Raw genomic sequence first — 85013 nt, forward strand, 5'->3', positions numbered from 1 at the left:
CATGCGCAGGGTGTGACGAGGTTCGTTGAGATCGGTCCGGACGCCGCGCTGACCGCCGTAGGACCGGACTGTCTGCCGGAGGACGCGGCCGCGGCCTTCATCCCGCTACTCCGTCGCGAGCAGCCCGAAGTGCTGTCTGTGGCAGTCGGGTTGGCGCGGTTGCATGCGCATGGCGGTACGGTCGACTGGGCGTCGTATCTGCCCGCCGCGGCCCGGGTGGACCTGCCCACCTACGCCTTCCAGCACCGCCGCTACTGGCTGGAATCAGCACCCAGCGGCAACCTCGCCGCCTCGGGACTGCTCCCGGCCGGGACCCCGCTCCTCGGTGCGGCCACCGCGCTGGCCGGGTCCGACGCCTATCTGCTCACCGGGCGGCTCTCGGTGGTGTCCCAGCCCTGGCTGGCCGACCACCGTGTCTCCGGCGCGATCGTGCTGCCCGGCGCGGCGTTCGTGGAGCTGGCGGTGCAGGCCGCCGACCGTGTCGGTTGCGACCGGGTCGAGGAACTCGTGCTGCAAGCGCCGCTGGTGCTCACCGACCCGGGAGCGGTCCGGCTGCAACTGGCCGTCCGTGAGGCCCAGGACTCCGGCCGGCGCGCCCTGGAGATCTACTCACTGGCGGAGGACGCGTCCGAGGACGAGCCGTGGACGCTGCACGCCACCGGCACCCTCGCCGTCGGCCCGCACGAAGTCGGCGCCGCCGAAGAGGTGTGGCCGCCGCGGGACGCCACCCCGGTAGCCGTGGATGCCGCTTACGCCGATCTCGCCGCTCGCGGCCTCGGCTACGGCCCGGCGTTCCAGGGGCTGCGGGCTGCCTGGCGGCGCGGCGGCGAGATCTTCGCCGATGTCGCCCTGCCCGATGAACTCCGCGACAGCGCGGGCGCGTTCGCGCTGCACCCCGCGTTGCTGGACGCGGCCCTGCACGCGCTCGCGCTCACCGACGACACCGGCACCGCGCGGCTGCCGTTCTCCTGGGCCGGGGTTCGGCTGCACGCCGCCGGAGCAGCCGCGGTGCGGGTGCGGCTCGCCCCCGCCGGCGAGGGCGCCTTCGCGCTGGACCTGTTCGACGGTGCCGGTGCTCCGGTCGCCTCCGTCGAGTCGCTCACCCTCCGTGCCGCCACCGGACAGGAAACGAGCCGCGTACCCCGGGACTCCCTGTTCCGGCTGGACTGGGACACCGTCCCGGCCCCCACCGGACCGGCCGTCGGTCGGTGGGCGGTGCTGGGTGCGCCGCCCGAGTCCCTGGCCGCCGACCTGCGGGCCACCGGGGTCGACCTCGCGGGTGACGACGCCGCCGACCTCACCGTGCTGGTCGTTCCGGTGGGGCAGCCCGTCGAAGAGGTCACCTCGACCGTGCTGCGGCAGGTGCAGGACTGGCTGGCCGACAGCGCGGCGCCCGCTCGGCTGCTCGTGGTCACCACCGGGGCGGTCGCCACCGAACCCGCCGACCCCCCGGCAGACCCCGGAGGCGCGGCGGTGTGGGGGCTGTTGCGCGCCGCGCAGGCCGAACAGCCCGAGCGGATCGTGCTGGCCGACCTCGACGACACCGGCGAGTCCCGCCGCGCACTGTCCGCCGTGCCGGTTGCTGAGCAGTCCGAACTCGCTCTGCGCGGCGGCCTGTTGCGTACGCCCCGGCTGGTCAGGCCCGGGCTGCTGCCGCCCGTGGAGCCGCACTGGCGGCTGGCCGTCACCCGCCCGGGCACCCTGGACAACCTCGCGTTGGTGCCCGCCCCGGCCGCGGCGGCCCCGCTGGGGCCCGGTCAGGTGCGTATCGAGGTGCGGGCCGCCGGGCTGAACTTCCGTGATGTGCTCATCGCCCTCGGCATGTACCCCGGTGAAGTGGCTCTCGGTGGCGAGGGCGCCGGTGTGGTCGTCGAGGTCGCCGCCGACGTCACCGACCTCGCTCCGGGCACTCGGGTCACCGGCCTCTTCGGTGACGCGTTCGCCCCGGTCGCGGTGGCCGAGCGGGCGGCCGTGGCACCGGTTCCGGACAGCTGGACGTTCGAGCAGGCCGCCGCCATGCCGATCGCCCACCTCACCGCCCGGCTCGGCCTGGTCGAACTCGCCGGGCTGCGGGCCGGGGAGAAGGTGCTGATCCACTCCGCGGCCGGCGGCGTCGGCATGGCCGCCGTACAGCTGGCCCGGCACCTCGGTGCCGAGGTCTACGGCACCGCGAGCGAGAGCAAGTGGCAGGTGCTGCGCGAACTCGGCCTGGACGACGCGCATATCGCCTCCTCGCGGGACACCGGCTTCGCCGCGAGGTTCGGCCCGGTGGACGTCGTACTGAACTCGCTGTCCGGGGAGTTCGTCGACGCCTCGGCGGGACTGCTGCGCCCCGGTGGCCGGTTCCTGGAGATGGGCAAGACCGACCTGCGTGACCCGGCCGACTTCCCGGACATCGACTACCTGCCGTACGACCTGATGCAGCTGCCGCCGCGGGAGATGCAGCGGCTGCTGGTCGCGGTGCTGGAGCTGTTCGCGTCGGGCGCGCTGACCGCGCCGACGCCGTCCGTGTGGCCGGTGTCCCGCGCGGTGGACGCGTTCCGGTTCCTCAGCCAGGCCCGGCACACCGGCAAACTGGTGCTCACCCTGCCCCGCCGGCTCGACCCCCGGGGCACCGCCCTGATCACCGGCGGCACCGGCACCCTCGGCGGGCTGGTCGCCCGCCATCTGGTACGCGAGCACGGCATACGGCACCTGCTGCTGACCAGCCGCCGTGGCAGCGCCCCCGAACTGGAGGCCGAGCTCACCGAACTCGGCGCCGATGTACGGGTGGTGGCCTGCGACGCCGCCGAACGCGAGGACCTGGCAGCGTTGTTGGTCGGCATACCCGCCGAACACCCGCTCACCGCCGTGGTGCACGCGGCCGGCGTCTCCGACGACGGGTTGTTCACCGCGCTCACCCCGGAGCGGCTGGCCGCCACGCTGCGGCCCAAGGTGGACGCCGCGCTGCACCTGGACGAGCTGACCCGCGGCCAGGACCTGGCCGCGTTCGTGCTGTTCTCCTCGGCCACCGGCACCCTCGGCGGCCCCGGCCAGGCCAACTACGCCGCCGCCAACGCCTGCCTCGACGCACTGGCCGGCCGGCGACGCGCCGCCGGGCTGCCCGCCCAGTCGCTGGCCTGGGGGCTCTGGGCCCCACCCAGCGGTATCACCGGCGAACTCTCGGCGGCGGACCTGGCCCGGATGGCTCGCGCCGGAGTGCAGGCGCTCTCCGCCGAGGAGGGGCTGACACTGTTCGACACGGCGCTCGCCGTCGACGAACCGGTGCTGCTACCGGCCAAGGTCCGCTTGCGCACCGCCGACCCCGCGCTGCTGCCACCGCTGCTGCGCGGCCTGCTACGCGGCCCCCGGCGTCGTACCGCCGCGGCCACCGGACCCGGTACGGCCACCCGACCTGCCCAGCTCACCGCCGAGGAAGTGCTGACGCTGGTGCGTGCCGAGACGGCCGCCGTCCTCGGCCACGCCGACGCCGAGGCCGTCGACCCGCAGGCCGAGTTCCGTGCGCTCGGTGTGGATTCGCTGTCCGCGGTGGAACTACGCAACCGGCTCACCGCGGCCACCGGCACCGCCCTGCCCGCCACCCTGGTGTTCGACTATCCGACCCCGGCCGCGGTCGCCGGACACCTGCGCCAGGACTCGCCCGAGGAAACGGCAGCCCCGGCCGCGCCGATCCCGGCCGGTTCCGGTGCCGGCACCGACGAGCCCATCGCGATCGTCGGCATGGCCTGCCGGTTCCCGTCGGACATACGCTCCCCGGAACAGCTGTGGCGGTTCCTGCTCGACGGCGGTGACGGCATCACCGAGTTCCCGGCCGACCGCGGCTGGGACCTGGACTCGCTGTTCGACGCCGATCCCGACCGGCCGGGCACGTCCTACACCCGGCACGGCGGATTCCTGCGCGCCGCCGCCGACTTCGACGCCGACTTCTTCGGCATCAACCCGCGCGAGGCGCTCGCCACCGACCCGCAGCAGCGGCTGCTCCTGGAGACCTCCTGGGAGACCTTCGAACACGCCGGGATCGACCCGACCGCGGTGCGCGGCAGCCGGACCGGGGTGTTCGTCGGTGTGATGCGCCAGGACTACGGCCCGATGCTGCACCACGCCGCCGAGGGAGTGGAGGGGTACCGGCTCACCGGCAGTGCGGCCAGCGTCGCGTCCGGCCGGCTCGCCTACGCGTTCGGCCTGGAGGGCCCCACCCTGACCGTGGACACCGCCTGCTCGTCCTCGCTGGTGGCCCTGCACCTGGCTGCCCAGGCGCTGCGCCGCGGCGAGTGCGACCTGGCGCTGGCCGGCGGCGCCACCGTGATGGCCACCCCCGGGCTGTTCGTGGAGTTCTCCCGGCAGCGCGGCCTGGCCGCCGACGGCCGCTGCAAGTCGTTCTCGGCCGCCGCCGACGGCACCTCGTGGTCGGAGGGCGCCGGGATGCTGCTCGTGGAGCGGCTCTCCGACGCACGCGCCGCCGGGCACCCGGTACTGGCCGTGGTGCGCGGCTCCGCGGTCAACTCCGACGGCGCGTCGAACGGGCTCACCGCCCCCAACGGCCCGTCCCAGCAGCGGGTGATCCGCACCGCGCTGGCCGCGGCCGGACTGTCCACCGGGGACGTCGACGCGGTGGAGGCGCACGGCACCGGCACCACCCTCGGCGACCCCATCGAGGCCCAGGCCCTGCTGGCCACCTACGGCCGGGGCCGGGACGGCGAGCCGCTGTGGCTCGGGTCGGTCAAGTCCAACATCGGGCACACCCAGGCCGCCTCCGGTGTCGCCGGGATCATCAAGATGGTCCTCGCCCTGCGAGAAGGGCTGCTGCCCCGCACTCTGCACGTCGGCGAGCCCAGCCCGCACGTGGACTGGGCCGCCGGCGCGGTGTCCCTGCTGACCGAGGCACGGCCCTGGCCGGAGACCGGCCGGCCCCGCCGCGCCGCGGTGTCCTCGTTCGGCGTCAGCGGCACCAACGCGCACATCGTCATCGAGCAGGCCCCGGCCGAGGCACTGCCCGAGCCGCCGGCCCGGACGCCCCTGCCGCTGCCGGTCGTGCTCTCCGCCCGTACCGAGACGGCCCTGCGCGCACAGGCGGCCAGCCTGCTGACCCACCTCGGCGACCACCCGGACGTCGAACCGGCCGCGCTGGCCCACTCGCTGCTGACCACACGAGCCGCGCACCCGCATCGGGCCGCGCTGCTGACCGGTCTCCACGCCGGGGATGCCCACGCCGGACTGACCGGGCCCCACGCCGGACTGGCCGCCCTCGCCGACGGCACCCCCGACGCCGACGTGGTCACCGGCTTCGCCGCCGACGCTGGGAAACTGGCCTTCCTGTTCCCCGGCCAGGGCTCCCAGCGTCTGGGGGCAGGCCGCGAACTGGCCGCCGAGTTCCCCGCCTACGCCGAGGCGTTCGACGCGGTGTGCGCCGAACTCGACCGGCACCTGCCCCGGCCCCTGCGCGAGGTACTGTTCGCCGCCGAGGGCAGCCCCGAGGCCGCCCTGCTCGACCGTACCGACTTCACCCAGGCCGCGCTGTTCGCCGTGGAAGTCGCGCTGGTCCGGCTCACCGAGAGCTGGGGCCTGCGCGCGGACCTGGTGGCCGGCCACTCCGTCGGCGAGATCGTCGCCGCACACATAGCCGGAGCGCTCACCCTGCCCGACGCCGCCACGCTGGTCACCGCGCGCGGCAGGCTGATGGCGGCGGCCACGGCGGGCGGCGCGATGGTCGCCGTCCAGGCCACCGAGGCCGAACTCGCCCCGCTGCTGGCCGAGTACGCCGGGCAGGTGCGGCTGGCCGCCGTCAACGGCCCGAGTGCGGTGGTGGTGTCCGGCGACGCCGACGCGGTCTCCGAGATCGGTGCGCACTGGCGCGAACAAGGCCGCCGTACCCGCCGGTTGCGGGTCACCATGGCACCGCACTCCCCGCACGTGGACGGCATCCTGGCCGAGTACCGGGAGATCGTCACCGGCATCCCGTTCACCGCGCCACGGCTGCCGGTCGTGTCCACGGTGACCGGGGCACCGCTGTCCGAGCGGGAGATCACCGACCCGGAGCACTGGGTGGCCAACGTCCGGGACGGCGTACGGTTCCTGCCCGCGGTGCGCGCCCTGGCCGAGGCCGGGGCCACCGCGTTCGTCGAGATCGGCCCGGCCGCGGCACTGACCGCGATGGCCCGGGACTGCCTGAGCCCGACCGATCGCGACGGCGAACCCACCGCCGGAACGGTCGTGCTGCCCACCCTGCGCGACGGCCGGGACGAGATCCCGGCCCTGCTGGAGGCACTGGCCCGGCTCCATGTGCACGGCATCTCCGCGGACTGGGCGGCGGTCACCGAAGGCCGCGCGCCGACGCCGGTTCCGCTGCCCACCTACCCGTTCCAGCACCGCCGGTTCTGGATGACCGGCGAAACGGCTGCCGACGCCGGCGTGGCCGGTCTGGGCACCGTCGGGCACCCGCTGCTCGGCGCGGCCGTCACGCTCGCGGACGGCGCCGGGGTGCTGTTCACCGGGCGGCTGTCCACCACCGCCCAGCCCTGGCTGGCCGACCATGTCGTGGCCGGCCGGATCGTGCTGCCCGGCACCGCGTACGTCGAACTCGTCGCCCGCGCCGGGGACGAACTCGGCTGCGGCAGGATCACCGAACTCACCCTGGACGCGCCACTGGTACTGCCCGAGCGGGGCAGCGCCGCACTGCAACTGGTGCTCGGCACGCCCGACGACCAGGGCCGCCGGGCGGTGACCCTGTACTCCCGGGCCGAAGCGGGCACCACCGAAGAGCCGTGGACCAGGCACGCCACCGGCACCGTCGAACCGGCGGACGACAGCGCGCCGCCGCTGGGCGAGTGGCCGCCGGCCGAGGCGTACGAGGCGACCGAGACCGAGTGGGATGGTCCGGGCGGGCTGTACGAGCTGCTGGCCGACCGTGGCCTGGCCTACGGACCGGTGTTCCAGGGCCTGCGTCGGGTCTGGCGGCGCGGCGCGGAGCTGTACGCCGAGGTCGCCCTGCCGGAACCGGCCGAGCCCACCGGCTTCGGGGTGCACCCGGCGCTGCTGGACGCCGCGTTGCACGCGATGGCCACCGACCCGGAGGCGACCACGGCCGCCATGCCGTTCGCCTGGACCGGGGTGACCGTCCGGCAGCCCGGCGCGGACTCGCTACGGGTGCGGCTGACCCCGGCCGACGGCGGCTTCGCCATCGCGGCGTACGACGGCTACGGCGCCCCGGTGCTCACCGCGGACAGCCTCGTGCTGCGCCCGATCCCCGCCGAACTGAGCGCCCAGGACTCCGGGACCGAGGCACTGCACACGGTGGACTGGACGCCGGTGCGCACGGGCGCCGCGGGCCCCTCCCTGGCCGAGCCGAGCACCGGCACCGAAGACCCCCGGCCCGTCCGACTCGGCGCCGACCTCGACCTCACCGCGGTGACCGACCCCGGGCAGTGGCTGCTGGCCGCGTTGCCCGCCGCCGGGAACGACCCGGCCGCGATCGCCACCGCCACCCACCGGGTGCTGGCGTTGCTGCGCGCGTTCCTGACCGAGGAACGGTTCGCCGGCACCACACTCGCACTGCGCACCAACGGAGCCACCGACGGCGCCGACCTGGGCGCCGCCGCCGTCTGGGGCCTGGCCCGCTCCGCGCAGTCGGAGAACCCGGGCCGGATCGTGCTCCTTGACAGCGACGGCAGCCTGCCCGACCCCGTGGCCCTGGCCACCGGCGAGCCCCAACTGTCCGTCCGGGACGGCGCGGTGCTCGTGCCCCGACTGGTCCGCGCCGGTGCCGGCGAGCCCGCCGTATGGCACCCGGAGGGCACGGTGCTGATCACCGGCGGCACCGGCGCGCTCGGCTCGGTGCTGGCCCGGCACCTCGCCGCCGAGCACGGCGTACGGCACCTGCTGCTCACAGGACGCCGTGGCCCCGACGCCCCCGGCGCCGCGGAGCTGGTCGCCGATCTCGCCGAACTCGGCGCCACCGCCGAGGTGGTGGCCTGCGACGTGGCCGACCGGGGCGCGCTGGCCACGGTGCTGTCCGGCATCCCCGACGCGCACCCGCTCACCGCCGTGGTGCACGCCGCCGGAGTGCTGGACGACGGGATGCTCGCCGCGCAGACCCCGGAACGCATCGACCGTGTGCTGCGGCCCAAGGCGGACGCCGCACTGCACCTGGACGAACTGACCCGTGATCAGGACCTGGCCGCGTTCGTGCTGTTCTCCTCGGCCGCCGGGATCCTGGGCAGCCCCGGGCAGAGCAACTACGCCGCCGCCAACGCGGTCCTCGACGGCCTCGCGGCCCGCCGCCGATCGGCAGGCCTTCCCGCCGTGTCGCTGGCCTGGGGCCTGTGGGCCGGAGGCATGGGCGACACGGCCGACGGCACCGCCCGGCAGCGCATCGAACGCCTCGGTGTGGTGCCGCTCCAACCGGCCGAGGGCATGCGGCTGTTCGACGCCGCCGTACCCGGCGAGAACGCCCTGGCCGTCCCGGTCCGCCTGAACCTGGCCGCACTCCGCGAGCAGGCCCGCACCGTCCCGCCCGCCCCGGTGCTGCGCGGGCTGGTCCGTGTCCCGGCCCGCCGCGCCACCGGCACCGGCACGCTCCAGGCGGCGTTCGCCGGGATCGACGAGGCCGCCCGCGGCAGGCTGGTGCACGACACCGTGCGTACCGCGGTCGCCGCCACCCTCGGCCACGGCAACGCGGCCGAACTGGGCGACCGGCGCGCCTTCACCGACCTCGGTTTCGACTCGCTGACCTCGGTGGAACTCCGCAACCGGCTGGCCGCCGGCACCGGACTGACGCTCCCCGCCACGCTGGCCTTCGACCACCCGAGCATCGCGGCCACCGCCGCATACCTGCTGCGCAGGCTCACCGCGGCCGCCGCCCCGGCGCCCACCGCACCCAGCCGCACCGGCCCTGCCGACGAACCGATCGCCATCATCGGCATGGCGTGCCGCTACCCGGGCGGAGTGCGCTCCCCGGAGGACCTGTGGCGGCTGGTGACCGCGGACGGCGACGGCATCTCGCCGTTCCCCACCGACCGCGGCTGGAACACCGAACAGCTCTACGACCCCGACCCCGACCGCGCCGGGCGCACCTACCTCACCAAGGGCGGATTCCTCCACGACGCAGCCGAGTTCGACGCGGGCCTCTTCGGGATCTCGCCGCGCGAGGCCCTCGCCATGGACCCGCAGCAGCGGCTGCTCCTGGAGACCTCCTGGGAGGCACTGGAACGCACCGGCATCGACCCGCTGTCACTGCGGGACACCAACACCGGCGTGTTCGTCGGCGTCATGTACCACGACTACGCCACCCGGCTCCCAAGCACTCCACAGGACGTCGAGGGCTACCTCGGCGCGGGCACCGCGGGCAGCGTCGCCTCCGGCCGGATCGCATACACCTTCGGCCTGCAGGGGCCGGCGGTCACCGTCGACACCGCCTGCTCCTCCTCGCTGGTCACCCTCCACCTCGCGGCGCAGGCGCTGCGGGCGGGGGAGTGCTCCATGGCGCTCGCCGGCGGCGCGACCGTGATGTCCACCCCCGGCACCTTCATCGAGTTCTCCCGGCAGCGCGGACTGGCCGCCGACGGCAGGGTGAAGGCGTTCTCCGCGGACGCGGACGGCACCGTCTGGTCGGAGGGCGTCGGCCTGCTGGTGGTGGAGCGGCTGTCCGACGCGCGCCGCAACGGCCACCGCGTCCTGGGTGTGCTGCGCGGCTCGGCGGTGAACCAGGACGGCGCCTCCAACGGGCTCACCGCCCCCAACGGCCCCTCGCAGGAACGGGTGATCCGCACCGCACTGGCCGCCGCCCGACTGTCCCCCGCGGACGTGGACCTGGTGGAGGCGCACGGCACCGGAACCGCGCTGGGCGACCCGATCGAGGCCCAGGCGCTGCTGGAGACCTACGGCGCCGACCGCGAACAGCCCCTGTGGCTCGGGTCGGTGAAGTCGAACATCGGGCACACCCAGGCCGCCGCCGGTGTCGCCGGCGTGATCAAGGTCGTACAGGCGATGCACCACGGGGTGCTGCCACGCACCCTGCACATCGGCGAACCGACCTCGCACGTGGACTGGTCGGCCGGTGAGGTGCGGCTGCTCACCGAGGCGCGGCCGTGGCCGGAGCGCCAGGGGCCGCGGCGGGCGGCGGTGTCCTCGTTCGGGATCAGCGGCACCAACGCCCATGTGATCATCGAGCAGGCCCCGGAGGTTCCGGCCCCGCAGCCGGCGCCCCGGCGAGTGGTGCCGGTGCCGCTGTCCGCCAACACCGAGGCCGCACTGCGTGCCCAGGCCGGCCGGCTGCGCACCTGGCTGACCACCCAACCGGATGCCGGAATTCCCGAGTTGGCGGCCGCCCTGACCACCGGACGCTCCGCGCTGACCCACCGTGCCGTGGTGGTCGCGGCCGACCACCAGGACCTGCTCGGCGGACTGACCGCGCTGACCGCCGGGGACACCGCACCGCACATCGCCACCGGAACGGCCGAGGCCACCGGCCGCACGGTGTTCGTGTTTCCGGGGCAGGGTGCGCAGTGGGCGGGGATGGCGGTGGAGTTGCTGGAGTCGTCGCCGGTGTTCGCGGAGCGGTTGGGCGAGTGTGCTTCGGCGTTGGACGAGTTCGTGGACTGGTCGTTGGTGGGTGTGTTGCGGGGGGAGGTGGGTGAGCCGTCGTTGGAGCGGGTGGATGTGGTGCAGCCGGTGTCGTTCGCGGTGATGGTTTCGTTGGCGGCGTTGTGGCGGTCGTTCGGGGTGGAGCCGGATGCGGTGGTGGGGCATTCGCAGGGGGAGATCGCGGCTGCGTGTGTGGCGGGGGCCTTGTCCCTGCGCGACGCCGCGCTGGTCGTCTGCGTGCGGAGCAGGCTGATCGCCGAGGAACTGGCCGGACTCGGCGGGATGGCGTCAGTGACGCTGCCCGCCGACGAGGTGACCGCCATATTGCCCTCGGGTGTGACGGTCGCCGCGGTCAACGGCTCCGCCTCCACGGTGGTCTCCGGTGACCCGGCGGCCCTGGACCGGCTGCTGGCCGACTGCGAGGAGCGAGGCACACGGGCTCGTCGTATCGCGGTGGACTACGCCTCCCACTCCCCGCAGGTCGAGCGCATCGAGGCACGACTGGTCGAGGCCCTCGCGGAGGTGCGCCCGTGTGCGGCGGACGTGCCGATGTTCTCCACGGTCACCGCCGACTGGGTCGAGCCCGCCGCGCTGGACGCGGAGTACTGGTACCGCAACCTCCGTCAGACAGTTCGTTTCGAAGCAGCCGTGCGCGCACTGGCCGAGCAGGGCCACCGTGGCTTCGTGGAGGTCAGCCCCCACCCCGTGCTGACGCCCGGCATCGACCAGACGCTGGACGAGGTGACCGTCGTGGGCTCGCTGCGCCGCGACGAGGGCGGCCTCGACCGTTTCCTGCTCTCCGTCGCCGAGGCCCAGGTCGCCGGGCTGCCGGTACGGCTTTCCGCCGCCTTCGACGGCACCCGGCCCGCACTGCCGGACCTGCCCACCTACGCCTTCCAACGGCAGCGCTACTGGCTGTCCGCCCCGGAGCACACCGGCACCGACGCGGCGGACGGCACGTTCTGGGCGGCGGTCGACCCTGCCGACCCCAAGGCACTGGCCGACCTGCTCGGTGTGCCCGCTGAACCCCTCGCCGAGGTCCTGCCCGGACTGGCCGCCTGGCGCGCCGCCCAGGAAGCGACCGCCACCACCGACAGCCGGCGCTACACCGTGGGCTGGCGGCCCGTCGAGGCCACCGAGGCGATGCTGAGCGGCACCTGGCTGGTGGTCGGCCCGGACACCCCGGTCCTGGCCGAGGACTGCGCCGCCGTGCTCACCCGCGCCGGGGCCGAGGCCCGCGTGGTCGACCGGGGCACCGCCGCGGCCGAGGCCGGCACCGTGACCGGGGTGGTCTCGCTGCTCGGCCTGGCCGAGGGCCCGCACCCGGACCACCCCGCCGTGCCCGCCGGACTGGCCGCCACCCTCGACCTGGTGCGCGCCCTCGCCGACACCGGCACCGCACTGTGGCTGGTCACCTCCGGCGCGGTCGGCGCCACCCCGGCCGACCGGCTGCCGCACCCCGAACAGGCCATGCTCTGGGGCCTGGGCCGCACCCTCGCACTGGAGCAACCGAAACTGTTCGGCGGCATCGTCGACCTGCCCGAGGACCCGGGCCGTGGGCTGGACCGGCTGGCCGCGCTGCTGGCCGGCACCGAGGACCAGGCCGCCGTACGCGACACCGGGGTGCTGGTGCCGCGCCTGGCGCACGCCCCGCTGGGCGGGCGCACCCCGGCCAGGCCGTGGCAGCCCACCGGCACCGTGCTGGTCACCGACGGCCTCGGCCCGATGGGGCTGCCGGTGGCCCGCTGGCTGGCCGGCAACGGAGCACAGGCGTTGGTCCTCACCTCCGACGACCCGGCCGCCGGCGCGCCGGACGACCTCGGTGTCCCGGTCACCGTCAGCACCTGCGACCCGGCCGACGAAACCGCGCTCGCCGACCTGCTCGCCGCGATCCCGGCGGACACACCGCTGACAGCCGTGGTGCACACCGCGGGCACGCTGCGCTCCGGCCCGCTGGCCGGCACGGACCTCGCCGAAGTCGCGGCCACCCTCGACGCCAAGGTGCGCGGCGCGGCCAACCTGCACCGGCTCACCGGCGAGTTGGACGCGTTCGTGCTCTTCTCCTCCGTCGCGGCCACCTGGGGCGGCAGCGAACAGGGCGCGTTCGCCGCGGCCAACGCCTACCTCGACGCGCTGGCGCAGCACCGGCAGGCCCACGGGCTGCCCGCCATCGCCGTCGCCTGGGGACCATGGGAGGGCGCCGGGTTCGGTGCGGCGGACGCCGACACCGAGGCCCGGCGCCGTGAGGAACTGCGCCGCCGGGGCGTGCTGGCGCTGCCCCCGCAGGAGGCGCTCGCGGCACTGGCCGACGCGGTGCGGCACGCCGACACCAACGTGACCGTGGCCGACGTGGACTGGGCCGGTTTCGCACCCGCGTTCACCGCCGCCCGTCCCAGCCCGCTGCTGGGCGACCTGCCCGAGGTACGGGACGCGCTCACCGCGGTCACCGGCGAACCGGACGCCGCCGAGTCCCGGCTCGCCGACCGGCTCGGCGCGCTTCCCGAGGCCGACCAGCAGCGCGAACTCGTCGAGCTGGTACGCCGGGAGGTCGCCGTCGTACTCGGGCACGGCGACCCGGACGCCCTGCCCACCGGACGGCCGTTCACCGACCTCGGTTTCGACTCATTGGCCGCGGTCAACCTGCGCAACCGGCTCGGCGCGGCCACCGGCGTACGCCTTTCGGCCAGTGCCGTGTTCGACCATCCGACCCCCGCCGGACTCGCCGACCACCTGCGCAGGCAGCTGGTGGTGCCGGCCGCGGCCGCCGTCGGCTCGCTGGACGAGGAACTCGACCGGCTGGCCGGAGTGCTGGCCGAGGTGTCAGGCGAGGACGACCGGCGGCGGGCCCTGACCCGGCTACAAGGACTGGTCGGCCGGCTGACCCCGCGCGCCGACGGCGACCGCGAGTCGGTCACCGAGCAGCTCGGGGCCGCGAGCGACGAAGAGATCTTCCGGTTCATCGACTCGGAGTTGAGCTGATCATGAGTGATGTCGACCGTCTCCGCGACTACCTGCGTAAGGTCACCGTCGACCTGCACGAGACCCGGCAGCGGTTGCGGGACTACGAGCAGCGCGACACCGAGCCGGTGGCCATCGTCGGCATGGCCTGCCGCTTCCCCGGCGGCATCGCCTCGCCCGAGGACCTGTGGGAGGTGGTGGCCTCGGGGCGCGACGTGATGTCGGCCTTCCCCACCAACCGGGGCTGGCCGCTGGACCGCCTCTTCGACGCCGACCCGGACCGGCCCGGCACCACCTACGTCAAGGAAGGCGGGTTCCTGCACGACGTGGCCGACTTCGACGCCACGTTCTTCGGTATCTCGCCGCGCGAGGCCCTCGCCATGGACCCGCAGCAGCGGCTGCTCCTGGAGACCTCATGGGAGGCGCTGGAGCGGGCCGGCATCGACCCGCTGTCGCTGCGCGGCAGCCGGACCGGTGTGTTCGTCGGCAGCGGCGCTCAGGACTACGGGATGCTCGCCGCGCAGGCCGCCGAGGACCTGGAGGGCTACCTGCTGACCGGCAACGCGATCAGCGTGCTGTCCGGACGGCTGTCGTACACGCTCGGCCTGGAGGGCCCCGCGCTGTCCGTGGACACCGCCTGCTCGGCCTCGCTGGTCGCCCTGCACCTGGCCCGCCAGTCGCTGGCCCGCGGCGAGTGCTCGCTGGCGCTGGCCGGCGGAGCGTCGGTGCTGTCCACCCCGGCCGGGTTCGTGGAACTGTCCCGGCAGCGCGGCCTGGCCCCGGACGGCCGCGCCAAGGCGTTCGCCGAGGCCGCCGACGGCACCGCCTGGGCCGAGGGCGCCGGGATCCTGGTGGTGGAGCGGCTCTCTGACGCGCGCCGCAACGGCCACCGCGTGCTCGCCGTGGTGCGCGGCTCGGCCGTCAACCAGGACGGCGCCTCCAACGGGCTGACCGCGCCCAACGGGCCCTCCCAGGAACGGGTCATCCGCGCCGCGCTCGCCGACGCGGGCCTGGCCGCCGCCGACATCGACGCCGTCGAGGCGCACGGCACGGGGACCGCGCTGGGCGACCCCATCGAGGCCAACGCGCTGCTCGCCACCTACGGCCGCAACCGGCCCGCCGACCGCCCGCTGTGGCTGGGTTCGCTCAAGTCCAACCTGGGCCACGCGGGTGCGGCCGCCGGGGTCGGCGGCATCATCAAGACGGTGATGGCGCTGCGCGGCGACCGGCTGCCGCGCACCCTGCACGTGGACGCGCCCACCTCGGAGGCGGACTTCGCCTCCGGCGCGGTGGCGTTGCTCACCGAGGAGCAACCCTGGCCCGAGACCGGCCGCCCGCGCCGTGCCGGCGTCTCCGCGTTCGGCATCAGCGGCACCAACGCACACGTACTCCTCGAACAGGCCGACGAGTTCGAGGCGCCGGAGCCGGATCAGAACGGCTCCGCCGACGGCCGGGCCGCACCGACCGGAGCGACGGCCCCGGAGGCGAGGACCGGGCAGACCGACATGACGGCCTCGGAGCGTACGGCCGTGCCGGTCTCGCGCGGTGCGACCGGACGGACCGACGCGACGGCCTCGGATCGTACGGCCGCGGCGGCCGACGCTACCGCCTCGACCGGCAGGCCCGCGCCGGTGCCCCTGGTGGTCTCCGCCCGCACCCGGGAGGCCCTGCACGCCCAGGCCGAACGCCTGCTGCCCCTGGTACGGCGCGGCATCCCGCTGCCCGACCTCGCCGCGGCCCTGCTGCACTCCCGCGCCGCACTCGAACACCGCGCCGTGGTCGTCGCCGCCGACGCGGACACCGCCGCCGCCGGCCTGGCCGCCCTGGCCACGGGCACGTCGCACGACACCCTGGTCAGCGCCACCGCCGCACCGGACGACCGGGTGGTGTTCGTGTTCCCCGGCCAGGGCTCCCAGTGGGCGGGCATGGCCGCCGAACTCCTCGACTCCGCCCCGGTGTTCGCCGCGCACCTCGCCGAGTGCGACACCGCGGCCCGCGCCTTCGTGGACTGGTCCCTCACCGACGTACTGCGCGGGGCGCCCGGGGCGCCCGACATGGAGCGCATCGAGATCCTGCAACCGGTGCTGTTCGCCGTGATGGTGTCGCTGGCCGAGCTGTGGCGCTCCTACGGCCTCACCCCGGCCGCGGTGGTCGGCAGCAGCCAGGGCGAGATCGCCGCCGCCTACACGGCGGGGGCTCTGACCCTGCACGACGCGCTGAAGATCGTCGTGCTGCGCAGCCAGCTGTTCGCCGACGAACTGCGCGGCAACGGGGCAGTGGTGTCGGTGGCCGCGCCCGAGGAGCAGGTCCGCGCCCGGCTGGCCGCCCAGGGCGGCGCGCTGCACATCGGCGGGGTCAACGGCCCCAACGCGGTCACCGTGGTCGGCGAGCCGGCCGGGCTCGAGCGGTTCGTCGCCGAGGCCACCGCCGACGGGCTGCGCGCCCGGCTGGTCGCCTCCACGGTCGCCTCGCACTGCGACCAGGTGGACCCGCTGCACGACCGCATCGTGGACATGTTCGCCGGCGTACGGCCCACCGCCACCGAGGTGCCGTTCTGCTCCACCGTCACCGGCACCTTCACGGACACCGGCACCCTGGGCGCGGAGTACTGGTTCGACAACGCCCGCCGGCCGGTGGCCTTCGACCCGGCCGTGCGCACTCTGCTGGCCGCCGGGTTCCGGTTCTTCGTCGAGGTCAGCCCGCACCCGGTGCTGGTCACCGCCGTGCAGGAGATCGCCGAGGACGCCGGCACTGACGCCGTTGCGGTCGGTTCGCTGCGCCGGGACCAGGGCGGCCCGGACCGCTTCCTGCGTTCGGTGGCCGACGCGTACACCCGCGGCGCCCCGGTCGACCTGGGCACCGCCCTGGCAGGCCGGGACACCGCCTGGGTGGACCTGCCCACCTATCCCTTCCAGCGGCAGCGCTACTGGCCGGACCCCGACCCCACCGCCGCCACGGCAGCGTCCGATCCGATGGAGTCCGGCTTCTGGGAAGCGGTCGAGAAGGCCGACCTGGCCGGCCTCAGCGACGCCCTGGAGCTGGACACCGCACCGCTGGCGGCCGTTCTGCCCGCGCTGTCGGCGTGGCGGCGGCAGCGGCGGGAGCAGTCCGTCATGGACTCCTGGCGTTACACCCTGGACTGGCGGCCGGTACCCGACCCCGCGAGCGACCGGCTGGCCGGGGACTGGCTGGTCGCCGTACCCCCCGGGCACACCGGGCCGGAACCCGACGCGCTGGCCCGGCACGGCGCCCGGGTGATCCGGGTCGAGGTCACCGCAGGGCCGCCGGACGCGGAAGCCCTGCGCACCGCGCTGGCCGGCGTGCAACCCACCGGTGTCCTGGCCCTGTTGAGCTGTCCGGCCGCGGTGGCCCTGGTCCGCGCCCTCGTCGAAGCGGGCGTGGCGGCCCCGCTGTGGTTCACCACCACGGCAGCGGTGGCCCTGGACGCCGAGCCGGACGGCGACCCCGACCGGGCCGGACTGTGGGGCCTGGCCCCCACCGTGTCCCTGGAACACCCCGCCCTCACCGGCGGCATCGTCGACCTGCCCGCCCAGGCCGACGAACGGGCGCTGACCCGCTGGTGCGCGGCGCTGTCCGGGCGGACCGGCGAGGACCAACTGGCCGTCCGCCCGGCCGGGCTGTTCGCCCGCCGCCTGGTGCGCAGCCCGCTCACCGCACCGGCCGGCGCCGCATGGCGGCCCACCGGCACCACCCTGGTCACCGGCGCCGACACCGCCGTCGGCGCGGCCACGGCCCGCTGGCTGGCCGCGGCGGGCGCCCCCGCGCTGCTGCTGCCCGTCGATCCGGACGCCACCGTGGCCGCGGACATCGTCGCCGAACTGCGCGACCTGGGCACCGAAGTACATACCGCCGCCTGCGACCTGACGGACCGTGAGGCGGTCGCCGAACTGCTCGCCGGGCAGCCGGTCACCGCCGTGATGCACACCGCCGTACCGCTGGCCGAGGCGCCGCTGACCGCCCTCGACGGCACCGCCGCCCCCAACCCCGGGGTCACCGCCGCCCGGCATCTGCACGACCTCACCCGCGACACCCCGCTCACCGCGTTCGTGCTGTTCTCCTCCGTGTCCGGCACCTTCGGCGGCGTCGGGCAGGCCGGCTATGCCGCGGCCGCCGCCGCGCTGGACGCCCTGGCCGAACACCGTGCCGCGGCCGGGCTGCCCGCACTGTCGGTGGCCTGGGCACCCTGGGACGACCCGGCCGACACGAGCGGGACGGCGGCCACCCGCCGGGAACGGCTGGCCGGCCGCGGCATCGCGGTCCTCGACGAACACCGTGCCCTGGCCGCGCTCGGCGCCGCGCTCACGGCGGGGGACACCCGTCTGCTGCTGGCTGATGTGGACTGGCCGCGGTTCCGCGCCGCGTACACCTTCACCGGACCGCGCCCGCTCATCGCCGAGTTCACCCCCCAGCGCGGCCGCCGTGAGACCACCGGGCCGGCCGCCCCGGACGCCGGCCGGCTGGCCGCCCTGCCCGCCGCCGAGCGGTACGGCGCGCTGCTGGCCGCGATCACCGGGCAGGCCGCGGCCGTCCTGGGCTTCGCGGACGGCTCCGCGATCGACCCGGGCCGCCGCTTCCTCGAACACGGCTTTGACTCGCTGACCACCCTGGAGCTGCGCAACCGGCTCTCGGCGGCCACCGGGGTACGGCTGACCGCGGCCACCCTCTTCGAGCACGACACCCCCGAGGCGCTCGCCCGTCACCTGCAGGGCGAACTCGGCCCGGACCCGGCCGACACCCCCGGAGCCGGGATGTTCGCGAGCCTGTGCCGCGAGGCGACCGCAGCCGGGAAGACCGGCGAGTTCGTCGAAGTGCTGAGCGCCGCCGCCAAGTTGCGCGCCACCTTCGGCTCCGCCGAGGAGGCCGGCCCGCTGCCCGGACCGGTGGAGCTGACCGCACACGACGAAGGCCCGGTGCTGGTCTGCCTGCCCACCGTGCTGGCCACCTCAGGACCGCACCAGTACGCCCGGTTCGCCGCCGGACTGCGCGACCGGCACGCGGTGTCGGCACTCGCTCTGCCCGGCTACCTCGACGGCGAACCGCTGCCCGCCGACCGGCCCGCCGCCATCGAGGCCGTCACCCGGCAGGTGGAGGCGGCGGCGGGGGAGCGGCCGGTGGTGCTGGTCGGCTACTCCTCGGGCGGCCTGCTGGCCGACGGCGTCGCCGCCCGGCTGGCCGCGCGGGGCCGGCCGGCCGCCGGACTGGTCCTCATCGACACCTTCGTCTTCGGCCCCGAACTCCCCACCGACGGCGCCGCCCTGTTCGAGGAGATGTTCGCGAGGCTGGCCGAGAACGGCGCGGTCACCGACGCCCGGCTCACCGCGATGGGCGGCTATCTGCGGCTGCTCACCGACTGGGAACCCGCCGACTCCGCCACCCCGGTCCTGGTGGCCCGGGCCACCGAGCCGCTCACCGGGTTCGACCGCCCGCCGGCCTCCTGGGCGTTCCCGCACGACGTGGTGGAGCTGGCCGGCGACCACTTCACCGTCCTCGAAGAGCACGCCGACCGTACTGCCCAGGCGGTGCACGAGTGGTTGGAGAAACGATGACACAACGACGTACCACCGTTCTGGTCGTCGGCGCGGGCCCGTGCGGCCTGGCCATGGCCGCACAGCTCAGCCGGCTCGGCGTGCCGGTCACCGTGGTGGACGCGGCCGACCACCCGCACACCGGCTCCCGGGCGATCCTGCTGTGGCCGCCGGTACGGGAAGTGCTCGATGAACTCGGGCTCGCCGAGCGCGCAGCCCGCGACAGCGTCCAGCCCGCCGCGCTCCACTACCACCTGGGCTCCGGCGGCAGTGTGCGCGTGCCGCTCAGCGAGGCCAACGCCCCGCTGGTGCTGCCGCAGGAGCGCACCGGCCGGCTGCTCGCCGAGGCACTGGCCGACCGGGGCGTCGACGTCGAGTGGGGTACCCGGGTCACCAAGGTCGTGCCGGACGCGCACACGGTCACCGTCATCGCGAGCCGCGCGGACGGCACCACCACCGAGATCGAGGCCGACTGGGTGGTCGGCGCGGACGGACTGCACAGCCAGGTCCGCTCCCAGTTGGGCATCGACTTCTCCGGGGCCCGGTTCCCGGCCGCCTTCCTGCTCGCCGAGGGACGCATCGACGGCGACCACGGTATGAGCGGGCTCAGCACCGAGGAGATCCACTACTTCCTCGCCGACACCGGCGTCGCGCTGATCGCCCCGCTGCCCGGCGGCGAGTTCCGTATCTCCGGCGCCGTCCCGGACGGCACCGAGGCCACCGCCGAGCAGGCCCAGGCACTGCTGGACGAACGCGGCCCCGGCGGGCTCCGCTTCACCGAGTTGCGTACCGTGACCCTGTTCTCCAGCGACGAGCGGGTGGCCGGCGCGCTGCGCTCCGGCCGGTGCTTCCTCGTCGGCGACGCCGCCCACGTCCACAGCCCGATCGGCGGCCAGGGCCTCAACCTGGGCATCCCCGACACCCGTAACCTGGCCTGGAAGCTGGCCGGCGTGGTGCACGGCCGGCTGCACGAGTCGGTCCTGGACACCTACGACCCCGAGCGCCGCGCCGCGATCGCGCAGACCCTCCAGGCCACCGGCCGTATGGCCCGGCAGGCCGTGGTCGGCCCGCTGGCCCGTCGGATCCGCAACCTCACCTGGCGGTTGCTCGACGCCACCGGGGTACTGGCCCGCGGCTACGCCCCGATGCTGGCCGGCTGGCGCAGCCACTACCCCGACGTACTGTTCGGCGGCCCAGAACAACGGGCCCGGCCCCGCCCAGGCACCCGGCACCCCCGGTGGATTCCCAAGCCGTCCGACGAACTGGCCGGCCGGTTCCAGCTGATCACCTACGGCGGCAAGGGCACCCAACTGGCCTACCACGCTGCCGAGTTGGCCGACCGCCTGCCCGAACTGGTCGCGCACTTCCCGCTGGACGGCGCCACCGAGAAGTTCGTGCTGCTGCGCCCGGACGGCTATGTGGCCGCCGCCGGCGCCGCCGACCGGTTCCCCGACGCCGCCGCAAGGCTCACCGAACTGGTCCCCACCCCGTCATCCCCGGCCGCGATCGACCGGTGACGGCCGAACACCCCACGACCGAGCACCCGACGACGAGAGGACACGACATGCCCAACCCCGACGGTGCACAGGCCACCGGCTGTCCCGTGCACGCCGACGCCACGGCGGCTCCCCGCCCCTGGGCGCCCGGGCTGCCCGAACCCGGCCCGGTGGAGCAGCTGCTGCTGCCCGACGGCAACCCGGTATGGATGATCACCCGCTACGAGGACGCGCTCGCCGCTCTGAACAACCGCAAGCTGAGCAAGCACTTCGACAACGCGCTGCCCGAGCTGTGGCCCTCCCTGGGCTACGACGGCCGTAAGTCCATCCTCAACCAGCACATGAACCTCGCCGACCCGCCCGAGCACACCCGGCTGCGCAGACTTGTCTCCAAGGCGTTCACCCCGCGCCGGGTGGCCGACCTCGGCGAGCGGATCCAGCAGATCACCGACGAACTGCTCGACGCGGTCGCCGAGGCGGGCACCGCCGACCTGAAGGCCTCGTTCATCTCGCCGCTGATCTCCACGGTGCTCTACGAGATGCTCGGCGTGCCGCTCGCCGACGTCGAGGAGTTCGAGCGCAACACCTACATATTCGTGGGCCTCGGCAACTCCTCCAGCCCCGAGGAGGTCGTCGCCTCGGTCGGCTGGTTCGAGGAGTACCTGACCCAGCTGACCGCGCAGCGCCGTGCCCACCCCGGGCCCGACCTCATCTCCGGTCTGGTGCAGGCCAACGAGGACGGCGACGCCCTCGCCGACCTGGAGATCCGCTCCACGGTGATGCTGCTGCTCCTCGCCGGCGCCGAGACCACCATCAACCTTCTCTCCAACGGCATCCTCGCGCTGCTGCGCAACCCGGAGCAGCTGGCCGAACTCAAGGACGACCCCGAGGGGCTCGGCCCGGCCATCGAGGAACTGCTGCGGCTGACCAGCCCGGTGTTCACCGTGGTGTACCGCTTCGCCACGGAGGACATGGAGCTGGGCGGCGCCCAGGTAAAGGCGGGTGAGCACGTGATGATCTCGCTGGCCGCGGCCAACCACGACCCGGGCCAGTTCGGCGACCCGGAGACGCTGGACATCCACCGCGACGCCTCCAAGCACCTCGCGCTCGGCCACGGCACCCACTTCTGCATCGGCGCCCCCCTGGCCAGGCTCAAGGCCCGGATCGCCCTGCGCACCCTGTTCGACCGGTTCGACGACCTCCGACTCGCCGTTCCCGACGAGAAGCTGACCTGGACGCCCAGCCTGGTCGCCAACAGCCTGGACCAGCTGCCGGTGACCTTCACCGCGGCCACCCCGGCCGCCGCCGGCTGACCTCCCCCGCGCACCCCTTGCCCCTCTGCACCGAGATCTGAACCGAGACTCTTTTCCGCGTGGCGACGGCCGTCCCGCGCGGGGTTGGGAACGACAGCGATGACCGAGGCACCCATGCTCGACCCGGGCTTCATAGCGCAGCTGCTGCCCTTCGACCCCTTCGACCCGGCCTTCCTGGCCGACCCCTACCCGATCTACGCGCAGATCCGTGAGAAGGGCCCGGTGACCCGCACCCCCCTGGGGCTGTGGGCGGTGACCGGGCACGAGGCCTGCTCGGCCGTACTGCGCGACCAGCGCTTCGGCTGGGGCGACGGCGCCACCGTCGCCGACCACTTCCGCACCGAGGCCGACGGCACGGTGGTGCGGCCGTTCATCTTCTCCGACCCGCCCGAGCACACCCGGATCCGCGCCCTGGTCGGCAAGGCGTTCGCGGCCCGCCAGGTGGACCGGATGCGCACCATCGCGGAGCGGGTCGTGCGCGAGCTGATCGAGACCGCGCGCGCCGAGGCCGGCGAGGGCCCGATCGACCTGATGAGCGCGGTGGCGCACCCGCTGCCCGGCCGGATGCAGAACGCGCTCCTGGACGTCCCGGCCGAACACGCCGCCCGTTTCGACGAGCTGTCCGGCGACATCGCCCGCGGCCTGGACCCGAGCTTCCTGCTCGCGCCCGAGGAGATCGCCAAACGGGACAACGCCCGCGCCGAGTTGTACCGGTACATCGGCGAGCTGGCCGAGCAGCGCCGGGCGAAGCCGGGCACCGACCTCATCAGCGAGCTGGTCGCCGTCGAGGAGGGCGGCGACCAACTGACCCCGCAGGAGCTGGAGGTCACCTGCACCCTGCTGCTCTCCGCCGGGTACGCCACCACGGTGAACCTGATCGGCAACGGCATGTTCGCGCTCCTTGGCCGCCCCGACCAGCGGGACTGGCTGCGCGACCACCCCGGCCAGGTGCCCGCCGCGGTGGAGGAGATGCTGCGCTTCGACACGCCGGTGCAGATGATCTCCCGGGTCGCCCTGGCCGAGGCCGAGATCGCCGGGCAGACCGTCCAGCCGGGCGAGCAGGTCATGCTGATGATCGGCGCCGCCAGCCACGACCCGGACGTCTACGACGATCCCGACGAGCTGAAGCTGGACCGGCCCGCCGGCCGCAACCTGGGCTTCGGCCTCGGCATCCACTTCTGCGTCGGCGCCCCGCTGGCCCGGCTCACCGCACAGGCCGCGGTGTCCGCCCTGGCCGCGCTGGACCTGGAACCGGTCACCGACGCCCCGGCCCGGGTGCCCAACATCATCATGCGCGGCCTGGCCGAACTGCCCGTCCGGGTGACCGGCTGACCCTCAGGACACCGGGCGGACGCCCACCGGAGGTCTCCGGTGGGCACGCACCGCGTCCGCACGGCGTCCCGAACCCGAGCACACGCCGAACGGCGTCCCGAACCCGAGCACACGCCGACGGCCTCACCGCACACGGAGACTACGGGGATGACCGACACCCTGACCGCACCAGAGCTCTGGATCCGCCGCTACCGGCCGGCACCCGAGGATGCCGACGTGTCGCTGGTCTGCTTCCCGCACGCGGGCGGCGCCGCCAGCTACTTCCGACCGCTCGCCGACGGGCTGGCCTCCGTCGCCGACGTCCTGTCCGTGCAGTACCCGGGGCGCCAGGACCGGCGTGCCGAACCGCCCCGTACGTCGATCTCCCGGCTGGCCGACGAGATCCTCACCGTCCTTGGGTCCCTGCCACGGCGCCGGCTGGTGCTGTTCGGGCACAGCATGGGCGCCTGCGTGGCGTTCGAGGTGGCCCGCCGGATCGAGCGGGGCTCCTCGCTCGACCTGCTCGGGCTGGTCGTCTCCGGCCGCACCGCCCCGCCCAAGGTGCGCGACCGCGGGGTTCGTTCGATGGACGACGCCGGTGTCATCGCCGAGATCCGCCGGCTGAACGGCACCGACGAGCGGCTGCTCCTCGATGACGACATCATCCAGATGATCATGCCGGCGATCCGCGGCGACTACACGGCCGTGGAGTCGTACTGGTACCTGCCGGGGCCGCCCCTGCGCTGCCCGATCAGTGTGCTCGTCGGCGACGACGACCCGCAGGTCACCCTCGCCGAGGCCGGGGAGTGGCGCGACCACACCGAGGGCGCCTTCACCCTGCGCGACTTCCCCGGCGGCCACTTCTACCTGGCCGAGCAGCAGGCCGGAGTGGTCCGGGCGCTGACCGAGGACCTGGCGGCCTTCCGCTCCGGCCCGGGGCGCGGCGCCTGACCGAACCGTCCCAGAGCACGCCCCCCAGACCGAAGGAAGCCTGTGGTGATGACCGACCTGGCCGCTGCGATCGAGTCACCCGACGCGCGGACACACGACTTCGCGTCCCTGCCGGTACCGGAGTCCTACCGGGCCACCGTGCTGCTCAAGGACGAACAGCACATGTTCGACGGTGTCCCGGTGGGTGACCGCGAACCCGCCAAGTCCCTGCACCTCAGTGACGTACCGACCCCGGAGCCCGGCCCCGGCGAGGCCCTGATCGCCGTCATGGCGAGCTCCGTCAACTACAACACGGTGTGGAGCGCGCTCTTCTCGCCCGTGCCGACCTTCGCCTTCCTCGAACGCTACGCCCGCACCGGCGGCCCGGCCGCCCGGCACGACCTGCCCTACCACGTGATCGGCTCCGACCTGTCCGGAGTGGTCCTGCGCACCGGGCCCGGGGTGCGTCGCTGGCAGCCCGGTGACCGGGTTGTCGCGCACTGTCTGTCCGTCGAGCTGGAGGACGCGGCGGGTCACGACGACACCATGCTCGACCCGGAGCAGCGGATCTGGGGCTTCGAGACCAACTACGGCGGGCTGGCCGAACTGGCGCTGGTGAAGGCCAACCAGCTGATGCCCAAGGCCGGGCACCTGACCTGGGAGGAGGCCGCCGCACCCGGCCTGGTCAACTCCACCGCCTACCGGCAGCTCGTCTCCCGCAACGGCGCCGCCATGAAGGTCGGCGACACCGTGCTGATCTGGGGCGCGGGCGGCGGTCTCGGCTCGTACGCCACCCAGTACGCGCTGGCGGGCGGCGCGACCCCGATCTGTGTGGTCTCCAGCGAGCAGAAGGCGGACATCTGCCGTGCGATGGGCGTCGAGGCGATCATCGACCGCGGCGCGGAGAACTACCGGTTCTGGCGGGACGAGGATTCCCAGGACCAGAAGGAGTGGAAGCGGTTCGGCAGGCGCATCCGCGAGCTGACCGGCGGCGACGACGTGGACATCGTCTTCGAGCACCCGGGCCGGGAGACCTTCGGCGCCTCCGTCTATGTGGCCCGCAGGGGCGGCACGATAGTGACCTGCGCCTCCACCTCCGGCTACCGGCACGAGTTCGACAACCGCTACCTCTGGATGCACCTCAAGCGGATCATCGGCTCCCACTTCGCCAACTACCGCGAGGCCTGGGAGGCCAACCGGCTCGTCGTCAAGGGCCGGATCCACCCCACCCTCTCGCGTACCTACCCCCTCACCGATACGGGGCAGGCCGTCACCGCCGTCCACCGCAACCACCACCACGGCAAGGTGGGCGTGCTGTGCCTGGCCCCGCGAGAGGGCCTCGGTGTCACCGACCCCGAACTGCGCGCACGGCACGAGCCGGCCATCAACCGCTTCCGCACGGCGTGAGCCCCTGACACGGCACCCACCGCTGTTTGGTCTGCACCATTGACATGTACGCGGACCAGGGCCTTCAATGCGGCACGTCTACGTATGTCTTCCGACGTTCACGTATGAGGAAGGTTCTGGCATGATCACCCCCCACCCGGACATAGCCTGGCCCCGCACCCTGTTGAGACTCCTCGCCCTGGTCGCCGTGGTGCTCGGCGTCCAGGCAGGACCCGCACACACCGCCCGGGCCGCCACGCCCGTCAATGTGATCGCCTTCTACGACGGCACGTACGACGCGGCACACATCAGCTTCGATCACGAGGCCAACTCCTGGTTCCCGCAGGCCGGCGCCCAGAACGGCTTCACCTACACCGCGACCACCGACTGGAGCCGGCTCAACTCCGCGACGCTCGCCAACTACCAGGTGGTCATGTTCCTCGACAACTACCCGCACACCGCGTCGCAACAGGCCGCCTTCCAGACCTACATGGCGGGCGGTGGCGGTTTCATCGGCTTCCACGTCTCGGCGTACAACGACAACACCAGTGACTGGCCCTGGTACCACAACACGTTCCTCGGCACCGGCACCTTCAAGAGCAACACCTGGGGCCCGACCGCGGAAACCCTTCAGATCGACGACCCCACGCACCCCGCGACCGCGAACCTCCCGGCCACCATCCCGTCCTCGGTCAGCGAGTGGTACAGCTGGCAGAACGACCTGCGGCAGAACCCGGACATCGACATCCTCGCCTCGATGGCGCCGTCCACCTTCCCGATCGGCACCGACCCCAACCAGACCTGGTACAGCGGTTACTACCCGATCGTCTGGTCCAACCGTCACTACAAGATGGTCTACAACAACTTCGGCCACAACGCGATGGACTACTCGACCAACACCGCCCTGTCGTCGACGTTCGCGAGCGCCCAGCAGAACCAGCTCCTGCTCCAGGAGATCAAGTGGGCGGCCGGCCAGTCCGGTCCCGTCACCCCGCCCGCGAACACCACCGGCCCGATCCACGGCTACGGCGGCAAGTGCGTGGACGTGGCCGGCGCCGCCACCGCCAACGGCACCGCCGTACAGCTCTACGACTGCAACGGCACCAGCGCCCAGAACTGGACCGTGTCCACCGCCGGGACCCTCACTGCGCTCGGCAAGTGCATGGATGTGACCGGGGCCTCCACCGCCAACGGCGCCAAGGTGCAGCTCTACGACTGCAACGGCACCGGATCACAGGTCTGGCAGCCCGGCGCGAACGGCTCCCTGGTCAACCCCCAGTCGGGCAAGTGCCTCGACGCGACAGGCCCCAGCTCGGCCAACGGCACCCGGCTGCAGATCTGGTCGTGCTCGGGTTCCGCCAACCAGAGCTGGACCCTGCCGTCCTGAACCGCCCTTCCGCACAAGACCGGCATGCCGCAGCCCACGGCATGCCGGTACGGGGATCAGGGCGTCAGGACGGAGTGCGCACGGGCGTACCGGCGCTCCGGGCCGCGATGTCCTCGACCGCGTCCCGGTAGAAGACCTCGTGCAGATCCCGGCTGACGTACCCGATGTAGGGGGTGACCACGGCGTTCGGCAGGGTGCGCAGCGGGTGATCGGCGGGCAGGGGTTCTAGGTCGAAGACGTCCGGCGCCGCCGACGCGATCCTCTTCTCGGACAGTGCGCCGATCAGTGCCGCCTCGTCCACCACGGGCCCGCGCGAGGTGTTCACCAGAATCGCCGTCGGTTTCAAGGCCCAGTTCGCGCTCACCGACCAGGCCCCGGGTGCGCTCGCTGCCGCGGTCACTGTGGATCACGCAGCCGGGCTCCAGCCCACCCCGGCCGGAGGCCATGCCGAGGGTGCCCACGGACGAGTTCTGCGCGGTGGTGACCGGCCATGGCATAGCCGACGACCTCGCGGGTGGCCAGGTCCAGCCATCAGGCGAGGTAGAGCCAGCCCTCGGCGGTGCGCAGGCAGGTGATGTCGCCGACCAGCTTGGTGCCGGGCCGCTCGGCGTGGAAGTCGCGGCCGATCAGGTCAGGGGCCGGCTTCGCCTTCTCCGCGTGGATGAACCGGTACGACTCGCTCACCGGTCGTTCTCCTTCACGAAGAAGGCGGTCGCTTTTTCAGGATCTCGATCGTCTGCTGCTGCTCTCGGTTCTCCCGCCGCAGCCGCTGGAGCTCCTCGCGCTCGGCACTGCTCAATTCGCCGGGAGTGCCCTCGCCCCGGTTCGCCTTCGTCTTGCGATACCAGCCGCGCAGGGACTCGGAGCTGATGCCGAGTTCCGGGCGACCGCCGTGACCGTCTTGCCCGAGGAGTCGACGAGCGCGATCGCGTCCCGCTTGAACTCCTCGTTGTACCGCTTCGTGTCCTTGCTTCCCACCTGGTGCTACTTCCCCTGGAACCTCAGGTCCCAGTCTCCAGGTGTCCACGATCAAGGGGAAGGTTCAAGCGACATCTGCACCTGAGCGGCGACACAGCGAAACTTGCATAGTGCGGCATTAGCGTCGAATATCGATGATTCTTGTGAAGTAAGAGATTTCTTATCCATGGAACCCGGCCTCCGGCCGCTCCCTCCTGCAGGGCAGAGAAGGAGGTCGAAATGGGCGACAGCCCCACGAAGACGAGCAACGCGCCCACGCGGCGGTTCGCGCCGAGACTCGATCCACCGCCGCAGCAGACGTCGTGGCGTTTGGAGGCGAGGAAGGCATTGCCGGCACTGGCGTTGTTCGCCTCCGTACGGCTGACCGGGGTACTCATGGCGACCTTCTGGTCGCTGCACCTCGACAGGCACCCGCGAACCGTGTTCGGCCTGGAATGGGACGGCCACTGGTACTGGCACATCTCCCAGTACGGCTACGGTTTGATCGTCCACTCAAAAGGGGGGCACAGCGTCTACAACGACCTGGCGTTCTTCCCCCTCTTCCCAGGCCTGATCCGCGCGGTGAACACGGTGCTGCCGATCGGCCCGGTCAACGTGGCGCTGCTCATCGCATGGAGTGCCGCCCTGGTGGCGGCCTGGGGCGTGTACGCGGTCGGCGAGCTGCTGCACGGACGACGCGTCGGGATCCTCCTCGTGGCGCTGTGGGCGCTGCTGCCGCACGCGATCATCCTGACGATGGCGTACACCGAACCCCTCATGACCGCCTTCGCCGCATGGTCGCTCTACGCCGTGCTGACCCGCCGCTGGCTGACCGCCGGTACGCTGGCGGTGCTGGCCGGGCTGTGCCGTCCCAACGGCATCGCCGTGGCGGCCGCCCTCGTCACCGGCGCCGTCGCTCATCTCTGGCAGCTGCGCCGCGCCGGTGAGCCCACAGCTCCGCGCGCCTGGGCGGCCGCCGCCGCGGCTCCCCTCGGATGGCTGGGCTACATCGGCTGGGTGGGGCTCAGAACACACAACCCCGTCGGCTACTTCCACGTACAGAGCCTCTGGGGCTCACGGTTCGACTTCGGCCGCTACACCGCTCACACGTTCAAGCACCTGATCGTCGGGCACGACACCCTCGTCGTCTACGTGACCGCCGCGATTGTCCTCGGCTCCCTGCTGCTGTTCGTGTTCTGCGTCCTGAACGGGATGCCCATGCCCCTGCTCGCCTACTGCGCGGTCCTCATCGTGATGGCCGTCGGCGGCACCCACTTCTTCACGAGCAAGCCGAGGTTCCTGCTGCCGGCCTTCCCTCTGCTGCTCCCGCTCGCCCGGCATCTGACGCGGAGCCGCCTGCGCACCATCGTTGTCCTGCTCACCTCCCTGGCCGGCGTCTCCCTCTTCTACGGCACCTACCTGCTCACCGTCTCCCATCGGGCCCTGTGACGGGAGGGCACGGTCGTCATCAGCCCAGGAGGATTCACAACCCACCCTGCATGGCGAGGGACAGCGGGAGGGGTCGGATCTTCAAGCTGAGCTCCTACCGGCGATGCCGGCGCAGGAGGCCACTCAAGGACGCAGGAAGACGCCAAGAAGAAGGAAAAGATCAGTCCTGGCGACCCGGCAGACTCGCCAAACGGTCAAATGACCGATTTTCCTGTCGATCCGTCCTTAAATGGTCAGGGTGAGCATGCCCGTCCCTCCCACCCCGTCGCACCGTGCGACGGGCAGGGCGCGTACAGCGTCCGACCGTCGCTCGGCGCTGCGCGCGGGACTCGCCGCGGCCGGTGCGTTCACCGCCGTCTGTTCCCAGGCGGCTCTATCGCCCACCCGGTGCTCCCGACCGGCACCGCAGTGGGCTCCCGCGTCCCCCCTGCCGTCACGTGCAGGGTCATCGGCGAGATCCGCGACGGATCCGTGGTGACCATGCGCTCGGCATACGGGGATACGGCCGCCGCCCTGCCCGACTTCCTGCACGAACCCGACCGACGCGGTTTGCGCGCGGTGACCATCAGGGAGCTGCTGAGCTGATGCATCCCACGACCATTGCCCGCCTGCTGATCACCGGCGCTGCCCTCGGCGTGCTCGCCGGCTGCAGCAGCGCGGTCCCCCGCAAGGACGAGGCCCTCGCCTCCAAGGCCCCCCTCGACCCCGCTCAGCAGCAGGAGGTCCGGGGTCTGAGGGGCATGCCGCCCGTGCTCGACCCGAACGACCTCTACGCGGCCGACCGCCCGAACCAGCTCTCTCCGGCGGTCAAGGACTTCCCGTCCCGCGTGTACGTCCCCAACACCAACTCCGACACGGTGTCGGTCATCGACCCGAAGACGTACAAGGTCATCGAGACGATCCCGGTCGGCAGGCAGCCACAGCACGTCGTGCCGTCCTGGGACCTGAAGACGCTGTGGGTCAACAACGACCTGGGCAACTCGCTCACCCCCATCGACCCGAGGACCGGCGAGGCGGGCAAGCCGGTCGCCGTGCATGACCCGTACAACCTGTACTTCACGCCGGACGGGAAGTACGCGGTCGTGATGGCCTCCGACGACCGGCAGCTGGTTTTCCGCGACGCCCACACCATGAAGACGGTCAAGGCTGTCCCGGTCAGCTGCCACGGCGTCAACCATGCCGACTTCTCCATGGACGGCCGCTACTTCATCGTCTCGTGCGAGTTCAGCGGCGAGCTGCTCAAGGTCGACACCGAGAAGATGGCGGTGATCGGCCAGCAGAAGCTGCCCCTCAACGGCGCCATGCCCCAGGACGTGAAGATCTCTCCGGACGGTAAGAAGTTCTACATCGCCGACATGATGGCCGACGGCCTGTGGGTCCTGGACGGTGACACCTTCTCCAAGCCGTCCCTCCTGCCCACCGGAAAGGGCGCGCACGGCCTCTACATCAGTCGTGACTCCCGCGAGATGTACATCTCCAACCGGGGCGAGGGCACCATCTCCGTGTTCGACTTCAAGGAGGACCGGCTGACCAAGAAGTGGCGCCTGCCGAACGGCGGCAGCCCCGACATGGGCGGCGTCTCCGCGGACGGCAAGGTCCTGTGGCTGTCCGGCCGCTACAACTCCGAGGTGTACGCCATCGACACCGCCACCGGCGAACAGCTCGCCCGCATCAGGGTGGGCAGCGGCCCGCACGGCCTCGCGGTCTATCCGCAGCCGGGCCGCTACTCGCTGGGTCACACGGGCATCTTCCGCTGACGCAAGGGCGCGCTGAACTGCCACCGGATGTGCCATGAACTGCGGCCGTGCCCGGCGGGGACCGGTGGCGCGCTTCTCGTTCGAGGAGTCACTACGCACGCCGGAGGACGACCGCACGTCTCCTGTCCCTGCCCGCGGCACAATGGAGTATCGATACAGGTGGCGGCGGTCCGAGCGGTCCACACCGGCGCGAACCCGGCCACAGCGATCGGGCCGTCCCCTTGCGCCCACGCCTCCACCCTCGAGGTTCTGCGGTCGGAAAGGGAGCGCCATGGGGACCCAGCTGCTCCGGGACCCGGCGGGCGTCGCCAGGGCGTGCCCTGCCCGCCTGCCGGTGAATGAGCCCCGGCCCATCATCGTCGACCGTAGTGGGAGGCGCCCGGCCACCACGGCCTCGGGACGGGGCCGCCCTCCTGCCACGCCGAGACTGAGCGCGGTCCGGCATCCGGCCGCGGCGGACTGACTCATGACCAGATCCGAGCCCTTCCGCGCCGCCGGGGTGATGGCGCTGACCGGCTGGCCGTTCCTGGCTCTGCTGTGCGTGTTCTCGATCGCGTTGATCATGGTGACGATGGTGATGTGGAACCGCTGGCCGACGGGCTGGGCGCTGGTGTTGCGGCTGGGGTGCCTGTTGCTGCTGATGGTGACGGGGGCCGTGGTGACGGCGGATGTCGTCAACCGCGAGCTCGGCTTCTACGCCTCGTTCGACGACCTCCTCGGACGACTGCCGCCCACCGCGACGCCCTGCTCCGGCGCCGTCGGTCGGCCGCCCGCGGCCCCGGCGCGCGGACGCGTCGAGCACGTTCGGCTGGCCGGTTCCGTCTCCGGCATCTCGCGCGACGCGTTGGTCTACCTCCCGGCCGTCTATGCGTCACCGGCTGCGGCCCGCAGCCGCTTCCCGGTGATCGAGCTGTTCCACGGTTACCCGGGTGGGCCCGGCGCCTGGCAGCACCACCTGGACCTGATCGCCGTGCTGGACCGGGAGATCGCCGCGCGCTGCATACCGCCGGTGATCGTCGTCGTGCCGACGGACAGCGATCCGGGGCACGACGGCGAGTGCGTGGACGCGGTGGGCGGCCGACGCAACGAGACCTATCTGGCGGTGGACGTACCAGCGCAGCTGACCGCCCGCTACCGGGTCTCCGACGTGCCCCGGAGCTGGGCGGCAATGGGGTATTCCACCGGCGGGTTCTGTGCCGTCAACGTCGCCTTCCACCACCCGGCACGGTATGCGGCCGCCGCTGTTCTGTCCGGATATTTCACCCCGGTCACCGACGCCTCCACCGGGGACCTGTACCGGGGCAGGCGCGGCGCGCGGCAGTGGAACAGCCCGCAGTGGCAGGCCGCACACCGGCACATCGACGTGCCCCTGTACGTCGTGGCGGGACGGGCCGACCCGGAGGCACAGCGTGCCATCGAGCGTCTGAAGGCCGCTGCCCGGGGCCGCGTGGCCATCACCACAGGTGAGTCCCCGGCGGGCGGACACAACTTCGCCGTCTGGTCCAAGGCATGCCCGGCCGCGTTCGACTGGCTCGCCGGCCACCTCCCGGTGTCCGTGCCCCTGCTCGCACCCCAGCCCCAGGACGTGGGTGGGTGAGCCATGGGAACCACAACAGGACGTCACGTCAGGATCTACGCCTTCGGGCTCGGCGCCGTCCTCGGGATGATCGGTGCCCTCGCCTACAGCTCGTTCGTGCTGGAAGCCTTCCTCCACACGGGCATCAGCCCGCTGCGCTCCTATGTCAGCGAACTGTCCGTCGCCGACAGGCCGTACGCGTTCCTCTTCCGCGCCGGCGATATCACCGCGGGCTGCGGCCTCCTGGCCTTGGCCATGGCCCTCGCCCGGCGGCTACCCGCTACTCACCGGCGCGCGAGTGGATGCGTGGCGCTGGCCGTCACCGCGGCGGCCTCGATCGGCGACGGCCTGTGGCCCATGCCCTGCGCCCCGTCCGTCGACCCGGTCTGCCGTGCGACCGACAGCGCAGACCTGGACCAGCAGCTCGGCCAGATCCACACCCTGTCGAGTCTGACGGAATTCACCAGCGCGATACTCGCCATGCTCCTGCTGAGCAGAGTCCTTCAGCACACCGGCCACCGCCGCCCGGCCCGGTGGAGTCTCACCACAGGCGTCGCCACAGCCGCACTCGGCGCCCTGCAGATCGCCATGGTGCTCACGGGGGTGCGCTGGGTCGGCCTGCCCGAACGTGCACAGGTCCTGCTGGTCTCGGCCTGGTGCGCCGCCATGGCACGCCTTCTCCTGCGCATACCCCCGGTGTCGGCACCTCATGATCCGACGACCGTTGCCCAGCGCGCGTTCCTCACCCGCATCCACCGCATCAACCCCGGCCGATCGTGGATGCGGCATGCGTTCGTCAGATGGTCAGCAGGCCGCCGGGCTCCTGCAACGGATGATCCAGGGTCGGGCCCGCATCTGTGACCCTTGCTCAACCCGAATTGACGATCACCCTCAGCGCCGACTGAGCGCATGGGGAGCATCGGCGGGCTGCGTGATGGGTGGGCATTCCGCACGACAGTGCCACGCTCGACCGGGGGAATTCCTCCACCCCACCCCGCTGCTGCGGCTCGGCCGGTCGCGCCCGACCGTCGCGGCTTCATGGCAGGCCACGGGCGTGCGGCATCGGCGGACTGCGCCCGACCGTCAGGCCGCTGAGCAGGGCAGATGGAGAATTGGGTCGCGAGTCTCTAGGGTCAGCGCGTGGCTTTCATCATGGTGTGCGAGGACGACGCGGCGGTCCGCGGTGTCCTCAGGCGCGCCCTGGAGCACGACGGCCACACGGTCTCCGTCGCTGCCACGGCCGACAGCCTGCTGCGGCAGCTGGCACCGGCGCCCCAGCTGGTCGTCCTGGATCTCGGGCTCCCGGACGCCGACGGTCGCGACGTCTGCCTGGCCCTGAGGGCTCGCGGCGTGGACGTGCCGGTGCTGATGCTCACCGCCTTGGACGGTCTGCATCACAAGGTGGGCGGCTTCGAGGCCGGTGCCGACGATTACATGACCAAGCCCTTCGACATCCCGGAACTGCTGGTCCGCGTCCGCGCCCTGCTGCGCCGGGCCACCGTGGCGCCCGCACCGCGCGAGGTCGTCCTCGATCCGGCGAAGCACGTGGTGACCTACGATTCGGTGAGCATGAGTCTGACCCCGACCGAGTTCCGGCTGCTGGGCCGCCTGATCGCCTCGCAGGGCGACGCGGTACGCCGCCACGCCCTCATCGCCGCCGGCTGGCCGCATGGAGCCCAGGTCAGCGACAACACCCTCGACTCCTACGTGCGCCGACTGCGGACCAAGCTCACTCCGCTGGGTGTGGCCGAGCGTCTGGCGACCGTCCGCGGCGTGGGCTACCGATGGCAGTGACGGGTTTCCGCAGAAGCGTCGTCGCGCTGACCGTGCTGATCGCCACCGCCGTGGTCGCGATCCTGGTCGTTGTCTCGCACGTGCTGCTGAGCCGGGTGACGGAGGCCGATGCGCACGATCTGGCGCGTACCCGTGCCGAGGCGGTCGGGGCGAACGTCACGGCCAAGGGCGGCCGTGTCGTGCTCACGGAGAACAGCAGCGAGGCGCTGGACGAGGTCGCCTGGGTCTATGCCGACGGCCGCCTGATCGACGGGAACGTACCGGCCACCGTGGTCGATCGCGTCGAGGAACTGGCCGAATCGGGGCGATCGCAGACCGCCGCCGTCGGCAACTACCTCCTGTACGCGCGGCAGGTCCCGACCGACGGCCACCACGTCATGGTGATCGTCCGGGTGGACCTCACGCCCTACGAGACATCCGAGCAGCGCAGCCTGACCTTGTCGTTGATCCTGGGCGGCCTCACGATCCTCCTCGCCGGCGGTGTCGCGCACCTCGTGGTGCACCGCGCGCTGCGGGTCGTGCACGAGATGGCCGCCCTCGCCGACGACTGGGGCCATCACGAACCCGGGCGCCGCTTCAACCTCGGAGTGCCCCGCGACGAGTTCGGGGAACTGGGACAGACCCTGGACCGCCTCCTGGAGCGCGTCGACAACGCGCTGGCGGACGAGCGCCGGCTCACCGATGAGATCGCCCACGAGCTGCGGACACCGCTCACGGTCCTGCGGGGCGAGGCGCAGCTGGCGCAGCTGTCCGGCGAGCCGGTGGCGCCAGAGGCGGTACTGAGCGAGGTCGACCGCCTCGACGCGGCAGTCACCACGATTCTGCGCGCCGCGCGCGCACGGACGGACGACGGTACCCGGTGCGATCTGCGCTCCGTCGCGCGCCAGGCGATCGGCAGCCGCGCGGTCGAGGTCGCCCTTCCCGCGAGCGTCGAGGTGGCCGTGGCGCCCGACGTCGCCGTGTCGCTGCTGTCCCCCCTGCTGGAGAACGGCCTGCGGCATGCGCGGTCGCGTGTGTGGATCACCGCGCGCATCCAGGGCGAGGCCATCGTGGTCGATGTCCTGGACGACGGCCTCGGGTTCGATCCCGCGGACGTCGACCGGGTCTTCGAAGCGGGTGTGACCGGCGGCGACGGGTATGGGCTGGGGCTGCCGGTGGTCCGGCGCATCGCCGCCTCGGCCGGTGTGGAGGTCCGTGCGATCGCGGACGGCCGCGGTCACGTCGAGGTGACCTTCCCGGCCGCGCGTGCGATCACGTAGTCAGGTTGCTGGCAGGTTCCCCGCGTAAACCTCCCTACATGACAACGACAACGGAAGCGCGCACGCGCAGCGGGCGCCTCATGCTCAACAAGGTCCCCGAGGTCACCATCTGGTTCTGGGTGATCAAGATCTTGTGCACGACCGTGGGTGAGAGCTTCGCCGACTGGATCAACCTGAAGCTGGGCGTCGGCCTGGTGAACACTGCCTGGATCTTCACCGCGGTCTTCGTGGTGGTGCTGGCCGTCCAGCTGCGCCTGAAGCGGTACGTCCCTTTCCCCTACTGGCTGACCGTGGTCGTCGTCAGTGTCACGGGCACTCTGTACACCGACATCCTCACCGACCAGCTGAACGTGCCGCTGTGGATCAGTTCCGCGGTCTTCTCGGTGCTGCTCGCGGTGGTCTTCGGCGTGTGGTGGCTGCGTGAGCGCACGCTGTCGATCCACTCGGTCACCACGCTGTCGCGAGAGTCGTTCTACTGGCTGACCGTCCTGGTCACCTTCGCGCTCGGCACCGCGACCGGCGACTGGACCCTGGAGCTGACCGGCTGGAGCCCGGGCGCCTCGGTGCTGCTGCCGCTCGGCCTCATCGCGGCGATCACGGCGCTGTGGCGGTTCGGCGCGAACCCGGTGCTGTCCTTCTGGCTCGCCTACATCCTGACCCGCCCGCTGGGCGCGAACATCGGCGACTGGCTCGCTTCCCCCAAGGTCGCCCAGAACCCGGGCGACCCGACCGGTCTCGACCTGGGCACGTTCACCACCAGCCTGATCTTCCTCGGCCTGATCCTGGCGACGGTGGTCTACCTCACGGTGACGCGCACGGATGTGACCGAGACCTACGAGGCCGCCCACGCCACACACGCCACCGGCGACCCGCGCAAGGAGCGCGTCGCGCTGGCCGGCTTCGGACTGCTCGCCGTCGCCACCACGGGCCTGCTGGTCTGGGCCCACAGCCAGCCGCACGTCGGCCCGGCGCCGGAGGCCGACAACACCTCCGCCGTCCAGATGGCCCCCGGCCAGGCGGTGAAGAAGTTCCCGCCCACCAAGGTCGCCGCGCTGAAGACCCTCGCCTCCACCTCGCTCAAGGACGCACGCTCGGGGAACGCGACCGGCGCACATGCGGCCGCCCAGTCGCTGCGTGACCTGTGGGATGCCGACCAGGCATCGCTGCAGCCGCTGGACCAGACCGGCTGGACCTCCATCGACGCCCAGATGGACAAGGTGCTCAAGACCTTCGGCATCGATCACCCGAACCCGCCAATGTCACCCGCGCAGCAGGAGAAGGAACTGAACGCCCTCCTGACGGACATGGGCTGACCGACCACCCAGCGCCCGGCCGACCCATCCGACCAGCGGGTTGGGTCTGCCGGGCCACGCCGGGAACCGTGCCGCCTCGGCAGACACCGACAAGCCGTGGACAGTGCACGCGGCCGCCTGTGGCAGCCCGGGCAGGCCCGCGGAGTCCCGTGGGCGGTCGAGGCCGGTGTCATTGGCTTCGACCGCCCCGCTGTTGCCCCAGCCTGGTCGGTCGCGGTCGCGGTGGCGGTGGATGCGCCAGAACCAGGCGTCGGTGACCCCTCGGACCCGGGCCCTGCACGCCTGCCTGCGCCGGCGCAACACCAACGCCCGCCACGCGACGCCCTCGCCGCCCAACGACGCGAACGCGTCCGCGTCCGCCGCGATAGACGCATCCGCTGGGGCGGACGCCCTCTCGCCGTGGCAGCCTCAGGGGGCAGTGGCGGGCGCTGCAGGTGCCAGTCCAGCTGACCTCCTCGGAGCGTCCGGCGGCCCAGGTCACGGCAAAACCACACCAAACGATGGGAACCCGGCTGGTCCGGAGGAGCGTCCATCTCTCGGGAGCGATCCGCACACAAGGGATCCGGGGAACGTGTCGTTGCGAGGCACCTGGCATCGGTGGGCGCTCGGGCTGTGGGCGCTGGTGTGGCTGCTCGTGTACATGCCGGGCGGCGGCTACTCGTGGCACTACTTCGCCCACGGCAGTGCGCTGCTGTTCGACGGTTCCGGCGCGAGCCCGGCAGGCGGCCTGCACCTCTACGCGAACTATCCGGGTCTCCAGATAGGTCCGGTCGCTTTCGTCGGCGCCCAGGTGCTGCGCGCGATCGGGCCGGACAACGGGATGTTGGCGGGCCAGCTGGCGATGACAGCCGCCGGCCTGCTGGTGCTGCACACCCTGGAGCGCTGCGCGGTGCTCGCGCGCCCGGACCTGCTGCGACGGCCGACCGCCCTGCGGCGGACCGTGCTCCTGGGCGGGGGCGTGTTCCTCGTCGTATGGGAGTCGCTGTCCGTGCACTACGGCCACCTCGACGACGTGCTGGCGCTGCTCTGCGCCGTGCTCGCCGTCCGGGCCCTGATTGCGGACAGCCCGGCGCTGGCGGGGCTCTGCCTGGGCCTGGCCGCCGACTCCAAGCCCTGGGCACTGGTCTTCCTGCCGCTGGTCCTGGCCGCGCCCCGGACTCGGCGGCGGCACGTCGCCGCCTACGCGGCCGCCGCCGTCCTGCTCGCCTGGCTGCCCTTCGTGATCGCCGACCCGGGCACGCTCACCGCCGCGCAGTACGCCATCGTCAACGAGCCCTCCTCCGCCCTGCGCGCGCTCGGCGTCGCCACGGCCGGGACGCCCTCGTGGGACCGCACGGCGCAGCTCTCGCTGGGCTGCGGCCTGGGCGTGCTCGCGGTCCTGCGACGCCGCTGGCAGGCCGTGCTGCTGCTGGGGGTCGGCGCCCGGATCGTGCTGGACCCGGGCGTCTACGACTACTACACCGCCGGCCTGCTCCTCGGCGCGCTGTGCTGGGAGCTCCTGGGCCTGCAGCGCCCCGTCCCGGTGTGGTCTCTGGCCGCCTTCACGGGCCTGCATCTGGCACCGGGCGTGATCGGCGACGCGTCCCTGCTCGGGACCCTGCGGCTGTGGACCGTGCTGCTGCTCACAGCCGGCGTCCTGCTCCTCCCGCAGCGCTGGAGTGCGCGGGAGGAACCGCCAGGGTCCGCTGCCGACGCGATCGCCGATCCGGCAATGGTCTCCGGTGACGTCCATCGGCTCCCGAAGCGGTTCGAGATGATGTCGGCCGGGCGGTCCGACTAGTTAGGAGCCCATTGCGCACGGCTGCCGTTCGGCGCCTCACTCGTAGCCTGCGTCCGCGCCCACCAGGTAGGTGTGCATGCCGGGGGTGCCCAGGCCCGGATAGTCCGAAGCGGTCACCGCGTAGCCGTCCTGCAGCAGTGCGCGCACTTCCCTGGCATAGGCGTCGGACCCCAGGCTCGCCGTCTGCGAGGGTGCACAGGAGTCGGTGACGCCCGTGGTGCCGTGTGCCCAGGACACCACCGGCCACCCGCCGCGAGGCGGTGCGCCCGGCGGGACAGGGACCGTGCCGCTGACGGGGACGTCGGCTCGGCGCGCCGTGGTCGGTTGCGGCGATCAGCGTGCCCGGGGGGCGAGCGGGCAGCGGCTGCGGCACCCCATAGGTGTGGTCGACCACCGAGACTTGTGGCAGGGCCGAGCTGTCGGATGCCGGACTGGCAGCCGCGTTCGCGGTGGCCGGGACAGCTCCCCAGCGCAGCCGTCTGCCGCCATGACGAGCACGACCGTGACTGCCGCCGTGAGGAGCTTCCCGGCGAGGTGCACCGCCCGCGCCGCGTCCTCACCTGACCGTCCCGTCGCAGCCGCTGACTGTGATCACCTTGGCATCCACAACATTGGGGTGCATCCGGGATGCCCCTGGCGGGGTGGGATGGCGCGCAGTCGGCGGGAAGCGGCAGGTGCGCGTCCGGACGGCCTCGGTGATCCAGTTCGGTCGGCGGATGTACCGCGCGCCGTGCCACCGGGTTCCCGTCCGGCCGGGGGTACCGTTCTCAGCAGAGTGAACTGTGGCAGGGAAATTCGGAGACTTCGGAGACCGGTGCGGTGAAGCGGCATCGTCGGCCCGGTGGCTTCTGCGGCCCACTGGCAGCAGTGGTCGCGGTCATGGCAGTCCTGGCAGTCGGTGGTTGTGCAGGACACGACGGGGCCGCCTCGCCATCAGGCACCCCCAGTGGTGCTTCCAGCGCCACGCCGAGCCTTGCTGCCTGGCACAGGTGGGGGCTGACCCCGATGCGCCTGGCGCCGAAACCTCCGGCGGACAAGCCCATCGCACTCTCCGCCACCGGTGAGGTCCCGGTGTTCGCACAGGTATCGACGTCGCAGCGGGTGGTTTTCATCACCATCGACGACGGATTGGAAAAGGATCCCGCGTTCGTCGAAATGATGCGTGACTTGAGGACGCCTTTCACGATGTTCTTGATGAACGACGCCATCAAACCGGACTACGCCTACTTCAAACCGTTGCAGGCGTTGGGTGACCACATTCAGAACCACACCCTGCATCACCCTGTGATGAGTCACCTCTCGCTGGCCCGCCAGGAGAACGAGGTGTGCGGGGACCAGAAGGTCCTCACCGAGCACTACGGCACCGCGCCGCTGTTGTTCCGTCCGCCCTACGGTGTGTACGACAAGAACACCGAGACTGCGGTGAGCAAGTGCGGGCCCCGGGCGATCGTCTGGTGGCGGGAGACCGTGCGGATCACCAGCCTCCAGTACCAGCGCCCGGACAAGAAGTTGCACGCGGGCGACATCATTCTCGTCCATTTCCGCGGGCCCAAGCAGCTCCAAGGCGCCACCATGACGCAGATGTTCGGCAATCTGCTCAGGCAGATCGAGGAACAGGGATTCGCCGTGGCACGCCTGGAGGACTACATCAGTGCACCGAACAGGTGATGCGGTCCCGCCCGGGTGCGGCCTGGAGAGCACCGGGCTGGCCGCCGTCCAGTCCCACCGCGGGTGCGCCCTACCCCCTTGGGCACCGCGCGCCCGTCCGCGCGCAGAAGGTACTCCAGGACGGAGAGTTCGCCCGGCGTGAGGGCGATGACTCGACCGGCCCGCCGGACGGTGCGGGTGGCCGGGTCCAGAGTCAGATCGCCGGCCGTGAGCAGCGCGGGGTGGCGGCGCGCCGCAGCAGAGAGCGCATGTGGGCCAACAGGACCGGGTAGGCGAAGGTCGAACCGTGCTCGGTGGCCTGCCACAGGCCCTCGGTGCCGTCGGCGGCGAGTACGACGGCATAGCCCTCGGCGCGCAGCCCCCAGGTCAAGGAGGCGCCGAGCGTGTCGTCGTCCTCGATCACGAGGATGCGCATGGTTCAAGCCTGAGCGGTGGCCGGAAAGAGGAAGCCACGGATTCCCGACCGGAAACCGTGCCGCGTAGCGGCACAGCAACCAGTCAAGGAAGGCCGGAATCCTCGCCCTTCAGGGCGAGGAGCATGTCAAAGGCCGCGCCACACGTTGTCGAAGGCCGCGTTCTCGATCTCCCGCCGCTGCCGGACGGCGGCCAGCTCCGTCACGGCGTCGTCCACGGCGGCCACCACCGTCACGGTCGCGTCGGAGACGGCACTCGCGAGGTCCTTGGGCGCCTCGTCCTGGATGCCCACGGCGGCCGCGAAGGCGGCGAGCACGGGCTCACCCGACGTCCAGCGCTCGCGCGCCCGGGAATGCTCGGGTGAGTCGGCCGGCGCCGTCCGCCCGGTCGGCAGCGGCAGCCAGCGCCGCCGCTGCCGGGTGACCGTCCCGTCCTCCTCCAGTTCGGCGAGGTAGGCGGCGGACAGGCCGCGCCCCCGGCGCCACAGCCAGTCCTCGACCGACTCGTACGGTGTGTCGCGTTTCAGTGCCACCTCCGCCTGGTCGAGGAGCCGGTCGCCCGTGCCGCCCTGGGGAGCGGGCACGATGAGCTCGTCGTCGAGGGTGGCCGCCCCGGCGCCGAGGAGATCGACCAGTTCGGCTCCCGCGAGGGCGAGCGAGAGGTCGCCCTGCTCGACGGGCCGGGCGGCGGCGTCGTACACGGTGACGATGAACAGGTCCCGGGGTGTGGTCATGTCGGACTCCCCAACAGAGACAACAGAGGCACCAGAAGTACCAGAACTTCCGGAGGTATCGGGAACAACGGTGGCGCGGACGAAATTGATGCCCGGGCGGCAGCCTCCCAGGCCGCAGCCTCGCAGGCCGCAGGCGGCACGCCGGGAGTGGGCGAGGGCGCGGGTGCGGGCGTCCGCGGCGCCGGTGGAGCGCCGACACGCGCGATAGGCTGCTTGGCGATCAGAAGGGTGACATCGGCCGGAGGTGGGTGGACATGACAGCGGAGGTCGAGCCGTCGTCCGCCGTCGGTGCGGGTGGCCGGGACAGCCGGCTGGGCCCCCTGATCATCACCCTCTTCGGGCTGTATGCGCGCGGTGAGCACAACTGGCTCTCCGTGGCCTCGGTGATACGCCTCATGGCCGACCTCGGGGTGGAGGGGCAGGCCGTCCGCTCCGCGGTCTCCCGGCTGAAGCGGCGAGGGGTGCTGCGGAGCGAGCGCCACGAGGGGGCCGCCGGGTACGCCGTCGCCGACAGCACGCTTGAGGTGCTGGCGGAGGGCGACACACGCATCTTCGAGCGCAACCGGGCCGCGGCCGACGACGGCTGGCTCGTCGTCGTCTTCTCGGTGCCCGAGTCCGAGCGCGACAAGCGCCACGCCCTGCGCACGGCCCTGACCCGTCTGGGCTTCGGCACCGCGGCCCCCGGAGTGTGGGTGGCCCCCGGCATCCTCGCCGACGAGACCCGCCGCACCCTGCAACGCCTGGAACTGACGCCGTACGTCGACATCTTCACCGGAGACCACTTCGCCTTCGGCGACCTGTCGGCGAAGGTCCGTGAGTGGTGGGACCTCGACGAGCTCACCGCGCTGTACGCGGACTTCCTCGCGCGGTACGGGCCGGTGCGCGAGCGCGCGGCCGCGGGCGGGATCGCGCCGCACGAGGCGTTCGGGATCTATCTGCCGATGCTCACCGAGTGGCGCAGGCTCCCCTACCGCGACCCCGGCCTGCCGCTGTCCCTGCTGCCGCCGGGCTGGCGCGGCGAGACCGCCGGCGCGCTGTTCGAAGAACTCGACAGGACGCTGCGGTCCCCCGCCCGCGAGCACGCGCTTGCGGTCATCCACACGTCCTAGGCCAATGGCCTGACCAGCCGTTCCTCCGGGATCACGGCCACGCCGAGGATCTCGATCATCGCCTCCGGCTGCCAGAGCGCGGTGCAGCCGATGCCCGCCATCGCCGGATACACCGGCCCCGCGAGCTCCCGCCACACCCTGCCGATCTCCTTGCCGTGCGCCTGGTAGTCGGGGATGTCGGTGAGATAGATCGTCACGCTCACCAGGTCCGCCGGCTCACCGCCCGCCGCCCGCAGCGTGGTGAGCACATTGCCGAACGCCTGGCGGAACTGCTCGACGATCCCGCCCGGAACGATCTTCATATCGGCATCGAGTGCGGTCTGGCCGCCCAGATGGAGCGTGTTTCCCGCGAGCGTCCCGTGCGAGTAGCCGCTCGGGGCGGGCAGTTCGGGCGGGTTCACGGCGACGGGAGTCATGAGGCCTCCGGTTCGGTGGTGTCCGGCTCCGGCCGCACGGCCGGTCGTATTGACAATAAATGACGACCGTGAAAGATACGAGATAGAGCGCGGTCCTCTTCTGGACCTCGACAGGCCGACGCCCTCGACAGGCCGACGCCCCCGGCAAGCCACGGAAACGGAGCCGTTCCATGGAGCCCGACCTCAGTAAGTACCGACTCGAAGGCGACAACGCGATGTACCGGCTGCCCAGCGGCATCGTCGCGCCCGTCGTGACCCGGGGCGGGCAGGAGGACGTGAACACCGCCGACTCGGGCGGAGCCGTCCGCGTGTCGGGCGTCAGCGCCCAGCACACCCCGGCGCGCCGCCTGTGGTACGGCAAGGTCAGCAATGAGCCCGGCTACCGCTCGGTCACCCACCACCACGGCGAGGCCGAGACCGGCGGATACGTCCTGTCCGGCCGGGCCCGGATCTACTTCGGCGAGAAGTTCGAGGACTACGTCGACATGACGGAGGGCGACTGGGTCTTCGTGCCGCCCTTCATGCCGCACGTCGAGTGCAACCTCTCCAGGACCAAGCCGCTCGTCTGGATGACCACCCGGACCCCGGAGAACATCGTGGTGAACCTGCCCGACGTGGCCGACACCGACCTGCGCGACTGGCTGAACCGATGACCGCCGCCCCGACCTCCGCGATCGTCACCGCCGCCCTGACGCTCAAGCCCGCCGCGCCCGAGCACTTCGACCTCGCCTTCACAGCCACCACCCAGCCCTGCCCCTGGCCCAAGGCCTACGGCGGCGACCTCGTCGCCCAGGCCGCCGCCGCCGCGATGCGCTCGGTGACCGACGGCAAGTCGCTGCACTCGATGCACAGTTACTTCCTGCGCCCGGCCGACATCGGCGCCGAGGTCCGCTACGAGGTCGAGGTGGTGCGCGACGGCCGCGGCTACAGCACCCGCCAGGTGCGCGGCTACCAGAACGGCAAGGCACTCTACGTCTGCCTCGCCAACTTCGCGGCGGGGGAGCCGGGCGCCTCCTTCCACGCCGAGTTCACCGGGGACGTCCTCGACCCCGAGACCCTGCCCAGCGCCGCCGAGTACCTCGCCGACCGCACCGGCGGCACCATGACCGACGAGTCCAAGGCCTACTGGCGCACCGGCCGCGGCTTCGACATGCGCCATGTCCCCGGACCCGTCTACCTCACCGTCGAGGGCGAGCGGCTGCCCCATCAGGCGGTCTGGCTTCGGCCGTTCGACGCACTGCGGCCCGTCGAGGGACTCACCGACGCCCAGCGCGACCTCGCAGCCCTCGCCTACGTCTGCGACTACACCATCCTCGAACCCGTCCTCCGGGTCCTCGACCTGGCCTGGGCCGATCCCGGCCTGGTCACCGCCAGCCTCGACCACGCCATGTGGTTCCACCGCCCCGCACCGGTGGGCGACTGGCTCCTCTACGCCCAGGAAGCGGTGGCCGCCGACGCGGGCCGCGGCCTCGGCAACGGACGCTTCTTCACCCGCGACCACCGTCACCTGGCCACTGTCGTCCAGGAGGGCATGCTCCGCACCGCCTGACCGCCCGTCGTGCGCCACCGGCGAGCTCCCGGAAGGAACCCCACGTTGGCTGTTCCGCTCTCACCCTCCTCGCACCTGGACACCTTTGCCCGGGACCATCTCCCGCCCGCCGAACTGTGGCCCACGATCGAGTTCACCACACCCGAACTGAGCTACCCGGCCCGCCTCAACGCGGCCACCGAGCTCATCGACGCGGCCGTCGAACGCCACGGCCCTGACCGCCCCGCCCTGCGCACCCCGGCCGGGGAGCTGTGGACGTACGGCGAACTGCGCACCCGCGCCAACCAGGTCGCCCAGTTCCTCACCGAGGACCTGGGCCTGGTACCGGGCCGGCGCGTACTGCTGCGCGCGCCCAACACCCCCTGGACGGTGGCCTGCTGGCTCGGCGTCCTCAAAGCGGGCGGGGTCGTGGTCACCACCATGGCCGCACTGCGTGCCCGCGAGATCATCCCGATCGCCGAACGGACCCGTCCCGCGATCGCCCTGGTTGACCACCGCTTCACCGACGAGGTCCGCACCGTCCTGCCCGGCCTGCGGCTGGTCGAGTACGGGGGGCCCGGCCCCGACGACCTGGTGACCCGGTGCGCCGCCAAGTCCGGTGATTTCAGGGACGTGGAGACGGCCGCCGACGACGTGGCACTCCTCGGCCCCACCTCGGGAAGCACCGGCGAGCCCAAGATCACGATGCATTTCCACCGGGACGTCCTGTCCATCGACAACACCTTCGGCCGGCACGTCCTGGGGCTGCGGGAGGAGGATCTGGTCGCCTGCACCGCGCCGTTCGCCTTCACCTTCGGCCTCGGCATGCTGGTCGTCTTCCCGCTGCGGGCCGGCGCCTGCGCCCTGCTAACCGAGACGGCGACACCGGCCCAGCTCGCCGACCTCGTCGAGAAACACGGGGTCACTGTCCTCGCGACCGCGCCCACCGCCTACAAGGCAATCCTGCGCGACGGCAAGGAACGCCAACTGAGCAGCGTCCGGGTGGGGGTGTCGGCCGGCGAGCACATACCGCTCTCCACCTGGCGGGAACTGCGGGACCGCATCGGACTGAAGGTCGTCGACGGCATCGGCGCGACCGAACTGCTGCACATATTCATCTCCGCAGCCGGCGACGGCATCCGGCCCGGCGCCACCGGACGCCCCGTGCCCGGCTACCGCGCCACGATCCTGGATCTCGACGGCGCGGAACTCGGCCCGGGGGAGCCGGGGCGGCTCGGCGTCATCGGCCCGGTCGGCTGCCGCTACCTCGACGACAAGCGCCAGCAGGACTATGTCGTGGGCGGCTGGAACGTCACCGGTGACATCTTCCACCGCGACGAGGACGGCTACTTCTACTACCACGCCCGCAGCGACAACATGATCGTCTCCTCCGGGTACAACATCGGCGGCCCCGAGGTGGAGGCCGCCATCGACACCCACCCGGACGTCGTCGAGTCCGCCGTAGTGGCCCGCCCCGACCCGGAGCGAGGCTCGGTCGTCTGCGCCTTCGTCGTCCTGCGCGAGGGTGTCGCCGGGGATCCGGCGAAGGCCAAGGAGATCCAGGACCACGTGAAGCAGGTCCTGGCGCCCTACAAGTACCCGCGTGACGTGCGGTTCCATGACGCGTTGCCGCGCAACACCAGCGGAAAACTCCAGCGGTTCGCGCTCCGCAAGATCATCGAAGCCGAACAGGCCGCTGAGCAGTGAGAGGAACTCCCTTGAAAATCGCGATCATCGGCGGTGGCCCGGGAGGGCTCTACCTCGCGGCGCTGCTGAAGCAGCTGGACCCCGCCCACGAGATCACCGTGTGGGAACGCAACGCCCCCGACGACACCTTCGGCTTCGGCGTGGTGTTCTCCGACGAGACACTCGGCGGCATCGAGAACGCCGACACCGTCTTCGCCGAGGCCATGTCCCGCCGCTTCGCCCGCTGGACGGACATCGACATCCACTACCGGGGCGAGAGCCACACCGTCGGCGGCCAGGGCTTCGCCGCGATGAGCCGCAAGGAACTGCTGCACCTCCTCCAGGAGCGCTGCCGGGAACTGGGCGTCACCCTGCACTTCTCGACCCCGGCACCCGAGGTGACCGAACTGCGCGCCTCGCACGACCTCGTCGTCGGCGCGGACGGCGTCAACTCAGGCGTCCGGGCGGCCTACACGGACGCATTCGGCCCGTCCCTGGACCGGCGGCGCTGCAAGTACATGTGGCTGGGCACGGACCGGGTCTTCGAGGCCTTCCAGTTCTTCGTCAAGGAGACGGAGTGGGGGGTCATGCAGGTCCATGGCTACCCCTACTCCGACACCGGGTCGACCTTCATCGTGGAGATGCACGAGGACGTCTGGCGCCGGGCCGGCTTCGACGTCACGGAGCACACCGTGTCCGAGCCGGGTGTCTCCGACGAGCAGGCCGTGGCCCGGATCCGGGAGCTGTTCGCCGAGGAACTCGGCGGCCACCGGATGTTCGCCAACAACTCCAAGTGGCTGAACTTCACCACCGTCCGCAACGAGCACTGGCACCACGGCAACCTCGTCCTCATCGGCGACGCCGCACACACCGCCCACTTCTCCATCGGCTCCGGCACCAAGCTGGCCATGGAGGACGCCCTCGCCCTGGCCGCCTGTCTCCACGAACACCGCGACACGGACAGCGCGTTGACCGCCTACGAGAGCGAGCGGCGGCCCGTCGTGGAGTCCACCCAGCGGGCCGCGCAGGCCTCGCTGGAGTGGTTCGAGAACATCGGCATGTACGCCGGCCAGGAACCCACCCAGTTCTGCTTCAACCTCCTGACCCGTTCACGCCGTATCACGTACGACAACCTGCGCACCCGCGACGAGGAGTTCGCCGACCGTGTCGACGCAGCCTTCGCCGCGGCGCAGGGACTGAGCACCCGGGCACCCGCGATGTTCCAGCCGTTCCGCATCGGGCGGCTGGAGCTGAAGAACCGGGTGATCGTCTCCCCGATGGACATGTACTCCGCCGTCGACGGCGTGCCCGGCGACTTCCACCTGGTCCATCTGGGTTCGAAGGCGATGGGCGGGGCGGGGCTGGTGATGACGGAGATGGTCTGCGTCTCGCCCGAGGGCCGTATCACCCCCGGCTGCACCGGGCTGTGGAACGACGAACAGCGCGACTCCTGGCAGCGGATCGTCTCCTTCGTCCATGAACGCAGCACCGCCCGTGTCGGCCTCCAGCTCGGCCACTCCGGCCGCAAGGGCTCGACCCGTCTGATGTGGGAGGGCATGGACGAACCGCTCCCCGACGGCAACTGGGAGATCGTGGGCCCGTCCGGGCTGCCGTACGGCCCCGGATCGCCCGTCCCCCGTGAACTCACCCGCACCGAACTCGACGCCACCGCCGCCGAGTTCGTCGAAGCGGCCCGCCGCGGCGCCGAGGCCGGCTTCGACCTCCTCGAACTCCACTGCGCCCACGGCTACCTGCTCTCCTCCTTCCTCTCCCCCCTCGCCAACCACCGCACCGACGAGTACGGCGGCCCGCTGGAGAACCGGCTGCGCTACCCCCTGGAGGTCTTCGACGCGGTGCGGTCCGTCTGGCCCGCCGAGCGGCCGATGACCGTGCGGATCTCCGCGACCGACTGGGCCCCCGACGGCAACACCGAACACGACGCCGTGGAGATCGCCCGCGCCTTCATCGCACACGGCGCGGACGCCATCGACGTCTCCACCGGCCAGGTCACCAAGGACGAACGCCCCTCCTACGGCCGCTCCTACCAGACTCCGTTCGCCGACCGGATCCGCCACGAAGTAGCCGCCGCGACCGGGACTGCCGTGATCGCGGTCGGCGCCATCGCCTCCTACGACGACGTGAACTCGATCCTGCTGGCGGGCCGCGCCGACCTGTGCGCCGTAGGACGCACCCACCTGTACGACCCGCACTGGACCCTGCACGCGGCGGCCGACCAGGAGTACCGGGGCCCGGCTGCCGAGTGGCCGGTCCAGTTCGCGGCCGGCCGCCGCAAGCCGCCCACCGCACGCACCGACGCGGTACGCCCCCGCCTGTCCCTGCTGCGGGCGGACTCGGCGGGGGAGAGCGTCCACCTGCGGTGGAAGCCCCTGGGGGAGGGACTACCGGTGGTGGGGTGACGTCAGGTAGTGCTGGCGGATCAGTTCCTTGCCGTAGTCGTTGCCGTTGGGTGTGCGGATGACCGAGTGCACATGCATCTGGGTGGGGCCGCTGCCCTGGCTCGCGCCGTACGCCCCGGCGAGCGGACCGGGGCCCTGGCAGTCGACCTCGGCCCAGACCACCGGGCTGTGCACCCGCACGTAGAACGCGTCGTCGGCGCCCGTGCCACCGGCCCAGGTCACATACGTGTCGTCGAGATGGGCCCGCACCTCGGCCAGGCGCACCCTGGCCGCGTCGGCCTTGGCCCGGCCGGCGAACGCCTCGACGATGCCGAGGAGCTTCTGCTGCTGAACGCGGGTGAGGGCCTTGCCGCGGATGCCCTCGTAGGCCTGGACCGCGTTGTCCGAGAAGGCGCCCGCCTTCATCGACTCGTTGGTCTTGGCGGCCGAGGCGATCGCGACCGACTGCTGTTCGGCCGTGAGGCAGTTGACGAAGGCGAGACTCGCGAGCACCTCCTCGTGGCAGACGGTGACCGTCTCGCCGTCGATCTCCATGGTGGTCGGCTCCGAGCCCCAGAAGCAGGGGCTCATGACGACCTGGTCGCCCAGCACGAAGTAGTTGATGACCAGGTGGTGGCCGTCGAACTGGAAACCCCAGGGCTCGGTGGCGGACGGGGTGCCCATGAGCGTCCAGTAGTAGGCGTCCTGGTTGAAGGTCGTCGATCCGCTTGCCGTCAGTCGTCAAACCGAAGAACTCCTCCGTCAGCGACTGGTTGCCCGGACCACCGGCGCCGCCACCGCCCGGGCCACCGCTCGGCGGAGCGCTGGGGGAGGGGCTGGCCGAGGCGTCGGCCGTACCCGTGCTGTCGTCGGCGAGCGCCGTCCAGGCCCCGGCGCTGCCCATGGTCACCAGGGCCGTCGCCCCGGACGCGAAGAACACCTTGCGCATGAAGTTACGACGACTCGCCTCGGGACGCTCCGAGGCTTCCGGTATCTGCGTCGCGCCTTCGCCGGCGTCGATCTCGGACATGCGGCTCCCTTCGTCATGGGCGCGCCCTTCGTGGACGGCCACCGGGCGACCAGCCTGGTGCGGCCAACTGAGGCTCCGCTGAAGCGTGAACTCGGTGCCGCCTGGCGCGCCGTCTACCTCGACCCGGCCGCCGTGCGCCTGGGTGATCGCCGCCGCGATCGCCAGCGCCAGCCCCGCCCCGCCCTCGGCGCCGGGGGCACGGGAGCGGGAGGCGTCGCCCCGGGTGAAGCGTTCGAAGACCGTCGGCAGCAGAGCGGCGGGTATGCCAGGCCCGTCGTCGTGCACCCGGATCGCGCAGTGCCCGTCCGCCGACTCCACCGTCACCGTGATGCGCGTCCCGGCGGGGGTGTGGACCCGGGCGTTGGCCAGCAGGTTGGCCACCACCTGGTGCAGCCGGGACGGGTCGCCGGTCACCGTGGCGGGTGCGTCCAGGCGCAGCACCAGCTGCCAGTGGTGGTCGGACCCGACCGCCCGTGCGTCCCAGACCGCGTCCCCGACCAGGGTCGCCAGGTTCACCGCGGCCGCCTCCAGCGGCCTGCCCTCCTCGAGGCGGGCGAGCAGCAGGAGATCCTCGACCAGTCCCGTCATCCGCGCCGACTGGTCGGAGACACGGCGCCAGGCCAGCTCCGGTTCGATCCTCCCAGCGTCCACGCCCATCAGCATCAGCTCGGCGTATCCGGCGATCGAGGCGAGCGGGGTGCGCAGCTCGTGGCTGGCGTCGGCGAGGAAGCGGCGCATGTGCTCCTCGGTGCGCTGCCGTTCGGAGAGGGACCACTCCACGTGGTCGATCAGCCGGTTGAGGGCGACGCCGACCTGGCCGACCTCGGTGCGCGGATCGGTGTCCGCCGTGGGCACCCGGGTGAGCCCGCTGACCTCGCCCCGGTCGAGCGGCGCGTGCGAGACCTCGACGGCGGTGGTGGCGACCCGCCGCAGCGGCCGCAGCTGACGGCGGATCGCCACGGCGGACACGGATCCCGCCAGCACCAGCCCGATGCCGGCGATACCGGCCTCGACCGCGACCAGGGAGTCGATCATGTGCTGCACGTTTCCCACGGGCAGCCCTGCCAGCATGGTGGTGCCGCCCTCGCCGACGGCGGTCAGCCGGTAGGCGCCCAGGCCGGGGAGGGTCCGGGTGTGCAGGGTCCCGTCCGCCGGAAGGCCGGTCAGGGCGGCGCGCTGAGCGGGGGTGAGGGTGTGCGGTCCGTCGTCGGTCACCACTTCGGCCGTGGTGATCCGGCCCCCGTCGACGAGGGCGGCCAGGGTGCCGGTGTGCTGGCCCCGTTCGTTGAGGAAGCCGAGGTTCGCGCCGGGCGGCCCGTGCTCCCGGCCGCCCTGGCTGTGCTCGGCGGCGTCGCTGACCCGCTGGTCCAGGTCCCGGATCAGGTAGTAGCGCTGGACGAGCACGGTGGCGAGGGCCATCGCCGCACAGACGGCGGCCAGGGTGACGGCGTGGACGAGGACCATACGGGCCCGCAGCGAGCGCCCGCGGAGATGAGCCAGGGCGCGGCGGACCGCCGTCATGCCTCGTCGTCCGCCGGTCTGAGGACGTATCCGGCGCCCCGCACGGTATGGATCATCGGCCGGCGCTCCTTGTCGATCTTCGCTCGCAGGCCGTAGACATAGACCTCCACCAGATTCCCGCCGCCGTCGAACGAGCTGTTCCACACGTGGTGGAGGATCTGCGACTTGCTGAGTACCTGGCGGGGGTGGCTCATCAGGAACCGCAGCAGGTCGAACTCCTTCGCGGTGAGCGAGATCGGCGTGCCGCCCCGGCGCACCTCGCGGGTCCTCTCACCGAGCACCAGGTCGCCGAGGATCCGTACCCCTTCCTCCTCGGCGGCCTCGCCGGCCCCGGAGCGGCGCAGCAGCCCGCGCAGCCGGAGCATCACCTCCTCCAGGGAGAAGGGCTTGGTCACATAGTCGTCGGCGCCGGAGGACAGCCCGTCGAGCCGGTACTCCACCGCGTCCCGGGCGGTCAGCATGAGCACGGGCAGCCCGGCGTTCTCGTACCGCAGCCGACGCAGCACCTGGATCCCGTCCAGGTCGGGCAGCATGCCGTCCAGCACGACGGCGTGCGGGCTGGACCGGCGGGCGGTGCGCAGCGCGCCGTACCCGTCCTGCGCCACGAACGGCCGCCAGCCCGCCGCGGTGACGGCCACCGAGAGCAACTCGGTCAGCTCGGGTTCGTCGTCGACGATCAGCACACGGATCGCGCCCGCCGCGAGTGTGGGGGTGTCAGACATGCCCACGATGCTCTCCCGGCGGGCTGTTCGTGAGCTGTGCGGCGAGGTCCGTCAGGGGTCGGCGACAGCCCTCGAAGGGCCCGGAAAGCGTGACACCACCCATAGGAGCCAGATCACATCCTATCGGGCGTCGTAGACCCGCAACGCCCTGAACACCAGGCAAGCCGCCCGAAAAGGGGCAATTCGGTTGTTTATACGATGTTAGATAGTACGTCACATCATTGCGTCCCGCTCCGGCCACCGCTAACCATGGCTGTCGTCGCCGGGAGACGGTGACGGACCGAGCGGATCACCGCCGGGTCCGCCCACTCCCGCCGGCTGTACGGGGCTCCGCCCCATGCCGCCGCACACAGCGGCCGGCGCCGACGCCGTCCCCACCGGAGAGATTCATTTACATGACCATGACCACTCGCACCCGCATCGCCCGACTGCGCGCCCTCGGCCTCACCGGCCTCGCCACCACCGGTGCCGCAGCCGCCGCCCTCACCCTGATGCCGACGACCGCGCAGGCCGCCGAAGCGACGCAGGTGCACGCCTCCACCGCGGTCACGGCCTCCAGCAACGACAGCCGCGCCACCTCCGGGCAGAAGTCCGGCTACTCGAACAACCTCGACGGCTGGATCAAGCAGTCCCTGCAGATCATGAAGTCCAAGGGCATTCCGGGCAGCTACGACGGCCTCAAGCGCAACATCATGCGCGAGTCCGGCGGCAACCCGAGCGCCCAGAACAACTGGGACGTCAACGCCCAGAAGGGCACCCCTTCCAAGGGGCTGCTCCAGGTGATCGACCCCACCTTCAACGCGTACCACGTCAACGGCACCGCGAACAGCGTCACCGACCCGGTGGCCAACATCACCGCGGCCGCCAACTACGCCGCCCACCGCTACGGCTCGATCGACAACGTCAACTCCGCATACTGAGCCCGCCGGTGACTCATCGGACCGGCCCCGGCCCGTCGTGCCGCAGCAGGAACGCGTCGGCAAGGGCGTCGGTGAACTCCTCACCGACCGGCCCGGCCGACACCAGTACGCGGTAGTACAGCGGGCCCACCAGCTGGTCTGTCCGGGTGTCCAGGTCGAGCCCGGCGGGCAACCGGCCCGCCGCCACGGCCCGTTCCAGCAGGGCGCGGTCGCGCCGGCGCTGCGGATCCAGGCAACGTGACCTGAACTCCTCCCCGGCGAACGCCGGATCGTGCTGGGCCTGCGCGAGCAGCGCCCGGATCGGACTCGCCGAAAGACCGTGGCCGACGACTCCACCTTCGCGAGCATGCGGCCGTACCTGAATGGACTACGTACGCGACCCGGCGAACGGCTACCGCAGCGTCGGCTTTCCGGTCGCGGACGGCATGGAGACAAGCTGCCGAACGCCTAGACCTCGGGTTCCCGGTGCTCGTGCGCTGCCTGCTCCAGTGCCGCGGCCTCCGCCTCGGCGATACGGGTCTCCGCCTCGACGTCGACCGAGCGGGTCAGCCACCAGTACAGCAGCGCCGAGACCGGCAGCCCGACGAACAACGAGATGTCCGCGCCGTCGAGGGCCTTGGCGGCGGGACCGACATAGAGCGTGCCGACGGAGAAGAACGGGATCATCACGGCGAAGCCGACCAGGTAGGAGATGATCCCGCGCCAGCCCCAACGGCCGTAGATGCCGTCGGGTTTGAAGATCTCGGCGATCGCGTAGTGGCCGCGGCGCACCACGTAGTAGTCCATCAGGTTCACCGCGGTCCACGGGATGAACAGATAGAGCACCAGCAGCAGGAAGTTGTTGAAGTTCGTCAGGAAGTTCGAGGTCGCCGCCAGCGCGCCGACCAGGGAGAGCACCGCGGTCACACCGATGGTGATCAGACGCACGCCCAGCGTCGGCCGCACCCGCTTGAACGAGTCGATGGCGCTGATCAGCGTCAGTGAACCGCCGTACATGTTCAGCGCGGTGACGGAGATCAGGCCCAGTGCGGCGAACAGCAGCACGATCGCACCGAAGCCGTTGAAGACCTTGTCGCCGGCGGCGTTGATCGAGGGGATCGTGTCGAAGCTGTCGCCGGCCCAGGCGGCCAGCAGCGTCCCGAGCACCATCAGCCAGATGCCGCCGAGCGCCGACCCGAAGTAGGTCCAGTAGAAGGTCTTGCGGACCGTCACGTCCGGCGGCAGATAGCGCGAGTAGTCCGAGACATAGATGGCCCAGCTGATCTGGTACCCGGCGACCACGCCGAACTGGGCGAGGAACGGCGTCCACTTGAAGGCGCCGAGGTCGAAGGAGCCCGGCGGGTAGTGCAGGGTGACCAGGACACCGACGGTGAAGATCCCGAAGATGACGAGGAAGGTGTAGGTCAGGAACCGCTCGGCCTTGTGGATGACGTCGTAACCCACCAGCGCGATGACGAACGCGACGGCGGTGACCACGATCACCCACAGTTTCACGCCGCCGTGGATCGTGGTGTTCAGGGCCTCACCGGCCAGGCTGGTGTTGAACACGTTGAAGCCCGCGTACTGCACATAGGCGAACAGCCACACCAGCAGCGCCCCGACATAGCCGAACTGGGGGCGCGACTGGATCATCTGCGGCAGCCCCAGCTGCGGACCCTGCGCCGAGTGGAAGGCCATGAAGAACGTGCCGACCACGGTGCCCGCGACGATCGCCAGCAGCGACCAGATCAGATTGCCGCCCTCCGTGATGCTGATCAGCCCCACGGCCAGGGTGGCGATCTGCGCGTTCGACATGAACCACAGCGGACCCAGATGCCACAGCTTGCCGTGCCGCTCGTCCAGCGGCACATAGTCGATGGACCTGACCTCCAGACCGCTCACCCGCGGTTCCGCCGATGTGCTCATGGCACCTCCCAGGGGCCCGTCCGTCACTCTGGTCACATTCTTCCCCCGGAAAGGTCCGGATGAGGCCTACGGAATCCGTGTTCCGTTCCCCCGGATTGCCCGCCTCGCCTGCGGCCTTGTTGCTCTGCTCACAATTTGCCCGGAACCACCCGTTTCGTGGCGGCCATCACGTCGCCGACCGCGCATTTTGTCTACGTTCGCAGTTCTGTGTCCCTCCGACCTGAACTGCCGAGGCTCCCGCATGCTCAATCGCACCCTCGCCGTCGTGGCCACGGTGGTGACCCTGCTCGCCGGCGCCGCGCCGGCGGCCCTGGCGGCCGGTTCCGTCTCCGGCTCCGGAGACTTCCGTACGGCCGTGCGGGCGCCGGCCGAGGCGCACGTGACCGCCGCCGTCCTCGACCTGGACGGCACCGGCCGGGAACCCGCGGTCTACGGTGACGACACGCCGTACGACACGGCGAGCATCGTCAAGGTCGACATCCTCGCCTCGCTGCTGCTCCACGCCCGGGACCACCGGCGCGCCCTCACCGCGCGGGAGAGCGCCCTCGCGGAGGTGATGATCCGCGACAGCGACAACGACGCGGCCACCGCCCTGTGGCGGGCCATCGGCGGGGCCTCCGGCCTTGAGTCGGCGAACAGGCGGCTGGGACTGACCTCCACCACGGCCGGCTCCGGTGGGCGCTGGGGGCTCACCCGGACCACGGCGGGCGATCAGATACGGCTGCTGCGCGCGATCTTCGGCTCCGGCCCCACACCGCTCGACACCGCGTCCCGAAGCCGTATCGGCACCCTGATGACCGAGATCGCCGCCGGCCAGTCCTGGGGCGTCTCGGCCGCCGCCGACTCCGGGTGGGCGCTGAAGAACGGCTGGCTGATGCGCACCACCACCGACCTGTGGGACATCAACAGCGTCGGACGCGTCACGGCCGGCGGTCACCACTACCTCGTCGCGGTCCTCTCCAACGGCAACGCGTCCATGCCGGACGGCGTGAAACTCGTCGAACGAGCCGCCCGTACGGCCGTCACCGCAACGGCGGCACACTGACCCTCTTGGCGCAGCGCACCCCGCCACCCGCCCGAATTGCCCCTAACGTGCACTAGAGGTGCCCTCATGTGCACCCGAGGTGACGAAGGCGGCAACGGGAGGTGCGGTGGCGGGTGCGGGCGGACCGACGGCCGGGCGGGGCGGGGCGCGCCGGGGGCGTGGTGGCGCGGCGCCGGGCACCCGGTCCGCCCGCGCGGTGTGGATCCCGAAGCGCGCCCGCGATCCGCGGGCCTCCGCCTCCGTCAGCGCGGTCGTCGTCCCCGGCCTGCGCATCGCCAGCGCCTATGCCTGGCGCCTCATCGTGCTCGGCATCGTCGTCTACGGCGTCTTCATCGTCCTGGGCCGCTTCCAGCTGATCGCCGCAGCCCTGTTCCTGGGTCTGGTCATCACCTCGGTGCTGCGCCCGTTCACCGATCTGCTGAGCCGTTGGCTACCCCGCCCCCTGTCCGTGGCCGTGAGCCTGGTCGGCAGCATCTGCGTGTTCTTCGGCCTGCTGGCCCTGGTGGGCAACGCGGTCGCCCAGGAGTCGGCGACGCTGGCCGACGAGTTCCGCGGCGGCATCCATCGCATCGAGGTCTGGCTCCAGCGCCCGCCCTTCCGGCTCGGCCCGGGCGCCCTCTCGCATCTCCAGCAGCAGATCGTCAACTACGTCCAGGCCCACCGCTCCAACCTGGCCAGCAGGGCGCTCAGCGGGTTCGGCACCCTCGTCGAGCTGGTCACCGGAGGCGCGCTCGCGCTCTTCGCCTCCGTCTTCTTCATCAGCTCCGGCGAGCGGCTGTGGGCCTGGACGAGCCGCGAGCTGCTGCCCGCAGGGGCCAGGACCGCGTGGGACCGGGCGGGGCACGCCGCCTGGCGGACGTTCGCCGGGTACACCCGCGGCATCATCATCGTGGCCGCCACCAACGCCGTACTCGTCGGCATCGCCCTGCTGGTGCTGCGGGTGCCGCTCGCGCTGCCGCTCACCGTGCTGGAGTTCTTCGCCGCCTTCGTCCCGCTGGTCGGCTCACCGGTGGCACTGAGTGTGGCCACCGTGGTCGCGCTGGCCGGGCGCGGGCCGCTCACGGCCGTGGCCGTCCTCGTGCTCATCGTCGTCATCGGGCAGCTCGAGGGTCATGTGCTGCATCCCCTGGTGATGAGCTGGGCGGTGCGCCTGCACCCCCTGGTCGTCGCCGTCTCCGTCATCGCGGGCAGCATCGTCGCGGGGGTGATCGGCGCCGTCGTGGCCGTGCCGTTCATCTCTGTCGTCTGGGCGGTGGTGCGGGCCCTGCGGACCGCGCCGCCGGGGTCCTGACCCGGTCGGGGGCTCAGCCGCCCTTGGCGGGGCGGCCTGGCGCGCTTCGGGGCACGACGGGACCGGCCGGACGGTGTGGGAACCCGGACCACCGGGCGGATGCGCCGCACCCGGTGGTCCCGTCCGACGGGACGAACGGTCAGCGCCTGCCTCCGGCGAAGGGGCGGCGGGAGATGGTGGCGCGGATGGTGGTCTGCGCGGGGACCGGCCACCTGGCACCCGTGGCACCCGTGGCCCCCGAACGCCGCGGCAGCGCGGGCGAGTTCGTTCGCCTCTACCGCCCCGGCGGTCCCGCCGGCTTCGTCGTACGCCCGGACGGGCACCTGGGCGCCCGCTCCCCTCGCGACCGCCCTCGCCGACTACCGCACGGCCTGCGGCCGCGGATCGCTCCCGGCACTCCAGACGACGACCGGCGGTACGACACGTGCACAGCGGGGCATGCCACGGGCGTCGGTCAGGCCGAGCCTGCCGACCAGCAGGCCGTCCCGCACCGCCGCCTCGGCCACCGGGTCCGGGACGGCGTCGAGGAGCAGCTTGGCCCGGCGGAACATCGTGAAGCCGCCGTCGGCGTCCACGGTCCCCCAGGACAGGTATACGAACCGGCCGCCCGGACCGCCCTGGACGTAAGGGCCCTTGAAGTCGACCCCGGTGGCCGTGACCGCCGGGGTGCAGGGCAGAGTCCAGGTCGCGCAGACGGCGTCACCCGGCTGCGGGTCGAGCAGTTCGATGGGACGGTTCCGGCGCTGTACGGCCACATGGATGCCGTCGTACTCGGAGAAACCGCTGTCCCCGGGCGCCGGGCAGGACCGTCCGGGCAGGTCGGTCGCGTCGATGCGGATGTGCATACCGGCCATCATCACCGACGGACCCGCCCGCCCCGTAGGGCAGGCCGGCGAACCGTTGGTGACGTTCGCCGGCCTGCCGGGCGCGGTCAGCGCTTGGTGTAGATGAACCCGACCTTGTCCAGCTCGTCACCGGAGCGGCCGTGGAAGCCGGCGATCTGCCAGCCCGACGGGGCGGTGCGGGTCACGCAGTCCGAGGTCGTCGTACCACCGGCGAGGGTGTGGCCCAGGTTGGTGGTGAACTTGGCGTAGAAGATGCGGGTGGTGTTGTTGTACTTGCCCTCGCACAGGTACGCCGTGGTCACGTACTCGGTGCTGCCCAGCGTCAGTGAGGACGCCGTTCCGCCGGTGCCGCCGTGGGTCAGCGTGGTGCCGTTGCCCAGGGTGATGCCGACCTGGTCGACGCGGGAGCCGGAGCGCAGCGAGATGCTGGTGGCGCGGGCGGCGGCCGGGACGCTCGGAAGGTCCTGGTAGTAGTCGCCGTGCGGACCGCCGAACTGGTCGCTGAGCTGGAAGTCCGGGTTCTTCGACCAGGAGAAGCCGACCGTGATCGGGTCGTGGTCGGAGAGCATCAGACCGGCGTCGTTGAGGAACTTGGCGTGCTCGTTGTTGTACGAGGTCGCGTTCAGGGTCACCAGCTTGCTGCTGCGGTACAGGACCTTGTCGACGACCTCGCAGGTGTTGGGCACAGTGGCCCCGGTCTGGTCGCAGAGCAGGGTGTCGCTGCCCTTGGCCGGCGCGCTGCCGCCGCGGATCAGCTGGACCCAGGCATCGGTCAGCCCGTTGTTGGAGGCGAACTCCGCGATGGTGTCGGCGGAGCGGGTGTAACGGGTGTTGGTGTCACCCATGACCACGACGGCGTTCCCGGCCGAGTGGGTGCTGATGAACGACGTCAGCTGGCTGAGGTTGTCGGCCCGGGAGGCCTCGTCGCCGTCGTTCGTACCTGCGTTGGTGTGCAGGTTGTAGAAGTCGACGTAGACGCCCTCGGCGAGCCGCTCACGCATGAAGGTGAAGCCCTTGGGCGTCAGGCAGTCGCCGGAGTCGATCTGGCAGGAGTTCCAGCCGACGCGCTCGAAGTCGTCGCCGTCCCAGGCGTAGTTGGAGACGGTGTTGAGGCCGCTGCCGATACCCGCGCCACCGCTGGTCGCGGTGCGGTACAGGTGGGTGTCCGTGGAGTACAGGTACGCGTGGTAGTTGAAGTCCTCCTGGACGTTGACGATGTCATACGGCGCGATCCGCTTGCCGATCTCGGTGGTGCTGGTGTCGCGCGGTGTGGATGCGCTCGACAGCGACTCCGGAAGCCCGGCGACGTTGTACGTGAGCACGTTGAACGTGCCGGAGCCGGCCGCCGCGGCCGGAGTGGCCGTCGCCGTGAGCCCGCCGAGGGCGGCGACCGCGGCCGCCAGGCAGGCAACGAGTCTGCGCATGGGGGTGTCTCCTACGGGGAGGTGTCGCTGAAAGGGTGTGGGCATGCCAAAAAGGCAATCCAAAACGTAACGGCAAACGCTTTCCCCCGCCCCCGTAACGGCCAACCAATCGGGGAATTGCATATGACGACCAGAAGATCAACTTCTGTCGGCGGCACCGGTCGGCCGCTGACTGTCAGCATGACCTGCAGGGCCGCGCGGTCTTCTCGGGCCGCGCCCTGAACCGGGAGTGGGTGGACGTCACCAACACCTCCCGCCGTGACGTGAACCTCAGCGGCTGGACTCTGTCGGACGCCGACGGCCACAGCTACACCTTCCGTCACTACCGGCTTGCGGGCCGTGCCACGGTCCGCGTCCACGCCGGGCAGGGCCGGGACACCATGACGGACCTCTACCAGGACCGCCGTCAGTCCGTGTGGGGCCACGACAGCGACACCGCCACCCTGCGCAACGACCACGGGCACTATGTCGACTCCGCCTCCTGGGGCCCGCAACACCGCCGTGACGCCGACCGCCGGCACGCCCTCGCTCACCGGCACTGACGAGCCCGACGGCCCCGGCCGGGTCCCGGTCCGGGACCCGGCCGCGGCCGTCTCGTGTCGCGTTCAGCCGACGACGGGGCCGTGCACGGTGGAGGTGAAGACGGTCTCGCCGCCCTGCCGGCCGACGACCTCCACGGTCACTGTGCCGTCGCCGCCGGGAGTCACCTCGGTGACGTCGACCCAGCACGGGCTGTCGAGTTCGACGTAGCGGTCGAAGGTCGTGGACGTGCTCGCCGGTATCAGCGCACGGGGTGCAAGCCGGGCGCAGGCGGCCTGGCGGGCACCCTCCAGCAGGACCATGCCGGGCAGATGGTCGCCGTCGTGGTCGAACAGGATCGGATGGTCCAGGTCCGGGGTGAGCAGCCACCGGCCGGGCGTGTCCGTGGGCGTCAGCACCACGTCCGCGGGGGAGGTGCGGCCCACGGCGGACGGCGGCATCGGGTCGGCCGCGACCACCGCCTCCGCCGAAGTCACCTGTTTACCGGGCCGGTTGGCCCGCAGCCGCGCGTAGACGGACGGCGTGACGATGGAGTACAGCCCGTCTCCGTGGGCCACGGTCCGGCCGTCCCGGCGCAGCGCGAACCCTATGCCCATCCGGCGCGCGGACGCCCTGCCTCGCGCGGCGGTGTCCGGGCACGCCACCTCAAGGTCGAAGTCGGTCGGCCGGGAGCCGATCCGCAACTGCTCCAGATCGGTGTGGCAGCTGAGTGACCACAGCACGAAGTGATGGCCGAGCGGTACCCCGTGTTCCGCGTGCGTCACGAACATGCCGGCCTGCCGAAACGTCTCTGCGGCCTGTAGCGGATCGTGACTCGAGCCGTCGGCACTGTTGAAGAAGGTGTGGGCGCGTGGCCACTGTCCGGTGAGGGAGAACCGCAGCCCGTCGTCCTGCGCGGTGCAGCCGGTGAGGAACACCTCGGCCAGGGACGCCCGGTGGACGTACTCCTTGGGGACCGTGGTGGTCAGCCGGGGCAGTGCTGGCAGGCCGACTCCGATCTCGCTGGCGGACAGGCTCATCGACAACCCCCCGTCGGAAAGCTCTTCGTTGGCTTGAAGCTCTGTTCGACGCCTATAAGATACGGACCTACCGGTTTTCTCGGGTCGGCCACAAGGTAAAGGATTCGCCAAGCGTGGTGGGACTCGATCCATGCATGACTCCGCTGAGTGGTGGTTTGGCCAAGTATTTTCGCGCTCAATCAAGTCGAAGGCACGGCGAAAAACGGACTAACGGGCAGATCTCGGCGGCTGGTTATCGGTGGGTGACGTGCCGGGCCCGACTCAGTAAAACCTGTATAGCGGTCTCTTTCGGCCATCTCCCTGGGGGAGTTCGCCGCCCGCCGGCCCACCCGAGTCGCCCCCGGTCCCGACAGCCACTGCATGATGTTGAACGGCCTGCGAGAGGGAGACCCGATGGAACCACTGCGCACCCTGCGCCTCGCCGCCGTCAACATCGACGGCGTCCTGCTCAACGACAGCTTCAGCCCGGTCCTGCACCGCCTCGTCCTCAAGTACGGCGGTGAGTACACCCGGGAACTGGAGCAGCGGCTCTTCTCCCAGTCCCGCCTCGCCGCCGCCCGGGTGCTGCTGGAGGAGACCGGAGCCGAGGTGAGCGAGCAGGAGGCCATCGCCGACTACTTCGCCGAACGCGAGGACTACCTGCGCGCCCATCCCGTCCACACCCTCGACGGCGCCGAGGAACTCCTGCACCGGCTGCGCGCCGCGGGCCTCGACGTCATCTGCTACGGAGGCCTGGACGAGGACCACTTCCGCCGCCACCTCGGCGCCTGGGAGCAGTTGTTCACCGCCCCCCACTACATCTGTACCAACGACTTCCGCCCCGGCATCCGGGAGATTGTCGAGGACCACTTCGGCCTCGACCACCACCAGGTCCTCTTCATCGACGACGTGGCCCGCTTCGCCGGTCACGCCAAGGAGCTGGACGTGCCGTTCGTCGGCCACCCCAGCACCTTCGAGCACGGCTTCCAGCGCGAGCTGATGCGCGAACTCGGCGTCCGGCACCTGGTCGGCGGTCTCGCCGAGATCGACGAAGAGCGCCTGCGCACCCTCGATCAGGAGGCCGGGCTCAGCGTCTTCTGGCATGATGCCGACTCCCTTTCCACCGCCCGTGAGGTGACCAGGTGACCACAGCAGAAGGAGCCGTACTGGCGGGCAGGGTCGCCCTCATCACCGGCGCCAGCAGCGGTATCGGGGCGGCCGCCGCCCGGGTGTTCGCCCGGCAGGGCGCCACCGTCGTCCTGACCGCCCGCCGCGAGGACAAGCTGCGGGACCTCGCCGAGGAACTGCGCGCCAAGGGCGCCGAGGCGAGCCACCGCACCCTGGACGTGCGCGACGGGGAAGAGGTCCGCCGGACCGTCGAGTTCGCCGTCGGGCGCTACGGCCGTCTCGACGCCGCCTTCAACAACGCCGGCGTCGCGCTGCCGAAGACCCCGATGCACCTCATCGACGACGCCGACTACGAGCGGGTCACCGAGACCAACGTGCGGGGCGTGTGGAACTGCCTGCGCCACGAGATCACGGCCATGCTCGAGACCGGGGGCGGCTCGATCGTCAACACCAGCAGCGTGGGCGGCCTGGTCGCCTCCTCGACGGCAGCGCCCTACATCGCCTCCAAGCACGCGGTGATCGGACTGACCAAGGCCGCCGCCGTCGAGTACGCCCCGCACCACATCCGCGTGAACGCCATCGCCCCGGGCCTGACCCGCTCCGAGATGATCGACGACTGGTTCGCCAAGTCGCCCGAGAACGAGGCGCGGGCCTACCGCTCCGCCCCGCAGGCACGCGCCGCCGACCCCGAGGAGGTCGCGGAGGCCGCCGCCTGGCTGTGCAGCGACAGAGCGAGCTTCGTCACGGGTGCCACACTTACCGTGGACGGCGGACGCACCGCCTGGTGAACTGCCCGACGGATCCCCGCGCCGACGCCCCTGCGGCGACGCGGGACCGGCCGGGAATCGGCCCTCTGCGGCCGAAATACCGACCCCCGATTGGGGTAAGGTACGTCACGTCCGGTTTTGTTTTGACCGAGGAGGGGTCCCCATGGCGCGTCAGGAGCGTGCGATTCGGACCCGACGCGCTGTTGTCGAGGCCGCCGCCGCGGTCTTCGCCGAGCGCGGATACACGGCGGCGACGATCGCCGAGATCCTCGAGCGGGCCGGAGTGACCAAGGGGGCCCTGTACTTCCACTTCGACTCCAAGGAAGCCCTCGCGCGAGGCGTGATCAACGCCCAGATCAGCGACGACTACTGGGTACCGCGCGAGCTGAAGCTCCAGGAGTGGGTGGACATCGGCATGACGCTGGCCCACCGCATCCCCAAGGAGGTCATCCTGCTCGCCGGTATACGGCTGTCGGCCGACCTCCAGGGGCGTTCGCTGTTCGGCAGCGCCTGGCCCGCCTGGACCGAGGTGGTGACCGAGAAGCTGGTGGAGGCCAAGGAACGCGGCGAGGTGCTGCCGCATGTCACACCCCAGGAGACCGCGGAGTGCTTCCTCGGGGCCTGGATCGGGACCCAGTTCATGTCCGAGGTGGTCTCCGACTGGACGGATCTCAACGACCGTATCTCCGTCCTCTACAACCACGTACTGCCGGCCATAGCCACACCCGCGGCCCTGATCCGGCTGGACACCGCGCCCGACCGGGGCGCCCGGGTCGTCCAGGAAGTCGAGCGCAGGCGGCAGGAATCGCTGGTGGCCACCGAGGCCTGACCCGTCTCGGACCAAACCACCTGCCTGGTTTGTTGTACGGGAGCGCTGTGCTCCCGATGATGCGGGAGGGCCACCAAGGTCCTCCGCCCACACCCCGGACTCTGGCAAACCTACCAATCGTGCTGTTTGCTAGGGTTCTCGAATCGCAATGTTGCAGGCCCAGGGGGAATCGGACCGTCCAATTCCGCATTCGCCCGGATCAACAGGGGGACGCGATGGTCAAGCAACTCCGGGCGGCCCGAACCCGCCAGGCCCTCGTTCATGCCGCAGCCGAGATCTTCGCCGACGACGGCTATGCGCTGTCGTCGCTGCCCGCGATCAGCCGTCGGGCGGGAGTGAGCGCCGGAGCGCTGCACTTCCACTTTCCCAGCAAGGACGCCCTCGCGGTCGAGGTGGAGGGCGCGGCCCGGCGCACCATCGAGCAAATGGTGACCGACCGGCGGCCGGCGGCCGCCTCCGCACTGCATCTGCTGATCACGGTCACCCGGCAACTGCTGGTCACGGTCGCCACCGACGTCGTCGTCCGTGCGGGTTTCAAGCTGAGCGTCGATCCCTCCCGCAAGAACGGCATGGGCTTCGGCTGCTGGTGGCGTACCTGGGTGTGCGAACAACTGGTGCGGGCCCAGCGTCAAGGGGAGTTGGCCGAGGGGGTGTCACCGGACCGGGTCGCCGCGGTGATAGTGGCCGCGACGGTCGGGTTCGAGGTGCTCGGCGCGGCGGACCGTGACCGGATCTCGCCCCAGCACGTCGAGCAGTTCTGGTCACTGGTGCTTCCTCAACTCGTTGTCCACAACGGCGAGTTCGTGGGCGCCGCACTCTCGGATTCCTGACTCCAGGTCAAGGGCCGCCAAAGCCGCCGGTGTTCGGTTTGACAAACCGCCCATGCCGTTTTGACTCGGGTGCCCGGGACTCGCCTCGGAGCACCCAATGGCGGACGGCAGGGGGACGGCGTGGACATCGGCATTCTCGGCACGCTCGACGTGCGCGAGGCGGCGTCTCCATCACCCCGACCGCGCCCAAGCCGCGTCAGGTGCTCGCCAGCATCAGGGCGGCGAGGAGCGCCGGCCCGTGCCACGGAGCCGGTCGCCCCGGGCGCACGCGGTCGTCGCCCGCCCTCGCCCGCCGCACCTGCTCCGTGACACCGTCCATGGAAACAGCTCAGGGGGCTCACCGGCCTCGTCGCAACCGAATTCCCCTGCTCAGGGGGTTCCGATGTGCCGGGCGATCCGGACGGCCGCGAACTCCGTGCCCGCCACGAACCGCATCATCGGCCCGAACATCGGCGCCGCGAGCGAGCCCGTGAAGTACAGCCCCGGCACCGACGACTCGAACGTGCCCCGCAGCGCGGGAGCCCTTGATCCCGGCACACACGCCACCGCGCGACGCACCGTGGGGGACAGGAAGGGCAGGGCGTCCAGGTCCAGCCGGTAACCGGTGGCCGCCAGCACGTGGTCGACGGTGAGGGACTCGCGCTCGCCTCCGGGACCGGCGACATCCAGGCGCACCGCCGGCCCGGAGAGCACGGCACCGGTGACCCGGCGCGAGGTGTGCACCGGTACGACACCCACCACCCGCTCCCGCAGCCACCAGCCGCCCGAGGGGCCGAGCGCCCGCCGGAACAGCAGCAGCCGGGCCGTCGCCGGAAACCACCGCACACCGCCCGGTGCCGCGCAGACCCCGGCGAGGATCCAGCCCGTGCCCAGTGGCGAGGCCGGCTTGGCCAGCCGCTGCGTCCAGGGCCTGGCCAGGTCCGGGGGCATGCCCCACAGCACCTGCCGCTCGCGCACCAGAACCTGCGCCTCGGCGCCCGCCTCGTGCAGCAGCGCGGCACTCTCCAGCGCGGACTGGCCACCGCCGATGACCGCCACCCGCCGGCCCGCGTACGCGGACAGATCGGTGTGGTGGCTGGTGTGCGACACCGGCGCCCGGGGGCCCGGCCCCTCGGGCGCGAGGTGCCGCAACTCGTCCGGGACATGGGCGAGTCCGTTCAGACCGGTCGCCACCACGACGGCCGAGGCCGCCATCTCCTGCCCGTCGTCCGCCCGGACCACGAAACCGGCCCCGGACGACGGCCGCTCGACCGCCGTCACCCGCGCCGGTTCCACCTCACCGACGTACCGCTTCTGGAACCACTGCCCGTACCGTACGAAGACATCGCACGGGATCGGGGTCAGCTCGGTCAGCTCCGGCTCGCCGTGCTCACGCCGGAAGTCCGCCAGCCGGCCGCCCGGCGCGGGCGCCGACAGGTCGGTGGCGGCCGGTGTCGACTTCAGGAACATCCCGGTGGCCATGGCATGCCGCCAGCTGCCCATCACATCGCCGAAGACGCGGACCGGCGCCCCCGCCGCCCGCAAGTGGGCGGCCACCGACAGTCCGTACGGCCCGGCACCGATCACGACGACCGGTGGCCGTACGCGCCCGGCGAACGCCTGCTCGTGGGCAGGGCGTTGCCCCGGAAGCGACTGCTTCATGGTTCCCTCCGCTGGTCTGCTCGCCGCCTTCCCCAGGGCGGCGCGACACTGCGGGATGGCACGCCCGGCGTGACACGGCCGTGCTCGTCCCCCCTCTGCGGGTGAGTCTCTCCCACGAGACCGATCCCGGAAACGATATCCACGCACGTTGGCCAAAACTTGGTCGAACCATACGACAAGCGCACCCAACCATGTCCTCGACGTATGGCGGACGGCTGCCGACGATCACGGATCCGACAGGATCGGTCGGCGGCAGCGGTTGTGCACGCGGTCCCACTCTCCGCGGGCCTCCCGAACGCGCCCCTGGCCAGCCCGGTAGCATCGCCGTGTGAACACCTACTGGCACGTCGCTCTGCCGCCGCTCTGCGCCTGACGGGCGCACCCGCTGACGGCTTGAACCCACGCTCCCGGCCCTGCCTTCGAAGACGCCCGGGGCCTGTGTCGTGCGCCCGTTCCGAAACCAGTCCGCAGACGGTATTCGACGACGGAAGTTCACGACTGTGCCGAACGACACCTCATCCCAGTCCTCCCAGCCCTTCACCGACGCGACCGCCGCGCGTCCACGCCCCCGCGCGGCCGGGGTGCTCGCGGGACCGTTCCCGATCCTCACGGCCGCCGTACTGTGGGGCACCACCGGGACCGTCGGTTCGCTGGCTCCCGCCGGAGCGCCGGCCGCCGCCATCGGCGCCGCCGGCCTGGTCCTCGGCGGCCTCCTGCTGTTCCTGACCGCACCGGGCGTCCGCTCCCTGCCCAGGGCCTGCACCGGCGGCGAACGCCGGCTGCTGCTCATCGGCGCCCTCGCGGTGGCCGGATATCCGCTCACCTTCTACCCCGCCGTGGCACGCACCGGCGTCGCCGTGGCCACCGTGGTCGCACTCGGCGGCGCGCCCGTCTTCGCAGGCCTCCTCGGCCGGCTCACCCGCCAGTCCCGGCCCACGGCCCGCGGGGCGATCGCGACCGGCGCGGCCGTCCTGGGCTGCACGGTGCTCGTCCTCGGACCCGAGGTGACCGGCGACGGCGCCCCCGTGGACGCCGTCGGCGTCCTGCTGGCAGGGCTCGCGGGGCTGTCGTACGCCGGCTACGCCCTCGTCGGCGGCCGGCTCATCGCCCGCGGCCATGCCTCCGGCCCGGTGATGGGCGTGATGTTCGGGAGAGCGGCACTGCTCGTGCTGCCCGTGCTGCTGTGGAGCGCCGGGCCGTGGCTGCTGACGCCGCGTGGCGCGCTGGTCGTCCTGTACCTCGGGGCGGTCACCACCTTCCTCTGCTACGGGCTCTTCGGATACGGCCTGCGGCACACCACCGCGCAGATCGCGACGACACTGACCCTGGTCGAGCCGGCGGTGGCCGCCGTCCTGGGAGTCGCCGCCCTGGGCGAGCGCCTGCCGGCCGTCTCCTGGTCCGGACTGGCGGTACTGGCGCTGGGGATCGTCTTCCTCACCCTCCCCACCGGTTCCCGAGGTTGAGAGTGCTGACCTGCTCCCCGGTCGAGTAACCGACCGGATGGCGTCGTTCGGGATGTTCTTCGAGTCGGGATTCCTTACGGCTCTCCGCCCGGGCCGAGCCATCGGGTCGGTGGCCGCCCGTCCCCCGTGGCCGACGAAACGGCAGCACAGAGCAGTCCTTTCGGGATTCCTCAGGGCGGTGCGGCGCCCTGCGACCGCTCACCCAAGTGAGTCTGCCGGATGGTTTGTTGACAGACCGGTTGTGCTGTTTTTTACTGGCGGGGTGTCAGGTGAGAGGACCAGGGAGACGCGAGTGGACATCGGGCTGCTGGGTGCACTGAATGTGCGGGAGAACGGGGTCTCCATCGCCCCGACCGCGCCGAAGCCCCGGCAGGTGCTGGCCCTGCTGGCACTGCGCGCCGACCAGGTGGTGCCCGTCCCCACCCTCATCGAGGAACTCTGGGCGGGCGCCCCACCGCGCAGCGCCCGCACCACCCTGCAGACCTATGTGCTCCAGCTCAGGGAGCACATCGCGACGGCACTGCGCCAGGGCGCCGGTCCCGGGAGTGCGGGCGCGCCGTCCGCAAAGGACGTCCTCACCACCCTGCCCGGTGGCTACCTGCTCGCCACCGGAGGCGGCGGCAGCGACATCCGGGAGTTCGAACGGCTCCGTGAACTGGGCTGCCGGGCCATGGACGACGAGAACCTCGCGGGCGCCTCCCGCACGCTGCGCCAGGCGCTGGACCTGTGGACCGGGCCGCCCTTCGCCGACGTCCACACCGGAGCCCATCTGGCCATGGAGGCACGGCGGCTGGAGGAGAGCCGGCTGTGCGCTCTGGACCAGCGCATCGAGGCCGATCTGCGGCTCGGCCGGCACCGCGAACTGCTCGCCGAGCTCACCGTCCTGACCAGCCGCTACCGCACCCACGAGAACCTGCACGCCCAGTTCATGCTCGCCCTCTACCGCTCGGGCCGGCGCGGCGAGGCACTCCACGTCTACCAGCAACTGCGCACCCTCCTCGTCAGAGACCTCGGCCTGGAGCCCTCGGCACGACTGCGCCGCCTCCAGCAGTCCATCCTCACGGCCACCGCCGAGACCCCCGGCCCCCCGACGCACCACGACGAACTGGCCGCACCGGTCCAGAGCGGGGGACTGGCCGGCGTTCCCTGACGTGGCCTCACCGGCCGGGCGGAAGGCCCACCGGCCGTTGCGGCGTCCGGACACGAGGCGGCCGACCGGGTCGGTCCGCGGTCGACGGCCGCGATCAGGGGTGCAGTGTGAGGCACCGCAGGGCGGCCGGTCCTTGTGCGCTGCCCACGCGGGTTGTGAAGGCGACCCCGGCGATGTACTCGTCGGCGGCGCACTGGCCCTTGTAGGCGCCGTAGGCGAAGTCGTCGCCCGCGCTGTCGGCGGGGCGGTTGTCGGACCGGTCGAACCACAGGGTCCTTCCGCCCGCACCCAGCGCCGTGGTGGACGGCACGCACAGCACCGCCGACACCCGCTCCCCGCGACGGCTGTAGCCGATCACGAACTGGCCCGCCGGGCACTGGAGTTTGGTGTAGCCGGAGGCCCAGTCGACGCCCGCCGGAACATGCCGTTCGTCCGTGACCACCGTCTGTGCGTTGCCCGCGGTCCGTAGATCCCCGGTGGCCGCGTCGGTGCACAGGCCACGACCGCCGGAGTGGCCGAGGCCGATCAGCCGCAACCCGTCGGGGCAGACCGCCTTGTAGGCGCCGGAGTCCCAGTCACCGCCGGCGCGCACCCGAAGGGACTGCACGGCGTCGCCGTGATCCGTGGCCAGCATCCGCCAGGTCGTCCCCGGCGCGATGGGGCCGGTGCGGCTCGGGGCGTTCATGAGGTGGTCCCACGCGGTGGCCCGCCAGTCCCCGCCGTCGAGGAGGCCGTACCGGTGCCCGTCGGTGTCGTAACGCAGCAGCGCCCAGTCGTCGTGGCCCTCCCAGCCGACCAGCGGCCAGTAGGCGAAGTCGGTGTCGTGGTCGGCGAAGTAGTCGGTGATGTTGCCGAACCAGGCGCGGGCGGCCGTCCCCGTCTCGCCGGCGCCGATTCCGAACTCGCTGATCCACACGGGCGCGGTGTAGTGCTTGCCCTCGGTGGTGACGGAGAAGGCCTGGTCGGCGAGGACCTGGTACAGCTGGTCGCGGGTCAGGTCCTGGTAGCGGGGGTCGCTGGTCTCGCCGATGCCGGTGGCGCCGCTGTGCCGGGGGCCCGTATAACCGTAGAAGTGGGCGGAGTACACCAGCTTGTGGGCGTCCACGAGGGTGTGGGAGAGGGTGCGGACGGGGGTGAGGGTGGGGCGGTCGTGCGGGAGGCCGTCCACCGGCAGTCCGGTCCAGTTGATGCCCTCGATGACGATGAGCAGGTTCGGATCGGCCTCGGTGAGGATGCGGTCCGCGGCGAGCTGGGCGGCGGCGTACCAGTCGTGGTCGTCGCCCAGGCCCCAGTTGGGGTCGTCCAGAACGTCACGGCGTACCTCGTTGTAGAGATCGGCGCCCACGACCCGGGAGTTCGCCGCGTAACGGCGGGCCATGAAGACCCAGTCGTCCGCCCACTGCTGCGTCGACTGGCTGCTGTTCCACCGCTCGTTGCCGTCGACGCCACAGCACCAACGGGAGGTGTTGGTGTGGTTGTTGAGGATGACGGCGAAGCCCGCGCCGGTCAGGGCGGCCACGACGGCGTCGTAGACCTCCAGCGGGGTCCTTCCGCGCAACTGCGGATTCGCCGTGACCGCGGCGTCCGGTACCGGGGCCGTCGTATGGATCATCTCGTTCGAGAACGGCAGCCGGACGCTGTTGATGCCGAGCGCCTGGAAGTCCGACATCAGCTGGGGGAGGGTGGCGCGGTCCAGGCCGAGGGGGATGCCGTAGGAGTCCTGGCCGGCGTGGTGGTTGGCGGGGTCCGTGATGCTGCCGCTCCCGGTCCAGGATCCCTGGGCGCCGTCCCAGTTGGCGGCCCGCAGGCGGAAGCGGTTCCCGGCGGCGTCGACGATGTAACGGCCCCGGGTGGACAGCGGCGGCTGCCAGGTGCCCGTGGTGGATACGGCCGGTGCCGCGGCGGTGAGTCGGGACGCGGTGGCCGCCGGGGCGGCGGACCGCGGCGCGGCGGTCGCCGGGGCGGTGCCGGACAGGGCGAGCACCATCAGCGTCACTGTCAGGTACGTGACAAAGTTGATCGACTTCGTGATCGACATCAGCCGTCCTCGGAGTGGATGCCGCGTGGGGGCGCGGCACTTTATCAGGGCGCGCGTCAACGGAGAAGCGGCTCCTCGGCCCCGCAGGCCTCGGCCGTCCAGCCCTCGAGATCACGTTCGGGGCGCAGCAGTCGGCGGATGGCGGCGGCCGAGGCCCGGTGCCAGTCGTGGCTGCGGCGGAGCATCGCGTGGTCTCCACCCCTGAGCAGCACCATTCCGGCCTGCGCACCGGCCTCCCGGGCCTGCCGTATGTACGCGGCCGACTCGGTGGGTTCGGTGACCCGGTCGCGGTCGCCGTGCAGGACGACGATCCGCGTCCCGGTGAGATCGTCCACGGGGTCGCCGGGCGGGCACCAGGGCGCCAGCGCGACCACACCGCGCACCGAGGGATGTGCCGCCGCGCGCAGCGCCGCCCGACCACCCATCGAGTGGCCGACCAGCACCACGGACACGTCCCCGGCCCGGCCGCGCACCTCGTCGAGGGCGCGCAGGGTGTCCTGGAGCGGGTCGGCGGCGTCGTTCCAGCCGCGGTACCGGTAGCGCACCTGGCCGACCAGTACGTCACGGGGCGAGGAGACCGACGCGGCGGCGCTCAGGAAGGGGCGCATACGCAGCGCCGCCGACTGCCAGGGGCGCGCCGGCCGGCGCCCGATCTCCTGCCCGCCGTGCAGGACCAGCACCGCCGCGCGCGCCCGGTCCCGCGGTGCGCGACGCACCACCAGGGCGCTCCTGCCCGCCTCGACGACCCGTCCGTCGGCCACCGTGTCCACCTCTGCTTCCTCCGGCCTGGAGCATGCTGCCGCCATCAAACACCGGCGGGGGAAGCCACAGCCACCGAGAGGGGCTGAGCGGCCCGTGCCATCCACGTGAACACCCGTGCCATCCACGTGAACACCCGTGCGGTGAACATCAGTTAGGCTCCACGGGCGCACAGGGGATGCACAGCGGGGGTGGGGGACATGACCGAAGGTTCCGGCGAGCCCGAGAAGGACGGCAGACCGGTGGTCCAGGCGATCGCGGCGGTGGCCGTGTTCCTCGGCGTCGTGGGCGTGCTGTGGGCTCAGAAGGCGTTCGTCCACCAGCAGGACACGAGCAGTGGACCGGCGGCCTGCTCGAAGTCGACCGACCGGCTGCCGGCCCGCTATGTCTCGGGCGCACGGTTGTGCAGGTCGCTGAACCGCCCGGACCTTCCCGCCCTGCTGGGGACACCGCAGGAACAGGTCGAGACCGCCAGCGGCAGCGGGGACTGGATCACGCTCGCCGGAGGCACGAAGATCGCCGATCCCGATGCGACGGTGACCCTGAAGACGTACTCCGTGAAGCTGTCGGCGTCTTACGACGACCTGTCCGTCGCCGAGACGGGCGACCTGATGGGCGACGCGCGCGAGACGACCGTCCTGGGGCACCCTGCCGTGCTCTACTCCAGCCCCACCATCTCCATCGGCTTCGATCTCGGCGGCGGGAAGGCGAGCACGGGGCCCGGTGGTACGGCGCGCTGCCTGCTGGTCTCGAAGCACGCGAAGGACGACGGCAGGGGCACGTTCGAGGTCGCGATCTGGCGGCAGGACGACGTACCGCCCGACGACACGGCCCTCGTGCGTGTCGCGGAGCAGGTGTTGCAGGCGGTCCCGGGCTGGAACGGGAACTGACCGACCCGGGGCGAACAACGGTCCGCCCCGGGTCGGGTCGTCACGGTGTGACGGTCATCGTCAACGCGTCGCTGTCCGCGGCGAGCGACGGCAGCGCGGGTACGGCGCCGAGGAGGCCGGTGACCGCGCCGATGATGGACCCGAGCAGCCCGGTGACGGCGCCCAGTACCCCGCCGAGGTCGAGGGAGGTCAGCGAGCTGAGCAGTTTGCTGAGGGCGGCCTGGATTGCGCTTACCAGGTCCGAGACGGGATCGGCCGCGCGGGCCGAGCGGTCGGTGCCGGTGGCGTCCAGTTGCCTCAGCCGCTTCTGGAGGTCGTCGCCCCACTTCCGTACTTCCTTGGCGTAGGCGGCGGCCCGAGCGGGGTCGAGGGCAGTGCCGTCTGCCGTGGCCAGGTTGGGCAGCGTGCGCAGGAGAGGGATCAGGGCGGGGTCGTACCGCGTCGTGTCCATCGCTTCGATGCGGGCGAGCAGTGTGGCGACATCGGTACCGGGCCGCGGAGCCGTCTGTGCGACACCGGTTCCCGAGGCTTCTCGGCCGGCGTCGGCGGCGGCAGCGGTGGCGGCGGCCGGGCCGAAGACCAGGGCGGCACAGACCAGGGGGGAGATGAGGAGGCCGCGGGAGGTTAGGGCGCGCATGGGTTTCCTTTCGAGACTGCTGTCCTTGCGCCCACCGTGGGAAGCGACGCGGGGCGCCGCAACCGGTGGCCCCGGCCCACGATCTGCCCGCCGGATCGCCAAGGACCCCCTGACGAGGCGCTTTGCCCTGTTCCTGGGCTCCTTCCGGGTGTCGGTGCGGGGTTCGCCCGTCAGGGTGCGTACGGACGTCGTCGAGAGCCGTGCACGCGAAGAGCCCCGCTCCCGACGGATCGGGGGCGGGGCTCTTCGGACGGAGCGCCGGGCAGGCCTTGCACCTGCATTTCCCCGCAGGAAGCGGGGCGTCTTTCCTTGGACCACCAACGCATCGCGCGTAATCCGTAGTTGGAGTGCCGCGCGCGAGATCGACCTTAGCGTGGCCACAGGGCGGACACCAAATCGCGGGCCTCGCTACGCCTCCGGGACACGCGCCAAATCGTGCAGCCAGGCCTTCGCCGAGCTGTCCGACGGGGCGCGCCAGTCGCCGCGCGGCGAAAGGGAGCCGCCCGCCGAGACCTTCGGGCCGTTGGGCATGGCCGAGCGCTTGAACTGGGCGAAGCCGAAGAAGCGACGGCAGAAGTAGTCGAGCCAGTACCGGATCGCGGCCAGGTCGTATGCCTTGCGGTCGGCCTCGGGGAAGCCGGGCGGCCAGGCGCCCACCTCCCGGTCGTGCCAGGCGTGCCAGGCCAGGAAGGCGATCTTCGAGGGCCGGAACCCGTGCCGGAGCACCTGGTAGAGGGTGAAGTCGTGCAGCGAGTACGGGCCGATCTTGGACTCGGTGGACTGCAGTTCCTCGCCCGGCACCAGCTCGGGGCTGATCTCCGTGTCGAGGATCGCTGCAAGGGTCTTGGCGGTCTCCGCGTCGAACTGCCGGCTGCTGATGACCCAGCGGATCAGATGCTGGATCAGGGTCTTCGGCACACCCGAGTTGACGTTGTAGTGGCTCATCTGGTCGCCGACGCCGTAGGTGCACCAGCCGAGCGCCAGCTCCGAGAGGTCACCGGTGCCCAGCACGATGCCGCCGCGCTGGTTGGCGAGCCGGAAGAGGTAGTCGGTGCGCAGCCCGGCCTGCACGTTCTCGAAGGTGATGTCGTACACCGGCTCGTCGGCCGCGAACGGGTGGCCCAACTCCTTCAGCATGAGCCGCGCGGTCGGCGTGATGTCCAGCTCGGCCGCGGTCACGCCGAGCGCGCTCATCAGCTTGTGGGCGTTGCCCTTGGTGTGGTCGCTGGTGGCGAAGCCCGGCAGGGTGAAGGCCAGGATGTCGCTGCGCGGGCGGCCGGCGCGGTCCATCGCCCGGGCGGCGACGATCAGCGCGTGGGTGGAGTCGAGGCCGCCGGACACCCCGATGACCACCTTCGGGCCGCCGATGGCCGCCAGCCGCTGCTGGAGGGCCGCGACCTGGATGTTGTACGCCTCGTAGCAGTCCAGGGCGAGCCGGTCGGGGTCGGCGGGCACGAAGGGGAACCGTTCGACCCTGCGGCGCAGGCCCAGGTCGGCCGTCGGCGGGTCCAGCCGGAAGGGCACGGTCCGGAAGCCGCCGGTGCGTGCCGCGTGCGTACGCCGGTTGTCGTCGAACGAGCCCATCCGGGCCCGCTCCTGGCGCAGCAGGTCCAGATCCACGTCGGCCACCGCGTACTGGTCGTCCAGCGGGAACCGGTCCGTCTCGGCGAGCAGTGCGCCATTCTCGTAGATCATCGTCTGGCCGTCCCAGGACAGGTCCGTGGTGGACTCGCCGAGTCCGGCCGCCGCGTAGACGTACGCGGCGAGACAGCGCTGCGACGCCGAGCGGCACAGCAGCTTGCGGTCCTCCGCCCGGCCGACCGTGATCGGGCTGCCCGAGAGGTTGAGCAGCACGGTCGCGCCGGCCAGCGCCGCCTCCGCGCTGGGCGGCACCGGCACCCACATGTCCTCGCAGATCTCGGCGTGCACTACGAGACCGGGAACGTCCTCCGCGTCGAACAGCAGGTCGACCCCGAACGGCACGGACTCGCCGCCGATCCGGATGGTGCCGCCCCGTTCGTCGTCGCCCGAGGCGATCTGCCGGCGCTCGTAGAACTCCCGGTAGTTCGGCGGGTACGACTTGGGCGCGACACCGAGGATCCGGCCGCGGTGCACGAACACCGCGCAGTTGTAGATCCGGTTGCGATGGCGCAGCGGGGCGCCGACGACGAGGACCGGGAGCAGCCCGGCCGAACCGGCCGTCACCGTCGCGAGGGCCTCCTCGACCCGGTCGAGCACGGCGTCCTGGAGGAGCAGATCCTCGATGGAGTAACCGGTCAGGCCGAGCTCGGGGAAGACGGCCACGGCGACGCCGTCCTCGGCGCAGCGGCGGGCCTGGCGCAGGACCGCCTCGGCGTTGGCGCGCGGGTCGGCGATGACGGTGTGGCCGGTGCACGCGGCGACACGCACGAAGCCATGCTCATAGATCGACCAGAAGTTCAACGGGGCTTCCTCGGGAGAGACGGACACGGTGCGGATGCCGGGCGGAGAGCGTCGCCGTACACGGGCACCCTCCCCTTCGACGGTCCGGCGAACCTCCTGCTCCAAGAAGCATAGATCGGCGGTGATCCAAGCTGACCAGGGGATTCCGCGAGAGCCGCGCTGCGGTCGAACGGGGCGGGAGGGTCACAGGGGCGTGGTGTCCAGAAGACCGGCGGCCATCCGGCGGGCCGGGGCCTCGGTCTCGGCCGCGACCCGGTGGAACGTGCTCTCCGCCCGGCGGGCCGGCCAGCCAGAGGGCAGATGCCGGACGGGCAGCCGTGGGTCGGTGCGGATGATGCCCAGCCACTCGCTGACCAGGCGCAGCCGGGTGACGACCGGGTCGTCGCCGGGTCCGGCGCGCCAAGCCTCCCAGCGGGTGTGGAAGTCCTCGTAGCGGGCGGCGATCGACCCCAGGTCCCAGGTGTCGCGGATCATGACGTCGATGTCCGTCGCCTCGTCGGCCAGTGCGTGGAAGATCTTGACGTGCGCGGAGAGTCCGAGCTCGGCGACGACGGCGGAGACGTCCACCCGGCCGGGCGCGATCCACAGCCCGCTGTAGAGCGGCCCGAACCCCGACCAGCCGAGCTGCGAGCGCAGGTCGTGCCGCTGGCGCTGCCAGGACTCCGGCAGCGAGAAGCCGAGCAGGGTCCAGGAGCCGTCCCAGTCGTCGTTGACGGCGCCCGTCTGCCAGATGCGCCGCCGGCCGTCGTGCAGGATCTGCGTGGCGAGGGACGTCAGCCCGAAATACGTCTTGCGCCCCTGCCGCTGCCGTTGCAGCAGGTTTCTGTTGACCATGCGGGTGAGCGTGGACCGCACGGCCTGCTCGCCGACGCCCGCCCGGCCCAGGACCGTGATGATGCTGCCCGAGTAGACACCCAGCGGGCCCTGCTCCAGCACATGGTTGCCGAAGAAGGCGAGCAGCAGCGACTGCGGGCGGAGCTGCGGGGAGTCCAGGGGCTCTGGCACGGTCTCGGCGTTCACGTCCGCAAGATTACGGCCACCGGGCGGGCGTACGACGGGCTGTCTGATCGCGCTTCCGGTACTGGTCACGGGGGTGGGCCTGCGCGGCGCCGGACGGCGATGTCGCCCTCGGCACGAGTCGCCGCGCCCCACACCGAGCAGCCGGGCGAGGGGGATCGTACGGCGGAGGTCGTCGGCGTGCGAGCCCGACGAGGCTGTCCTCCCCCCTCGCACCTCGTCGCCCGTGTGACCCTCGCCGAACCCCGCTGACGGCTCCGGTCACCTGGCGTGGTGTGACCGCTTCTTCCGGGCCCGGTTCGACGCCGCCTTGGCCGCTGCGACCGCGTCGCTCACGTCAACGCCGCTGTCCTGCCCCTATGGGCGAGCCCCGCCCCGGCCGCGCGCAGGCGGGGCCGGGGTGGGGCCGGGGCGGGGCCGGGGTCCGGTCCGCTACGCGGCGGTGCCGCCTTGGTAGTCGCTGTTGAACGTGGTCTCGACGGTCGTGGCCACCGACTGCGCCACCCCCGTGCCCGTGAGGATGATGCCCAGCTCCCGGTTGTTGGACAGGGAGTTGCTGCTGATGTTCATGGAGCCGGCCTCCACCTCCTGGGTGGACAGGCCGTAGTCGCCGACCATGGCCTTGGCGTGGATGTAGAAGCCGTTGGGGTCGGAGTAGCCGACGACCGTGCCGCCGGCGGCCTTGACCGCGGAGACCTCGCTGGAGTAGCTGCTCGGTGTCTCCAGGACCACCCGCACCTTCACGCCCGCCTTGGCCCGGGCCACGATCGCGTTGACCACCGTGCTGTCACTGAACTCCAGTTCTTCGACGTCGAGGGTCTTGGTGGCGGCGTTGATCACGGACAGCAGCCGGCTGCGCGAGTCGGTGGGGGACCAGAGCAGGTGGTCGCCGTCGGTGGGGGTGACCGAGGTACCGGCGTAGTCGGCGGCGAACACTTTCTCGATCGCGGCGACATCGCGGGTGTCGTCGGTGAACACCCCGTAGTCCCGGCCGGTCGAGTAGTACTGCGAGGTCAGGTTGCCGGTCAGGACGAGCGACTTGGTGGCGTCCACCGTGATGGTCTTCTGGTGCGTGTAGACGAAGCTGGACGGCGACCACACCGCACCCACGCCCGCTTTGGTCAGGGCACTGTACGCGGAGCTGTTGGCGCTCTGGTGGGCCCGGTCCAGGACCACCCGCACGGTGACGCCCTTGTTCTTCAGCGCTATGAGGTCGTTGACGGCCGTGGTGTCCTCCAGCTCGTACATGGTCATGTCGAGTGAGCTGGTGGCCGAGTTGATGAAGTCGTAGATCGTGGGCTCGCTGCTGCTGAGCGAGAAGGCGAACGCGGTGTAGCTCGCGGCGTTCGCGGGGACCGCGGCGGCGACCACGGCCGCGGTGGCCGCCAGGGCGACTCCCGCGCGACCGAGAAGCTTCGACAGCATGCGTGACTCCTAGTCGAGTTGACGCTCACGTGGGGGGTGGGTGAGCGTGCGCATGACACCACGCGCGTAGACTGCCGAGGAAGGGGAGCTTGGTGAACTCGCCGTTACCTGTAGGCCGTAGGGGCGGCCAAAGCGGACTCCGGGCTGGTCGAGGCCGGTTCATGGGTGTCCCGCGAGAACGCAAAATCTTCGTAGCCGGGCCTGGCCGGGCAGAATGCCGCGCCCGGGGTCAGCGGTGACCGAGGGCCTGAGAGATCTCGCGGGCCGCGCCGACGACGAGCGGCGCGAGCACCCGCACGCGCCTGCCGCCCAGTTCGAAGGCCAGCGACGAGATGCTGATGCCGCCGATCGGGGTGTCGCGGTAGTTGTACACGGTCGCCCCGACGCACCTCGTGGCCGGCTCGTTCTCCTCGTTGTCGATCGCGTAGCGGCGGCGCGCCACCTCCTTCAGGTGGCGCAGTTCCTCCGGGGCGTCGATGGTCCGAGGGGGCACGGCCGTCGTGCCCGCCCGCGCCAGGATCCCCTGACCTCGTCCTCGGGGAGGACCGCCAGCAGGGCCTTACCGATGCCCGTGCAGTGCAGCGGGATCGCCTGACCCACCCGGGAGCGCATCTCGTAGCCGCGCAGCCCCTCCAGCTTGTAGACGTGGACGGCCCGCTCGCCGTCGCGCAGCGCCAGGTGCACCGTGTGGGTGGTGGCGTCCCGCAGCCGTCATCGTCGGCTTCCAGGCCTTCGACTACATCTTCACCCTCAGCGGCGGCGGCCCGGTCGGCGCCACCACCCTGATCGTCCAGTACATCTACCAGCACGGCTTCAGGTACCCGATCGAGTACGGCATGGCCAGCGCGGTAGCGGTGATCCTCTTCTGTGTGGTGTTCGCCGTGACCTTCCTGAACTACCTGGCCGGCCGGCGGAGTGAGGCCCTGTGAGCATCCAGGCACCCCTCGGGGCACGCACCGCCGTCGGCAGGTCCGGGCCGGTCTGGACCTCGGCGACCGGCCGTACCCCGGGCACGGCGTCCGTCGTCCGCACCGTCCTGCTCACCGTCGGCGCGCTCGCCGTCCTCGCCCCTGTGGCATGGGCCGCGCTCTCCTCCTTCAAGACCCGGGAGGAACTCGCCGCCGCGCCGCCCACCCTGTGGCCGCACCGTCCGACCCTCGCCAACTACACCACCGGTCTGCGCGCCTTCGACTTCGCGCAGTACCTGACGAACAGCGTGATCGTGACGGCGGCAGCCACCGCGCTGACCCTGGCGATCAACTCCATGGCCGCCTACGCCCTGGCCAAGTACAACTTCCGGGGCCGCAACCTGCTCTTCCTCGCCACCCTGTCGACCATCATGATCCCGCTCCAGGTGATCCTGCTGCCCGTCTACCAGGTGGTCTCCTCCCTCGGGATGACGAACTCCCTGCTCGGCCTGATCATCCCGTCGGCGGCGACCCCGACCGGTGTGTTCCTGCTCCGCCAGTACATGCTGACCCTGCCCGACGAGCTGATAGAGGCGGCCCGCGTCGACGGCGCGGGCGAGTTCAGGATCTTCCTGCGGATCATCCTGCCGCTGAGCCGCCCCGCGCTGGCCGTGCTCGCCATCTTCTCCGTCATCTGGCGCTGGAACGACTTCCTGTGGCCGCTGATCGTCGCCCAGGACGAGTCGAAGCAGACCCTGCCGGTGGCCATCGCCCGCTTCGCGAGCCAGCAGGCCATCCCGTTCAACCAGATCCTCGCCGTGTCAGTGGTGTCGATCGTGCCGGTCGTGATCGTCTACCTGCTGCTTCAACGCCACATCATCTCCGGAATCTCCCAGGGAGCGGTCAAGTGACGTCATCTCAGCCCACCGGCCGCACGGTGCACTCGCCGGACCGTCGCGGCTTCGTGCGCGACTGGCTGGTCAGCCCCGCCTGGAGCAGTACCTGCGACGACCTGGCGCGGGTGCTGTCCGCCACCGGCAGCCCGTGGGGCGACGACGGCCGCTGGGTGCTCACCAACGGACCCGACGTCGCACCGCTCAAGCGCCGCCTGCACGCTCTGCACCCCCTGCTCACCGAACAGCCGCTGCCCGACCTCGCCGAGGGCACGGCGTTCACCTGGACCCGCACGGCGGGTGATCCGCCCTCCTCGGCGCACTGGCGGCGCGAGCACACCGGCGAGGACGGCCTGCTCGACTGGAGCCGGTTCTGCTTCACCCCCGAATACCGGCACGCGCTCGCCGGCACCGTGCTGGAAGTGGACCAGGCCGAGTACCGCGAGCTCGAAGTCGGCTGCACCGGCCCCTTCGTGCTCTTCGTCGACGGCGAACCGGTGCTCTCCGGTGACGACTTCGGATACATGGAGCCGGTTCGGCACCGCGTCCGCGTCCGGCTGCGCTCCGGCTCGACGACGGTGCACCTCGCCACCGGGCAGGTCGCGTTCCGTGAGGTCCGCCATGTGGCGAGCCTGCGCGTCGACGGCCTCCCGGTACGCGTGGTCCTGCCTTCTCCGGGAGCCGACGAGTACCGCTCCCGCACCGCCGAGCAGCTGCTGGAGTCGCTCGCGGTGGGCCCGTGGGCCTGTGCCGACGGCCGCACCTGCATCTCCGGTCCGGCCGGCGGACGCCTGCTGGTGTCGGTGGACGGCCGCCCCGCCGAACCGGTCGTCCTGCCGGACAAAGGAACCGCACCGGTGGCACTGGCCCGACGCGCCCCGGAGACCGAGAACGCCGCGTCGATGCTGGACACCGGCGAGAACGTGCTGCGCATCACCGCCGACGACGCCCTGGCCCCGGTGTTCCGGGTGGCGCGGGTCGCCACCCTCCCCCCGCAGCGCCGTGCGGAGCCGGCCGGCGATCCCGCCGCATGGCGTGCCGAACTGCTGCAGCACGTCGGCCGGGCCGCCCCCGGCGCGGCCCGGGCCCTCGCCCGGCACGTCCTCGACCCGGAGGTTCCACTCGACCAGGCCGACCTGGACGGGCCGCTGGCGATGCGCGCCGACCGCGCCGACTGCGCGGACTTCGAAGCCGTCAGCCTCGTCCACCTCTGGCACCGCATCCCCGGCACCGACTGGCAGCCGGGACAGCGGGAAGCGGTGCGCCGCGCGCTGACCGGGTTCAAGTACTGGATCGACCAGCCCGGCCTGGACGCGATGTAACTGCTGCTCGACCTCGGCGCTGGCCGGCGCGTGGCGCCGGCCAGCGCCATCCCGCAGGTGCGGACGGCGGGGCACCCCGCGCTCACGGAGGGGGGCTCCACGCCCGCGGAGGAGGACCCCGCGCCCATGGGGGGCGACTCCCATGGCCGGTGAGAACCTGACCCCCAGCCGGTTCGCCGACCCGCCCCGTCGCCGCCGCCCGGCACGACTCGGCACCGGTGCACTGCTCATCTGGTCCGCGCCGCCGATGCGGGGGAGACCTCCCCGCAGCGGGCGCCCTCAGGGGGACCACGATCCGGACTGCCCCCGCAAGCTGTTCCCGGTGCCCTCGGAACCGGTCGTCCAGGACGGTGCTGGGCCGGCCGTCGCCATCGTGGACGGGCAGCGGTACGCCGTTGCGGCACCCGCCGTCGAGGTCGTTCAAGCCGGTCAGGGCGGGCGACGCCCTGGCCGCCGGACACCTCGCCGCCCGGCGCTTCGGCCGCCGCCCGGACCCTGCGCCGGGGTCACCTGCCGACCGCGGCCGTCCTGCGGGCGCACAGCGACCACACGGCGGCCCCGGACCGCCGTGCGCTGGAGACCCTGGCCGGCGACGGGAGGTCGCCCCTGCGCTGACACCCGCCCCGCGCCCCCCCGCCCGGAGCAGGGCGGGCGGCGGGGCCGGTCAGTAATGGAGAAGCGCTAGTGTTCCACCCCGGCTAGCGTGGCGGCCGTCGACGGAGGCCCCGCGCAGCGGATGGAGACGGGTTTGAGCATGGCCAGAATGACCGAGACGCAGGCGTCCGCGCCGCACGTGGCGGACAGCCACGACCTGATCCGTGTGCACGGAGCGCGCGAGAACAACCTCAAGAACGTCAGCATCGAGATCCCGAAGCGCCGGCTGACCGTCTTCACCGGAGTCTCCGGCTCGGGCAAGAGCTCGCTGGTGTTCGACACCATCGCCGCCGAGTCGCAGCGGCTGATCAACGAGACCTACCCCGCCTTCGTCCAGGGCTTCATGCCCAATCTGGCCCGCCCCGAGGTCGACGTCCTCGACGGACTGACCACCGCGATCATCGTCGACCAGCAGCGGATGGGCGGCGATCCCCGCTCCACCGTCGGCACCGCCACCGACGCCAACGCGCTGCTGCGTATCCTGTTCAGCCGCCTGGGCAAGCCGCACATCGGCTCGCCCAAGGCGTTCTCCTTCAACATCGCCTCCATCAGCGGCGCGGGCGCCGTCACCGTGGAACGCGCCGGACAGCAGGTCAAGGAGCGCCGCAGCTTCAGCATCACCGGCGGCATGTGCCCGCGCTGCGAGGGCCGCGGCGCCGTCACCGACCTCGATCTCGGCCAGCTCTACGACGACACCAAGTCACTCAACGAGGGCGCGATCACCGTCCCCGGCTACAAGGGCGGCGGCTGGAACTCCCGCCTCTACGCCGAGTCCGGCTTCTTCGACCCGGACAAGCCGATCAGCAAGTTCACCAAGAAGGAGCTGTACGACTTCCTGCACCGCGAGCCGACCCGGATGAAGATCGCGGGCATCAACATGACCTACGAGGGTCTGATCCCGCGCATCCAGAAGTCGATGCTCTCCAAGGACAAGGAGTCGATGCAGCCGCACATCCGCGAGTTCGTGGAGCGGGCGGTCACCTTCGCCACCTGTCCCGACTGCGACGGCACCCGCCTCAACGAGGGCGCCCGCTCCTCGAAGATCGGCGGGACAAGCATCGCCGACGCCTGCGCGATGCAGATCAGCGACCTGGCCGCATGGGTCAAGGGCCTCGACGAGCCGTCGGTGGCACCGCTCCTCAAGAGCCTCCACGACACCCTGGAGTCGTTCGTGGAGATCGGCCTCGGTTATCTCTCGCTGGACCGGCCGGCGGGCACCCTGTCCGGCGGCGAGGCACAGCGCACCAAGATGATCCGCCACCTCGGCTCCTCGCTCACCGACGCCACCTACGTCTTCGACGAGCCCACCACCGGCCTGCACCCGCACGACATCCAGCGCATGAACGGCCTGCTGCTACGGCTGCGCGACAAGGGAAACACCGTCCTCGTCGTCGAGCACAAGCCGGAGGTCATCGCGATCGCCGACCATGTCGTCGACCTCGGCCCCGGTGCCGGCGCGGGCGGCGGCACCGTCTGCTTCGAGGGCACCGTCGAAGGCCTGCGCAAGGCGGGCACCATCACCGGCCGCCACATCGACGACCGGGCCACCCTCAAGGAGAGCGTCCGCAAGCCCACCGGGGCGCTGGAGATACGGGGCGCGAGCACCCACAACCTCCAGGGCGTCGACGTCGACATCCCGCTCGGGGTCCTGACCGTCGTCACCGGCGTCGCCGGCTCCGGCAAGAGCTCCCTGGTACACGGCTCGATCCCGGCCGGCGCCGGGGTCGTCTCCGTCGACCAGGGCGCCATTCGCGGCTCCCGGCGCAGCAACCCGGCGACGTACACCGGGCTCCTCGAACCCATCCGCAAGGCCTTCGCCAAGGAGAACGGCGTCAAGCCGGCCCTGTTCAGCCCCAACTCCGAGGGCGCCTGCCCCACCTGTAACGGCGCCGGCGTCGTCTACACCGACCTGGCGATGATGGCCGGGGTCGCCACCACCTGCGAGGACTGCGACGGGAAGCGGTTCGAGACCTCGGTGCTCGACTACGAACTCCACGGCCGCGACATCAGCGAGGTGCTGGGCCTGTCGGTGAACGAGGCCGTGGAGTTCTTCGCGGCGGACGCGGCGAACGTCCCGGCCGCCCAGCGGATCGCGCAGCGGCTCCAGGACGTCGGTCTCGGCTACCTCACCGTCGGCCAGCCGCTCACCACCCTGTCCGGCGGCGAGCGCCAGCGCCTCAAGCTGGCCACGCACATGGCCGACAAGGGCGGCGTCTACGTCCTCGACGAGCCGACCGCGGGCCTGCACCTCGCCGACGTCGAGCAACTCCTCGGCCTGCTCGACCGGTTGGTCGACTCCGGCAAGTCCGTCATCGTCGTCGAGCACCACCAGGCGGTCATGGCCCACGCCGACTGGATCATCGACCTCGGCCCCGGCGCAGGTCACGACGGCGGCCGGATCGTCTTCGAGGGCACCCCGGCCGACCTCGTCGCCGCCCGTACGACCCTCACCGCCGAGCACCTCGCCGAGTACGTCGGCGGCTGACCGCGCCCAGCCCGCCGCGACGCGCAGGAACTCCGCCACCAGCGGACCCTGCGCACCGCCGAGAAGTTTGAATATTCAAACGTAAGTCGTTACGGTACGCGCATGACCACGACGCCACGCCGGCTGAACGCCGAGGAACGACGGGCGTGGCTCGCCTACGTCCAGTTCTCCACGCACCTGTCCGACCACCTGAACCGCCAGTTGCGGCGCGATGCGGGCGTGACCCATGCCGACTACACCCTGCTCGCCCACCTGGCCTCGGTCAGGGATCACAGCCTGACCATGTCCGAGCTCGCCGAACGCCTGAAGATCACCCGAAGCCGACTCACCCACGCGGTGACCCGCCTCCAGGAGACCGGCTACGTCGACCGCCAGGAGGATCCCGCCAGCCGCCGCAATCAGCTCGCCGTCCTCACCGAGGAGGGCATGGGCCTCCTGGAGCGCGCGGCCCCCGGCCACGTGGAGGCGGTCCGCCGAGCCGTCTTCGACGCCCTGACCCCGGAGCAGGTGACCCAGTTCGCCGCGATCGGCGAGGCGATCAACGCCGCGCTCCAGAGCATGGACGCCGACAGCGACGAACAGGAGGCGCTGCCCTGGCGCCGACGCTAGGAGCCGGCGTCCGACGGGCTGAGGAGTCCGTGGGGTTCAACGCCCCCCATGCATGAGCCCCGGGGACGGGGTGGGGGAGGGAAGGGGCTTGTGGTCTCGGAGGGGGGGTGAGGGGTGAGGGGGGGTTTTTTTCTGTAGGGGAAAG

Annotated in this window: 59 protein-coding genes and 4 pseudogenes; 39 read left to right on the forward strand and 24 right to left on the reverse strand. The window is 71.7% G+C overall.

Annotation, left to right across the window (positions count from 1 at the left end; translation table 11 throughout):
- Positions 1-216 precede the first annotated feature (216 nt).
- From ACZ7OO_RS32595 to ACZ7OO_RS32635, 9 genes and pseudogenes are all read left to right on the forward strand, one after another.
- Positions 217-1119 (forward strand): annotated as a pseudogene (locus ACZ7OO_RS32595) (polyketide synthase dehydratase domain-containing protein); the annotation flags it as partial.
- Between the two features lie 96 nt (positions 1120-1215).
- On the forward strand, positions 1216-13557 hold the full coding sequence (locus ACZ7OO_RS32600; RefSeq protein WP_471510544.1) for a type I polyketide synthase: 12342 nt from the start codon (positions 1216-1218) through the stop codon (positions 13555-13557).
- A gap of 2 nt (positions 13558-13559) precedes the next feature.
- A pseudogene (locus ACZ7OO_RS32605) lies at positions 13560-19076 on the forward strand (SDR family NAD(P)-dependent oxidoreductase); the annotation flags it as partial.
- Positions 19077-19099: 23 nt separating this feature from the next.
- On the forward strand, positions 19100-20599 hold the full coding sequence (locus ACZ7OO_RS32610; RefSeq protein WP_471510322.1) for an FAD-dependent oxidoreductase: 1500 nt from the start codon (positions 19100-19102) through the stop codon (positions 20597-20599).
- Positions 20600-20646: 47 nt separating this feature from the next.
- A complete protein-coding gene (locus ACZ7OO_RS32615) occupies positions 20647-21891 on the forward strand; it encodes a cytochrome P450 family protein (RefSeq protein WP_471510324.1) in 1245 nt (414 codons plus the stop codon).
- Positions 21892-21990: 99 nt separating this feature from the next.
- Positions 21991-23223: a cytochrome P450 gene (locus tag ACZ7OO_RS32620; RefSeq protein WP_471510325.1), complete on the forward strand. Its 1233-nt coding sequence runs from the start codon at positions 21991-21993 to the stop codon at positions 23221-23223.
- Between the two features lie 147 nt (positions 23224-23370).
- Positions 23371-24153, forward strand: coding sequence for a thioesterase II family protein (locus ACZ7OO_RS32625; RefSeq protein WP_471510327.1), 783 nt, complete (start codon positions 23371-23373; stop codon positions 24151-24153).
- A gap of 48 nt (positions 24154-24201) precedes the next feature.
- Positions 24202-25539, forward strand: coding sequence for a crotonyl-CoA carboxylase/reductase (gene ccrA / locus ACZ7OO_RS32630; protein WP_471510329.1), 1338 nt, complete (start codon positions 24202-24204; stop codon positions 25537-25539).
- Positions 25540-25660: 121 nt separating this feature from the next.
- Positions 25661-26905 carry a ThuA domain-containing protein gene (locus ACZ7OO_RS32635; protein ID WP_471510331.1) on the forward strand — a complete coding sequence of 415 codons (1245 nt, stop codon included), beginning with the start codon at positions 25661-25663 and terminating at the stop codon, positions 26903-26905.
- 64 nt (positions 26906-26969) lie between these two features.
- Here ACZ7OO_RS32635 and ACZ7OO_RS32640 read toward each other — a convergent pair whose 3' ends face one another.
- Both ACZ7OO_RS32640 and ACZ7OO_RS32645 read right to left on the reverse strand, forming a co-directional pair.
- On the reverse strand, positions 26970-27230 hold the full coding sequence (locus tag ACZ7OO_RS32640) for an NAD(P)-dependent oxidoreductase (RefSeq protein WP_471510333.1): 261 nt from the start codon (positions 27228-27230) through the stop codon (positions 26970-26972).
- Between the two features lie 206 nt (positions 27231-27436).
- Entirely contained in the window at positions 27437-27589 is a 153-nt protein-coding gene (locus ACZ7OO_RS32645; protein WP_471510335.1) for a hypothetical protein, read from the reverse strand.
- Between the two features lie 513 nt (positions 27590-28102).
- Between ACZ7OO_RS32645 and ACZ7OO_RS32650 the strand changes: the two genes are divergently transcribed.
- The 9 genes from ACZ7OO_RS32650 to ACZ7OO_RS32690 all read left to right on the forward strand — a co-directional run bounded on the left by ACZ7OO_RS32650 (position 28103) and on the right by ACZ7OO_RS32690 (position 38790).
- On the forward strand, positions 28103-29311 hold the full coding sequence (locus ACZ7OO_RS32650; RefSeq protein ID WP_471510337.1) for a hypothetical protein: 1209 nt from the start codon (positions 28103-28105) through the stop codon (positions 29309-29311).
- A 387-nt stretch (positions 29312-29698) separates the two neighbouring features.
- Positions 29699-29896: a hypothetical protein gene (locus tag ACZ7OO_RS32655; protein WP_471510339.1), complete on the forward strand. Its 198-nt coding sequence runs from the start codon at positions 29699-29701 to the stop codon at positions 29894-29896.
- Positions 29896-31068, forward strand: coding sequence for a YVTN family beta-propeller repeat protein (locus ACZ7OO_RS32660; protein WP_471510341.1), 1173 nt, complete (start codon positions 29896-29898; stop codon positions 31066-31068). Before ACZ7OO_RS32655 ends, ACZ7OO_RS32660 begins: the two co-directional genes overlap by 1 nt.
- Before the next feature lie 466 nt (positions 31069-31534).
- Positions 31535-32665, forward strand: a complete 1131-nt coding sequence (locus tag ACZ7OO_RS32665; protein ID WP_471510343.1) for an alpha/beta hydrolase — start codon at positions 31535-31537, stop codon at positions 32663-32665.
- A 3-nt stretch (positions 32666-32668) separates the two neighbouring features.
- Positions 32669-33505, forward strand: coding sequence for a DUF998 domain-containing protein (locus tag ACZ7OO_RS32670; RefSeq protein ID WP_471510345.1), 837 nt, complete (start codon positions 32669-32671; stop codon positions 33503-33505).
- Between the two features lie 279 nt (positions 33506-33784).
- Entirely contained in the window at positions 33785-34438 is a 654-nt protein-coding gene (locus tag ACZ7OO_RS32675) for a response regulator transcription factor (protein ID WP_471510347.1), read from the forward strand.
- Positions 34429-35697 carry a sensor histidine kinase gene (locus tag ACZ7OO_RS32680; RefSeq protein ID WP_471510348.1) on the forward strand — a complete coding sequence of 423 codons (1269 nt, stop codon included), beginning with the start codon at positions 34429-34431 and terminating at the stop codon, positions 35695-35697. The genes ACZ7OO_RS32675 and ACZ7OO_RS32680 overlap by 10 nt, the downstream gene beginning before the upstream one ends.
- A 38-nt stretch (positions 35698-35735) precedes the next feature.
- Complete coding sequence (locus tag ACZ7OO_RS32685; RefSeq protein WP_471510350.1) at positions 35736-37010, forward strand: COG4705 family protein; 1275 nt, start codon at positions 35736-35738, stop codon at positions 37008-37010.
- Between the two features lie 571 nt (positions 37011-37581).
- A complete protein-coding gene (locus ACZ7OO_RS32690; protein ID WP_471510352.1) occupies positions 37582-38790 on the forward strand; it encodes a hypothetical protein in 1209 nt (402 codons plus the stop codon).
- A 36-nt stretch (positions 38791-38826) separates the two neighbouring features.
- Here ACZ7OO_RS32690 and ACZ7OO_RS32695 read toward each other — a convergent pair whose 3' ends face one another.
- Both ACZ7OO_RS32695 and ACZ7OO_RS32700 read right to left on the reverse strand, forming a co-directional pair.
- Positions 38827-39027, reverse strand: a complete 201-nt coding sequence (locus ACZ7OO_RS32695) for a hypothetical protein (RefSeq protein WP_471510354.1) — start codon at positions 39025-39027, stop codon at positions 38827-38829.
- A gap of 530 nt (positions 39028-39557) precedes the next feature.
- Positions 39558-39998 (reverse strand): hypothetical protein, encoded by a 441-nt coding sequence (locus ACZ7OO_RS32700; RefSeq protein WP_471510559.1) that lies wholly within the window; start codon positions 39996-39998, stop codon positions 39558-39560.
- On the opposite strand from ACZ7OO_RS32700, the gene ACZ7OO_RS32705 reads away from it, so the two are divergent.
- Positions 39892-40458: a polysaccharide deacetylase family protein gene (locus ACZ7OO_RS32705; RefSeq protein ID WP_471510546.1), complete on the forward strand. Its 567-nt coding sequence runs from the start codon at positions 39892-39894 to the stop codon at positions 40456-40458. The genes ACZ7OO_RS32700 and ACZ7OO_RS32705 overlap by 107 nt on opposite strands.
- Before the next feature lie 193 nt (positions 40459-40651).
- On the opposite strand, the gene ACZ7OO_RS32710 is transcribed toward ACZ7OO_RS32705, so the two are convergent.
- Positions 40652-40873 carry a response regulator gene (locus ACZ7OO_RS32710; RefSeq protein WP_471510356.1) on the reverse strand — a complete coding sequence of 74 codons (222 nt, stop codon included), beginning with the start codon at positions 40871-40873 and terminating at the stop codon, positions 40652-40654.
- 126 nt (positions 40874-40999) lie between these two features.
- Positions 41000-41605 carry a GOLPH3/VPS74 family protein gene (locus ACZ7OO_RS32715; protein ID WP_471510358.1) on the reverse strand — a complete coding sequence of 202 codons (606 nt, stop codon included), beginning with the start codon at positions 41603-41605 and terminating at the stop codon, positions 41000-41002.
- A 254-nt stretch (positions 41606-41859) separates the two neighbouring features.
- Between ACZ7OO_RS32715 and ACZ7OO_RS32720 the strand changes: the two genes are divergently transcribed.
- Positions 41860-42714 (forward strand): PaaX family transcriptional regulator, encoded by an 855-nt coding sequence (locus tag ACZ7OO_RS32720; protein WP_471510360.1) that lies wholly within the window; start codon positions 41860-41862, stop codon positions 42712-42714.
- Here ACZ7OO_RS32720 and ACZ7OO_RS32725 read toward each other — a convergent pair.
- Positions 42711-43130, reverse strand: coding sequence for a RidA family protein (locus ACZ7OO_RS32725; RefSeq protein ID WP_471510362.1), 420 nt, complete (start codon positions 43128-43130; stop codon positions 42711-42713). The two genes, ACZ7OO_RS32720 and ACZ7OO_RS32725, sit on opposite strands and share 4 nt — an antisense overlap.
- Before the next feature lie 170 nt (positions 43131-43300).
- Between ACZ7OO_RS32725 and ACZ7OO_RS32730 the strand changes: the two genes are divergently transcribed.
- From ACZ7OO_RS32730 to ACZ7OO_RS32745, 4 genes are read left to right on the forward strand one after another with little or no spacing between them, the layout of a single operon-like run.
- Positions 43301-43783: a cupin domain-containing protein gene (locus ACZ7OO_RS32730; RefSeq protein ID WP_471510364.1), complete on the forward strand. Its 483-nt coding sequence runs from the start codon at positions 43301-43303 to the stop codon at positions 43781-43783.
- Complete coding sequence (locus ACZ7OO_RS32735; RefSeq protein WP_471510366.1) at positions 43780-44679, forward strand: acyl-CoA thioesterase; 900 nt, start codon at positions 43780-43782, stop codon at positions 44677-44679. Before ACZ7OO_RS32730 ends, ACZ7OO_RS32735 begins: the two co-directional genes overlap by 4 nt.
- A 45-nt stretch (positions 44680-44724) precedes the next feature.
- Complete coding sequence (locus ACZ7OO_RS32740) at positions 44725-46365, forward strand: AMP-binding protein (protein ID WP_471510368.1); 1641 nt, start codon at positions 44725-44727, stop codon at positions 46363-46365.
- Positions 46366-46376: 11 nt separating this feature from the next.
- On the forward strand, positions 46377-48761 hold the full coding sequence (locus ACZ7OO_RS32745; RefSeq protein WP_471510370.1) for a bifunctional salicylyl-CoA 5-hydroxylase/oxidoreductase: 2385 nt from the start codon (positions 46377-46379) through the stop codon (positions 48759-48761).
- On the opposite strand, the gene ACZ7OO_RS32750 is transcribed toward ACZ7OO_RS32745, so the two are convergent.
- The 3 genes and pseudogenes from ACZ7OO_RS32750 to ACZ7OO_RS32760 all read right to left on the reverse strand — a co-directional run bounded on the left by ACZ7OO_RS32750 (position 48744) and on the right by ACZ7OO_RS32760 (position 52013).
- Positions 48744-49424, reverse strand: a complete 681-nt coding sequence (locus tag ACZ7OO_RS32750; RefSeq protein WP_471510372.1) for a DUF3500 domain-containing protein — start codon at positions 49422-49424, stop codon at positions 48744-48746. The two genes, ACZ7OO_RS32745 and ACZ7OO_RS32750, sit on opposite strands and share 18 nt — an antisense overlap.
- A gap of 424 nt (positions 49425-49848) precedes the next feature.
- Positions 49849-51291: pseudogene (locus ACZ7OO_RS32755) on the reverse strand (sensor histidine kinase); the annotation flags it as partial.
- Positions 51288-52013, reverse strand: a complete 726-nt coding sequence (locus tag ACZ7OO_RS32760; protein ID WP_471510374.1) for a response regulator transcription factor — start codon at positions 52011-52013, stop codon at positions 51288-51290. The pseudogene ACZ7OO_RS32755 and the gene ACZ7OO_RS32760, both read right to left, overlap by 4 nt.
- A 395-nt stretch (positions 52014-52408) precedes the next feature.
- Here ACZ7OO_RS32760 and ACZ7OO_RS32765 point away from each other — a divergent pair, with 395 nt between their 5' ends.
- The gene (locus ACZ7OO_RS32765; RefSeq protein WP_471510376.1) at positions 52409-52933 is read left to right on the forward strand and encodes a transglycosylase SLT domain-containing protein; all 525 of its coding nucleotides are present in this window, start codon (positions 52409-52411) and stop codon (positions 52931-52933) included.
- Positions 52934-52946: 13 nt separating this feature from the next.
- Here the strand turns inward: ACZ7OO_RS32765 and ACZ7OO_RS32770 are convergent, their stop codons facing one another.
- Positions 52947-53297, reverse strand: coding sequence for a TetR-like C-terminal domain-containing protein (locus ACZ7OO_RS32770; protein WP_471510548.1), 351 nt, complete (start codon positions 53295-53297; stop codon positions 52947-52949).
- 83 nt (positions 53298-53380) lie between these two features.
- Positions 53381-54838 carry a purine-cytosine permease family protein gene (locus tag ACZ7OO_RS32775; RefSeq protein WP_471510378.1) on the reverse strand — a complete coding sequence of 486 codons (1458 nt, stop codon included), beginning with the start codon at positions 54836-54838 and terminating at the stop codon, positions 53381-53383.
- A gap of 241 nt (positions 54839-55079) precedes the next feature.
- Between ACZ7OO_RS32775 and ACZ7OO_RS32780 the strand changes: the two genes are divergently transcribed.
- A complete protein-coding gene (locus ACZ7OO_RS32780) occupies positions 55080-55883 on the forward strand; it encodes a serine hydrolase (protein ID WP_471510379.1) in 804 nt (267 codons plus the stop codon).
- A gap of 79 nt (positions 55884-55962) precedes the next feature.
- Positions 55963-57174: an AI-2E family transporter gene (locus ACZ7OO_RS32785; RefSeq protein ID WP_471510381.1), complete on the forward strand. Its 1212-nt coding sequence runs from the start codon at positions 55963-55965 to the stop codon at positions 57172-57174.
- A 359-nt stretch (positions 57175-57533) separates the two neighbouring features.
- Here the strand turns inward: ACZ7OO_RS32785 and ACZ7OO_RS32790 are convergent, their stop codons facing one another.
- Complete coding sequence (locus ACZ7OO_RS32790) at positions 57534-58019, reverse strand: DUF5990 family protein (protein WP_471510383.1); 486 nt, start codon at positions 58017-58019, stop codon at positions 57534-57536.
- A gap of 86 nt (positions 58020-58105) precedes the next feature.
- Positions 58106-59443: a jacalin-like lectin gene (locus ACZ7OO_RS32795; RefSeq protein WP_471510385.1), complete on the reverse strand. Its 1338-nt coding sequence runs from the start codon at positions 59441-59443 to the stop codon at positions 58106-58108.
- A gap of 233 nt (positions 59444-59676) precedes the next feature.
- Here ACZ7OO_RS32795 and ACZ7OO_RS32800 point away from each other — a divergent pair, with 233 nt between their 5' ends.
- A complete protein-coding gene (locus ACZ7OO_RS32800) occupies positions 59677-59985 on the forward strand; it encodes a lamin tail domain-containing protein (RefSeq protein ID WP_471510387.1) in 309 nt (102 codons plus the stop codon).
- A gap of 63 nt (positions 59986-60048) precedes the next feature.
- Here the strand turns inward: ACZ7OO_RS32800 and ACZ7OO_RS32805 are convergent, their stop codons facing one another.
- Positions 60049-61002: a ScbA/BarX family gamma-butyrolactone biosynthesis protein gene (locus ACZ7OO_RS32805; RefSeq protein WP_471510388.1), complete on the reverse strand. Its 954-nt coding sequence runs from the start codon at positions 61000-61002 to the stop codon at positions 60049-60051.
- Positions 61003-61395: 393 nt separating this feature from the next.
- Here ACZ7OO_RS32805 and ACZ7OO_RS32810 point away from each other — a divergent pair, with 393 nt between their 5' ends.
- The 4 genes from ACZ7OO_RS32810 (at position 61396) to ACZ7OO_RS32825 (ending at position 64535) form a co-directional block, all read left to right on the forward strand.
- A complete protein-coding gene (locus tag ACZ7OO_RS32810) occupies positions 61396-62127 on the forward strand; it encodes an HAD family phosphatase (RefSeq protein ID WP_471510389.1) in 732 nt (243 codons plus the stop codon).
- The gene (locus ACZ7OO_RS32815; RefSeq protein WP_352226227.1) at positions 62124-62897 is read left to right on the forward strand and encodes an SDR family NAD(P)-dependent oxidoreductase; all 774 of its coding nucleotides are present in this window, start codon (positions 62124-62126) and stop codon (positions 62895-62897) included. The genes ACZ7OO_RS32810 and ACZ7OO_RS32815 overlap by 4 nt, the downstream gene beginning before the upstream one ends.
- 142 nt (positions 62898-63039) lie before the next feature.
- The gene (locus tag ACZ7OO_RS32820) at positions 63040-63705 is read left to right on the forward strand and encodes a ScbR family autoregulator-binding transcription factor (RefSeq protein ID WP_471510391.1); all 666 of its coding nucleotides are present in this window, start codon (positions 63040-63042) and stop codon (positions 63703-63705) included.
- 215 nt (positions 63706-63920) lie between these two features.
- Complete coding sequence (locus tag ACZ7OO_RS32825; RefSeq protein ID WP_471510393.1) at positions 63921-64535, forward strand: ScbR family autoregulator-binding transcription factor; 615 nt, start codon at positions 63921-63923, stop codon at positions 64533-64535.
- Between the two features lie 196 nt (positions 64536-64731).
- On the opposite strand, the gene ACZ7OO_RS32830 is transcribed toward ACZ7OO_RS32825, so the two are convergent.
- On the reverse strand, positions 64732-64854 hold the full coding sequence (locus ACZ7OO_RS32830) for a hypothetical protein (RefSeq protein ID WP_471510395.1): 123 nt from the start codon (positions 64852-64854) through the stop codon (positions 64732-64734).
- Positions 64855-64904: 50 nt separating this feature from the next.
- Positions 64905-66176, reverse strand: coding sequence for an FAD-dependent oxidoreductase (locus ACZ7OO_RS32835; RefSeq protein WP_471510397.1), 1272 nt, complete (start codon positions 66174-66176; stop codon positions 64905-64907).
- Positions 66177-66676: 500 nt separating this feature from the next.
- Between ACZ7OO_RS32835 and ACZ7OO_RS32840 the strand changes: the two genes are divergently transcribed.
- Entirely contained in the window at positions 66677-67639 is a 963-nt protein-coding gene (locus tag ACZ7OO_RS32840) for a DMT family transporter (RefSeq protein ID WP_471510399.1), read from the forward strand.
- Positions 67640-67931: 292 nt separating this feature from the next.
- Positions 67932-68789: an AfsR/SARP family transcriptional regulator gene (locus ACZ7OO_RS32845; RefSeq protein ID WP_471510401.1), complete on the forward strand. Its 858-nt coding sequence runs from the start codon at positions 67932-67934 to the stop codon at positions 68787-68789.
- A 94-nt stretch (positions 68790-68883) separates the two neighbouring features.
- Here ACZ7OO_RS32845 and ACZ7OO_RS32850 read toward each other — a convergent pair whose 3' ends face one another.
- The gene (locus ACZ7OO_RS32850; RefSeq protein ID WP_471510403.1) at positions 68884-70827 is read right to left on the reverse strand and encodes a glycoside hydrolase family 5 protein; all 1944 of its coding nucleotides are present in this window, start codon (positions 70825-70827) and stop codon (positions 68884-68886) included.
- 56 nt (positions 70828-70883) lie between these two features.
- Positions 70884-71597 carry an alpha/beta fold hydrolase gene (locus ACZ7OO_RS32855; RefSeq protein ID WP_471510404.1) on the reverse strand — a complete coding sequence of 238 codons (714 nt, stop codon included), beginning with the start codon at positions 71595-71597 and terminating at the stop codon, positions 70884-70886.
- A 189-nt stretch (positions 71598-71786) separates the two neighbouring features.
- Between ACZ7OO_RS32855 and ACZ7OO_RS32860 the strand changes: the two genes are divergently transcribed.
- Entirely contained in the window at positions 71787-72476 is a 690-nt protein-coding gene (locus tag ACZ7OO_RS32860) for a DUF6215 domain-containing protein (protein ID WP_471510406.1), read from the forward strand.
- 40 nt (positions 72477-72516) lie between these two features.
- Here the strand turns inward: ACZ7OO_RS32860 and ACZ7OO_RS32865 are convergent, their stop codons facing one another.
- The 5 genes and pseudogenes from ACZ7OO_RS32865 to ACZ7OO_RS32885 form a co-directional block, all read right to left on the reverse strand.
- Entirely contained in the window at positions 72517-73113 is a 597-nt protein-coding gene (locus ACZ7OO_RS32865) for a hypothetical protein (protein ID WP_471510408.1), read from the reverse strand.
- 408 nt (positions 73114-73521) lie between these two features.
- Positions 73522-75555 carry an NAD(+) synthase gene (locus ACZ7OO_RS32870; RefSeq protein WP_471510550.1) on the reverse strand — a complete coding sequence of 678 codons (2034 nt, stop codon included), beginning with the start codon at positions 75553-75555 and terminating at the stop codon, positions 73522-73524.
- Positions 75556-75738: 183 nt separating this feature from the next.
- Positions 75739-76575, reverse strand: a complete 837-nt coding sequence (locus ACZ7OO_RS32875) for a PaaX family transcriptional regulator (RefSeq protein WP_471510410.1) — start codon at positions 76573-76575, stop codon at positions 75739-75741.
- Positions 76576-77004: 429 nt separating this feature from the next.
- Complete coding sequence (locus ACZ7OO_RS32880; protein ID WP_471510412.1) at positions 77005-77997, reverse strand: phospholipase D-like domain-containing protein; 993 nt, start codon at positions 77995-77997, stop codon at positions 77005-77007.
- Positions 77998-78226: 229 nt separating this feature from the next.
- Positions 78227-78681 (reverse strand): annotated as a pseudogene (locus ACZ7OO_RS32885) (IclR family transcriptional regulator).
- Between the two features lie 241 nt (positions 78682-78922).
- On the opposite strand from ACZ7OO_RS32885, the gene ACZ7OO_RS32890 reads away from it, so the two are divergent.
- The 4 genes from ACZ7OO_RS32890 (at position 78923) to ACZ7OO_RS32905 (ending at position 84868) form a co-directional block, all read left to right on the forward strand.
- Entirely contained in the window at positions 78923-79816 is an 894-nt protein-coding gene (locus ACZ7OO_RS32890) for a carbohydrate ABC transporter permease (protein WP_471510414.1), read from the forward strand.
- Entirely contained in the window at positions 79813-81120 is a 1308-nt protein-coding gene (locus tag ACZ7OO_RS32895; protein ID WP_471510415.1) for a hypothetical protein, read from the forward strand. Before ACZ7OO_RS32890 ends, ACZ7OO_RS32895 begins: the two co-directional genes overlap by 4 nt.
- Before the next feature lie 763 nt (positions 81121-81883).
- A complete protein-coding gene (locus ACZ7OO_RS32900) occupies positions 81884-84259 on the forward strand; it encodes an ATP-binding cassette domain-containing protein (RefSeq protein ID WP_471510417.1) in 2376 nt (791 codons plus the stop codon).
- Between the two features lie 102 nt (positions 84260-84361).
- Entirely contained in the window at positions 84362-84868 is a 507-nt protein-coding gene (locus ACZ7OO_RS32905; protein ID WP_471510418.1) for a MarR family winged helix-turn-helix transcriptional regulator, read from the forward strand.
- The last annotated feature ends 145 nt before the right edge of the window (positions 84869-85013 follow it).

The organism is Streptomyces sp. NPDC111744, assembly GCF_055634995.1.

What these genes read in the sequence shown, in the direction of transcription:
- ACZ7OO_RS32610 (WP_471510322.1), top strand. Translation starts at nt 19,100, where the DNA reads ATGACACAACGACGTACCACCGTTCTGGTCGTCGGCGCGGGCCCGTGC.
- ACZ7OO_RS32615 (WP_471510324.1), top strand. Translation starts at nt 20,647, where the DNA reads ATGCCCAACCCCGACGGTGCACAGGCCACCGGCTGTCCCGTGCACGCC.
- ACZ7OO_RS32620 (WP_471510325.1), top strand. Translation starts at nt 21,991, where the DNA reads ATGACCGAGGCACCCATGCTCGACCCGGGCTTCATAGCGCAGCTGCTG.
- ACZ7OO_RS32625 (WP_471510327.1), top strand. Translation starts at nt 23,371, where the DNA reads ATGACCGACACCCTGACCGCACCAGAGCTCTGGATCCGCCGCTACCGG.
- ccrA (WP_471510329.1), top strand. Translation starts at nt 24,202, where the DNA reads ATGACCGACCTGGCCGCTGCGATCGAGTCACCCGACGCGCGGACACAC.
- ACZ7OO_RS32635 (WP_471510331.1), top strand. Translation starts at nt 25,661, where the DNA reads ATGATCACCCCCCACCCGGACATAGCCTGGCCCCGCACCCTGTTGAGA.
- ACZ7OO_RS32650 (WP_471510337.1), top strand. Translation starts at nt 28,103, where the DNA reads ATGGGCGACAGCCCCACGAAGACGAGCAACGCGCCCACGCGGCGGTTC.
- ACZ7OO_RS32660 (WP_471510341.1), top strand. Translation starts at nt 29,896, where the DNA reads ATGCATCCCACGACCATTGCCCGCCTGCTGATCACCGGCGCTGCCCTC.
- ACZ7OO_RS32665 (WP_471510343.1), top strand. Translation starts at nt 31,535, where the DNA reads ATGACCAGATCCGAGCCCTTCCGCGCCGCCGGGGTGATGGCGCTGACC.
- ACZ7OO_RS32670 (WP_471510345.1), top strand. Translation starts at nt 32,669, where the DNA reads ATGGGAACCACAACAGGACGTCACGTCAGGATCTACGCCTTCGGGCTC.
- ACZ7OO_RS32680 (WP_471510348.1), top strand. Translation starts at nt 34,429, where the DNA reads ATGGCAGTGACGGGTTTCCGCAGAAGCGTCGTCGCGCTGACCGTGCTG.
- ACZ7OO_RS32685 (WP_471510350.1), top strand. Translation starts at nt 35,736, where the DNA reads ATGACAACGACAACGGAAGCGCGCACGCGCAGCGGGCGCCTCATGCTC.
- ACZ7OO_RS32700 (WP_471510559.1), bottom strand. Translation starts at nt 39,998, where the DNA reads ATGGCGTCGTTCATCAAGAACATCGTGAAAGGCGTCCTCAAGTCACGC.
- ACZ7OO_RS32710 (WP_471510356.1), bottom strand. Translation starts at nt 40,873, where the DNA reads ATGCGCATCCTCGTGATCGAGGACGACGACACGCTCGGCGCCTCCTTG.
- ACZ7OO_RS32715 (WP_471510358.1), bottom strand. Translation starts at nt 41,605, where the DNA reads ATGACCACACCCCGGGACCTGTTCATCGTCACCGTGTACGACGCCGCC.
- ACZ7OO_RS32720 (WP_471510360.1), top strand. Translation starts at nt 41,860, where the DNA reads ATGACAGCGGAGGTCGAGCCGTCGTCCGCCGTCGGTGCGGGTGGCCGG.
- ACZ7OO_RS32725 (WP_471510362.1), bottom strand. Translation starts at nt 43,130, where the DNA reads ATGACTCCCGTCGCCGTGAACCCGCCCGAACTGCCCGCCCCGAGCGGC.
- ACZ7OO_RS32730 (WP_471510364.1), top strand. Translation starts at nt 43,301, where the DNA reads ATGGAGCCCGACCTCAGTAAGTACCGACTCGAAGGCGACAACGCGATG.
- ACZ7OO_RS32735 (WP_471510366.1), top strand. Translation starts at nt 43,780, where the DNA reads ATGACCGCCGCCCCGACCTCCGCGATCGTCACCGCCGCCCTGACGCTC.
- ACZ7OO_RS32750 (WP_471510372.1), bottom strand. Translation starts at nt 49,424, where the DNA reads ATGGGCACCCCGTCCGCCACCGAGCCCTGGGGTTTCCAGTTCGACGGC.
- ACZ7OO_RS32760 (WP_471510374.1), bottom strand. Translation starts at nt 52,013, where the DNA reads ATGTCTGACACCCCCACACTCGCGGCGGGCGCGATCCGTGTGCTGATC.
- ACZ7OO_RS32765 (WP_471510376.1), top strand. Translation starts at nt 52,409, where the DNA reads ATGACCATGACCACTCGCACCCGCATCGCCCGACTGCGCGCCCTCGGC.
- ACZ7OO_RS32775 (WP_471510378.1), bottom strand. Translation starts at nt 54,838, where the DNA reads ATGAGCACATCGGCGGAACCGCGGGTGAGCGGTCTGGAGGTCAGGTCC.
- ACZ7OO_RS32780 (WP_471510379.1), top strand. Translation starts at nt 55,080, where the DNA reads ATGCTCAATCGCACCCTCGCCGTCGTGGCCACGGTGGTGACCCTGCTC.
- ACZ7OO_RS32790 (WP_471510383.1), bottom strand. Translation starts at nt 58,019, where the DNA reads ATGCACATCCGCATCGACGCGACCGACCTGCCCGGACGGTCCTGCCCG.
- ACZ7OO_RS32795 (WP_471510385.1), bottom strand. Translation starts at nt 59,443, where the DNA reads ATGCGCAGACTCGTTGCCTGCCTGGCGGCCGCGGTCGCCGCCCTCGGC.
- ACZ7OO_RS32805 (WP_471510388.1), bottom strand. Translation starts at nt 61,002, where the DNA reads ATGAGCCTGTCCGCCAGCGAGATCGGAGTCGGCCTGCCAGCACTGCCC.
- ACZ7OO_RS32810 (WP_471510389.1), top strand. Translation starts at nt 61,396, where the DNA reads ATGGAACCACTGCGCACCCTGCGCCTCGCCGCCGTCAACATCGACGGC.
- ACZ7OO_RS32820 (WP_471510391.1), top strand. Translation starts at nt 63,040, where the DNA reads ATGGCGCGTCAGGAGCGTGCGATTCGGACCCGACGCGCTGTTGTCGAG.
- ACZ7OO_RS32825 (WP_471510393.1), top strand. Translation starts at nt 63,921, where the DNA reads ATGGTCAAGCAACTCCGGGCGGCCCGAACCCGCCAGGCCCTCGTTCAT.
- ACZ7OO_RS32830 (WP_471510395.1), bottom strand. Translation starts at nt 64,854, where the DNA reads ATGGACGGTGTCACGGAGCAGGTGCGGCGGGCGAGGGCGGGCGACGAC.
- ACZ7OO_RS32835 (WP_471510397.1), bottom strand. Translation starts at nt 66,176, where the DNA reads ATGAAGCAGTCGCTTCCGGGGCAACGCCCTGCCCACGAGCAGGCGTTC.
- ACZ7OO_RS32850 (WP_471510403.1), bottom strand. Translation starts at nt 70,827, where the DNA reads ATGTCGATCACGAAGTCGATCAACTTTGTCACGTACCTGACAGTGACG.
- ACZ7OO_RS32860 (WP_471510406.1), top strand. Translation starts at nt 71,787, where the DNA reads ATGACCGAAGGTTCCGGCGAGCCCGAGAAGGACGGCAGACCGGTGGTC.
- ACZ7OO_RS32865 (WP_471510408.1), bottom strand. Translation starts at nt 73,113, where the DNA reads ATGCGCGCCCTAACCTCCCGCGGCCTCCTCATCTCCCCCCTGGTCTGT.
- ACZ7OO_RS32880 (WP_471510412.1), bottom strand. Translation starts at nt 77,997, where the DNA reads ATGCTGTCGAAGCTTCTCGGTCGCGCGGGAGTCGCCCTGGCGGCCACC.
- ACZ7OO_RS32900 (WP_471510417.1), top strand. Translation starts at nt 81,884, where the DNA reads ATGACCGAGACGCAGGCGTCCGCGCCGCACGTGGCGGACAGCCACGAC.
- ACZ7OO_RS32905 (WP_471510418.1), top strand. Translation starts at nt 84,362, where the DNA reads ATGACCACGACGCCACGCCGGCTGAACGCCGAGGAACGACGGGCGTGG.